This is a genomic window from Pleomorphovibrio marinus (assembly GCF_003347495.1).
GTDB classification, from domain to species: domain Bacteria; phylum Bacteroidota; class Bacteroidia; order Cytophagales; family Cyclobacteriaceae; genus Pleomorphovibrio; species Pleomorphovibrio marinus.
This window is the reverse complement of the sequence record NZ_QCXY01000005.1, coordinates 1-115,343: the sequence shown is the minus strand read 5'-3', so window position 1 is coordinate 115,343 and position 115,343 is coordinate 1. Positions and strand designations below refer to the sequence as shown.

92 protein-coding genes, 1 pseudogene and 1 riboswitch (1 of these 94 running past the window's edge) are annotated in these 115,343 nt (G+C 44.0%); of the genes and pseudogenes, 62 read left to right on the top strand and 31 right to left on the bottom strand.

All coding sequences use genetic code 11. The features are described from left to right. From DB520_RS14245 to DB520_RS14235, 3 genes are all read right to left on the bottom strand, one after another. Positions 1 to 505 carry the beginning of a cysteine desulfurase family protein gene (locus DB520_RS14245; RefSeq protein ID WP_114750396.1) on the bottom strand. The gene continues 674 nt to the left of window position 1, outside the view, so the window shows 505 of its 1,179 coding nt (coding positions 1-505); the start codon lies at positions 503 to 505; its stop codon lies beyond the left edge, outside the window. A gap of 8 nt (positions 506 to 513) precedes the next feature. Beyond that, on the bottom strand, positions 514 to 2,178 hold the full coding sequence (locus tag DB520_RS14240; protein WP_114750395.1) for a S8 family peptidase: 1,665 nt from the start codon (positions 2,176 to 2,178) through the stop codon (positions 514 to 516). Positions 2,179 to 2,294: 116 nt separating this feature from the next. Beyond that, positions 2,295 to 3,425: an acyloxyacyl hydrolase gene (locus DB520_RS14235; protein ID WP_232834985.1), complete on the bottom strand. Its 1,131-nt coding sequence runs from the start codon at positions 3,423 to 3,425 to the stop codon at positions 2,295 to 2,297. 183 nt (positions 3,426 to 3,608) lie between these two features. Continuing rightward, positions 3,609 to 3,718, top strand: a riboswitch (SAM riboswitch). A 188-nt stretch (positions 3,719 to 3,906) separates the two neighbouring features. Here DB520_RS14235 and DB520_RS14230 point away from each other — a divergent pair. Genes DB520_RS14230 through DB520_RS14220 form a run of 3 tightly spaced genes read left to right on the top strand, consistent with a single transcriptional unit; the run spans position 3,907 to position 6,671 of the window. Beyond that, the gene (locus tag DB520_RS14230; protein WP_114750394.1) at positions 3,907 to 5,211 is read left to right on the top strand and encodes an O-acetylhomoserine aminocarboxypropyltransferase/cysteine synthase family protein; all 1,305 of its coding nucleotides are present in this window, start codon (positions 3,907 to 3,909) and stop codon (positions 5,209 to 5,211) included. Between the two features lie 9 nt (positions 5,212 to 5,220). Continuing rightward, on the top strand, positions 5,221 to 6,282 hold the full coding sequence (locus tag DB520_RS14225) for a homoserine O-acetyltransferase family protein (RefSeq protein WP_114750393.1): 1,062 nt from the start codon (positions 5,221 to 5,223) through the stop codon (positions 6,280 to 6,282). After that, a complete protein-coding gene (locus DB520_RS14220) occupies positions 6,282 to 6,671 on the top strand; it encodes a VOC family protein (RefSeq protein WP_114750587.1) in 390 nt (129 codons plus the stop codon). Before DB520_RS14225 ends, DB520_RS14220 begins: the two co-directional genes overlap by 1 nt. A 63-nt stretch (positions 6,672 to 6,734) precedes the next feature. On the opposite strand, the gene DB520_RS14215 is transcribed toward DB520_RS14220, so the two are convergent. Both DB520_RS14215 and DB520_RS14210 read right to left on the bottom strand, forming a co-directional pair. Then, positions 6,735 to 7,454 carry an SDR family oxidoreductase gene (locus DB520_RS14215; protein ID WP_114750392.1) on the bottom strand — a complete coding sequence of 240 codons (720 nt, stop codon included), beginning with the start codon at positions 7,452 to 7,454 and terminating at the stop codon, positions 6,735 to 6,737. Between the two features lie 82 nt (positions 7,455 to 7,536). Then, positions 7,537 to 7,815: a YtxH domain-containing protein gene (locus DB520_RS14210; protein WP_114750586.1), complete on the bottom strand. Its 279-nt coding sequence runs from the start codon at positions 7,813 to 7,815 to the stop codon at positions 7,537 to 7,539. A gap of 235 nt (positions 7,816 to 8,050) precedes the next feature. Here DB520_RS14210 and DB520_RS14205 point away from each other — a divergent pair, with 235 nt between their 5' ends. From DB520_RS14205 to DB520_RS14190, 4 genes are all read left to right on the top strand, one after another. Further along, complete coding sequence (locus tag DB520_RS14205; RefSeq protein WP_114750391.1) at positions 8,051 to 11,776, top strand: AraC family transcriptional regulator; 3,726 nt, start codon at positions 8,051 to 8,053, stop codon at positions 11,774 to 11,776. Between the two features lie 184 nt (positions 11,777 to 11,960). Continuing rightward, complete coding sequence (locus DB520_RS14200) at positions 11,961 to 14,144, top strand: APC family permease (RefSeq protein ID WP_317047764.1); 2,184 nt, start codon at positions 11,961 to 11,963, stop codon at positions 14,142 to 14,144. A 168-nt stretch (positions 14,145 to 14,312) separates the two neighbouring features. Next, on the top strand, positions 14,313 to 16,697 hold the full coding sequence (locus tag DB520_RS14195) for a PSD1 and planctomycete cytochrome C domain-containing protein (protein WP_114750585.1): 2,385 nt from the start codon (positions 14,313 to 14,315) through the stop codon (positions 16,695 to 16,697). A 3-nt stretch (positions 16,698 to 16,700) separates the two neighbouring features. Further along, positions 16,701 to 18,155 carry a DUF1501 domain-containing protein gene (locus DB520_RS14190; RefSeq protein WP_114750389.1) on the top strand — a complete coding sequence of 485 codons (1,455 nt, stop codon included), beginning with the start codon at positions 16,701 to 16,703 and terminating at the stop codon, positions 18,153 to 18,155. Between the two features lie 167 nt (positions 18,156 to 18,322). Here DB520_RS14190 and DB520_RS14185 read toward each other — a convergent pair whose 3' ends face one another. Both DB520_RS14185 and DB520_RS14180 read right to left on the bottom strand, forming a co-directional pair. Continuing rightward, positions 18,323 to 18,694: a BlaI/MecI/CopY family transcriptional regulator gene (locus tag DB520_RS14185; protein WP_114750388.1), complete on the bottom strand. Its 372-nt coding sequence runs from the start codon at positions 18,692 to 18,694 to the stop codon at positions 18,323 to 18,325. 231 nt (positions 18,695 to 18,925) lie between these two features. Beyond that, a complete protein-coding gene (locus DB520_RS14180) occupies positions 18,926 to 19,675 on the bottom strand; it encodes an acyl-CoA desaturase (RefSeq protein ID WP_114750387.1) in 750 nt (249 codons plus the stop codon). Between the two features lie 166 nt (positions 19,676 to 19,841). On the opposite strand from DB520_RS14180, the gene DB520_RS14175 reads away from it, so the two are divergent. Beyond that, the gene (locus DB520_RS14175) at positions 19,842 to 20,210 is read left to right on the top strand and encodes a phage holin family protein (RefSeq protein WP_114750386.1); all 369 of its coding nucleotides are present in this window, start codon (positions 19,842 to 19,844) and stop codon (positions 20,208 to 20,210) included. A gap of 4 nt (positions 20,211 to 20,214) precedes the next feature. Here the strand turns inward: DB520_RS14175 and DB520_RS14170 are convergent, their stop codons facing one another. Next, a complete protein-coding gene (locus DB520_RS14170) occupies positions 20,215 to 20,661 on the bottom strand; it encodes an AlbA family DNA-binding domain-containing protein (protein ID WP_114750385.1) in 447 nt (148 codons plus the stop codon). A 117-nt stretch (positions 20,662 to 20,778) separates the two neighbouring features. Here DB520_RS14170 and DB520_RS14165 point away from each other — a divergent pair, with 117 nt between their 5' ends. The 11 genes and pseudogenes from DB520_RS14165 (at position 20,779) to DB520_RS14115 (ending at position 31,768) form a co-directional block, all read left to right on the top strand. Then, entirely contained in the window at positions 20,779 to 21,348 is a 570-nt protein-coding gene (locus tag DB520_RS14165; protein ID WP_114750384.1) for a hypothetical protein, read from the top strand. Positions 21,349 to 21,421: 73 nt separating this feature from the next. Continuing rightward, positions 21,422 to 22,324, top strand: a complete 903-nt coding sequence (locus DB520_RS14160) for a histone deacetylase family protein (RefSeq protein WP_114750383.1) — start codon at positions 21,422 to 21,424, stop codon at positions 22,322 to 22,324. Between the two features lie 20 nt (positions 22,325 to 22,344). Further along, complete coding sequence (locus tag DB520_RS14155) at positions 22,345 to 22,560, top strand: hypothetical protein (RefSeq protein WP_114750382.1); 216 nt, start codon at positions 22,345 to 22,347, stop codon at positions 22,558 to 22,560. A gap of 102 nt (positions 22,561 to 22,662) precedes the next feature. Next, on the top strand, positions 22,663 to 23,322 hold the full coding sequence (locus DB520_RS14150) for an OmpH family outer membrane protein (protein WP_232834984.1): 660 nt from the start codon (positions 22,663 to 22,665) through the stop codon (positions 23,320 to 23,322). 112 nt (positions 23,323 to 23,434) lie between these two features. Beyond that, the gene (locus DB520_RS14145) at positions 23,435 to 24,406 is read left to right on the top strand and encodes a deoxyhypusine synthase family protein (RefSeq protein WP_114750381.1); all 972 of its coding nucleotides are present in this window, start codon (positions 23,435 to 23,437) and stop codon (positions 24,404 to 24,406) included. Positions 24,407 to 24,416: 10 nt separating this feature from the next. Further along, the gene (locus tag DB520_RS14140; protein WP_157972085.1) at positions 24,417 to 25,988 is read left to right on the top strand and encodes an OmpA family protein; all 1,572 of its coding nucleotides are present in this window, start codon (positions 24,417 to 24,419) and stop codon (positions 25,986 to 25,988) included. Continuing rightward, positions 25,985 to 27,097, top strand: a complete 1,113-nt coding sequence (locus tag DB520_RS14135; RefSeq protein ID WP_232834983.1) for a glycoside hydrolase family 130 protein — start codon at positions 25,985 to 25,987, stop codon at positions 27,095 to 27,097. The genes DB520_RS14140 and DB520_RS14135 overlap by 4 nt, the downstream gene beginning before the upstream one ends. 374 nt (positions 27,098 to 27,471) lie before the next feature. Then, a complete protein-coding gene (locus tag DB520_RS14130) occupies positions 27,472 to 30,270 on the top strand; it encodes a DUF6797 domain-containing protein (RefSeq protein WP_232834982.1) in 2,799 nt (932 codons plus the stop codon). A 24-nt stretch (positions 30,271 to 30,294) separates the two neighbouring features. After that, a pseudogene (locus DB520_RS27665) lies at positions 30,295 to 30,465 on the top strand (RHS repeat-associated core domain-containing protein); the annotation flags it as partial. Positions 30,466 to 30,666: 201 nt separating this feature from the next. Then, entirely contained in the window at positions 30,667 to 31,158 is a 492-nt protein-coding gene (locus DB520_RS14120) for a hypothetical protein (protein WP_114750378.1), read from the top strand. Continuing rightward, positions 31,148 to 31,768 (top strand): hypothetical protein, encoded by a 621-nt coding sequence (locus DB520_RS14115; protein ID WP_114750377.1) that lies wholly within the window; start codon positions 31,148 to 31,150, stop codon positions 31,766 to 31,768. The genes DB520_RS14120 and DB520_RS14115 overlap by 11 nt, the downstream gene beginning before the upstream one ends. A 149-nt stretch (positions 31,769 to 31,917) precedes the next feature. Here DB520_RS14115 and DB520_RS14110 read toward each other — a convergent pair whose 3' ends face one another. Next, positions 31,918 to 32,148 carry a hypothetical protein gene (locus DB520_RS14110; RefSeq protein WP_114750376.1) on the bottom strand — a complete coding sequence of 77 codons (231 nt, stop codon included), beginning with the start codon at positions 32,146 to 32,148 and terminating at the stop codon, positions 31,918 to 31,920. A gap of 62 nt (positions 32,149 to 32,210) precedes the next feature. Here DB520_RS14110 and DB520_RS14105 point away from each other — a divergent pair, with 62 nt between their 5' ends. Further along, positions 32,211 to 32,417, top strand: a complete 207-nt coding sequence (locus DB520_RS14105) for a hypothetical protein (protein WP_114750375.1) — start codon at positions 32,211 to 32,213, stop codon at positions 32,415 to 32,417. 75 nt (positions 32,418 to 32,492) lie between these two features. Here the strand turns inward: DB520_RS14105 and DB520_RS14100 are convergent, their stop codons facing one another. Then, positions 32,493 to 33,224: a hypothetical protein gene (locus tag DB520_RS14100; RefSeq protein WP_114750374.1), complete on the bottom strand. Its 732-nt coding sequence runs from the start codon at positions 33,222 to 33,224 to the stop codon at positions 32,493 to 32,495. Between the two features lie 556 nt (positions 33,225 to 33,780). Between DB520_RS14100 and DB520_RS14095 the strand changes: the two genes are divergently transcribed. Then, positions 33,781 to 35,301 carry a glycoside hydrolase family 88 protein gene (locus DB520_RS14095; protein WP_114750373.1) on the top strand — a complete coding sequence of 507 codons (1,521 nt, stop codon included), beginning with the start codon at positions 33,781 to 33,783 and terminating at the stop codon, positions 35,299 to 35,301. Here the strand turns inward: DB520_RS14095 and DB520_RS14090 are convergent. The 4 genes from DB520_RS14090 to DB520_RS14075 all read right to left on the bottom strand — a co-directional run bounded on the left by DB520_RS14090 (position 35,287) and on the right by DB520_RS14075 (position 38,261). Continuing rightward, positions 35,287 to 35,841 (bottom strand): RNA polymerase sigma factor, encoded by a 555-nt coding sequence (locus DB520_RS14090; protein ID WP_114750372.1) that lies wholly within the window; start codon positions 35,839 to 35,841, stop codon positions 35,287 to 35,289. The genes DB520_RS14095 and DB520_RS14090 overlap by 15 nt on opposite strands. Positions 35,842 to 36,025: 184 nt before the next feature. Further along, positions 36,026 to 36,688, bottom strand: a complete 663-nt coding sequence (locus tag DB520_RS14085; RefSeq protein WP_114750371.1) for a bifunctional 4-hydroxy-2-oxoglutarate aldolase/2-dehydro-3-deoxy-phosphogluconate aldolase — start codon at positions 36,686 to 36,688, stop codon at positions 36,026 to 36,028. 88 nt (positions 36,689 to 36,776) lie between these two features. Continuing rightward, a complete protein-coding gene (locus tag DB520_RS14080) occupies positions 36,777 to 37,229 on the bottom strand; it encodes a YhcH/YjgK/YiaL family protein (protein ID WP_114750370.1) in 453 nt (150 codons plus the stop codon). Between the two features lie 6 nt (positions 37,230 to 37,235). After that, positions 37,236 to 38,261, bottom strand: coding sequence for a sugar kinase (locus tag DB520_RS14075; RefSeq protein ID WP_114750369.1), 1,026 nt, complete (start codon positions 38,259 to 38,261; stop codon positions 37,236 to 37,238). Between the two features lie 346 nt (positions 38,262 to 38,607). Between DB520_RS14075 and DB520_RS14070 the strand changes: the two genes are divergently transcribed. The 6 genes from DB520_RS14070 to DB520_RS14045 all read left to right on the top strand — a co-directional run bounded on the left by DB520_RS14070 (position 38,608) and on the right by DB520_RS14045 (position 43,550). Continuing rightward, positions 38,608 to 38,955 (top strand): hypothetical protein, encoded by a 348-nt coding sequence (locus DB520_RS14070; protein WP_114750368.1) that lies wholly within the window; start codon positions 38,608 to 38,610, stop codon positions 38,953 to 38,955. A 54-nt stretch (positions 38,956 to 39,009) separates the two neighbouring features. Continuing rightward, positions 39,010 to 39,630 carry an O-methyltransferase gene (locus DB520_RS14065; protein ID WP_114750582.1) on the top strand — a complete coding sequence of 207 codons (621 nt, stop codon included), beginning with the start codon at positions 39,010 to 39,012 and terminating at the stop codon, positions 39,628 to 39,630. Positions 39,631 to 39,879: 249 nt separating this feature from the next. Beyond that, entirely contained in the window at positions 39,880 to 41,253 is a 1,374-nt protein-coding gene (locus tag DB520_RS14060) for a GntP family permease (RefSeq protein ID WP_114750367.1), read from the top strand. Between the two features lie 27 nt (positions 41,254 to 41,280). Beyond that, positions 41,281 to 42,255, top strand: a complete 975-nt coding sequence (denD, locus tag DB520_RS14055; protein ID WP_114750366.1) for a D-erythronate dehydrogenase — start codon at positions 41,281 to 41,283, stop codon at positions 42,253 to 42,255. Continuing rightward, the gene (locus DB520_RS14050) at positions 42,255 to 43,007 is read left to right on the top strand and encodes an SDR family oxidoreductase (protein WP_198675345.1); all 753 of its coding nucleotides are present in this window, start codon (positions 42,255 to 42,257) and stop codon (positions 43,005 to 43,007) included. The genes denD and DB520_RS14050 overlap by 1 nt, the downstream gene beginning before the upstream one ends. 105 nt (positions 43,008 to 43,112) lie before the next feature. Then, positions 43,113 to 43,550, top strand: coding sequence for a YybH family protein (locus DB520_RS14045; protein WP_114750365.1), 438 nt, complete (start codon positions 43,113 to 43,115; stop codon positions 43,548 to 43,550). 64 nt (positions 43,551 to 43,614) lie between these two features. Here the strand turns inward: DB520_RS14045 and DB520_RS14040 are convergent, their stop codons facing one another. From DB520_RS14040 to DB520_RS14025, 4 genes are all read right to left on the bottom strand, one after another. Further along, positions 43,615 to 45,762, bottom strand: a complete 2,148-nt coding sequence (locus DB520_RS14040; protein WP_114750364.1) for a RagB/SusD family nutrient uptake outer membrane protein — start codon at positions 45,760 to 45,762, stop codon at positions 43,615 to 43,617. A gap of 22 nt (positions 45,763 to 45,784) precedes the next feature. Continuing rightward, positions 45,785 to 49,354 carry a SusC/RagA family TonB-linked outer membrane protein gene (locus tag DB520_RS14035; protein ID WP_114750363.1) on the bottom strand — a complete coding sequence of 1,190 codons (3,570 nt, stop codon included), beginning with the start codon at positions 49,352 to 49,354 and terminating at the stop codon, positions 45,785 to 45,787. A gap of 138 nt (positions 49,355 to 49,492) precedes the next feature. Continuing rightward, entirely contained in the window at positions 49,493 to 50,512 is a 1,020-nt protein-coding gene (locus DB520_RS14030) for a FecR family protein (RefSeq protein WP_114750362.1), read from the bottom strand. Positions 50,513 to 50,647: 135 nt separating this feature from the next. Then, complete coding sequence (locus tag DB520_RS14025; RefSeq protein WP_114750361.1) at positions 50,648 to 50,860, bottom strand: hypothetical protein; 213 nt, start codon at positions 50,858 to 50,860, stop codon at positions 50,648 to 50,650. A gap of 148 nt (positions 50,861 to 51,008) precedes the next feature. Here DB520_RS14025 and DB520_RS14020 point away from each other — a divergent pair, with 148 nt between their 5' ends. The 3 genes from DB520_RS14020 to DB520_RS14010 are packed head-to-tail and all read left to right on the top strand — an operon-like array spanning position 51,009 to position 52,647. Then, complete coding sequence (locus DB520_RS14020; protein ID WP_114750360.1) at positions 51,009 to 51,431, top strand: META domain-containing protein; 423 nt, start codon at positions 51,009 to 51,011, stop codon at positions 51,429 to 51,431. Continuing rightward, positions 51,428 to 52,165 (top strand): hypothetical protein, encoded by a 738-nt coding sequence (locus DB520_RS14015; protein WP_114750359.1) that lies wholly within the window; start codon positions 51,428 to 51,430, stop codon positions 52,163 to 52,165. The genes DB520_RS14020 and DB520_RS14015 overlap by 4 nt, the downstream gene beginning before the upstream one ends. A 20-nt stretch (positions 52,166 to 52,185) precedes the next feature. Continuing rightward, on the top strand, positions 52,186 to 52,647 hold the full coding sequence (locus DB520_RS14010; RefSeq protein WP_114750358.1) for a hypothetical protein: 462 nt from the start codon (positions 52,186 to 52,188) through the stop codon (positions 52,645 to 52,647). Here DB520_RS14010 and DB520_RS14005 read toward each other — a convergent pair. Next, positions 52,644 to 53,738 carry a hypothetical protein gene (locus DB520_RS14005; protein WP_114750580.1) on the bottom strand — a complete coding sequence of 365 codons (1,095 nt, stop codon included), beginning with the start codon at positions 53,736 to 53,738 and terminating at the stop codon, positions 52,644 to 52,646. The genes DB520_RS14010 and DB520_RS14005 overlap by 4 nt on opposite strands. 249 nt (positions 53,739 to 53,987) lie before the next feature. Further along, entirely contained in the window at positions 53,988 to 55,349 is a 1,362-nt protein-coding gene (locus DB520_RS14000; RefSeq protein WP_114750357.1) for a Gfo/Idh/MocA family oxidoreductase, read from the bottom strand. A gap of 183 nt (positions 55,350 to 55,532) precedes the next feature. Here DB520_RS14000 and DB520_RS13995 point away from each other — a divergent pair, with 183 nt between their 5' ends. The 6 genes from DB520_RS13995 (at position 55,533) to DB520_RS13970 (ending at position 63,610) form a co-directional block, all read left to right on the top strand. Beyond that, complete coding sequence (locus DB520_RS13995; RefSeq protein WP_114750356.1) at positions 55,533 to 56,681, top strand: sialidase family protein; 1,149 nt, start codon at positions 55,533 to 55,535, stop codon at positions 56,679 to 56,681. A 65-nt stretch (positions 56,682 to 56,746) separates the two neighbouring features. Continuing rightward, a complete protein-coding gene (locus DB520_RS13990) occupies positions 56,747 to 57,907 on the top strand; it encodes an FG-GAP repeat domain-containing protein (RefSeq protein WP_114750579.1) in 1,161 nt (386 codons plus the stop codon). A 488-nt stretch (positions 57,908 to 58,395) separates the two neighbouring features. Continuing rightward, the gene (locus DB520_RS13985; protein ID WP_114750355.1) at positions 58,396 to 59,991 is read left to right on the top strand and encodes a fucose isomerase; all 1,596 of its coding nucleotides are present in this window, start codon (positions 58,396 to 58,398) and stop codon (positions 59,989 to 59,991) included. Next, the gene (locus DB520_RS13980; protein ID WP_232834981.1) at positions 59,981 to 61,159 is read left to right on the top strand and encodes a sialidase family protein; all 1,179 of its coding nucleotides are present in this window, start codon (positions 59,981 to 59,983) and stop codon (positions 61,157 to 61,159) included. The genes DB520_RS13985 and DB520_RS13980 overlap by 11 nt, the downstream gene beginning before the upstream one ends. A gap of 18 nt (positions 61,160 to 61,177) precedes the next feature. After that, positions 61,178 to 62,101, top strand: a complete 924-nt coding sequence (locus tag DB520_RS13975; RefSeq protein WP_114750354.1) for a dihydrodipicolinate synthase family protein — start codon at positions 61,178 to 61,180, stop codon at positions 62,099 to 62,101. A 21-nt stretch (positions 62,102 to 62,122) separates the two neighbouring features. After that, on the top strand, positions 62,123 to 63,610 hold the full coding sequence (locus DB520_RS13970; protein ID WP_114750353.1) for a sodium:solute symporter: 1,488 nt from the start codon (positions 62,123 to 62,125) through the stop codon (positions 63,608 to 63,610). A gap of 65 nt (positions 63,611 to 63,675) precedes the next feature. On the opposite strand, the gene DB520_RS13965 is transcribed toward DB520_RS13970, so the two are convergent. The 5 genes from DB520_RS13965 to DB520_RS13945 all read right to left on the bottom strand — a co-directional run bounded on the left by DB520_RS13965 (position 63,676) and on the right by DB520_RS13945 (position 70,842). After that, positions 63,676 to 65,475, bottom strand: a complete 1,800-nt coding sequence (locus DB520_RS13965; RefSeq protein WP_114750577.1) for an alpha-amylase family glycosyl hydrolase — start codon at positions 65,473 to 65,475, stop codon at positions 63,676 to 63,678. 86 nt (positions 65,476 to 65,561) lie between these two features. Beyond that, positions 65,562 to 66,224, bottom strand: coding sequence for an MCP four helix bundle domain-containing protein (locus DB520_RS13960; protein WP_114750352.1), 663 nt, complete (start codon positions 66,222 to 66,224; stop codon positions 65,562 to 65,564). Between the two features lie 159 nt (positions 66,225 to 66,383). Further along, on the bottom strand, positions 66,384 to 68,366 hold the full coding sequence (locus DB520_RS13955; protein WP_198675344.1) for an ATP-binding protein: 1,983 nt from the start codon (positions 68,364 to 68,366) through the stop codon (positions 66,384 to 66,386). A 679-nt stretch (positions 68,367 to 69,045) separates the two neighbouring features. Then, positions 69,046 to 70,023 (bottom strand): NAD(P)H-quinone oxidoreductase, encoded by a 978-nt coding sequence (locus tag DB520_RS13950; RefSeq protein ID WP_114750350.1) that lies wholly within the window; start codon positions 70,021 to 70,023, stop codon positions 69,046 to 69,048. 18 nt (positions 70,024 to 70,041) lie between these two features. Beyond that, on the bottom strand, positions 70,042 to 70,842 hold the full coding sequence (locus DB520_RS13945) for a universal stress protein (RefSeq protein WP_114750349.1): 801 nt from the start codon (positions 70,840 to 70,842) through the stop codon (positions 70,042 to 70,044). 112 nt (positions 70,843 to 70,954) lie between these two features. Here DB520_RS13945 and DB520_RS13940 point away from each other — a divergent pair, with 112 nt between their 5' ends. The 5 genes from DB520_RS13940 (at position 70,955) to DB520_RS13920 (ending at position 78,117) form a co-directional block, all read left to right on the top strand. Then, complete coding sequence (locus tag DB520_RS13940) at positions 70,955 to 71,470, top strand: acyl-CoA thioesterase (protein ID WP_114750348.1); 516 nt, start codon at positions 70,955 to 70,957, stop codon at positions 71,468 to 71,470. A 332-nt stretch (positions 71,471 to 71,802) separates the two neighbouring features. Beyond that, the gene (locus tag DB520_RS13935; protein ID WP_114750347.1) at positions 71,803 to 73,815 is read left to right on the top strand and encodes a DUF1592 domain-containing protein; all 2,013 of its coding nucleotides are present in this window, start codon (positions 71,803 to 71,805) and stop codon (positions 73,813 to 73,815) included. A gap of 4 nt (positions 73,816 to 73,819) precedes the next feature. Continuing rightward, complete coding sequence (locus DB520_RS13930) at positions 73,820 to 75,199, top strand: DUF1552 domain-containing protein (protein WP_232834980.1); 1,380 nt, start codon at positions 73,820 to 73,822, stop codon at positions 75,197 to 75,199. Between the two features lie 32 nt (positions 75,200 to 75,231). After that, a complete protein-coding gene (locus tag DB520_RS13925; protein ID WP_232834979.1) occupies positions 75,232 to 76,611 on the top strand; it encodes a DUF1552 domain-containing protein in 1,380 nt (459 codons plus the stop codon). Positions 76,612 to 76,617: 6 nt separating this feature from the next. Next, on the top strand, positions 76,618 to 78,117 hold the full coding sequence (locus DB520_RS13920; protein WP_114750344.1) for a c-type cytochrome domain-containing protein: 1,500 nt from the start codon (positions 76,618 to 76,620) through the stop codon (positions 78,115 to 78,117). Positions 78,118 to 78,135: 18 nt separating this feature from the next. Here the strand turns inward: DB520_RS13920 and DB520_RS13915 are convergent, their stop codons facing one another. Further along, on the bottom strand, positions 78,136 to 78,528 hold the full coding sequence (locus DB520_RS13915) for a hypothetical protein (RefSeq protein ID WP_232834978.1): 393 nt from the start codon (positions 78,526 to 78,528) through the stop codon (positions 78,136 to 78,138). 226 nt (positions 78,529 to 78,754) lie between these two features. Here DB520_RS13915 and DB520_RS13910 point away from each other — a divergent pair, with 226 nt between their 5' ends. Beyond that, positions 78,755 to 80,209 carry an AGE family epimerase/isomerase gene (locus DB520_RS13910; protein WP_157972084.1) on the top strand — a complete coding sequence of 485 codons (1,455 nt, stop codon included), beginning with the start codon at positions 78,755 to 78,757 and terminating at the stop codon, positions 80,207 to 80,209. A 407-nt stretch (positions 80,210 to 80,616) separates the two neighbouring features. Here DB520_RS13910 and DB520_RS13905 read toward each other — a convergent pair whose 3' ends face one another. After that, positions 80,617 to 81,648, bottom strand: coding sequence for a LacI family DNA-binding transcriptional regulator (locus tag DB520_RS13905; RefSeq protein WP_114750342.1), 1,032 nt, complete (start codon positions 81,646 to 81,648; stop codon positions 80,617 to 80,619). 527 nt (positions 81,649 to 82,175) lie between these two features. On the opposite strand from DB520_RS13905, the gene DB520_RS13900 reads away from it, so the two are divergent. The 18 genes from DB520_RS13900 (at position 82,176) to DB520_RS13815 (ending at position 107,302) form a co-directional block, all read left to right on the top strand. Further along, on the top strand, positions 82,176 to 83,435 hold the full coding sequence (locus tag DB520_RS13900) for a DUF6807 domain-containing protein (RefSeq protein ID WP_232834977.1): 1,260 nt from the start codon (positions 82,176 to 82,178) through the stop codon (positions 83,433 to 83,435). 54 nt (positions 83,436 to 83,489) lie between these two features. Further along, positions 83,490 to 84,368 carry a ThuA domain-containing protein gene (locus DB520_RS13895; protein ID WP_114750341.1) on the top strand — a complete coding sequence of 293 codons (879 nt, stop codon included), beginning with the start codon at positions 83,490 to 83,492 and terminating at the stop codon, positions 84,366 to 84,368. Between the two features lie 22 nt (positions 84,369 to 84,390). After that, entirely contained in the window at positions 84,391 to 85,812 is a 1,422-nt protein-coding gene (locus DB520_RS13890) for a Gfo/Idh/MocA family protein (protein WP_114750340.1), read from the top strand. Between the two features lie 20 nt (positions 85,813 to 85,832). After that, entirely contained in the window at positions 85,833 to 86,990 is a 1,158-nt protein-coding gene (gene uxuA / locus DB520_RS13885; RefSeq protein ID WP_114750339.1) for a mannonate dehydratase, read from the top strand. A 315-nt stretch (positions 86,991 to 87,305) separates the two neighbouring features. Beyond that, on the top strand, positions 87,306 to 89,441 hold the full coding sequence (locus DB520_RS13880; RefSeq protein ID WP_114750574.1) for a carbohydrate binding family 9 domain-containing protein: 2,136 nt from the start codon (positions 87,306 to 87,308) through the stop codon (positions 89,439 to 89,441). A 92-nt stretch (positions 89,442 to 89,533) separates the two neighbouring features. Further along, complete coding sequence (locus tag DB520_RS13875) at positions 89,534 to 90,586, top strand: isocitrate/isopropylmalate dehydrogenase family protein (RefSeq protein ID WP_114750338.1); 1,053 nt, start codon at positions 89,534 to 89,536, stop codon at positions 90,584 to 90,586. Between the two features lie 3 nt (positions 90,587 to 90,589). After that, a complete protein-coding gene (locus tag DB520_RS13870; protein ID WP_114750337.1) occupies positions 90,590 to 91,231 on the top strand; it encodes a cyclase family protein in 642 nt (213 codons plus the stop codon). A gap of 2 nt (positions 91,232 to 91,233) precedes the next feature. Then, on the top strand, positions 91,234 to 92,619 hold the full coding sequence (locus DB520_RS13865; protein WP_114750336.1) for a four-carbon acid sugar kinase family protein: 1,386 nt from the start codon (positions 91,234 to 91,236) through the stop codon (positions 92,617 to 92,619). Next, complete coding sequence (locus tag DB520_RS13860; protein WP_114750335.1) at positions 92,616 to 93,659, top strand: Gfo/Idh/MocA family protein; 1,044 nt, start codon at positions 92,616 to 92,618, stop codon at positions 93,657 to 93,659. Before DB520_RS13865 ends, DB520_RS13860 begins: the two co-directional genes overlap by 4 nt. 91 nt (positions 93,660 to 93,750) lie before the next feature. Further along, the gene (locus tag DB520_RS13855; RefSeq protein ID WP_114750334.1) at positions 93,751 to 94,407 is read left to right on the top strand and encodes a GntR family transcriptional regulator; all 657 of its coding nucleotides are present in this window, start codon (positions 93,751 to 93,753) and stop codon (positions 94,405 to 94,407) included. Between the two features lie 151 nt (positions 94,408 to 94,558). Continuing rightward, a complete protein-coding gene (locus DB520_RS13850; RefSeq protein WP_114750333.1) occupies positions 94,559 to 95,854 on the top strand; it encodes an MFS transporter in 1,296 nt (431 codons plus the stop codon). A 10-nt stretch (positions 95,855 to 95,864) separates the two neighbouring features. Beyond that, on the top strand, positions 95,865 to 97,532 hold the full coding sequence (locus DB520_RS13845; RefSeq protein WP_157972082.1) for a DUF5060 domain-containing protein: 1,668 nt from the start codon (positions 95,865 to 95,867) through the stop codon (positions 97,530 to 97,532). Positions 97,533 to 98,476: 944 nt separating this feature from the next. After that, positions 98,477 to 98,836, top strand: a complete 360-nt coding sequence (locus DB520_RS13840) for a nuclear transport factor 2 family protein (RefSeq protein WP_114750331.1) — start codon at positions 98,477 to 98,479, stop codon at positions 98,834 to 98,836. A gap of 425 nt (positions 98,837 to 99,261) precedes the next feature. Then, positions 99,262 to 100,650 (top strand): arginine decarboxylase, encoded by a 1,389-nt coding sequence (locus DB520_RS13835; protein ID WP_114750573.1) that lies wholly within the window; start codon positions 99,262 to 99,264, stop codon positions 100,648 to 100,650. 329 nt (positions 100,651 to 100,979) lie between these two features. Beyond that, entirely contained in the window at positions 100,980 to 102,941 is a 1,962-nt protein-coding gene (locus DB520_RS13830; RefSeq protein ID WP_114750330.1) for a hypothetical protein, read from the top strand. 28 nt (positions 102,942 to 102,969) lie between these two features. Beyond that, entirely contained in the window at positions 102,970 to 103,788 is an 819-nt protein-coding gene (locus DB520_RS13825) for a DUF2490 domain-containing protein (protein WP_114750329.1), read from the top strand. 5 nt (positions 103,789 to 103,793) lie between these two features. Beyond that, a complete protein-coding gene (locus DB520_RS13820) occupies positions 103,794 to 104,279 on the top strand; it encodes a porin family protein (protein ID WP_157972081.1) in 486 nt (161 codons plus the stop codon). A gap of 461 nt (positions 104,280 to 104,740) precedes the next feature. Continuing rightward, positions 104,741 to 107,302, top strand: a complete 2,562-nt coding sequence (locus tag DB520_RS13815; protein ID WP_114750327.1) for a TonB-dependent receptor — start codon at positions 104,741 to 104,743, stop codon at positions 107,300 to 107,302. A 91-nt stretch (positions 107,303 to 107,393) separates the two neighbouring features. Here the strand turns inward: DB520_RS13815 and DB520_RS13810 are convergent, their stop codons facing one another. Continuing rightward, complete coding sequence (locus DB520_RS13810; protein WP_114750326.1) at positions 107,394 to 107,831, bottom strand: (4Fe-4S)-binding protein; 438 nt, start codon at positions 107,829 to 107,831, stop codon at positions 107,394 to 107,396. A 266-nt stretch (positions 107,832 to 108,097) separates the two neighbouring features. Between DB520_RS13810 and DB520_RS13805 the strand changes: the two genes are divergently transcribed. After that, on the top strand, positions 108,098 to 110,392 hold the full coding sequence (locus DB520_RS13805) for an alpha-amylase family protein (RefSeq protein ID WP_114750325.1): 2,295 nt from the start codon (positions 108,098 to 108,100) through the stop codon (positions 110,390 to 110,392). Positions 110,393 to 111,415: 1,023 nt separating this feature from the next. On the opposite strand, the gene DB520_RS13800 is transcribed toward DB520_RS13805, so the two are convergent. Then, positions 111,416 to 112,132, bottom strand: a complete 717-nt coding sequence (locus DB520_RS13800; RefSeq protein ID WP_114750324.1) for a class I SAM-dependent methyltransferase — start codon at positions 112,130 to 112,132, stop codon at positions 111,416 to 111,418. A 464-nt stretch (positions 112,133 to 112,596) separates the two neighbouring features. Between DB520_RS13800 and DB520_RS13795 the strand changes: the two genes are divergently transcribed. Next, positions 112,597 to 113,652: an NAD(P)-dependent alcohol dehydrogenase gene (locus tag DB520_RS13795; RefSeq protein ID WP_114750572.1), complete on the top strand. Its 1,056-nt coding sequence runs from the start codon at positions 112,597 to 112,599 to the stop codon at positions 113,650 to 113,652. A gap of 192 nt (positions 113,653 to 113,844) precedes the next feature. Here DB520_RS13795 and DB520_RS13790 read toward each other — a convergent pair whose 3' ends face one another. After that, positions 113,845 to 114,222 carry a helix-turn-helix domain-containing protein gene (locus DB520_RS13790; protein WP_114750323.1) on the bottom strand — a complete coding sequence of 126 codons (378 nt, stop codon included), beginning with the start codon at positions 114,220 to 114,222 and terminating at the stop codon, positions 113,845 to 113,847. A gap of 5 nt (positions 114,223 to 114,227) precedes the next feature. Next, on the bottom strand, positions 114,228 to 114,521 hold the full coding sequence (locus DB520_RS13785; protein WP_114750322.1) for a type II toxin-antitoxin system HigB family toxin: 294 nt from the start codon (positions 114,519 to 114,521) through the stop codon (positions 114,228 to 114,230). Positions 114,522 to 115,343: the final 822 nt, after the last annotated feature.

The window sequence follows — 115,343 nt, the reverse complement described above, 5'->3', positions numbered from 1 at the left end:
CATGGGCTATAACGGCTATTTCTTCTAGGGGAAATACAACTCCCGTTTCATTATTAGCCAGCATGGCTATTACCATTAGCGTATCTTTGTTAATGGTTTTTTCAAGTTCACCCAGGTCTGGTAAGCCATTTTCATCCACACCCAAATAGTGGACCTCATATCCTTTCTCTTCCATGTCCTTGCAGGTGTCCAAAACAGCAGCGTGTTCTGTCCTAAAAGTAATGATCTGTTTTTTGTCTGGATTTTCCATTGCAGTACCCCTTATGGCCAAGTTTATGGCCTCCGTAGCACCACTGGTGAAAATAAGGTGCTTTGGGGATGCCCCTATAAGCTTTGCCACTTCTTCCCTTGCTGTTTCCACGGCCTCCTCTGCCAACCATCCGTAGGCATGCTGACTACTGGAGGCATTGCCAAAATGGGTGGTGAAATAGGGCAACATCGCTTCTACTACTTCAGGAGCACAAGGTGTGGTCGCATTATGGTCAAAGTAGAGGGGAAGTTGCATAGCTTTAATTATTTGTTCATTTCCTCGGCAAGCTGAAGGGCCAAATATGCATTGACAAGTCCACCAGTGACACTTAGCTCCCCAAATTTCACTCGGTTATCCCCACCTGGTTTTAGCACTTCTTGGGAGGATTGGTCAAATACGGATTGCTTCAGTATGGATTTGACTTCCTTGGGCTTTAGGTCAGGGTAGTAGGCCATTAGTATAGCTGCAACACCCGACACAGAGGGTGCAGCCATGCTGGTGCCGCTATTGCTCTTATATTCGCTTCCAGGTACAGTGGAATAAATGTCCACTCCAGGTGCGAAAACGTCCACTGCTTTTGCGCTGTAGTTGGAAAACCTGGCAGGTAGGTTTTCGTCAGCCTGCCAGGAGGCGGCACCCACCTCGATCCAGTTTGAGGCTTCCCCTCTCCTGACAAACCATCGGTTGGGGAAGTTATTGTCCGGATTTACTTCTTTGGAACTGTTTCCAGCAGCATGAATAAGTACCACTCCTTTTCTTTCGGCATATTTTACGGCACGGTCAACATGTTTTTTTCCCGGAGAATAGCTTTTGCCAAAACTCATATTAATAATATGTGCACCATTGTCCACCGCATACCTAATGGCATTGGCAATGTCCTTGTCTCTTTCATCTCCATTCGGCACTGCCCTTATGGGCATAATGAGCACGTGTTCAGCGATTCCTTTGATGCCCAAGTCGTTGTTTCTGTCCGCAGCAATAATACCGGACACGTGGGTTCCATGAGCTGCATCCGGCCCTACAGGGTCATTGTTCCCGTAATGCCGCTCCCTGTAATTCTCCGGGTCATCACCCACGATAGAACGGGGGTCAAAATCAGGGTTGTAGGCGTAATTCACCTGTACCTCGTAGTGTTCTTTAATCTCCTTTAATTCCTCAGAAAGCTCGCTGATTAATACCTCGGGATCTTCCACCAAGGACGCAAACCTGGACAATAACTCCAGAGCGCCCATAAGCATTTCGTCTGACTCATCTTCCAACTCGAACCCATCGATGTCCCCAAAACTGAAGTCATCCACCTCGAAAGCACTCATGATTAGGGAAGAAGATGTTTCTATCATTTCATGCAACCTATCGTGCATTTCCAGGTTGGACTCTGCCTCTTCCCGGGTTTCCACAAAGTTTTCTTGCACCCTTTGCCAGTACTTATATTCCTCTCTCTGCCTTCTTTTTACGTCTTCAGGTTCAAGGTCTCCAAACTTTTCCTTGAGCCTTACATATTCCCGCGTGAGCTCATGGCTATCTTCGGCCACATGGGAGCCATCTTCCCCCCCAATAAAGTTCCACCCATTGACATCATCCACATAGCCATTTTTATCGTCGTCAATTCCATTGCCAGGAATTTCCTTCTCGTTTACCCAAATTTTGCCCTGTAAATCCTCGTGTTCTATATCCACCCCCGAGTCAATCACCGCTACCACTACAGTTCTTTTTGGAGTTTTATCTTTTAAAAAATCATGTGCCTTTTGGGCACTCACTCCCATGATACCATCGTCGGTAGGGTCCTGAAGGAACCAGTCCTGTGGAGCTGCTTTAATGGACTCAGTACTATCATTGTAAAAAGTAAATGAGCTTGCCCCTGCCATAGGAATAGCAGCAACAGATAGGAAACATACAAAGGAAATAAACTTGAATAAAACCCTGTTCATACAGTAAATTTTTTAGATTAATTTCGGACAAGATAGGTAAAAATGAGGAATAGGGGCATATGGAACCATTATTTTCGGTTAATTTTCAATATTCGGCATTAAGAAAATACCAGCGGTCAAAACCCATATCCCAGCCTAATCCCGATATTTTCAGCTACATGCCCATGAGTTTTTAGCTCAATTCCCACTCTCAATCTTTCCACTATCCGGAAGGATAACACGTATCTCTGAAAAAATAGTTTGTCGGGCTGATAGTTTTCCGGTTTGTGAAGGTAATAACCGAACCGTTGGCTGAAATCAAACTTCCCAAATAAAAAGTGATGGCTTAGGAACGGCAAATGCATCCAGCCATGCGTTTCCTCTCCATCAAAAGTAAGGGAGCGGTCTATGTTTGTTTCCATGCCCAAACCAAAGCCATTTACCTTTCCGACTCGGTAATAAGTGCCCAAAGTCAACCCCAACACTGGCTGTCTCCTTTCGGAGCCAGGGGCATCCCTGAAGGTGCCAAAAATCTCCATGTAGGCATTCCACTTTTTGCGAACTGAACCTCTCTCCTGCCTGGGGAAGTCATAATTGCTTGGGATGTAAGAAACCCCTAACCCTACAGTGGGGAAATTCATCCCTCTGTTGGGTTGGCTTTGCCCACCATTGCTGATATGGTTATAATGAAAAACCAATGAGGTTTGCCAATTGTCGCTGAATGAATAGGTTAACTTGGGATTGAGATAAAGTAAAAAACTGATTGGGGCACTAAAAAAATTATTATCTGGATTGGTTTGCTCATCATATACCCGGCTCAAATAGCTTATTCCCATACCTGCAGATAAACTTACCTGAAAACTGGGATTTTTCCAGAGGATGGGTTCAAAACTCCCAGATAGTGAAGTAGCGGTACCCAGCACTTGGGGGTTGTCAAAATTATGGTGGGAAAGGTGCAATCCAAGGTAATGAAAGCACTGGCATGCCAACCAGCTTTCTCTTTCCATGCTTAGCCATTGGTAACTAAGTTCAATACCATAGGGGTTGCTTTGTGCCACCGGAATCAGGTCTTGGGCATGTGCCAGAATAGCTCCATACTGTGCCTCTATGGTGTACCTTTTCACTTTTTGCCCGTAAAGATCCCCCACAATGGCTAAAAAGGAGAGGCATAACAATACGGCTTTGTTCAGCATGAGATCATAAATGGTTTGTCGAGTGAACTTCCCTGTTTCTACAATAACCACTCCCAAGAGGCTAAAAAGTTTCATCAAATCGGTTAATTACTTGTTGCATGAAAAGCAAAACTAGGCAGAATATTTGGTTTTCAAGAACTTACCAACGGTGCTTTTCTATCTCGGCAAGTAATGGCCAAAAATAAAAGTAATAATAGTTGTATTAGTTACCCAATACCATTTATTTTGTGACATCCTTTACTTTTTATTAAGTAGTAGGATTTATAAAGAAGAGGTGAGAGACAGGCTCAGTGACCCTCTGGCAACCTGGAAAATCCAAGGTGCCAATTCCTGCCGATCCTTTACTACAGAGATCGGAAATATAAATTCGAAAAAATGAAAAAAGACCTTTCTTTAAATCAAGCAACTTTAGTTAACATCCATTTCCTTTATTTAGGGCAGCTACTTGTTTGGGTCTTTTCGTGTTGCTATACCCATCTTTTTTCCTTTAATTTATTCTTTCGCCCTATTCAATCCGGGGCATTAAACTAGTAAACCTAAAATTAATACATTCAAGATGTCACAAAACTATCGTTTCGAAACATTACAGGTACATGGAGGGCAAGAGCCCGATCCTACAACCAATTCAAGGGCGGTTCCTATTTACCAAACTACCTCCTACGTGTTTAATTCCGCAGAACACGGTGCCAACCTTTTTGCTTTAAAGGAATTTGGCAATATCTATACGCGGATTATGAATCCTACCACGGATGTGTTTGAAAAGCGCATGGCAGCCTTGGAAGGTGGAGTGGCTGCGGTGGCCACTGCTTCTGGGCAATCTGCTCAATTTCTGGCCTTAAACAATTTCTTGACAGTTGGCGATAACTTCGTGACTTCCCCATTTCTGTATGGAGGTACCTACAATCAATTTAAGGTGTCCTTTAAGCGGATTGGAATTGAGGCAAAGTTTGCAAAGACTGATAAGGTAGATGACATTAAGGCCCAAATCGACGAAAAAACCAAGGCCATCTATCTGGAAACCATAGGGAATCCAGAATTTAACGTGCCTGACTTTGAGGCTGTTGCTGCACTGGCCAAAAAACATGATATCCCGCTTATAGTGGACAATACCTTTGGCGCAGGGGGGTATTTATGCCAGCCCATCAAACATGGTGCGCATGTGGTGACCTCCTCGGCTACCAAGTGGATAGGAGGGCATGGTAACTCCATAGGGGGAATTATAGTGGATGGTGGAAATTACAATTGGGGAAATGGCAAATTCCCTCAATTCTCAGAACCTTCAGAAGGATATCATGGACTGAATTTTTGGGAAACTTTCGGGTACAACAACCCACTCGGCTTGCCTAATATTGCCTTTGCCATTAGGGCTAGGGTAGAAGGCTTAAGGGATTTTGGCCCAGCACTTAGCCCTTTCAATGCTTTTCTATTGCTTCAGGGATTGGAAACCTTGTCCTTAAGGGTACAGAGAACGGTGGACAATGCTTTGGAACTTGCCAAGTGGCTAAAGGGTCATCCCAAAGTGAAAAAGGTGAACTACCCTGGATTGGAAGACAGCCCCTACTTTGGCAATGCCCAGAAATACCTTCCCAACGGGGCTGGGGGAGTACTGAGTTTTGAAATCAAAGGGGAAAAGGAAACGGCATCTGCCCTTATCAATAACCTGGAACTTATCTCTCACTTGGCGAATGTTGGGGATGCCAAATCCCTTATCATTCAACCCTCTGCCACCACCCACCAGCAACTTAGCGATGAGGCACAGTTAGCTGCTGGGGTCACACCTACTATGCTCAGGATTTCTTTGGGCATAGAACACATTGAGGATATCAAAGCTGACCTTTCGGCTGCTTTTGACAAGTTGTAACAAAAGAATATGAACCTCCAGTTTCCGTATTTAACCAGTGAAATGACCCAAGAGATTTTCAAGAGTAATGAAACTTTATCCTTGGAGTCCGGGGAATCCTTGCCCGGGTTTCAATTGAGCTACACCACAATCGGTCAACTCAACGAGGCAAAAGACAACGTAGTTTGGGTTTTGCATGCTTTGACCGGAGATGCTAACCCCCATGAATGGTGGTCAGGGCTTATTGGGGAGGATAAATTTTTTGACCCAAATCGCCATTTTATCGTTTGCGCGAATATGTTGGGTTCCTGTTATGGTTCTACACAGCCCCTTGACGAAAATCCCAGGACAGGAGAACCGTATTACTACGATTTTCCCACTCTTACTACCCGGGATTTGGCTAATACATTGGAACTATTGAGGCAAAATTTGGGTATTTCACAAATTAATACGGTGATTGGAGGTTCTTTAGGTGGTCAGGTGGCCTTAGAGTGGGCTTTTACCTTGGGAGATAAACTAAAAAACGCCATAATAGTGGCGTCGAATGCAAAGGCATCTCCCTGGATAATAGCCTTCAACGAGGCTCAGCGAATGGCTATTGAGGCAGATCAAACCTGGGGAGAAAAGCATCCCAACGCAGGTAAAAGGGGATTGGAGACCGCAAGAGCCATAGGAATGATCAGCTATAGGCACCCCAAGACCTTTATACTTAGGCAAGGGGAAACCGAGGAAAAAACGGATAATTTTAAGATTAGCAGTTACCTGCGTTACCAGGGGCTGAAATTGGCAAATAGGTTTAATGCTTTTTCCTATTATAAACTCTCAAAGGCCATGGACAGTCACGATGTAGGTAGAAGTAGGGGAGGTACAGAGGTTGCCCTACAGCATATTAAGGCTCGGGTATTGGCTATTGGAGTGGATTCAGATGTGTTGTTTACCGCTGATGAATCCCAGTTTATAGCCCATCATGTTCCAAAGGGTACCTACAGGGAAATCAATTCCATTTATGGCCATGATGCATTTTTGATTGAATACGAGCAATTGAATTATATCCTCAAAGGTTTTTACCTGGAAAGTAACTTTGCGTCATGATTGGCTTTTCGCAGATCAAAGAAACATGTCTCTACATCTCCGATTTGGATTTGGCAGAGAAGTTTTACCACGGCATTTTGAAGCTTCCCATTATTGCAAAAGCCGAGGATCGGCATATTTTTTTCCGGGCAGGAAGTTCTGTCTTGCTGTGTTTCCTCCCTGAGACTACAAAGGAGGAAGGAACTCTGCCTCCTCATTTTGCCAGCGGAAAACAGCATATTGCCTTTGAGGTGGATGCTGAGGAATATGTACATAAGAAAAAAGAACTTACCAGTATGGGAATATCCATAACCCATATTCAGGAGTGGAGAAAAGGTCTTGAAAGTTTCTATTTTGAGGACCCCTTTGGGCATGTGTTGGAGGTAGTGCCCCATGGGATTTGGGAATGAGGGAATACCTTAGAGGAAAGTTAAAAAAATAGCCCCCCTTTATAGGTTTGGGGGCTTTTCCGTTTATTTTTTTGGTGGTTTTGAAGGCCTGACTTCGATTTTGCTGGGCAGGGTACGGGGATCTAAATTGAAAAGGCTCACTACCATTTCACCGATGTCCTCAATCTGGATTTTCCAGGCATCTTTTTCGCTTACCTCCCGATCATTGAAACCTGTGGCCACTGACCCTGGCATAATGGTACTTACCCTAACCCCGCTTTGGCGCAGGTCGAGCATGATCGCTTGGGTAAAGCCGGTAAGCCCAAATTTGCTGGCATTATAAGCCGATCCACCTGCAAAAAAGTTGGTTCCCGCCAAACTGGAAATGGTAAGAAAAAAACCGTTGGTGCCTTTCAGGGCATCCACACTTGCCTTGATCCCAAAAAACACCCCTGTTAGGTTAGTGTCTATGGTCTCATGCCACTGTTCTTCGGTAAGTTCTTCTATGGATGCAAAATGGCCTACTCCTGCATTGGCAACGAAGAAGTCAAGCTTGCCCCAATTATCTAAAACCGCCTTTACGGCTTTTTGTTGATCGCTCATTTCCCTAACGTCCGCCTGCAAAGGAAGTACCTCACCGGAAACCCCATTCATGGAGTTGATTTTATTTGCGGCTTCTTCTGCCCTTTTTAGGGACCTGCTGGTGATGGCTACATTTACACCTTCCTGGGCCAGTGCTTGGGCGATCCCAAAGCCGATTCCAGTATTTCCCCCGGTGATTAATGCTGTCTTGTTTTTTAACATTGTATTTAATAATTAAATGAAAGGATAATAATCAAAAAAGGCCAATGAAGATTCATTGGCCTAATTACTTAACTGAATAAGTTTACTTTGCCTTTTCCTTTGCTTGCGACAACCATTCGTTACTCTTACTCCTAGTTTCCTCAGCAACTGCCGTAATCTCCTTGTTCAGCTTGTCAAACTTGTCCGAAAAACCTTTGATGAGATGATCCAACTGGCCATTTACATCCTTAAGATATTCCTCCCCTTTTTGAGACAATTTTTTTCGTGTATCTTTTCCTTTCTCAGGTGCGATCAATAAACCGATTTGGATACCTACCGCCACTCCTGCTAAAGCACCGAAAATAACTTTTGCTGATTTCATAAGCTTTATTGGTTTTATGTTTAAACTAAATAAAAAACCGCAGGGGTTATTCACTCCCACAGACATGATATCTTTAACAAGTTTTGTACCAATTCGTAAATGAGAGGGAAAAAATAAAAAGGATATACGGGGATATCAAAATTCAATGTATATTGAAAAGTTAATATTAAGGTAAAAGACAATAAACCCTACGCCATTATTTTTGTCTTACCAAAAATCCTTTTACCACCTAGCCATGAAAAAACAGCTTATTTTCTGGTTTGCTGGGCTAATTTCCCTATCCCTTCATGCGCAGCAACTAAAATTCAAGACTTATACTGTGGAGGATGGTCTTTCGAATAATTCCATAAATAAAATTATCTCTGCGGATGACGGTGGGCTCTGGATTGCCACTTGGGACGGCCTGAATTATTTTGATGGGTTTCAGTTCCAGGTATATAAACATAATACCAAGGACAGCAGCAGTCTGGCAGGGAATTTCATACAGGATATCGTAATTGACGGAGACGGGGAATTATGGGTCCAATCTCAACCTACAGTCCTGAGTAGATTCACCCAAAGGCATGATTTCATTCACTATGGTTTCAGTAAAGAAATAAGCATTTCTCTGGATAAACAAGGGCATGTATCCGTATTGGTGGATGATACCCTTTCCTTTAAATGGGCGGGAGAGGAGTTTGTTAACTGTACCACTTGCTCTGCTCCTTTACTTCTGGAAAAAAGCCGAATGGAAAGCATATTCACGGATTTTTTTCCGGATGTAGAAATCAAGGATAGCTTCAGGGACAGAGAAGGTAACATTTGGTTTGCCACATTAAAAAGGGGGCTTTTCATATTGCCCAAGGAGTCCTCCCTTAGGGACGGATCGGGTATCATTAATGTCACTTTGGATGTTTCCGACCCCTATGGACTAAGAAGCAATGAACTTTATTCCATACATGAAGATGTTTTTGGCAATATTTGGTTGGGCACCAAAGACGGAGGGCTAAGCATGGTATTCAGACAGTCCCGAGAACTACAAACCATTGCCCCGTACCTTTCAAGTCATCCCGAGCTACCTTCCGAAACCATCCGGGCTATCCATGAAGATAGGAATGGTGCTTTATGGCTGGGTTATTATAATGCAGGGGTCTATATCCTGGATAAGGACAAGGATCGGTTTGAAGCTCTACCTTTAGCAGCCCCACAACCTTACCATGACTGGAAAAGAATTCGCAGTATTTTCAGGGACAGTAATAAAGATATGTGGGTAGGTACCTATGCGGGATTGATGCGCATAAGGAATGACGGACAGACGGACTACTTTTTACCGGAAAATGAGCCTTTTTTAGACAATGGCAGGCACTATGCCATTTTGGAAGATCCACTTCAAAAATGTTTATGGGTATCTTCATGGGGTAGCTTGGCAAAGTTTAGTTTCGAAAACCAATCCTTTGTTTCATTTGAAGGGATTGAGCGCTTAAAGGGGTATAATTTAAGGGGCATGGCATTGAGGGAAGATGCCTTGTGGATAGCCACAGAAAACCAAGGAGTTCTGCGCTTACAAGATGGGAAACTTTTCCACTTAGATTATGAAAAAGGATTATTGGACAATAGCGTGTACGCTATTTACCATGACACTCCAACCGATAACCTCTGGATAGCCACTTTGGGAGGAATAAGTATTTATCGCCCAGAGGAGGGTTTCATTCACCAAATCACAGAAAAGGAAGGTCTGCTTAGCCAGTTGGTGTATGGAATTTTGGGAAGCGAAAGGCAGATTTGGGTAAGCACAACTAAGGGTGTGGCTGCCATAGACAGGTGGGATTTTCAGGTAACGCCGTACCCCGCGGAGGAAGGATGGCAATCCGGGGAGTTTTCGGAAGGGGCCGTTTTCAAGAACGAGAGGGGTCAGCTCTTTTTTGCGGGGGTAAAGGGGCTAAATTATTTCAATCCTGACCAGTTGCCAAGTGTCTTTGATTTGCCTAGGATTTCCCTAGCAAAATTGGGTGAAGAAGGATTACTAAAAGGAACAAAGACAAGTTCAGAACTGAGAGTGGCTGTACATGCGGTCCAATTTACCAAAAACCCACTTAATAAGGTGGTTTATAAATTAGATCCCTACGATGAAGAATGGAGGGTATGGAGACCGGGAACTACTCTTCATTATCCTACTCTGGCACCAGGAGATTATACTCTGAAGGTTAAAAACACCCTTGATCAACAGGAAAGTAACGTGGCCATGCTTTATCATCAAGTGCCACTACCCATTTACAAATCACCACTTTTTCTTTTGTTGGTCAGCGGAAGCCTTGTCCTAGGCTTTTTTTATTGGCGCATACAACATAGCAAGGTGCAGAGGAAAAAGCTGGAGATGCTTATCGAGGAACGAACCCGGACCGTGGAGGAACAAAAAAAGGCTTTGGTAGCTCAAAATCTATCCCTGGATAAAAAAAACAAGGAAATACAACATCAAAAAGCCAAGTTGCTTACCCTTCATCAGCAGCAAAAAAACCCTGATTTTGAATTGGAAAAATTTAAACGCTTCGTCATGGACCAGTTCCAACCACCCTTACAGAACCTGAAAGGGTTTTTAGAAAAAGGGGAGTTTCATAAGGAGGAGGAACTGCAACAAGCCAAGCGTCTTTTGGAAAGGTTGACAAAGGAGTTAAGGGATTGGGAGCGACTCTCCTTATTGGATCACTTGGAGGATACAAAACCCACCATGACCATTTTATCCCAGCTAATGGAAAACCTTACCTGTGAGATGGGGGATCAATTAAAAAAGAAAAAGATACATCTATTTTATGATTACCAGCTATCCGATGAGTGGGTTTCTCTCGATGTGCTCCGGTTTAAATTTTTCTTCCATTGCTTTTTAAGGGAACTTATCAAGTTTGTGGAAAGCGAGGCTGAGCTAACCATAGAAGGAAGCTCCCAATCCGAAGAAATCTACCTGCGGATACAGTCCAATAGCGAGGTGCTTTCCAGTAACCTTTCGCAGGTAATAGCTGCTAGTCCCCAGATTAAAAGTGCTCAAAAACTACTTGAAGCCTTAAAAGGCTCCTATTCCTATAAGGTAGGCCAGACTGTGGACGTCAAAATCCGTATTCCATTTGAAGCAGCAGGATCTAGGCGTTACGCTACCAACATCAGCCCCTGGCAGCAATTAGAATGGGAGGAAAAAGTGGAAATGGAGAAATCCAAACTCATCGTCTTGGGGCACTCTTTTGAGGCCCATGGGTTGACGGATTTGTTGAATATGAAGGAGTGTCAGCTTTTTATAGAGCAGGATCCCCTACTTATACAGGGTGTGTTATCTCAGGGATATGTGGATGCACTCTTGATTTATAACCTAAAAATAAGCCAAGAATTAATGGATTTGATGAATGCGGTGGTAAGGGAAAATGCACATGGCGTGAAAATCCCAGTAGTTTACATATATGAATGGATGGAATATGGGTTTCAGGAGAAACTTATGGATTTAGGGATAGATACCTTTATTCAGTTGCCTTGTGAAACTTCCATGATTGTGAAAAAAGTAAGAGGGCTTCTGCAGCTGCGGAAATCAGCCCTAGAAGAAAGGAGGATTCATGAGCTTTTGGTTGAAGAAAGCAATATAGTTCAGGAAATGACCCTGAATGAAAAACTGATAAAATCCGCCATGCACATCATAAAAAGGGAATACCATAATTCCACATTTAGGGTGGATAGCCTAAGTCATGAACTGGGAATTTCTAAGATAAAGTGTTACCGATTGTTTAAAGAGGCACTAGACACATCTCCCTCCGACATGATCCTAAAACTAAGGCTGCAAAAGGCCGAAAAGCTACTCCTTAAAAAGAAAAAGAATGTGTCTGAAGTAGGGTTTGAATGTGGCTTTAACGACCCTAAATATTTCAGTAAGATTTTTAAAAAACACTATGGGGCTTCTCCGAAGGGCTTTTCTTTGGAATATGCAGAGAAAAGCGAACAGGGGTAGAGAATAATACTTACCTAGCTAAGCCTAACTTATCTATTCCGAGTTGTTTAAGAATATACTTCTAAGTGTTTTTACTGTCAAAGACAGATTAAAAAAACAGATCTTCGTGGGGTTTCTGATGGTATTGCTTAATTTTAATGATTAATCTAGACGCTATTAGGAAAAGAAATTCACATTTAGCTTAATTACTATCGGAAATACTGAACAACAAAAGCTCGGAACTTTTGGAGGGGTTTTTGTCCCATCCTTGCTTACCATATTAGGGGTAATTATGTACCTGCGATTTGGATGGGTCGTTGGCAACGTAGGGCTCTTAGGCACCTTGGCGATTGTGACGCTTTCCACCTCGATCACGTTTCTTACTTCCCTGTCCATAGCCGCCATTGCTACGAACACTCCAGTAAAAGGAGGCGGAGCCTACTTCTTGATTAGCCGATCCCTTGGCTTAGAAGCTGGTGGGGCGATTGGAATACCCCTCTTTTTGGCACAGGCATTTTCTGTATCCCTTTACATAATTGGGTTTTCCGAGAGCTTGGTGGGGTTGTTTCCATTGGTAGACCCCAGATGGGTGGGTGTGGCCACCACAATAGTCCTTGGAACATTGGCTATGGTTTCAACCAAGGCTACCATAAAAGCTCAATATGTTATCCTTGTCCTAATAGGTTTATCCTTGGTTTCTTTATTGCTCGGTAGTCCGGTGGAAAACTCCACCATAGAGCTATGGGGGGTTCCTCAGAGGGACGCAGTGCCCTTTTGGCAGGTGTTTGCTGTTTTCTTTCCTGCAGTCACCGGCATAATGGCTGGTGTGAATCTTTCCGGGGACCTTAAGAATCCTGCAGTTTCCATTCCGAAAGGGACTTTTTATGCTGTTGGTACGGGGTACGTTATCTATATGCTCCTGCCCCTCATTTTAGCCAGCAGGGCAGATGCGGGCACCTTAGTAGAGGATGCATTGATCATGGAGAAGATTGCCATTTGGGGTGGGGCCATATTCTTGGGAATCTGGGGAGCTACTCTATCCAGTGCAGCAGGCAGCTTATTGGGTGCGCCTAGGGTATTACAGGCCTTGGCAGAGGATAGAGTATTGCCAAATTACGCCCAATTTTTCAGGAGGTCTTCCGGAAAAGAGAAGATTCCTAGAAATGCAACACTATTCACGGTGATTTTGACCATGGTGACAGTTTATCTTGGAAACTTAAATGCCATTGCTCCACTGCTCACCATGTTCTTTCTCACCACCTATGCGGTACTTAACATCACCGCCGGTATTGAGACCTTCCTGCAAAGCCCCTCATTCAGGCCTAAATTTAAGGTTCATTGGCTGTTCAGTCTTCTAGGGGCTCTAGGGTGTGCAGCTGTGATGCTATTGATAAATCCATTGGCTACCTTTGCCGCTTTTGTTTTTATAGGAATTGTTTTTCTATGGCTCAAACGCCGAAAATTAAAAGACACCTGGGGTGGAATAGGAAGGGGATTGCTTTTGTCGTTGGTTAGGTTTAGCTTGCTGAGACTGGAAAAAAAGGGCCATGCGAAGAACTGGAGACCCAATATCCTCGTGCTTTCCGGCTCACCAAGTAAACGCTGGCAATTGATAGAATTAGCCAATTGCCTAACCCAGGACAACTCCCTATTCACCGTGAGTACGGTTTTGCCAGAGCATAATGTCCCTCAGGAAAAGGTACTCGATTATGAAAACCAGATGATGGATTTTCTATACGGGAAATCTATACAAGCCCTGGTAAGAGTAATTAGGGCACCTGATCCCTTCACAGGCGGAAAACACCTCGTAAATGCCTATGGATTGGGTCCACTGGTTCCAAATACTATTCTTTTGGGGGATACCCAGGAAAGTGCCAATTTACCCGCATATGCAGATATGGTGAGCCATTTTCACAAATCCAAACGCAATGTACTTATCCTGCAAAATGAGAATAAGGCAGGGTTTAAGAAAAAAGAAAAAGTGGATATCTGGTGGGGAGGATTAAAGGGCAATGGAAGCTTAATGATCATTTTGGCTTACCTCATGAAGAATAGCCTGGAGTGGGGAATGGCCTCCTTTCAGGTTAAAATGGTGGTGCCAAATGAGGAAGCCGAAAAGGAAGTGAGAAGAAATTTTTCCCGTCTTTTCTCAAATATGAGGACAGGCCTGGACTTTAAAATAATCGTAGATGATTACAGTGATTTTTGGCAAATCCTTCACAGGGAATCCCAGGACAGCGATTTGGTAATGCTGGGAATGGCACCCCCAGAGGATTCCTTAGAATTTGCCAAGTATTTCGAAGGGTTGAAAGCCCATACCTCCAAAGAAGCTGCAAAAGTCTTCGTATTGGCTGCCCAAGATATTGATTTTGAGGACTTGTTGCAATAGTGACCCACCGCTCAGAAATGTGCTTCACAGATTAGGAGAGTATGTCAAAACAAATTCACCAAGATATTTCTCCGGATTTATCCGCCTTATTCCACCTGTCCCATATCATGCTGAACAATATGTAATTATTTGTTAAATTTAGGATTGATGAGGAAAAGATTGGATATAATGAAAAAGTTTTCTTTATGGTTGCTGTGCTTCGCAGCGCTCTTGATAGCTTGCAATCAAGGGGGTAAAAAGAAAACGGAGTTCCTACCTGAGACGGTAAGTTACAATCTTCATATTAGACCTATTCTATCCGAAAACTGCTTTGCCTGCCATGGCCCAGATGCCAACAAAAGGGAGGCAGGCCTTAGGCTTGATCTGGAGGAAGAGGCTTTTAAGCCTTTGAAGGAAAGCAAAGGGGAATATGCTTTGGTGAAGGGTAAACCCAAACAATCCCAAGCTCTGGGGAGGATAAAAAGTGAGGATCCAAATGAAATAATGCCACCTCCTTCTTCTCATTTGCAGCTTACCGATCATGAGATTGGGTTGATTGAAAAATGGATCAGACAAGGGGCGGAATATGAGCCGCATTGGGCTTTTGTACCTCCTGAGAAGACTGCCCTGCCCAAAATCAAAAACACTGAATGGCCCGCTACACCTCTAGACCATTTTGTGCTGGCAAAACAGGAAGTAGAGGGGCTAAGCCCAAATAAACCTGCGGATAAAAATGCACTGCTCCGAAGATTGAGCTTTGATATCACTGGCCTTCCACCCAGTTTGGGGCATATTGACCGGTTTTTGGAAGATGATGCGGAGGATGCTTATGAGCGGGTGCTTGATGAGTTGCTGGACAGCCCCGCCTATGGCGAAAAAATGGCTGTTAACTGGATGGACCTTGCCAGGTATGCAGATTCGCACGGTTATCAAGACGATTATTACCGTACCCAATGGCCTTGGAGGGACTGGGTAATTCATGCATTTAACAAAAACCTGCCTTATGACCAGTTTGTGACTTGGCAGTTGGCAGGAGATTTACTTCCCGACACCGATAAGGAAAAACTATTGGCGACTGGTTTTAACCGCAACCATAAAATCACTGAGGAGTCCGGAGCCATCGATGAGGAATACCGCGTAAGCTATGTGGTGGATAGAACCAATGTACTTGGCAAGGCTTTTCTGGGAGTTACCCTGGAATGCGCACAATGTCATGACCATAAGTACGACCCCATTTCTCAGGAAGAATATTTTCAAATCTATGCTTTTTTTAACAATGTGGCAGAGCATGGCATTGAAGAGTCCACGCCAGGCTTTTCCCGAAAATCCCCAGCAAAATATCCTTTGATGGAAATTACGGATGAGGATATAGGGGGTATCTTGTCCTTCGTCAACAGGCCTGACTCCCTAAGCATGGCTGCTGCATTGATAGGAGATGTGGGTTCTGGGGCGAATTACGATGCATTGATGTCTGAAATAGGTCATTTGCGCGTTTCCGTGATGGGGGATGCCGACTCGCTGAGAACCACCTACCTATTGGAAAGAGGCGATTATGAAACCTACGGAAAGGAAGTAACCTTGGGTACCCCAAAAAGCATTATGGAATTTGGCTCCAACCTGCCCAAAAACAGGTTGGGGCTTGCAAAGTGGCTTTTTGATCCCAAAAACCCGCTTACGGCCAGGGTAATTGTAAACCGGATTTGGATGGATATTTTTGGTGAGGGCATAGTGGATACACCCGGGGATTTTGGCATGCAGGGGGCATTGCCCTCCCATCCTGAACTATTGGACTGGCTAGCGGTGGACTTTATGGAGAACGGCTGGGACATCAAATATTTGCTCAAGCAAATCTTTATGTCGGCCACGTATAGGCAATCTTCCATTGTAAACGAAAAGTCCCAAGCAAAAGACCCGGATAATATCTACCTATCCAGGTTTCCCAGAAATAGGTTGTCTGCAGAACAGATCAGAGACCTTGTCCTTAGCAGCAGTGGGCTGTTGGAACCACAAATTGGCGGGCCAAGTGTGAAACCCTACCAGCCAGAGGGGCTGTGGGAAGCAGCTACCTCAGGCAGGGGTAACCTATCCAACTACAAGCAGGATACAGGCCAATCCCTTTACCGCAGGGGGCTTTATAATTTTATAAAGAGAACAGTTCCTCCCCCTTCTATGATCCTTTTCGATGCAAGCAACAGAGACCAGTGTGAGGTAGAAAGGGAAAGTACCAATACCCCACTACAAGCCCTATACATGATGAATGCCCCGGAAGTCTTGGAGGCGTCTAGGGTTTTGTCGGGTAGACTTTTGAAGGAATTGGCAGATGAAAAGGAACAGGTAAGTACGGCGTTCAGGCTTATTGTGGGCAGGAAAATGGATGAAGTGGAATGGAGACATTTAGAGAATTACTACCGGGAACAGAAGAGTTATCACACACAGCATTTGCCACAAGCCAGCCAGTTGTTGGAGGTGGGCGAATACCCTAAAGAAAAGGGGCTGGAAGTTCCGCAATGGGCCGCATTGATGCAGGTAATTCAAGCCATATACAATCTGGAAGAAACGATCATGAAATCATAGACCATGGATAAGGAATACGTCAATCAGGGACTTCAAATCAACAGGAGGCACTTTCTAAGTAAGTTGAGCCTTGGCTTGGGCAGTGCTGCCTTGGGTTCACTGTTGATTCCTGGTTTGTTTACTGGGGATAAAGAGGGCATGGGAAAGGTTTTGGCCAATACCCCGCATTTTGCACCTAAAGCAAAGAGGGTAATTTACCTGTTTCAAAATGGTGCACCTTCCCAACTGGAGTCTTTTGATTTCAAACCCAAATTAAGGGAAATGTGGGGAAAGGAACTTCCAGAGTCCATAAGGAAAGGACAGCGGCTCACTGGAATGACGTCCAGTCAGACTTCCTTCCCCCTGGTGGGATCCATCTATGATTTCGACCAATATGGAAAGGCAAGAGCATGGGTAAGTGAGTTGTTTCCCCATACCGCCCGAATAGTAGACGATATCTGCATTATCAAGTCTATGCATACAGAAGCCATCAATCATGATCCAGCCCTTACTTTTTTCCAAACAGGCGCCCAGCAAGGTAACCGCCCCAGTATGGGGTCATGGTTGAGTTATGGCTTAGGAAGTGAAAACAGCAATCTTCCTGCATTTACTGTTTTGTTGTCCAAGGGAAAGGGAAATGGGCAAGGGGTTTATTCTAAACTTTGGAGTAATGGGTTTTTAGATTCCGTACATCAGGGGGTTCAGTTCAGTAATGGGGAAGACCCGGTTCTGTATTTAGGTAACCCAGAGGGTATGCCGGGGCATCAAAGAAGAAAAATGCTAGACGTATTGGCTGAGTTAAACCATCATGCTTATGAGAAAACAGGAGACAGGGAGATTCATGCCAAGGTAGCTCAATATGAAATGGCCTACCGTATGCAAACTGCCGTACCAGAGGCCACGGATCTGAGCAAGGAGCCTGAGATGATTTTTGATATGTACGGCCCTGATAGCCGAAAACCTGGGACTTTTGCCGCGAATTGTCTTTTGGCCCGGAAATTATCTGAAAATGGTGTGCGCTTTGTGCAGTTGTACCATCAGGGTTGGGACCAACATGGAAATCTCCCTACCGAAATGAAGCAGCAGGCAAAAGATGTGGACCAAGCCTCTGCTGCTTTGGTTAAGGACTTAAAGCAACGTGGGCTTTTGGATGAGACGCTGGTGATTTGGGGAGGGGAATTTGGAAGGACTAATTATTCGCAAGGGAAGTTGACCAAGGAAAATTACGGAAGAGACCATCATCCCAGGTGCTTTAGTATTTGGATGGCAGGGGGAGGGGTGAAACCTGGATTGGTGTATGGGGAAACCGATGAGTTTGGTTACAACATAAACAAAAACCCTGTGCATGTACACGATTTTCAAGCTACCGTACTGCATCAGTTGGGTATTGACCACGAAAAATTGATTTACAAACACCTTGGCAGGAAATTTAGGCTAACTGATGTTGCCGGAGAGGTAGTAAGGGATATTTTGGTTTAGCAATTAAGAAGCTGCCCCTTTTTGCTGTTAGAGATTGAAGATTCTGATCCTTTTAAGTTGAGAAATAGAAGCCCTATCCGGGGATAGCACTCTGACTTTTCAGGAAACTTGTCATGGAGCCAGAATAAAACAATGGAAAAAATTTTCAGTGAGACAGCTTCTTTTTGTTAACTTGCTTCCACTACATTTTCCTTAACTTCTTCAATTAGCTTTTCCATGTCCTTGAGATCTAGTTTTTCATCCTTGGCGAAGAAAGATGCCAACTGGGCGAATGATCCGTCAAAATATCCACTTAACAGGTTCTTTATCGTAAAGCTTCTGTATTCATCTTTGGTGATGGAAGGGTAGTATTCATGGGACTTGCCATAAGCCGTGTGCTTTACGAACCCTTTTTTTTCCAGAATGCGTATGATGGTCGAAACCGTGTTGTAGGCGGGCTTTGGGGAAGGCATTTTGGATAATACATCCTTTACAAAGCCTTTTTCAATATCCCAAAGGATTTGCATTACATGTTCCTCTGCTTTGGTTAACTCTCTCATGTTGTTAGTGATTAGACGTTGAATATAGGGGTTGTTTTTATCTATTAACAATAAATTGGCTTAATTAGTTAATTTTTTCACCATGTTTTTTGACCAAGTATAATTGATCTGTTTTTATGGTTCAAATTTAAACCTATATTTATAAAAATACCAAAAACTTTTAAAAATTAAGTTAAAAAATTAACTAGGTGATAAAGCAAAAAAAAAACCGCCTTTGGGGCGGTTTTAAAATTAAGTTGTTTTCATTTTTATGACCCCGGTGGAGTGGAGGAGTTTAACGATGGGATAGGTAGGGTCAAATTCAAACCACTTCACGGCAAAATTGGCTCTTTTAGGCAACCTGTGGTGGTTGTTTTGAAAGAGTTCCCCCAGCATCAGGAAATCCAGGAAGAGGGAGTTTTTTGACTTGTCGTTGTTATCAAAATTGGCGTATCCATATTTGTGGCCGCTCCAATTTACAATAGCACCATGTACAGGCCCCATCATAAAATGAATGGGAAGCAGGAAATACATCCACCAATGTGTACCAGGCAATTCAAAGACACTTATGCTTAAAATGTAGATGAGCACGTACAATACGCCCCATCCGACCCTTACAACCATTGAATCGGCAAAAAGGTCGAATTTGTTCCAATCGGGAACGTCTTTTGAGAACCGCTCCTCAGGTTTGATCCTGAAGCTAAAATGATCATTGTAGATTTTCTTGGTTTTCCACATCATAGTGAAAAGGTTTTCAGTATGATGGGGGCTGTGCGGATCTTTGGGTGTGTCACTGTAAGCATGGTGCATACGGTGTAGGATGGCGTAAGCCCTAGGGGATAGATATGAACTTCCCTGACAAATCCATGTGAAAAAGTAAAAGAACCTTTCCCAGAACTTGTTCATCAGGAACATCTGATGGGCCGCATATCTGTGAAGGAAGAAACTTTGACAGAATAAGGAGAAATACCAATGCAGAAGAAATAAAACGATTAGAATCACTTAATTATAATTTTTGATACTGCCTGTAAAGTTAAGGCCAATTCCTTATAATTCTGGAAAAACCCTCTGATATTTTTAATAGGTATGATAAAACTCATGAAAATGTGGATAAAATTCCCTTTTTATGGTTAAATTGCCCCTAAAACCAATTTTTATATACGTTAATATGAGTAAACCTAAAGACATTCTATCTATCCTGTTACAATTGGTGGTAGCAGCGTTGGCCATTTTGTTTACCGCTTATATTTTACCTGGGATTTCAGTGGATGATTTTATCACCGGCGTCATAATTGCTGCCTTGTTATCCCTTTTGAATATCACCATAAAACCTTTGTTGATATTCCTAACCATACCCATAACCCTTCTCACGTTGGGTTTGTTTTTGTTGGTGATCAACGCCATTATAGTGTTGATTGCCGCTGAAATTGTTGGGGGGTTTTCAGTAGACAATTTTTGGTGGGCCTTGCTTTTCAGTTTAATCCTCTCTCTTGTCAATTCCATTTTGGGGATATCCCTAGGAGAAGGGAGATGGTAGGTGTTTAGGAATAATCTTCCACTTGTTTAAGCAGGCTTTTGTCCTTTATTCTACGAAAAAAGAGTAGCTTGCCTTTCTTGTCATCCAGGAGGTGAGGGCCTTCCTTGCTCTTTGGGACATGGACCAGAAGAAGTTGCTTCTCCTGTGGCAGTTTTTGGTCTTCCCAATAATCGATTTCAAAGGTCTCAAAACCTACCTTTACAAGAGGCCTACAATGGTTGAGAATGGCCTGTTCTACCATGAACCTTTCCTCTTCCACATCAATGCCGATTAGTTCCCCCTTGTCCGAAGCACCTATTACCAGGGTGCCCCCCTCTGTATTGGCAAAAGCCAATATGTTTCTGGCGATTTTTGCAGGGTTGGTTAGGCTCTGTTTGAAGTCAAGGTGTAATCCTTCTTTTTTTGATAAAAGTTCCTTGATAAATTCATTGTTCCTTTTATGAGGCTCCATTTATTAAAAACAACAAAAGTTTGTAAATAATTAGACGCAAATTATGAAATATGTAAAGTATGCATTAATATGAATCAAAATTCAATACTAATGTTTAATATCCAACTTTAACCTGCCATGCAAACAGATAACCCGGGATTTTCCCCTCAATCCATTGAGCAGTTGAAAAGAGAACTGGAGGCTTCTGGAAAACCCTTTAAGATTGCGTCTTCCGAAGACAATTCCGACGAATACTTCAACTTCTACTTTATAGGAAAATTTGAAGGAAAGGAGGTCATTTACGACGCTGCTTTATATACCCTTCGACTACATCACTCCAGTGAATTATACGAAATTGCTGAACACGAAGCTGCAAAAAAATTCCCTAATTATCACGGTATTTCCTATGAGGAAGACGAAAATGGGAATCTTAAGCCATTGAACAATGATGAAGAGGAAGTTGGCTTGTTCATTACCGAGCTAATTTTGGAAATGGAAGATGACGAAACGGTGAAGGTCCAGGAGTTTGTGGACTTGGACACCAACCACGACTACGGTATAGGCCTAGATGCAGCATTGAATGTAGAAACCATATCCGAAAAGGTGATTTCCAAATTTATTGAAGAGTTTAACAACGACACGCTTACCCTTGATGATACTTACTACACCTTTCAGTCTGAAGATGAAGATGAATTGGAAGAGCGGTGAACTCGCTTATTTTTAACTTTTTTGGGAGTAGTTCAGTTAATTAACAGCATCTATTCAATAAATTACCTTTTCTATGTTAAAAGTAGCATGGTCTGAAAATTACGCCCACCCACTTCCGGAGGGGCACCGATTCCCCATGGCCAAATACGAGCTTTTGCCCGAACAGTTACTTTATGAAGGTACACTCGTGCCTGACAATTTCTTTGAACCTGGCATGTTGGCCCAGCGTTGGATATTACATGCCCACGATTCTGTCTACTTGGGAAAACTACAGAGTTTGAGCCTGAATAAATCCGAGATTCGAAAGACGGGGTTTCCCTTGAGTAAGAAGTTGGTGGAAAGGGAAATTCAAATCGCACAAGGGTCGGTTTCTGCGGCTGAATATGCTCTACAACATGGTGTGGCAATGAATATAGCAGGTGGGACACACCATGCCTATGCAGATAGGGGAGAGGGTTTTTGCCTGCTAAACGACATAGCCATTACTGCACATGTACTATTGGACAGGCATGGACTTAACCAAATACTGGTTGTGGACCTGGATGTTCACCAGGGCAATGGAACGGCCGTAATTTTCAAAGACGAACCCAGGGTATATACCTTCAGTATGCATGGTGAATCCAACTACCCCTTAAAGAAGGAAAAATCAGACTTGGACATAGGGCTTCCTGATGGCACAGGCGATGGTGCCTATTTAAAGTTGTTGGGTGAAAACTTGAATGAATTGATGGATAAACTGGAGCCTGAATTTTTGATTTTCCAAAGTGGAGTGGATGTCTTAAAGACAGATAAGTTGGGAAGGTTAGGTTTAACCCTGCAAGGCTGTAAAGAAAGGGACAAAATGGTGTTGAAAGCCGCTAAGGACAACTCCGTGCCCATCATGTGTTGTATGGGTGGTGGATATTCCGAGCGGTTAAGCGATATTCTAGAAGCCCACGCCAATACTTACCGTTTGGCACAAGAGATGTACTTTTAATTGTATAAAACCATAACATTATGCGCAAGACAAAAAGAAATTGGTTGCTGTATTCCATATCGGGGTTGGTGTTGATAGGGTTTGGTCTCAGTGTGTTTGGGGAAGCCCTTATTCTGAAATATGAAGAAGCTGATTTTCTGGCTTGGTTTGGCTTAGGCACACTTTCTCTAATAATTATTAATGCGGGGATATCCCTGTTTGGGCAAGGGGTTGTATGTAGGGTAAAAATGGAGTAAGGAAGTAGCTTTAAAATTTTTTAACAGTTTACCTGCTTCGAAAAGTTTGTGGAAAGGCAAGTTTTCCTAACTTTGCCCCGAAACATTAAAATTTACCAAAAAGTGAAGAAATTAATTAGGATAATGTGTGTCGGGGTAATGGGCGCAATCATGTTTGGGGCTTGTGACTCCAATACTTCCCCTACTGGCACAACCGACAATCCAGCAGCAGAGGTGAATATCACAGACCTTAAAATCGCCTACATCCACACTGACAGTGTAATCAACAAGTTTGATTATTATAAGGAGAAATCGGAAGAAATCGAAGAGAAGGGTAAAAGGTTTGAAAGTGAGCTTTCCAATCGTGCGAGAGGGTTTGAACAGGAAGTTTCCAGCTTCCAACAGACTGCTGGCAACATGACCATGAACCAACAAAGGGCCAAGCAAGAGGAATTGGTGGCAAAGGAACGTAACCTTGTCAGCTATAGGGATAACCTGATGCAGGAACTTTCCGCCGATGAAAACAAACTTTACAATGATGTCTATGACATGATCCAAGAATACCTTCAGGACTATGCCAAGGAAAAGGATCTGGAAATGATACTTTCCTACACCAGAGGTGGTGGAGTATGGTATGCAGACAACTCATTGGACGTGACAGAATCTGTGGTAAGGGGTATCAACGACAACTACAAAAAGAAAAGCGGAAAGGCTGATCCAGAAGCTGCCTCCAAGAAGGAAGAGACAGCAGGACCAGAAAGCGATTCTGAAAACGAAGAGTAAAATTGCCCATGTAAAAAAGCAAAGAGGGAACCCGGTTTAGCCGGGTTTTTTTGTTTGGCACAGCCCTTGTAAATTTGAATCTTGAACAGTTAAAAAATTAACCCAACATCACATGGAAATCACCAAGTTTTTAAAACATCACTATAGGCACTTTAATGCGGCTGCATTGGTGGATGCCGCCGAAGGATATAAAGCCCATCTGGATCACAATGGAAAAATGATGGTCACCCTGGCAGGAGCCATGTCCACCGCTGAGCTAGGCTTGTCCCTTGCTGAGATGATCCGCCAAGATAAGGTACATATAATTTCTTGTACGGGTGCCAACTTGGAGGAGGACGTTTTTAACTTAGTGGCCCATGATTTTTATGAAAGGTTACCCGGGTACCGGGACCTTTCTCCACAGCAGGAACAAGATCTACTGGAAAGACATATGAACCGCGTGACCGACACCTGTATCCCTGAAATGGAAGCCATGCGCCGTATAGAGGACGTGATTTTGGAGGAGTGGGTAAAAGCCGACAGCGCGGGAGATAGTTTTTTCCCCCATGAGTTTTTCTACAAAATTTTACTTTCAGGAAAATTGGATGCGTCTTTTCAAATAGACCCCAAGGACAGTTGGCTTTTGGAGGCTGCCAAGAAAAACCTTCCGATCATCGTGCCTGGCTGGGAAGACTCCACCTTGGGCAACATGTATGCGGGCCATTGTATTTCCGGGGATGTGAAAAATGTACACACGGTAAAAAGTGGGATCCAATACATGATGTTTTTGGCCGACTGGTATACCCAAAATGCACTGGATGACAGCACCGTGGGCTTTTTCCAAATTGGTGGTGGAATAGCCGGCGATTTTCCCATTTGTGTAGTGCCTATGCTGCATCAGGACTTGCAGAGGGACAATGTCCCGTTATGGGGGTATTTCTGTCAAATCTCCGACAGCACCACCTCTTATGGTTCTTACTCCGGGGCGGTGCCCAATGAGAAGATTACCTGGGGTAAGCTGGGCTTGGATACACCCAAATATATCATTGAGTCAGATGCCACTATTGTAGCCCCATTGATCTTTGCCATTGTTTTGGGTCAATAAGGAAATACTTATGCAAATTCCAAGCGTTCAAATAATAGCCTTTCTAATGCTTATCATCTCGGGTAGCTTATTTGGCCAAACTGCTTTGGAGGAAGTGAATTCCCCCTATGACGAGTCCCATCCGAGGGTTGGCCCAGATGATGCCCTATATTTTACGAGGGCCTTCCACCCGAAAAATTTGGGTAAAGAGAAAGATCCCGGGGATATTTGGCTGGCTGCTCCCCACGCGGATGGGGACAAATGGGCTAAGCCACTACAAGTCCCTTCACTCAGTACAGAAGGACTGGACATGCTCCTGGGTTTTGATACATCTGGAACTGCTTTTGTGTACCACGATGATGGCAAACGCATTCAGGGGATTTTCACCTATCGGAAAACTGGGGAATCCTGGCAAAGAATACAACAACTTGATATCCCTGGATTTGAAAACCATGGTAATACCTTTAGTGGTTTTCTGCATCCAGAGGGGGACTTGATGCTGCTTTCCATGGAATCCTTCGGTGCACTGGGCAACGAAGACCTTTATGTGACAGAAAAAGGGGAAAACGGAAAATGGTCCAGGCCACTTAATCTGGGGGCTGCTATCAATTCTCCCTACCAGGAATTAACCCCCTTCATGACGCAGGATAAGCAATCCCTGTTTTTTTCATCCAATGGCCATGGAAGGGTATCGGGTACAGGGGTGTTCTTCGCAAAGCGGATAGATGATAAAAACCTTACCTCTTGGTCCACCCCACAACCTGTACCCGGCCTTCCTGAGGAAGGGAAAATCCTGCATTATGGGCTGCATCCCAAAGGGGATAACGCCTTTTTTTCAAGAACCATCAGTAGTGAGGGATATGGCAATATTTATCTCAGTCCTTATGAATCTCAAATACCTCCCGAGAAGGAAGAATTGCCTTTAGCAGAGGAGGAACCTGGCCATGAGCAAATAAAGGAAGAACCAGAGCCCTACACCCCAGAACCAATGGTAAGTGCAGCAGAAGAATCTTCAAGCATAGAATCCCCCAGCCCAAGCCCTACTGCTGTTGATTATTTGGCAAGTTTAAAGAGCCATTTTCCGGAGGCTGAGGTAAGCATTATGGATAAATACGGAGAGCGCATTGAGAACCTGGAAAACTATTGGGGGCCTCTGGAAGACTTACGTGCATACGTGTTGGTGAAAGGATATATGCCCTATGCCATTGACTGGGAAGAAAGGCCCGAATCTCCAACACTTGTTCCTGCAATGGCTGGAAATAGGCTGATTTTGGACCAGGTGAACTTTCAACGCGGTACAGCGGAATTTGCCGATAAAATCACAGGGGAATTTTTGGAACTGATTGCCTATTTCCTGTCTCAAAACCCACAGTCCCTGATTCAAGTGGAGGGCCATACGGACAGCTTTGGCAGCGTACAACTAAATAAAGAACTTTCCCTAAAAAGAGCGGCCAAGGTAAGGGATGAATTGGTGCTAAAGGGAGTGCCTTTCGAAAAAATCCGGGTAACCGGACATGGAGGTACCCGACCCATCACCTCCAATCAGACAGAGGAAGGAAGGGAAAAAAACCGTAGAGTGGAACTATTGATTCTCGAACAATGAAGGTCTATTTCAATCAGCGAGGGGCTTTGACCCTACTCACAGTCATCTCCATGGTGTTCTCCTTTTGTCAATCCCCTAAGGAAGAGGAGCAGGACGTCCATGAGGACTGGGCACTAGCACCCTTCGTCAAGGTAGATAGCCTTAACCCTATATTGACCCCAGGTGACCTTACTTTTATTTGTCCCATCTTGGAAGAAGAGGTCCATTGGGAGATCAAGGACGTCTTCAATCCCGCCGCAGTGGTTAGGGAAGGAAAGGTACACCTTTTGTACCGGGCCGAAGACTCCATTGGTTCTAACCTTGGCACTTCCAGAATTGGATTGGCGATAAGTGAGGATGGATTGAATTTTGAGAAAGAGCCTTCTCCTGTTTTCTATCCCGAGAATGACAGCCTTAAGGTGCTAGAGTGGGATGGAGGGGTGGAGGATCCCAGAGTGGTGGCCACTCCGGATGGCTCTTATGTAATGACCTACACTTCCTACGATGGGGAAGTAGCACGCCTAATGCTTGCCAGCTCCAAAGACCTCCGGAATTGGGACAAACATGGCAGGGTGTTAAGAGGTGACTTTTCCGATACTTGGAGTAAAGCTGGAGCCATTCTGGCCAAGCAGGAAGGTGACCAGGTGGTTGCCGAAAAGGTAAATGGGAGGTACTGGATGTATTTTGGGGATACGGATATTTTTATGGCCTATTCGGAAGACCTGATCCACTGGGAGCCCTTGCTGGATGACAACGGGGAACTCAAATCTGTGCTGAAGCCTAGGAGGGGCTATTTTGACAGCAGGTTGGTAGAGCCGGGACCCTTTGCCCTACTGCGGGAAGAGGGGGTGCTTTTGCTGTATAATGGAATGAACCTGGAGGACGAGGGCAGGGATGAAACTTTGGCTCCTGGAGCGTATTCTGCGGGGCAGGCACTTTTTGACAAAAATGAGCCCTACGAATTGATAGATAGAATGGAAAATTACTTTTTAACCCCTGAAAAGGACTATGAAATAGAAGGTCAGATCAATTTGGTGTGTTTTATCGAGGGTATGGTTTCTTTTCAGGGCAAATGGTTCCTTTACTATGGCACGGCGGATTCGAAAATTGCCGTGGCGGTGCATGAATAAAATAGAGGTGGGTGCCTAATCCAAATTAAGGCAAAACCGCTTGACAGATTTCTCAAGATTGCATGGGTCATTGCAAATGGCATTTTAAAGTTTACTTTTCTCAAGTTTGCCTCTTAATAAAGGGGTGTAGTGGATACAACACCTAGGCTCAGTAAATCATTTAGCAGGTTTCTCCCAGATTGTATGGTTATTTGGCCATTGCAAATGGCCTTTTAGAGAATTCGTTCCCCAAGTTTACTTCTGAAAGTAGGGTGTAGTGGATACTACACCCAGTGCCGGAAACTATACCCAGTGCCGAAAATCAAATTATCCTTGGGATTGTGGGGCTTTTGCATTTAATTGCTGTCCAAAAATGTAGGATTTCCTCTATGACCATGAACAATTTACGAATATATAATATTCCCTCTTTTTTTTACATTTTCTTTCACCCATCTGTTATTGTTTGTCTTGCAGTACTTTTGCTGTCTTCCTGCAAGGAAGAAGAGGAACTCATATCCTCAGTGAACTTCGAGGAAGTGGAATTTGCAGACTTTGTGGAGCTGGATTTCCCCTATATCACCACCTCCATGGATGCACGAAACCTCGGTGCTTCCTTTCCGGATGACAATATTTCGCCCAGGGTGTTGGCCATGCGGCTTGGCAATGAGGCCTATGCCTGTTTTGATACTGACATGTTACGTTGGTCGGTGGCTTGGACGGGGGACTTTCTTCCCATGGTCACCATGGCCCAGATCTCCTACAAGGACTTTTACGAAAAAAAGAACGAGATCCCCAGAATAGGGGGAACCCCCCACTTTGCAACCGGACAGTACCCGGGCTGGTCCTCCGGAGAGGCGCTCTTTGAGGACCCCAGGCCCGCCAACCCCTATCCAGGTGCCCCATCTTGGGGTCCCCTGGATCCCAGCATGGCCCGATGGAATGGGCATTACCTATCCGGGGAGGAGCTGGTACTGGCCTATGAAGTGGATGGCGTGGCGATACATGAGGTGCCGGGCAGCAGAGACACCGGTCAAGAAATTGTATTTACCAGGAAATTTAAGGTGGCGCCGGGGGACAGCCCCCTTTATCTTACCCTGGCAGAGGTCAGGGATGCAGAAGGGGAATCCGTTTCCCCTCTTTTGGGAAACTTGAAAAAGGACGGTAAAATAACCTCTGCGACCCTTCAGGTACCCGGTAAGAATGCGGAAATTAAGGTGGTGGACAATAGGTACCTGGTGCTGGAAGTAGCCCCAAGGGACAAGGAGTTGACGCTGGCAGTCGGGGTAAGTCAAGGGGGAGATGGCAATTCCGGGACACTGGAGGGTGCCCTTGCCGATATGGAGCTTGATTTTCCGGACCTTAAAAAAGGAACCAAACAGCGATGGGAGGGAGAGGTCCTTACTAAAGGCAGAATGGCCCCTGATACCGCTTTGTTTGTCACTGACCAACTCACCTTGCCCGTTCCCAATCCTTGGAAGCGTAATGTGCGGGTGGTGGACATGGACTTTTATGACCAAAGTAAAGCCGCCATCGTCACCTTTGAGGGGGATGTGTGGATACTGGAGGGCATTTCTGAGGGGTTGGACAGACTTTCTTGGAGGAGATTTGCTTCTGGGCTGTACGAACCCCAGTCCCTTGCCATAGTGGACGATGAGGTATATGTCTTTGGCAAAGAAGGCATCCTCAGGTTACATGACCTGAATGGGGACGGGGAGGCCGATTATTACGAAAATTTTTCCAACATCATGGCCCAATCCATAGAAACCAGGGAATGGGCCAGCGATATGGTGGTCAATCCCGAGGGAGGGTTTTATATCTCCAAGTTCGGATCCCTGGACATGGGCCCGGAAACCAGCAGCCCAAAATCCATTATGGGGTTTAGGGCCGGTTCCCAACATGGGGGAGCGGTATTGAAGGTGTCGGCCGATGGCAGATCCTTGGCGATGGTGGCATCGGGTTTCCGTGGTCCCTATTTGGGCATAGACCCGAAGACCGGCATACTAAGTGGATCGGATCAGCAGGGGCATCACATGCCATCCACCCCCGTGATGCTGATCGGCCAGGGTGACTATTACGGAGTGGCTGCCACTGCACACCGGGAGGAGATTCCTGAGCCTACCCCTCCGCTTACCTGGATACCCCATGCGGTGGACAGATCAGGGGTGAGCCAGGTCTGGGCACATAGTGAAAAGATGGGCCCCTTAAACGGAAAAATGGTACACCTGTCCTATGGTAGACCGGGCTTGTTCCAGGTCTTGATCGACAGCACTGGAAATGCGGTGCAGGGGGCCGTATCGCTTATCCATGCCCATTTTCCCGCTCCCACCATGAAGGGCGAGATGAATCCCGGTGACGGCTGGATGTACATCACTGGCTTTGCCCTTTGGGGTCATGCCTCGGATACCCTGAGCGCCCTGCTGAGGCTGCGGCATACCGGAAAGACCAATGTGATGCCTGAAAAGCTACAGGCCAGGGAAGGTGGGGTGATGATACGTTTCGGCACTGAACTGGAAAGGGAAAAGGCCCTGGACATCGCCAATTTCACCGTAAAACGGTGGAACTACCAAAGGACGGAAAAATACGGTTCCGGCCATTTCCGCATGGATGGAGAAGTAGGAGAGGAGAACATGCCCATTGCAGGGGTAGAAATTTCTGAGGATGCAAAGGCCGTGTTCTTGGTCATACCGGACATGCTGAAGGTGGATCAGATGGAGGTGGAATACGACCTTATGGCCGCAGATGGCACTGCGATGAAAGACCAGGTGTGGTTTACCGTCAATGACCTGCCTATCCCAAACTTATTGGCGGAAGGATTTGGTGAGGTGGATGTGGATGGAACGATAGCAGACTTTGATTTTACCCTTGCCAGCAATGAGGAAGAAGCACTTCCCACCGAAGAATTGGGGGAGGAACTATTTATAAAGATGGGCTGCATCGCCTGCCATGCCGTGGACAGGGAGACCAAGGGCAAACAGGGACCTACGATGAAAGGCCTCTATGGATCTGTACGTGAATTCAAGGACGGTACAAGTATGACCGCCGACGAGGAATATTTGCACGAGTCCATCGTAGATCCCGGAGAGAAGGTCGTAGAAGGGTATGAGGGAGAGATGCCCAGCTTTTTGGGCGTGCTATCCAGTAGGGATTTGGATGCCATTGTATTGTATATTATGTCTTTGGGAGAGGAGGGGTAAGGGGTAAACGTACACCGATATGGGTTCAACGGGAAGGAGGAGGATAGCAATGGCGAATGGGGCTCAGGGAGCCATTACGACTACTGGTTTCGGATCTACAATCCGAGTATTGCGAGGTTTTTGAGTTTGGATCCGTTGGCAAGGGATTTTTCTTGGAACAGTCCGTATGCCATTGCTGAAAATGATGTAATATAAAGCATTGATTTGGAGGGCCTTGAAAAACTTTTAATAACAAACGTCAATTCAGAAACAAGAACTGTTTAAATTACAATAAAGAAGGATTTTCAAATTGCAAATACCCCTAACCTTCCCGCGATCTATGGTCAAATAGATAAGACAAGGGTTAATAAGTTATTCAGTAAAGGGAATACTACATTATATACTTCAGAGATACCGGTGAATGAAAAGCCGGCAAACTTTTCAAAAAAGTGGGAATGGAAAAAGAATGGAGGATACAAAATAAATGTTGTATATGACGTGAATTTTGATGTTGTTGACCCTTCAAACCTTGACGCTACTTTTGGAGGAGACGGAGGTAGGAACAGTAAAGTATATACATCTAATTCACCGTTTAAGGATGCAGAGGGCAACTTAAGACCTGGTGATGGTGCCCGAGCAGGAACTGGGGTGGGATCGGATCTACAAGTTACTCTTAACCCTGGGTTTGCTGGTGGACTTTCACCGGAAGAAGTAATTGTTCATGAAGTAGGTATCCATAACATGGCTGGCGAGTTGCATCGTCAGGATAACCGTGGTCAGGCAATATATTCCACAACTCCTACACTGGAAAGATATGATCCATGTAAAGTTTACCCTATTCAAAAGGATTCTAACGCAATACTAAATAAAAATTTAAAGATAGGGAGGCTAGAACACGATGAAAATTAACCAAATTTTATTTTTATTCTTCATTATTTTGGCATTTTCATGTTGCAATAGAACTTCTTTAAATCAAAAAAAAGGAAGTGATTTAATTGAATCTAATAAAATTGGTATTCAAACTGAAATTAGTTATGATACATTAGATGGGATTTTTCTATATGAAAGTTATGTTGAATCATATATTTCAGGAGAAGATGCAGTAACCAAAGTTGGTGGCATGATTGACGGGGATTTATCAGTTAATTTAAAGAATTATAAACAGGGTTATTATATTATTGATTTAAATAGACTGATGAGGGAAAAAGAAAATCATCTATCATTGGATTTTAATCCAATTACGGTAACTCCTCTTCAATCTCATCTTGAAGAGATTTTTTGGACACATTCTGGATATAATGAAACTGAATTCAACCCTTTTTGCGGTCTTTATTACAAAAGATTTTATTTAAAAGCAGTAGCAGTTAATATTGGAAAAATTATGCAAAAAACTCCACTTTTCCTTGAATGTAAGGATTTTAAGGAATATAAAGATAAGAATAACGGGAAAAATTATGAATGCCATAAACTTTCAACTTATCTAGTAACCAATGTCATAGAATGGAAAGAAGTTGAATAAAAATTTCTATTAAAACAATAATAGTTACTTAACATATTGCTATTATAGGGAGAGCAACAAACTCAAGAACGTAGATGGATCAGCTACAGAAAACTATACCTAGGATGAGATTGAGGGCCGAGCGTTAAAAAACAGTCTGGTGGACTGTTTTAGGAGGAGCCAGGCTGTTGGGGAGCATCCCTGATGATGCCGAAGGAATTACCGAAATCCAATGGATGGGTGTAGTATCCACTACACCCTACTATTTCTAATCTACTTGGAGGACGTAATCCGTTTTCTGCTATTTGCAATGGCTTACGAAAGAACTTATTAGCAACCAAATACCCGCCATTATGAACACTTTCTGGCTGGGGTTTGGAAAATGGCGGCTTTATGGACATACAGACAGAGAAATTACGTTTGATAGAATGGCTTGTGGGACTAAATGACACCAAGATACTCAATGAGTTCATTACATGGAAAAAAGGAAGTGGACTGGTGGGACGGGATCAGCGGGGAAGAGCGGTCCGAAATTGAGGAAGGACTTGTCCAGGCAGATAGAGGTGAGGTATTCCCCCGTAAGGAGGTAATGGAGAAGCATAAAAGATCTGATGCTATCTTAGGTTGTTTTATCCTTGAAGTGCATGGTTTAAAGTTCCTGAATGATTAAAGTAGCCTAAAAAATCATCCAATTAAGTGCCTTTATATGCTAAATCCCAAAAGCTCCTGAAGGTCAATCAGCCAACTATTCCCTTCTCCTAATTATATTTTGGTTTAAGAACTCATACAGCAATCCCAGCACCGTGTCATGGTCCATATCCAAAAATTCATGTTCACGGTGATAAGTATTAAAGCCGATGATCAGTTCGTCCAGTTCAGGTTCATGTAGATCAAACCGGTCCATCAGGACCTGCTTTATGGAATCTGACTGTATCACTTCCAAATATGCAGCTTGCCTTGCGAGCTTTTCCATTGCCCGCTTGTACTGTCTTTTGTTTCTTTCCCTTTTGGTAAAATAGGAAATGGGGCCGTCCAGGGTAACGCCCGGGGTCATCTCTGTAGCAGATCCACTGTGGCCGGGCATGATCCTGCCGGGCCCCATTGGTTTTCTGTTCGGATCCCTGTCCAGGGAAACACCCGGGATATAGAGGGAAGGCCTTTCGCCGAAAACATCAACGGGAGGCAGGCCTACTGCATCAAAGGTCATGGAAACCACCTTGTGGTCTGTTTCTTTTACCACGATGACATGGGTGACATAGCCCTCTTTGCTGAAAACCACCGAATCCCCCAATTGCACTTCCATACGGAAATATCCAAGGTTTCTACTGGTAAAAGTCGCGGTTGTCCGGATATTCTCCACCTTTACGCCATTCAGGTAGGATTGATCCAATACATCTATAATATTCCCCGTTAACACCTGGCCCTGAACAGATAAGGCAGTGATGGATAGGAAAAATATAAATAAGATAGATTTCATGGATAAACCACTGGTTTCTTATCGGCAAGGAGATCCTCTCAGGATCGAATTAACCGTACTCCGGCTTAATTCCCTTACTACCAGTTTATGTCAACGAAGATACAGTTTGAGTTTTATACGCGAAAAATATCCTTGTTAAGATATGCTAATGGGGCAATAAATAGATAAGGAAAAATATCGCCCTATCTTTTATAGATGCCAAAAGTAGTTGAAAGATTAGATTTGGCCATTTCCCAGTCTAGATGTAGTATCCACTACACCCTTTTATTCCCCAACTAATAGTAACACGAAAAATCCATAGGGCCATTTGCAATGGCCCAAACGTACCACCGGAAAGTGATTGGACTTACCGAGATCTAGTTGGTAGTATCCCCACCCTGGTATAGACCGGGTTCATCGGTGACGCTATGTATGGAGTGCTATTGATTGGTAGTCGTAATGGTCTTACTTTACCAGGGTATCTCCGGGCTGCTCATAGATCGGAAAAACTGGCTGCCTGGCCCTTCGAATTAAGTTCCCCCTTCTTTTTTTTGCCAATTTTCCCTACTTTGTGAGGATGAACCGAAGATCTTTTCTGACCTACTCCGGTGCCTTTGGGGCTTCTTTGTCCCTGGCCCCTTTGCTGTCTTTTTACCCGTATACCCCTCAAGACTCCTTTCGAAGACTGTTACCCAGGAAAATTGATTTCCCGCCTATCGAATACCCGGAAGGCAAACGGGTGCCCATGGGTTGGCCCGTATTTCCTGTTCATGCCGCTAAGGAGCCGTCGACCATTCTTCACTTTTCCAAAAAGTCCCTAAAAGGCCCGCTGTTTTTGCGTCTAACTGCAGCCATAGATTTTAGGGAAGAAAAACGCTTGACACTCTACCTTGGGAAAAGCAATCAGCAAATAGGGGAGTGGGTGATGACTTTTGCCCATCCTTATCAGCCCTTTGAATTTGAGATTCCTGAAGAACATACCCAAGCTTTGAGAAAGGAGGGGATTAAATTAGTGCTTAGCCAAGGTGCAGGGGAGGCATGGTTTTACGGAAAGGACAAAAACACTCCCGAAGGGCTGCAACCCCATCTTTTGGAAGGCCATAGTCCAGGAGATTTGGAGGGGTTTTTTGATAACTTCTATTCCATGAACAGCTTCAGCCCATTTGGATGGATGGGGGGATCGGTGCAGGACGCACTTTATTCCTGGCATCAATTGGGGGAAGCTAGGGCAAGCGAAACGTTGAAAAAGCATCTGGAAAACTATCTGGATGATGAAATAGGGATAATGTTTGAAAATCCCAATACATTCCCCCTGGATGGACAATTCAACAGCATAGAGGATTTTCTGCCTTTTACCGCCATCATTGACCTGTATCCTACCCATAAGGCGATTGATCAAGCCCTTTCATTTATTTTGGAAAGACGGGATGAAAATGGGATTATAGGTGGCAACCAGGTGACTACGGAAGGCTGCTATACCCTGGCTTACCCACTGATGGCCACTGGGCTGAAAAAGGGGGATGATTCCCTTAAGCAAATTGCTTTGGACCAGCTAGAGGTGAGGATGAACTTGCTTACGGACGACAAAGCCATTTACCAGCGCTCCAGTTTGGAGGGACAACAGGGTTACCGAAACTGGGGTAGGGGAGCCGCCTGGTATTTATTGGGTATCATCAAGACGGCTTGGTTGGTAAGGGGAGGTGACTTGGCCCAGGAGATGGAAAATAGGGGTTTAAGGGAATCTTTCGTTCATCTCTGTGAGGAAATGGCCACCCACCAGGATGGGCAGGGCATGTGGAGAGGGTATGTGGACCAGGAGCAATTGGCCGTTGACACCTCGGCCACTGGGGGTATTGCTGCTGCCATGGTTTGGGGGGTGAATATGGGTTGGCTGGATTCCCATTTTTTGGACATAGGAAGCCGTGCGGCTGATGGCTTGAAGGTTTACCTTAGCCCTGATGGGTTTCTAAGGGGAGTGTCACAGATCAATAGGGGAGGGGAAGAACTTCAGCAAAGTCCCTACCGGGTGATTTCCCAGTTTGGAATGGGTCTGATGGGACAACTGCTGGCCGCATTGGCCTACTCAGAGGGTGGATAATGTGGACTTGAGGGTTTTCAACCCACTGCTGATAAGGTTGTAGAGATAGGGAATCTTTATCCCCATAAGTTCGGCGATTTCCTCATTGGTGAGGGCTTCTATGTACCTCAAAAATATAGCTTCTTTCTGTCGGGGCGGAAGGGCCTCCAGAGCCTTGGTCAACTTGGTTTTGGATTCGGTGAGAATTTGTTGGTCTTCCAGCATTCGCTCAAAGGATTCTTCCCAAGCGATTTTGTCGTGGAAGTCAGAAAGGGAGTCCACTTGGTAGGCATGGTTTACCCTTTTTATGATTTCGTGCCTAAAGGTGGAAAAAAGATAGAATTTGATGGACCTGCGGATTTGTAGGTGCTGTCTTTGCTCAAAAATCTTCACGAATGTGTCCTGAATCACATCCTCGATTAAGTTGGAGTCAATGGTGAACTTGTGTCCGTATTTGTAAAGATCCCAGGAATATTTTCTGTAAACAAAGGCAAAAGCATCGTCGTTGCCTTTAACGATTAGTTTCCATAGTCTTGCTTCATCGAGGGAATGAAGGTTCATGTTGGTTATTTTGGTGGATCAGGTTGCAATAGTGTTGTTGTCAAAAATACATAAAAATCGTTAAAAGAGAAACCAAAAGAGGAATACATGATGGAGTTTGTAAAAAAAAACCGCAAGGGTCTCCAAATGTCTCTGGGGTGAACCATTGCGGTTTTATTTCTACTTTAAGAATTGCTGGAAAAGATCAGCCTTTTATCTCTTTGACGATGGCGATGGCTTTCTCCGTCAAGGATTTGATTTTGCCATAATCACGAGCCTCAAGCAGGGGTTTGCTGACCAACTTGCTACCCATGCCTACGGCACAAACCCCAGCTTTGAACCAGGCCTCTATGTTTTCTTTTTCCAGTGAAACTCCCCCAGTGGGCATAAACATCAGCTCGGGGAACAAGGACTTGATGGCTCCCAAAAATTCTGGCCCAAGGATGTTTCCAGGAAAGAGCTTGATCATTTTTGCTCCCATGTTTTCCGCCTTTATGATTTCGGAAGGGGTCATGCACCCCGGGATCCAAAGCATATCGTGCATGTCGGCCACTTCGGCCACCTCTTCCACAAGGCCCGGGCAGATGATAAAATCGGCTTTTGCTTCTATGTAAACTTCCACCATTTGTCGGTTTTTGATGGTGCCAATTCCCAGTAGCAAATCCTTCATTTCCCTGTCCCGCAGTTCCACCATTTTTTTGAAATTGTGCAAGGCAGCTTCTCCCCGATTAGTGTACTCCACCATCCTTATCCCGGCTTGGTAAAGGCTCTTGAGCACCTCCAGGCTAACCTCCTCGCTTTTGTCAAAATAAAGCGGAAGTATGCCTTGCTCGGGAATGCGCTTCAATATTTCTGATTTTGATGCCATTTCGATATAGTTTAATACCAAATATTATTTGGTGGTTCTATTTTTTGTTTAATTAGTTATTAAAAATCAGATAGTTATATTGTTTTATCTAAATCTTTACTTTAATTACTAGTTTCTTGATATCTCCTTTACCTATCATAGGTGCATGCACATCTTCCGGAAAGAAAATGGCAAATTGTCCTGGGGATAATTGGAAGTAGGTGTCAGGTTCATCGGCATAGTAAGAAACATCCTTTTCGGGGTTGTAACTTCCTTTTAACTGCTTGCAGGTTTCCCTCGGTTTCCATCCTATTGCCTCCTCTCCATGTAAGCATACCTGGATGTCAATATGCTTGTCATGGCACTCGAATTTTTCCAATGACTCTTCCTTCGTTTTGGACGGCTTGGTAAATACAGTGGCCACCACATCCTTCCCGGATATTTCGTAGAACCCTGCCTCCAGGCTGTCCAGGTCTGTCTCGGTGAGGTAGGCAAAGGCTTTTGGAAAGTTCACATGCATACCCGCATATTTCTTTCCTGCTGATAGGTTGTCCAGTATCATGGCTACTTACCTTTGAACCCTGCCGCTGGCGTCTCCCCCCATCAACACCTTCACCTCACTTAGGGTAGCGTGGTTCATGTCACCTGGGATGGTATGTTTAAGCGCAGAAGCTGCAACTGCAAACTCTGTGGCATCCTTCATGCTCATCTCTGACACTAGGCCGTAAATAAAACCACTGGCAAAGGAATCCCCTCCCCCTACACGGTCTACGATCCGTACCTCGTATTTTTTGGAATGGTAAAACTCGTTGCCGTCATAAACCAATGCACTCCAGCCGTTGTCCGAAGCACTGTAACTTTCCCTAAGAGTAGAGGCAATGTACTTGAATCCAAATTTTTCCTTCATCTGTTTGAAGACATCCTTGTATCCGTCCAGGTTCAACTCGCCTTTGGTTACATCCGTTTCATTGCTCTTAAACCCTAGAGTGGTTTCGGCATCTTCTTCGTTGCCTATGCACACGTCCACATATTTACAAAGTTTGGTCATTACCTCCTTGGCCTTTTCTTTGCTCCAGAGTTTTTTCCTATAGTTCAAGTCAATACTGGTCGTCACGCCTTTTTCCTTGGCCGCTTTAAGTGCGGCCTCGGTAAGTGCAGCAGCTTTGTCGCTGAGTGCCGGAGTGATGCCTGTGGTATGGAACCATACTGCACCATCAAAAATCTTGTCGAAGTCAAAATCCGACACCTCTGCTTCGGCAATGGAGGCATCGGCCCTGTCATATACCACCTGTGAAGCTCTCATAGAAGCCCCGGTTTCCAAGAAATAGATACCTAAGCGATTACCGCCCCTGGCTATATGCTGCGTGTCCACACCGTAGCGCTGTAGATGATTCACTGCAGATTGGCCTATAGGGTTGTCAGGTACCTTGGACACAAACACCCCTTGCAACCCAAAATTGCATAATGCACCGGCTACGTTGGCTTCTCCGCCACCATAGGTGACATCAAAACTATCAGATTGAACAAATCTTTTGAAACCGGGAGTTGACAATCGAAGCATAATCTCCCCTAGGGTTACCACTTTTTTTGACATGATTATTTTTTCTTTAAATGTGAAAATAGTTTATTGTTGCTGGGCCATTGGGCCTTGGGTAAAATCGTTGGCGCAGAAAAGATAGAATTAGGTTAAAGTGAGTTTGGTAAGGTAGCCTTTTCCGTTTACTTCAAAAATCACATCTTTCTGAAGCTGCTTTTTTAAGACAAGACTACTGGATAATTTTGTAAAAAGCAAATTTTAGACGTGTGCCAACACTATCTTTTTAACGGTCAGAACCATAATTATGACCACAAAACCAATTTGTCGAATTAATCGTCGGTGATTGTTGTAAACTGGCATTCCCTTTGGTCGTTATTAAGCTGAACCCTACCAACGTATCCCCATGGACACTTTCATTCTTATATTGATTATACTTGGCTTGTTAATTTTAATAGCCATTCCTCTGCTGCTTTTTATGAGACGGCTTGGCGAGGTCAAACTTCAGGGAGACACCTTGTTGTTTGTTTATCCCTTTAGGGAAGAAAAGATTGAACTTGGGGAGAACTTACTTAAGTGGAACCTGCAGAAGGCCCAGTTCCTATGGATTGGAAGGGTATTCGCTGTCAATATCCAACTAAAGGAAAGAAGATGGAGAAGTATCAGTTCCAGGTTTTATCCTGATCAGTTTCAAAAGGTTTTCCAATATTTGGAAGAAAATTATTCGGACAAAAGAACAAAGGATATCTATTAGGTGTCTGCCTCCAAAAGTTTGATTAAATTAGTGCTGACATTAAACCCAAGTACCATGAAAACCTATCTACTATTCCTGCTTTGTTTTTTGTTTTCCCCATTTCTTTTGGCGCAAGAAGATAAGGAATTGGACAAACGTGTCCCAGAATTTCTGCAACAAAAACGACAAGATTGGCGCAATTTGAATGTCCCCTATGAGGATGGAAAAACCCTGCATGACCTCATTGTGGACAATGAATACAAGTCCGCTGTGGAAATTGGTACTTCCACAGGACACAGCACTGTTTGGTTGGCCTGGGCCCTCAGTAAAACTGGGGGTAAGCTGGTGACCATTGAGCTGGATGAGGGCAGGCAAAAGCAGGCAAGGGAAAATATCGAAAAATTGGGCCTTAGTGAATATGTGGATTTCAGGCTGGGTAATGCCCACCAGATCGTAAAGGACCTTGAGGGCCCGTTTGATTTTGTGTTTAGTGACGCAGACAAAGACTGGTACATCCAGTACTTTAAGGACCTACACCCCAAGTTGAAGTCAGGAGGTACATTTACTGCCCACAACGTATTGCAAAACATCAGTGGAATCCGGGAATATGTGGATTTTGTACAAAAGCACCCCGACTACCAAACGGAAATTGACAAAACCAGTAGCTCGGGGATAGCCATAAGCAGGAAAAAATAAAGCAATGTAATTGGGAGGAAAAAGATTTTTCGATGCATTGAATATTCGACAGGAACTTTAAATCCGAAGGGGTATAGGTTAAATCAATCTTAAATCTTTGGCTTAGTGAGAATGGACATAAAGCGGATTTTGAATCTTAAGGGTGCCTTTGAACCGGAAGGTTACATTTGGCATTACCAGCTAAATAAACCACATTATTTTCACACAAAATTTTAGGTATTATTCCATTTTTTTTCATTTCTTTAGGTTATGACATGGATAAATGACCCAACAACCTGGCCCTTTTTAGTTCTTTTGTTGAGCGTAATCCTTGTCGTATTCCTAATTACCAAGGCCAAATTCCATCCCTTTATTGCACTTATCCTCGCCGCTATTTTTGTAGGCTTTCTCACACCGGAACTTCCTACCACTGTAATGGGAGAACACGCGTGGGTTACCGCTGTTGAACTACCCATGGTGGAATTTGGCATTGTGGCCGGTAAAATTGCTTGGGTCATTGCCTTGGCTGCTGTGATTGGTGCGGCAATGATGGAAAGTGGGGCTGCCGCCAAAATCGTGAATGTTTTGTTACAAACAATGGGGGAGAAGAGAGCGGCATTTGCATTAGTGATTGCCGGCTTTATCCTTTCTATACCCGTTTTTCTGGATACCGTTTTTTTCCTGCTGATTCCGTTGGGCATCACATTGGCGCAAAAAACGGGAAAGAATTTCGTGCTTTATGTTGTGGCCATTGGGGGAGGAGGGGTTATTACCCATAGCCTGGTTCCTCCCACACCTGGTCCTTTGATCATGGCTGAAACCATGCAGTTAGACCTGGGCTTAGTGATTGTATTTGGCCTATTGGCAGGTATTATTCCTGCAATCGCGGTGATCCTTACAGGCAAATGGCAAAATCGCACCTTTGATATACCCTTGAGAGTTGCCAGTAATCCTCAAAAACCCATTCAACGTCCCCCTTCCCTTTTACTTTCGCTTTTGCCTATAGTCCTCCCCTTAATAATGATAAGTCTGGCTTCCGTGGTTGCTGCCTTTGGAGAAAATGTACCTGCTTGGGTAGCCTTACAGGGAAACAAAAATATAGCCATGACAGTGGGCACTTTGCTTGCTTTGTACATCTGGGCTAGAGCGCAGGGGCTTACTGCCCGGGAACTTTGGGAGGGGGTTTCTAGACCTTTGGAGATCGGGGGCTTGATTATCCTGATTACCAGTGCCGGTGGTGCCTATGGAGCCATGATAGGGCACAGTGGGATAGGGGATGCCATCAAAAATGCCACTGAAGGATTTCAAGTCCATTATATCGTTTTGGCCTGGCTCATCGCGGCTGTGTTTAAAACTGCCCAAGGTTCCGGCACAGTGGCTATGATTTCCGCGGCGTCGATTATGGCGGCAATAGTAGGGACAGATGTTGAGTTGCCCTATCATCCCATTTACCTTTTGCTGGCTATGGGCTTTGGTTCCCTGTTTATCTCCTGGATGAACGATTCTGGCTTTTGGGTGGTGTCCAAAATGAGTGGATTCTCAGAAAAGGAAGGGCTACAAACATGGACCTTGGTATTGGCTGTGATAGGCCTGGTGGGCCTGGCACAGGTATTGATTGTGGCTAAGTTATTCCCGATGATATAATTAACCAATTAACTAAATAACCAAAATATGAAAGTATTGATAGTAGGAGGGGCAGGATTTTTGGGCAAGAGGCTTGCCAGTACCATAGCTACCCAAGGTGGCCTTCATATGGGACAAGTGGCGCAACTCACGTTGGTAGACCTTGCTTTCCCTGAGGAAATGCATAAGGATGGAAGTTTCAAATGCATAGAAGGGGATTTCAGCGAAGCCTCTGTTATGCAATCCTTAATTGAGGAAAAACCTGACATCATTTTTCACTTAGCAGCAGTGGTAAGTGGAGAGGCTGAAAAGAACTTTGAATTGGGCATGCGAGTGAATTTTCAAGGATCCCTGCAAATGTTAGAAATGTGTCGGAGTAGGGATTATCATCCCAGAATTGTATTTGCAAGTTCTTGTGGCGTCTTCGGGGGAGATGTAAAACAGACCATTAGCCATACCACTGGTCCAAAACCAAGAAGTAGCTATGGAACGCAAAAGGCCATGGTGGAACTCTTGATGAATGATTATAGTAGGCGGGGCTTTGTAGATGCAAGAAGTATACGGCTTCCCACCATTTCCGTACGTCCGGGCAAACCTAATGCGGCCACTTCCTCGTTTCTTAGTGGTATCGTACGGGAACCCCTAAATGGGCAAAAAGCTACCTATCCGGTACAGGAATCAGCCAAGTTTTGGCTTTTGTCTCCCAAAAAGGTCATTCAGAACTTTCTGCATGCTGCCAACATAGATGCCGGAAAATTGGGGGACGATAGGATGATCACCCTTCCCGGGATTACGGTTTCGGTAGAAGAAATGCTGCAAAGCCTGGAAAGGATTGCAGGGCCCAAAGTTGCCGCCCTTGCCTCTTATGAGCCAGACGAGTTTCTACAAAGTATTGTATTGACCTGGCCTCCCTATTTTGACACCAGTGTTGCTGAAAGCCTGGGGTTTGTGAAAGACAACTCTGTCGATGAACTAATACTCAACTATATTCAAGAAGAAAAAATTAAGTTACCCAATATTTGATGAATCCAACCAATAGAATAGCGATGATTACCGGGGCAGGCTCCGGGGTGGGCCAGGCGGTGGCACAGGCGCTTGCAGATGCCTCATGGTGCTTGGTCTTAGTGGGCCGTACCAGGTCCAAGCTGGAGGAAACGGCAAAAATGTGTGCGCAAGTAGAAGTATTGGTCTGCCCTACGGATATTTCGAAACCGGAGGAGGTAAGTGATCTCTTTCAGCAGGTTTTGGGGAAGTTTGGCAGGTTGGATCTACTTTTTAACAATGCAGGGGTAAATGCCCCAGCGGTTCCCATGGAAGAGCTTCCTTTTGAGGAATGGAAACGGGTGATCGATATCAACCTTACTGGTTCCTACCTCTGTGCCAGAGAGGCTGTGAAGCTTATGAAAACCCAGCAACCCATGGGAGGCAGGATCATCAACAACGGATCGATTTCTTCCCATGTACCCCGTCCCCATGCAGTGCCTTATAATGCGAGTAAACATGCTATCACGGGACTCACCAAGTCTATTATGCTGGATGGGCGTTCCTTTAACATTACCTGTGGACAGATCGACATAGGCAATGCTGGCACCGACATGACCAAACGTATGCAAACTGGAGTGATGCAGGCAGATGGCACCCTGAAACCGGAACCTATCATGCAGCTAAGAGATGTAGGAAGTGCAGTAGCCTACATGGCAAGTCTTCCCACAGACACCAACGTTCCCTGGCTCACGATTATGGCCAACGAAATGCCCTATGCCGGAAGAGGTTAGTTGAATGGTAATGGTTAGTTATTTAATTGTTAATTAACCATTAATCCCTTAGCCACTAACCCTTAACCCTTAACTATTATCCCATCAACCATTAACAAACTCAATATGTCACCCAACCACATTACTATCCTATTGTTAAGCACCTTAGTATTCACCAAAGGTCTAGCCCAATCCGACGATAAGGTTTTTCATGATTTGATTGCCAGCTATGCAGAGGCAAGGGAAAAGCAGGATGCCGAGTTACTGGCTAACATCCTCACGGATGATATTGACCAACTAGTGAGCAGTGGAGAGTGGCGCTTGGGCCTCGATACCGCAGTACAGGGAATGAAGCGAAGTTCACAAGTCAACGAGGGCAATAGGGTGTTGACAGTAGACAAGGTAAAGCAACTTTCCCCCGAGGTGGCCATTGTGGATGCGCGATATCAAATAATAAGCCCAGGGGGAGAAACTAGAAATATGTGGAGTACTTTTATTGTGGTAATGGAAGAGGAAAATTGGAAAATATCAGCCATCAGAAACATGTTGCCCACATCTCCATAAAAAAAAGGACAGGGAATCTCCCCGTCCTTTTAAAATATAGCTATCAGTCAGTTTATTTCAATTTTTAATATCCAGGGTTTTGGAACTGTGCCCTTTCTTCTGAGGAAAGTGTTCTTCCACTTTCGTCCGTTAACTGCACCAAGAAATCAAATGGCCAGGGTCTAAAGGTTTGGTGTGGCTGAAATTGCCCTTTTCCATTTCCGTCCTGACCGTTTCCACCTGCGGTATTCGAGGCTACAGGCCATAAACCATTCAAGTTAGAGGCCATCTGGTTATGATACATTACACGATCATAAAGTATTCCAGCATTATGGAGATCTTCCCAAAGTATGCCTTCGGCAAGGAATTCCCTGTTTTTTTCGTTGTAAACAAAGTGAATAAACATTTCCTCCTTACTGTTTATTGTAGGAATATACCCCTCTCTTTCGGCCTCAGCAGTTCCTGGGGTAAAGTGGTTTTCCGTCACCATCAATGCATCTATGGAGTTTCCAGCAGACGCAAATGGGGTTAGCCTTTCCTCGGGTTGGAGATCTTCGGCTTCAGGGTACCATTCCACTAGCACTGAAGGCCTTGGTTCCCCTCCCTTGAAGGCTGCCCTTTGCCTGAGAACGTTAATATCTTCCACTGCAGATCCATAATCCCCCTTCCTACCAAAGGCCTCTGCCCGGATTAGGTAGGTTTCCGCCAAGCGCATAAGGATGGCATCCCTGGTTCCATTTTCGCTATTGAAATTGCTTTCGTCATTTGACCCGCCTCTATTGGGATCCACGTATTTTTTCACGGAAAGGTAAGGGGCGGTTTGGGTTCCCAGGCCCATATTTGCACCATTGATAAATAATCTGTAGTAGTAATTGCCTGTAGTAGAAGACCTCACCCATCTCACCATAAACTGGAAAGGCATGCTCATTACCATCATGGAATCCAAAGCATCTTCCTTGCTGTTTTCCAGATAGATAATAGCTCTTTCTCCTTCTAAAATCCTTCTATCACCAGCACTTGCCTCCGGTTGGTCTGCGGGTTTGTTTGCATTCCACCATGCGGCAGAAGCTTCATTCCAGGTGTAGGAAGTGGAATTTGAGCCCATGTTGCTGATGTATTCATGCCTGAAAGTTTTGGCAAATCGGCTATCGTGCATTTTGTCGGTAAAGTTGTCATAGCCCCAATCGGTGGGCTTGAAGGTTCCAAAAGGCCTACCATATGCCATGGCTCGCGCCACTCCGGATTGCTCAGTGTAGTTGCCCACATGGTAATTTACTGACCTGTTTCCTCCAAATCTTCCATTCAAGCCAATATTTACATCAAACTGTGCCGACCATAGTACTTCTTGATGGGGGTTGCTTTCAGCCACCTGGGGATCGAACAGTGTCCAGTAGTCTGGAGCTAGCTCTCCGACACCGTTGATAACTTCTGTGGCGTATTGGATAGCGTTGTCCAGGTCCGTGGCATTGGTGCCCTTGTACAGCATTCTCAAATGTTCCTGTCCGCTGTTCGCGAATTCGGAAGCTTGAGCTCTATTTAGGTGAAGCTTGGCCAGAAAGTGACCCGCAGCCCACTTCGAGACCCTTCCTTGTTGGACATTGGTGGGTAGGTGCTCGTAAGCAAAGGCGACATCCTCTATGATCTGTTCATAAACCTCCTCCAACGAGGATTTAGGGAAGAAATAAATGCCATCATCCTCCCGCCTTGGTGTCAGCGGCATGGGAATGTCTCCTAATTGATTGGAAATCAAATAAAAGGCCCAGGATCTCAAAAACAGGATTTCTGCTTTTCTTCTATTGGCAAATACCTGGTCCGTTTCAAACACACCCGGTGCCTGGTTTTCCAAAATGTCCAATGCAATATTGCAATTATTGATATGTGGATATGCACCCATGGGCGCAAAGGAGGCATTAGCATTCCCAAGGTAGTTAAATATATTATTAGCCACTGAACTGAGGTCATTGCCATATATGCCAACTTCCATTCTAGCCCATGGGGGGCTTGAAGTCATATAAGCATCTGTTTCTGCTTGGGTGATGCGTGCCCCATTCGATTCCCATTCATGCTTTACCCTGGCATAGACATATAAACCATTGATCAGGGCTTCAAGTCCGTTTTCGTCGTTGTAATAATCCTGGGTAAGGTTGGCAACCTGTTCCTCTTCCAGAAAATCTTCGCAAGCACTAAATATTACTAGGAAGGTAAGTGCCCAAATCCATCTATTATTTTTCATGATAATTTCTTGTTTTGAGTGATTAAAAACCTGCCCTTAGGGTTAAAACAAAGCTTTGGGGAAGAATGGTATTGCTGTTCATTCCTCCCAAAGGATCTCCTTGTGCATTTCTGTTTTCCCAAGCAGTGTCATCATCCGGATTTAAACCCAGCCTGACCACATCTCCTCCAAAAAGGAATGGGTTGACCACCTGCACATTCATCTGGAGGTTGGTCATAGCCAACCTTTCGATCATGGATCTTGGAAATTCATAAGCCAGCGAAATATGCCTGATGGCCACAAAGGATCCGTCATTAAATTGCATAGCCGTGGAAATGTTTTCCACGTTAGCACCCATCACAGGTAGTGGCCATCTTCCTCCGGGATTATCCCATCTCCAAAAATCGGTTTCATAGCGCCCATTGGGCCACATTCCACCGTAATGGGGCAATCCACCCATATAGGTTTGTCCCATACGCGCATATGCCATGGAGCTTAAAGTCCAGTTTTTGTACCTAAAAGTATTCGTAATTCCACCTGTCCATCTTGGCTGGCGTGTACCAATTACCACCCTGTCATCCCCATCTATCCTATAGTCCCCGTTTTGGTCCACCACTCGGACGGTACCTGGATAAAAATTATGTCCATTTTCGTTAAACCTGCTCATCTCTTCCAGGTCATCTTCTGTATTCTGCCAAATACCGGCATTTTCAAAATCGAAGAAAGAATGGATGGGATGTCCGATAAACAAGTTATTGGCGATCATATCTTCCTCCCCGTTGACCAACTCAAGGATCTCCTCTCTGTTCATACCAAAGTTGAAGTCCGTCTGCCACATGAAGTCTTCCTTTTCTATATTTATAGTGGATAAGGTAAGTTCCAATCCCCGGTTTCTTGTACTTCCTATATTTTCGAACTTCTGGACATAACCACTTACTGCCGGTAACGAACGTGCAAAAATCAGATCCGTGGTTGTCATGTCATAAGCCTCAAAAGAACCAATTACCTTTCCTTCTAATATTCCAAAATCAAGCCCTACGTTCCATTGAGCAGTTTTTTCCCATCCAAGATTTGGGTTTTGGGCAAGTTGAGGTAAGAAACCAAAGGCCGCTTGGTCACCAAAAACATAAGGGTTTCTGCTTAATGGGCCGGTGGTGGTATAGGGATTTACTGCCGAATTTCCTGTCACTCCAAAACCCAACCTGGGTTTAAGCTCGTTTATCCAAGGTACATCCCTTAAGAAAGCCTCCTCCTGCATTTTCCATGCAGCCGAGAAGGAGGGGAAGAAGTCCCATTTATGACCGGGAGCCAATACCGAGGCACCATCATATCTTCCAGAGGCAGTAAGTAGGTAACGGTCCTTAAAAGAATAATTCACCCTAGCCATCCAAGATTGAATGGTGTTTTCGGTAAAAGAGGTTCCATAACTCTGGGGGTTTCCTACCGCATTGGAATTGAGGTCATACCAAAGGCTGGCAGGAACTATGGTATTGTTTACTGCCATGGAAATCCCCTCATTTCTGGAATACTGGGAAGATTGTAGTAAGGTTACTCCTACGGTATGCTCTTCTGCTATGGTTTTATCGAAAAATAAAAGGTTCTCTGCTACCCATCCAAAGTTTTCGTTTCGGTTCATTCCCGCTGTATTGGGCTGAATGGTTAGGTGATTGGAAGAATTTGGGCCTGTCCAGCTCCCGTTTCTGAAATTCCGCATCTGCCCACCAAAATTCAACCTATACTTTAGCCAAGGGGTAAAAGTCACTTCGGCAAACATATTGACCATTACTGCGGAGGCTCTTCTTTCATTGAGTGCTTGATCAATATCCATCACAGGGTTCCAAAGACTTAGGTTCCCCCCGGGATTTTGGATCAAGTTTCCCTCACTGTCCCTTGGTACCGCATATGGGAATTGGTCATTTCCCCTGGAGAACAGGTCTTTGGATCCCGTGTTGCTCGTATTAGGCCCCATAAATCCAAAGTTTTGTTTGGAAAATGAACCCATAATGGAGGTGCCAACCATTAACCATTTTGTAGGGGTCACATCCCCGTTAAGGTTTATGGTGAACCTCTCAAAATCTTGGTCTCTTTGTACTCCCTTTTGATCGAAATAACCCAAAGAAAGGTAAAGGCGGGAAATATCCGAACCCGCTGATAGGGAGACTTGGTGAATTTGCGTCACACCCTGACGGCTCACCTCGTCTTGCCAATTGTGGTTTCTTACGTTCTCAGAATTGTATATAGGTACCTGATCCGGCCATCCCATAGCCCTTTCCGCTTCCGTAGTTGGCCTGGTACTGGGGGTGTTGCCCCAATCATCCCATTCATAACCCATCCACACACCATCCCTGGCGTAGGTATCCTGACCTAATCCCATTACCTGTTGATCCAGAAACGGGTCTGGGTACCAAGGTTGTGCTGGAGTACTCAGGTCTTGGTTTTCAGCGTCACCGTATAACCTACCATTGATTAGGGATTCCCTCCATATGTCGACATATTGGCCTCCACTCATCCAGTTGGTGAGGTTTTTATAAGAGTCAAATGAAAAGGTGGCATTATAGTCTACTTTAACCTGGCCCTTTTTCCCTTTTTTGGTGGTCACCAGAATCACACCATTAGCCCCTCTGGAACCATAAATAGCGGTGGCGGAAGCATCTTTGAGGATTTCTACTGATTCTATGTCATTGGGGTTAAGATCATTAAGGGAAAAGGAGTTTACCCCTAATTGGGAAATCACCGGAATTCCGTCTATCACATAAAGAGGGTCATTGGAGGCATTGATGGACCTGTTGCCCCTGATCCTTACGGCAGGCAATTCCCCTGGCCTCATATTGGTGCTCACATGTACTCCCGCAGCATTACCCTGTAGGGCTTGTACCACGTTGGTAATTGGCCTCTCTTCAAGTGCCTGCCTTCCTACACTGGTAATGGCTCCTGTCAGGTCGCTTTTTCTTTGTGTTCCATAGCCTACTACCACTACTTCGTCTAAACTAGAAACATCTTCTGTCATGGTCACGTTGACTACACTCATGTCACCAATTTCCACTGTTTGTGTTTCAAAGCCTATAAAGGAAAATACAAGCCTGGAACCTTCAGGTACTGTAATGGAATAGTTTCCGTCAATGTCTGTGGCAGTTCCTAAGGAGGTGCCCGGTACGGAGACTGTGACTCCCGGTATGGGTTCCCCGTTGGGATCCACTACATTTCCGGAAACTGTCACCTCAACCAGGATGGGTTGGGGGATGTTTCTTCTTCGGGACTCCCTTACACTGATTTTTTCATCTACCTGCCTGAAGGAAAGTCCATGACTACTGGATAATAGCAACAGTACTTCCTCCAAGGAAGTGTTATTGGCCTGCAATTGGACTTGCTCGGCCCCTTGTACCAGCTTTTGGTCAAAAATAAAGGTAAAACCTGATTGTCGACCGATTTCTTCAAAAGTCCGCTGCAAGGTAGCTTTTTCCAGATCCAGGTTGATAAACACCTTTTTGATGTCCAGGGAACCTTGGGCGTTAATAGGACCCGCATAAATTAGATTCAGAAAAAATAGCTGTACGACAAATCCATATAGATAGAATTTTCCTATCATACATAAGGTATGTAATGCATTTTTCATAAATTAGAATGTTTTATTGATAATTGATAGAACAGGGCAAATAATGAGCCTACGAAACTTGATTATTTGCCTACTAAAGCCAATGAGAAATCATTGGCTTTTTACTTTCAGGTTTTTGTTTGCATATTATTTTGGGGGTTAGTCAAAGGTTAAAACAACTTGTTTTTGGTTAATTCTATAGCTGAATCCATAGGCATAGCCTATGGCCTCCAGCACCTTACTGAGATAGTCTTCGGTAAATTTCCCAGTTATCTGCAATTGATCCCGAGGGGGGTTTACAATTTTGATTTCAACCCCATACCACCTTTCCAGGTCTTCCACGAAGGTGTCGAGGTCTGTATTTTCGAAAAGGAGCGTTCCGCTTTTCCAGAGAAATGCATTCTGTATGTCAAAGCTTCTTTTTTCCATGCCATTCCCATAGATATGGACTACTTCTTCCCCTGGGTTTAGCTCTAAAGGGGCTTCCTGGTCCTTATTGTTTTCCACCATAACCTTTCCGGTTGCTAGCTGCACCAAGGTGATTCCTTCCCGAAAGGAATTGATATTAAAGGAGGTACCAAGTGCAGTAATGCTCAAGGCATCGCAATACACTTCAAATGGAATTTCTTTATCCTCGGCGACTTCAAAAAAAGCTTCTCCTTGGAGATAGATTTCTCTCCCTGATTTGCCGAAATTTTGCCTAAACCTTATCGAGCTCTCAGCATTTAGAAAAGCAGTACTCCCATCGGGTAAATGGATTCTGGATTTTTGGCCTTTGGGGTTTGCCTTTGCCACCCATATGGCTTCTTCTACATAGGTAATAGTGGATTTTGGAGAAATTAATCCCGCAAAGTGGCTCCACCAAATTGTCCCTGCAAATAGGGCAATAGCTAACAAAAAAAATAAACCAAGTTTAACCTTCCCTTTGGGCTTGCCAGTTTGGCGCTGTTTAGTCCTAAACTGGATTTTTTCAAACAACTTTTCTTGTTTTCTGCTGCTCCAATCTTGCCCCTCGTTGTTTAAGGCAAGTAGGATTTCCTTGGCTTGAAGGAGCTTTTCCCTTTGATCGCCCTGTTGATCGAGGATCTTGTCCCACCTCTCCACTTTGGCTTGTTCCAGAACCCAGGCCCTGAAAGAGGGGTCATTAAGTAAATCTTCTATGGAATGATAAGAACTCATTTTCACATTATCTTAATGATGAAGAGTTCAAACCTTGTGATATCTCACTGAATGGTAATAAAAAATTAATCGGTATTACTATAAAAAATTGAAAATCAGATAATTAAATTTTAAAAAAATAAATTCACCTGTCTGTTATTTTTTGTTTTTGTCTCTTTTCTCATTATCTACCTCCTCTTCCTGCTTATCTTTTTTCTTTTTGTCTGGAAAATCCTTTTTCTGTGGAGGCCGGGGGCCTTCGCCTGAGGTTCCCGGAGATTTCCTGTTACTTCCTTTGTCTACACTATCCCCATTAGTAAAATAAAAAATAGTGGTAGGGGATCCTAGGTTTAAGTTGGCCGTTTTCATATAGTAGGGATTTTTTAATAGTTGGTTTATAACCTCATCTGTCTAAAACCATGCCAACAGAGATTTTTTGGCAAATAAGTATTTTTTGTAGCAAAAGGTAAGGTTTTTGCGTCTAGAAAAATAGAGTAACAAACCAACATTATTTACCATGATTAAACTATTACCCTATGTGATTTCGGTCCTTGGGCTGATTTATTTTGCATGCAGTGCATGGGAAGATGAGCCTGAGTACCTTCCGAGTTTGGCCTACAGCAAATGGAAAGTAGATGGGGTAGGGCCCAGTTCTGACGGCGAAAAAACCCCCTCCAAAACCAATTATCAACTCGAGTTTATCAACGATTCCACATTTACCCTAAACCTCGACATAAATAAAGTGATAGGAAGGTATAGTGCAACTCCTTATGGGGAGTTGTCGTTTTATAAGATCATGAAAAACAAGGATTGCTGTGACAGTCAATATGCATTGAAGCTGGAGGAAATCCTTAAAAGTGCTCACAGGTATAGAATTTCGGAAGGCGGAATTACCCTCATGGGAAATGGAGAGATTTACCTTAAAAACCAACAACAATGATTACTACCAAACTACTTTATAAAAGCGCTGTTTTTTTCATGGCATCCTCACTAATATTGATTGGGGGATGCCGGGACGATGACCCTACACCTGTACCTGATTCATTTTCCTTGGTATTTGATTTTGAAGGTAGCCCCCAGGGATGGACTGGGGATTTTGCAGATCTTCCTGTTGATGGTCAGGATATATTTGAATTGGAAGTTTCCCACGGTCCTTTACCCGAGGAGTTGGATTTGGAAGAAAATGCGCTGCGTATTCAGGGTCATAACAGAAGCGATGACCTTTTTATGTTTTTCAAAAGGCAAGTTGACGACCTGTTGCCATCCACTGCTTATTCCCTGGTGTTTGAAATAGAATTGGCAAGTCAGTACCCAGAGGAATCTGTAGGTATAGGGGGTAGTCCTGGTGCCTCTGTGTTTCTTAAAGCTGGTGCTACTCTTGAAGAGCCCGAAACAGTCGTGGAAGAAGGTGGAATTAGGGATTACCTGAGGATGAACATCGACAAGGGCAACCAGTCCCAGGACGGCTCGGATATGTATGGATTGGGTACCATAGGTATATCTGGAGAAGAATTCAGGTATGAGCTCATAAATCGGAACAACCAAGATAGGCCCTTCACTGTGACCAGTAGCCCTGAGGGTACCCTCTGGTTGGTAGTTGGGACTGATTCAGGGTTTGAGGGACTCACCGAGCTGTATTATAATCGGATAACCGTAACTTTCACCCAACAATAGGGTTCTATAATTATGCCATTATGCCACAAATCAAATTGACCAGCTTTTCGGGTTTTTGCTTAAGATGTACCGTCCTGATCTTCGTTCTGGGTCTTGGAACCTTTTGTTCCCCTGGGGAAGAAAATCCCATCTCTTGCGTGGAAACCCCCGATATCAATACTGAATTGTTCCAGGCAAATGCCGATTGGGTAGACATTAGCAATGTGGAATTGTTGACCAACTGCTTGGATATCCAGTTTAGCTATAACGGCTGCACTGAAAACGCTGACTTTTTCTTGGTTTTTTCAGATAGAGTCATAGATACCTTCCCTGCCGGCCGATCAAGTAGGCTACACCTCACGCAGGATGGGGATTGTAATAATACCTATGTAGGGAACCTACAAGTGGACCTAAGGAACATTAGGATTCCCGATACTGACAGGGTTAGTATAAACCTGGAAGGATGGAGTGACCCCATCCTTTATGTTTATTCCCAGAATTAATTCCCTTTTGTAATTTGACGCATAAGGTTAAAAAACCCCTTCTTTCTGGGTGAATTTATCCCCCAGTCAACAGGTACGCTTTGATAGCCATCTTGGAATGATTCTCCATCCATCCGGTAATCAAAGAAACCCCAAGAAGCATAAGCACTAACGGCAGCGATGAAATTGTTCCAATCTTTGTCGAAATCAAAATGGTCGTCTTCGTTAAATAAAATTGGCATAGGAGTGTATCCTTCCACCGCCCTTGTTTCTTCCACCATTTCAACAATCCGGTTTGGGTCGCCTACCCCATTTCCATGCACTAGTAAGAAATCAGCAGTCTTCACCACGTTTGGAAGGGGAACGAAATTCCCGCCATAACTTGTGCTGACATAAAAACGATAACCGTCTTTTTCCTTATTTTTTGCCCTTTCAATCAATTCGTGTACCCTTTTGGGTTTAAGGATTTCATGCACGTAAGCTCCGACATTTGACTCATTGTTGATTTCTATAAGGATATTTCGGTATTTCTTCTCATGCAGCCAATCCATAACGTTATCCACCCCTTTGATTACTGCTGCCTCGTCCTTTACCCTTTGGTCTTGGCCGAAGTAGTAGATGCCTACGATGGGTACCATACCCAACTGATCGGCCTTGTCCAATATTTTCTCTAGTCTAGCCATAAAGGCAGGGACAAGCTCTCCATCTTCATCTATGGCGGAATTGTGCCAAGGTTGTGACTTTGAATAACCAAAAGGGCTTCCACCTTGAAGGTTGATGGTAAAGGAAAGCATTCCGTAACTCAACCAATTCTCCATGTTATCCAAGAATTCCTGCGTGTTCCGGTCTGGATCCCATTCCCCAGTATCCGGGTATTCCCAGTTTTTTACTGTTTCTGGATTCATGTCATTGAATATTCCCTGAACCATTCTTGAGTTCATCAATAGTCCTTCAATCTTATGGCCCTTCCATGTCCTTCCCTCATAGGTGGGTTTTCCGTTTATGTAGAATTTTTCTCCTTTAATTTCCACATGGGTGTTTCGTTCTTGGGCTATTGAAGGGCTTGTAAATCCGATCAAAAGGGCTATCAGAATAATAAGGTTATTTTTCATATGATTATAATTTTTTTTTTTAAAGGCCATATGGAATCTCGCAGTCTATAATCATCCCAGTGTGTGACGTGCACGTCATGCCCTGACTGCCGTCAGGACAGGCTCGATTTCATATAATAAGTTTCTTTGGTAAATGTATACGGTATACAAAATTAATCTAATCTTCCATAAAAACAACTCCCGACTGAATTTATCTCAACTTTTTGATAAATCCAGGCGGGAGTAAGGTCAGGTTATGAGCACTTTTAATTAAACAGTGTCTGGATCAGGATGTTGGTATCCTGTCCTGTAGTTTCTCTTCAGCATATTGGTGGCCTCCTCGTCGTCTATTACCACTCTATTTTGTGGGTCATACCGCAAGGGCCTGCCCAGTTCCATGGACATGTTTGCCAAAATACAGCTTGCAGTGGAAATATGGCCTTCTTCTACATCTGCAATTGGCCTGCCCCCATCTTCTATTGCTTTTAAAAAATCTACCATTTGTCTTCTGGTAGCGGGTGCTGCATGAAGTTCCATGCCATCTTCGTCCAAGTCCTCAGGGTATTTTTCCTTTTCGTACATGGTCTCTTGCATGATTTTTTCCCCGTCTTTGTGTTGGGGGATAAACTCGTACTTCATTACCGATGCTTTGAGAGTCCCTTTATCCCCATAGATTTTATATGCCCATGGATATTCCGGATCCTGTGGTGTTCCCCAGGATCTGTGGTTCCATACGCAGTCCAGCCCATCGTATTCAAAAGTGGCGGTTTGTGTATCTGCTATGGTGGCCCTGCTATCTTTTTGCACATAAATACCCCCAGTCGCATATACACTATTGGGCCATCCTAAACCCAGAGTCCACCTTACTGCATCAAACATATGCACGCACATGTCACCGGTAATACCGTTACTGTATTCCATCATTGCCCTCCACCATCTTCGATGCGGCAGTCCAATAAAAGGTAGCATAGGGGCTGGACCTGTCCATTTTTCGTAATCAAAGAAGTCTGGAACAGGTTGCTCTGGGGGATTGGCATCTGCCCTCATGTGGTAATAACAGCACATTTCGGCATGGGAAACCTTACCCAAAAGTCCTGCGTCCATTACTTTCTTTTTGGCATCCACTAAATGCGGGGTACTTCTACGCTGTGTGCCTATCTGTACCACCCTGTCATATTTTCTTGCCGCTGCAAGGATGGCTTCTCCCTCAATCACATCCACACTTATGGGTTTTTGAAGATATACATGTGCCCCGGCCTTGATGGCATCTATAGCATGTAGGGCATGCCAATGGTCCGGGCTGCCTACCAAGATGATATCAAACTTGTTTTCGGACAGCATCTTCTTGTAATCTGCATATTTTTTGGGTGTTTTGCCTGATTCCTGTCGCTGGCTGACCAAATTGGCAGCTTCATCCAACATGTTTTTATCAGGGTCAGCAAGTGCCACCACATCTACTGGAGCCACTTGGATAAGTCGAAAAAGATCACTTTTGCCGTACCATCCGGAGCCAATCAACCCTACCTTGTAGGGATCTTTCCTATCCATCCACTCCATACCATGGGCACCAAAAGCGGTAAGGGCAAGCATAGCTGTGCTTCCTTTGATAAAATGTCTTCGGTTAAGATTCATTTGAATAAAGGGTTTATTTCTGTTTATTGAATATTTGGGAACTTTTGAAATTTCAATTTATGAAAAAAAACAGGTTATCCATGGTTTTATCCTTTTTCTAATGACTTTTGGTGGTTTTTTCTTTTAAACGGCTGCCACATCTATTAATTTACGAATCCTTTAGGAGTGTAAACCCAATCAATAATGAACCGAATCTCAATAGTTACCTGCTTAATTTGTTTTTTCCTGAATCCCTTACTTATTCTTGGACAGGATGATTCCTTTTTGCAGCCTGCTGAACTTATTTCATTACCAAGTTCAATAGATATTTATAAGCCGGAATCTCGGGAGTTTACGGGAATATCCAGTTTGGCTGTCACAGAAAAGGGCCATGTATGGGCAGTTTGGTACACTGGTATAACCCCCGATGAAGACCATAACAATTATGTGGTGCTTGCCCATAGTGAAGATGGGGGGCAGGAGTGGAAAGAAGTAATGGCAATAGACCCCGATGGAGATGGGCCTGTACGTGCCTTCGACCCGGAGATTTGGTTGGATCCAGATGGTAAGCTTTGGGTATTTTGGGCACAGACTATAGGTAAAGACGGCACAGTGGCAGGTGTTTGGGCCATTACTGCTGAAAACCCCTCCACGGGAAGCCCAACATGGTCTGCCCCAAAGCGATTGACTGACGGGGTAATGATGTGTAAACCTACCGTATTAAGTACAGGTGAATGGGTTCTGCCTTCCTCTACCTGGAGAAAAACAGACAACAGTGCCAAGATGGTGGTATCCACGGACAAGGGAGCAACTTGGCAGGTGAGGGGAGCCGTGCATGTGCCTGAGGAAAACAGGGTATTTGATGAACACATCATTGTAGAGAAGAAGGACGGTACCTTGTGGATGTTGCTTAGAACCAATTATGGAATAGGGGAAAGTTTTTCCTCAGACAGGGGCCAAACCTGGTCATCCCTTCAGGCTAGTCCTTTTGAGCATCCCAGTGCAAGGTTTTTTATCACCCGATTGCAGTCTGAAAACCTACTTTTAATCAAACACGGTCCTAAAACTGTAAAAACAGGAAGATCCCACCTAATGGCCTTTATCTCCCTGGACGATGGGGAAACATGGTCACGGGGCTTACTGCTTGACGAACGTCCGGGTGTTTCTTATCCAGATGGACAGCAGCACAAAGATGGGGACTTCTTCCTTACCTATGATTTTGACAGGAGAGAGTCACAGGAAATTTTGATGACTACATTTAGTGAAGAGGATGTGCTGGCCAATGATTATGACAATCGTCTCTTTAGGGTGTTTGAAAACAGGAAAGTAATAGGAAAAGGGGGGGAGCAATGAGGGATGTCCATTTCTATACACGACTTGCCTTGATATGGTTATTGGTTGGAATAACTGGAATTCCTATGGCAGCAGGACAGGATTCAGGCCCTTGGAAGAGGCATGTCATTGACGACAGTTCTCTGGGCTCGGATGGTACCAAACTTGCCGATGTGAATCAAAATGGACACATGGATATTGTGGTTGGCTGGGAAGAGGGCGGAGTGACCAGGCTCTACTTTAACCCCGGCAAGGTAGAAGAAACTTGGGAATATGTGGAGGTGCCTTCCCCAGATGTGGAAGATGCATTTGCGGTAGATTTGGATGGTGACGGTTTTATGGACTTGGTTACCTTTTCTGAAGGTGAACACCAGCGTATTACAGTACACTGGGCACCCTCCGATAGCCTTGCCTACAGGGATTCCCGCAGGTGGGTTAGCGAGGATATTCCCGTTACGGTGAAAATGACCAAGTGGATGTTTGGAAGGGCGGTGGACATAGATGGCCAAAATGGCGTGGACCTGATAGTGGGCTCAAAAAACCCGAATGGAAGGCTGGGCTGGCTGGAGTCTCCAGAAAACCCCAGAGACCTTTCTGCCTGGAATTATCATCACCTTTCCGATGCTGGTTGGATCATGTCTATAGAATGGATGGACATGGATAAGGATGGCATACAGGATATCTTGATTACCGATAGGTATGGAGAACTTTCTGGTCTTAGGTGGCTGAAAAACCCAGGGCAAGGGGAAGGGCTGTCTCAACCATGGGAAAACCACTTTATCGGGTTGAGGGAGGGAGAACCCATGTTTTTGGGACTTGCCGATATTCCTCCCCTAAATGGCTCAGGACTGCCTGGCATCATTGTGCCGGATTTGACCAATGGATGGGAAATTTTTGTTTTTGAGGGCGACACCTGGACTAGTCAGTTGCTCCCCTACCCAAGCATAAGTGGTACCAGGGGAAAATCAGTAGCAGTGGCAGATATCCGCCTAACCGGAGAATGGGATCTTTTGGCTTCTTTTGAAGGTGCCAAGGACCAATCAGGAGTAATAGGCATGGGGGATTTTCTGGCCGATAAGCCTTTCCTTATGGACATAAGTGGTAAGGAGGGGGTGAAATATGATTTCATCGTACTTATTGATATGGATGGGGATGGGGATTTGGACATACTTACCTGTGAGGAAACCGGTTATGATGGAAGCAAGAGTGGTTTGGGGGTAATTTGGTACGAAAACCCTGCTAGGTAAGAATTAAAAAAGCTAGATAAGCAAGGGTACTTTTGGGAATCTACATAGTAGTAAGGGATAAGAAATAGAGGATAACAGCAATTCTTCAGGAAAATGACCACTTGCTTTTGGAAAGGGTCGAGTAGGAATAGCAGGGACAATTTTCTACATCTGAAAAATTGATTATGGAAAAAATGAAATCGAGTAGGAGGAGTACCTTACAAGGAAGGATGCCCCCAGATAGCTATTGGGGTAGGCTAACCTTCCTGACGGCAGTCAGGTCTGTTCTCTAAAAAAGCAATTAAAAACACATGAAATGCCCATGAGAAAGTATTCTCACACAGGGGGATGATTAATCTGGGCATTCCATCTGACCGCTGAAAAAAAAATTTTAAACAGATGAAATCGAGCCTGCCTGGACGGCAGTCAGGCATGACGAAGACGACACACAGAGGGATGATTATCGTAGCGAGATTCCATATTGCCTATAAAAAGCAAATTATAATCCTATGAAAAATGAAGTTTATATAGTGGCGAGTGGGGATTCCAGGCTCTCTGCAAACCGGACCTGCTGGGAAACCCAAAAGGCTATGGAGGCGGACTTGGAGAAAGTGCTCCTCAAAATGGGATATGAGCCTGTAAGGGCACATGTGGTGGATGAGAAGAAGGGCCATGGTTTTATTGATTCCCAAAAAATGGGCATAGAGGTATTCAAAAAACTGGATGCCCAAAAACCTATAATAGTAGCAGAGAGTGTTTGGCAATACACCCATCATGTTTTGGCAGGCCTAAGCACCCACCAGGGTCCAATACTCACCCTAGCAAATTGGAGTGGGCAATGGCCCGGACTGGTAGGTATGTTGAACCTGAACGGATCCCTCACTAAGGCAGGAGTGGATTATTCTACCCTTTGGAGCAAGGATTTTGGAGACGAGTTTTTCGCTCAGGCATTAAAGGAATGGTTTTCTTCGGGTAGGATCAATCATAATCTTAGTCACGTAAAGGATTTCGATCCCGGCAAAATTGACTCTTCCGCATTGGATCTGGGCAAAGGCTTTGCCAAGGATTTTCGTTCTGAGAAAGCAATTATGGGTGTTTTCGATGAGGGGTGTATGGGCATGTTCAATGCTATTATACCTGACCATTTATTGCATCCTACCGGTGTATTTAAGGAAAGGTTGAGCCAATCCACCTTATTTGCTGCTATGCAAGAAGTGGAAGACAGGGAAGCGGAGGATATCCTCTCTTGGTTGCTAGAAAAGGGGATGCAGTTTGACTGGGGCCAGGATCCGGCTTCAGAACTCACCAGGGAGCAGACTCTGGAGCAGTGCAAAATGTATATTGCGGCCCTGAGACTTGCGGATTCCTTCGGGTGTGACACCATTGGTATTCAGTATCAATTGGGACTCAAGGACCTCACTGTAGCCAGTGACCTTGCCGAAGGACTGCTAAATAATACAGATAGACCCCCTGTAAAAAACAGTGCAGGTGCCGTTGTTTATCCAGAGAGGGCTTTACCACATTTCAATGAAGTGGATGAATGTGCAGGTCTGGATAGCCTTCTTACTTATAAGTTATGGGAAAAACTAGGCATGTTGGGGGACAATACCCTACATGACCTGAGGTGGGGGGAGCATTATAGCGGAAATGGTGTAGATGATTTTATTTGGGTGTTGCTTATTTCAGGTGCTGCACCACCATCGCACTTTATCGGTGGATACCGGGGTGCAAGGAGTGAACGCCAACCTCCCATGTATTTCCAAAAAGGAGGAGGTAGCCTTAAAGGGGTAAGCAGGCCGGGAAGTATTGTTTGGAGCCGTGTTTTCATCATGAACGGACAGTTGCATTGTGATCTGGGTGTAGGAGAAGTAGTAGACTTACCGGAAGAAGAAACCCAAAGGAGGTGGCAGGCAACCACACCTGCCTGGCCCATCATGCATGCAAAGTTGGAAGGTGTAAGCAGGGATCAGATGATGGCTAGGCACAAGGCCAACCATATACAAGTGGTATATGCAAATGACAAAGAATCGGCCTTTTTTGCCTGTCAGGCAAAGGCGGCTGTAATGGACGAATTGGGAATTAAAGTTTCATTCTGTGGGATATAGCAAGTATATTCTTTTGCAAAGACTGGGTGCAATCCTGCTGACAGGTTGTTTTATACTTGCTGTGGTGGGTTGTAGCAGAAGCCCTAAGGTGCTGAGTCAAAAAGATGACACCAATGATATTACGGGGAATTTCTATCTTCCTGCGAAGGCTAATCCCGGAGATCCCGGACTGCTATTTGCCGAATTACTATACCCATTGGATGACAAGCCTACTCCTCAGTGTCATGCTTCCACTATTGTGGAAACGGACCGGGGACTTGCAGTGGCCTTTTTTGCCGGCACTCATGAAAAACACCCCGACGTAGGGATATGGTTTTCCAGGATGGAGAACAACACATGGTCTCGACCAATTGAAGTAGCCAATGGGGTAATGGATGAAGAAACACGATATCCCTGTTGGAACCCCGTGCTTTTCCAGCCCAGCACAGGACCTTTAATGCTTTTCTATAAGGTCGGTCCCAGTCCTATGGAATGGTGGGGAATGCTTATGACCTCCACGGATGGAGGCCAGACCTGGTCGGAGCCCCGTAAGCTGGGAGAGGATCCAACCATAGGGCATCTCTTAGGTCCCATAAAGAACAAACCTGTGGAATTGGCAAATGGGATCTTAATTAGCCCCTCCAGCACGGAAGAAGTGGGAGAAGAGACGCTTTGGAGGGTGCATTTTGAAATCAGCAAGGATATGGGAGAAACCTGGGAAGTGATAGGGCCTATCAATGATGGAGAAGAATTTGATGCCATTCAACCCAGTATTTTGGTGCATGATCCACAAAGACTTCAGATTCTTTGCCGTACACGTGAGAATGTAATTGCCACCAGTTTCTCCGAAGATGCAGGCCGAACCTGGTCAGATTTGAAAGGGACGGAACTTCCCAATCCCAATTCTGGCACGGATGCGGTTACCCTGACGGATGGAAGACATTTATTGGTCTATAACCACAGCACTAAGGAAGGGGAAGAACCAAAGGGAAGAAACCTTCTCAACTTGGCCATTTCAGCCGATGGGGAGGAGTGGCTACCTGTAATGACCCTAGAAGACGAGCCTATCCGTGCCGGGTATGCCTACCCAGCAATCATCCAATCCAGGGATGGTCTGGTACATATCACCTATACCTATAACAGAGAATCTATCAAGTACATGTTGGTTGACCCCTCCGTATTTGACTAATCCCAAAAATGAAGAAAAATGTCTAAAATTAAAGATAAACCTTTACGCGGAATTATACCGCCTTTGGTCACTCCCTTAAAGGATGATCAACATCTGGATCTCAGTTCGCTTGAAAACTTGGTAAACCACCTGTTGGGGGGTGGGGTACACGGTTTGTTTATTTTAGGGACTACTGGGGAATGTACCAGTCTTTCTTATGCGATAAGAAAAATGATGATCAAAGAAGTCTGTGATCTGGTGAATGGAAAGATCCCCGTGCTTGTGGGGATTTCGGACACAGCACCGGAAGAGAGTTTGCTTTTGGCAAAATATGCCGCTGAACATGGAGCGGCAGCTACTGTATTGGCACCACCTTCTTATTTTGGGTTGGCACAAGCCGAACTTGTGACCTATTTCAAGCAGTTGGCAGATGCAAGCCCGCTGCCTATGTTTGTCTACAATATGCCCTCACACACCAAGACGATGATCAGCATAGAAACGGCCAAAGCAGTCTCCGACCATACCAATATTATTGGTTTTAAGGACAGCTCTGCCAATGGTACCTATTTTAACGGGCTAATCCATGCATTTAAGAGCCGGAAGGAGTTCACCCTTCTTATGGGGCCAGAAGAAATGATGGCCCAGGCGGTGATTATGGGAGGGCATGGTGGCATCAGTGGTGGTGCCAATATGTTTCCGAAATTATACGTAAAACTATACGAGGCAGCCAAAAGTGGGAACTTGGAGCAGGTAGTTATATTGCAACAAAAGGTGATGGAAATATCTGAGAAAATCTATGCCTTGGGCACATATGGGTCTAGTTATTTAAAAGGCCTAAAAGGTGCCCTGTCCCTTCTCGGGCTTTGCCCAAACTTTTTGGCTAGCCCCTACCAGGCATTTGGCAAAGAGGCTATGAATACATTAAAACAAAATTTGGAATCCATAGCCGGGATCCCGGCATAATCCTGAAGATCCGAATCATTCATGCAGTTACCAATAATCGATCTCGTCGTTTTTTTAATTTATATGTTGGCCATTGTACTTTTTGGTGCCTCCTTTTACTTCAAGAAAAGATCCGCCGATGATTATATCAGGGGAGGAGGGAGGTTACCCTCTTGGGCAATAGGGATGTCGATTTTCGCCACCTTCGTAAGCAGCATAAGTTTTCTTGCCTTGCCCGGAAGCGCGTATTTATCCAATTGGAACGGTTTTGTCTTTAGCCTTTCCATACCTGTCGCGGCCATCCTGGCAGTGAAGTTCTTTGTACCCCTCTATAGAGGTATAAAAAACCCTTCTGCTTACTACTATCTCGAAACCAAGTTTGGATCCTGGGCGAGGACTTATGCCTCTATTTGCTACCTGCTGACCCAATTGGCAAGGATGGGGGCTATTCTATATCTGCTTGCTTTGCCTATGAATGCCTTGTTTGGATGGAGTATTCCTCTGATTATCCTTGTAACGGGAGTAAGTGTACTGGTGTATGCCATCCTGGGTGGTTTTGAAGCTGTGATTTGGACCGATGCGGTACAGGGAATCATCCTTATTACCGGTGCATTGACCTGTGCCCTAATACTTGTGTTTTCCATGCCCGAAGGGCCGATGCAGATGGTGGAAATTGCAAAACAAGATCAGAAGTTCAGTTTGGGCAGTTTTGGGATTAGCCTTTCTGAGGCCACTTTTTGGGTGATCCTTGTTTATGGGTTGTTTATCAACCTCCAAAATTTCGGGGTGGATCAAAACTACGTTCAACGTTATCTGAGTGCAAAGAATGACAAGGAAGCTGTGAAGAGTACCCTGTTGGGTAGCTTGTTATACGTTCCTGTTTCTTTGTTGTTTTTCTTTATAGGTACTGCCCTGTATGCTTATTATCAAGCCATGCCTGGGCTTTTGCCGGAGGCCCTTTCTAGCATCGAGGAGGCGGACAAAATTTTTCCATATTTCATTGTGAATGGCCTTCCCACGGGGATGACAGGTTTATTGATAGCCTCGATTTTTGCCGCTGGAATGAGTACAATAAGTACAAGCATCAACAGTTCGGCCACTATACTTCTGACTGACCATGTGAAAAAATACCTAAGACCAAATCTATCCGGAAAGGGTGAAATGAAGGTGTTGTTTTTGGCGTCCTTCTTTATGGGGGCACTCAGCATAGTGGTGGCCTTGGCCTTTAGCGGAGTCACTAGTGCCCTGGACGCATGGTGGGCGCTGTCTGCCATCTTTAGTGGGGGGATTTTGGGTTTGTTTCTTTTGGGGTATGTTGGAAGGAACATCAGGAGAAAATTCGCCGCAATAGGGGTGATCCTGGGAGTATTGGTCATTGCTTGGATGAGCCTTTCCCCGAGTCTTGCCGAAGAGCAGAGCTGGAGCAGCCCCTTTCATACTAATTTGACTATCGTGTTTGGCACCTTGGTGATCTTTCTTACGGGATTTCTACTGTCTGCTTTGTATCATCATAGAAATGGGAAAAAGTAATTCATTAGCTTCTAAAGGTTTGGGGCATAAGGGTGGGTTGTTAGAAAGTTAAGTGTTTTAAGTGCTCATTTTGACATAATTATCCCACCATAAGCAGGCAAATCGACGAGTATCGAATAGGGACTTTCCTCGTAGTCAGATTCCTCCGGATGTACTACCACTAGATTTACCTTAGAGAAATCCTTATCATAGCCTTGCCAGCCACTGTTAAAGCGTACTTCTAAGGGCTCTTTTTGACCTATGCCTATCCTATATCCCTCATGTTTATGATGGGAGAAATTGAGTATTACGGTGGTGGGGTTTTCCTTGTGCTCATGGTGTATCCGCTGATAGGCAATCACCAGGTTTTCTTGGTTAAAATGGATGACCATGGTGTCATTTCCCTGAAGGCCTATACAGAATTGTTCATCCCCTTTTCTCAGACGAATTAGGTCCATATATAATTGGGTGATACCTTCCATACTTGCTACTCTTCCCCAATCAATAATTTGGTCATCAGAGAAATATTTGAATGCCAAAAATTCCTGACCTTGAAAAATCATGGGTATGCCTGGCGAGGTAAAGAGCAATAAAGCCCCCAAAGTGCTTTTTTTCTTGGCAAACTCCCCTTCTGCATCGCCGGGGGAGATTTCTTCCGGAAGCCTCGTAGAACCATTTGCCACTGAATCATGGGATTCTGTGAAGATCACCCGTTGAAAAGCATCGTTGTTGAACCTTTGGAGTAGGCTTTCCACCACCTCTTGGAGATTTCTGTGCCTGTCCGTAACTTCCTTCAAAACACGCTTAATGGAATGCTCAAACCCAGGGCCCCATTGGGTGTGAAATCCCAGGCCATTGGTGTCAATAGGTGAAGTGACCCGGGAGTCAAACTTGAGGTCTTCGGCAATAAGGATTTTATGGGGATGTTTTTCACGCAATTCTTTATTTAGCATCTGCAAAAACTGATATCCTTCCTGGATTTCCTGTTTATCTTTTAGGGTGCCCCCCTCTAAATAACGGATAAATGCGGTAGCATCATACCGTAATCCGTCACAATGATAGACTTCCAGCCACATGAAAGCATTGTCTCTCAGGTAATTGCAAACCTCCTGTCTTCCGTAGTCCGGTCTGTTTTCCCCCCAAGGTGTTTTAGATAGGTGGTTGTTATAAAAATATATTCCTCCTTTGCCGTTTTCATGCCATCCGTCAAACTGCCACAAGTCCAAATCCCCTGGGCCAAAGTGGTTAAAGATAACATCCATGATGACAGCTATGCCTCTTTTGTGGGCTTCGTTGACAAAATAAACTAGCCCTTCCGGCCCTCCGTAGTCGGTTTCGATAGCAAAAGGACAAGCAGGGTTGTATCCCCAAGACTTATTGCCTTCAAATTCCATCACCGGCATGATTTCTATGGCATTGATGCCCAAGGATACCAGGTGATCCAGCTTTTCCGCTGCAGCATAAAAATCCCCTACTTCCTTATTTTCAGGCCTATTAAAAGTACCTATGTGCAATTCATAAATGACCAACTTGTTAAAATCCGGCATGGAGAAATCCTTGTCCTCCCAGTCGGGACTATGCTGGTAGATGACGGAGTTGCCACTGCTGTGTTGCATTTTCCTGGCATAAGGGTCATTTTTTACCAGTTTTTGGTCTCCATTTATGATTACATATTTGTATTCATCTCCATCTTTGGCATCAGGGAGAAAGGTTGCCCAATAGCCATTTTCCTCGTGGCTGAGGGGGTGCTTTTCCTGGTTCCAATCGTTGAAACTACCGGTCACGAATACCTGATCGGCGTTTGGAGCCCAAACCCGAAAAGTTACTCCTTTTTTTTCGGAAGGGATACTTCCCATCCCCGCTGAGGGTTTTATTTGGTCTTGCATGTAATAGGGTATAGGGTAAAATATACCCATCAGCAAATTTGATACCCTTTATGCCTATTAAAGTTAAAAATTGAAAGGAAAGCAAGTTACTTGTCCATCGTCATGGATTGCTTTTTAATGGATTTATTGGTAAAAATCAGTACGGCTATGATAATAAGTAGGATAAATAGCACCGCATATTCAAACTGCAACCATATGTCTGACCTGGCTTTTATTTCAAAAGTTTTATCCGTTAGTTTTTCACCTTCTTGAATCTGAATGAGGGATAATTCCCTTAAGTCGTTAAACACCCGCTCAAAGTCAGCATTAAATCTTTGTATGGAAGTTTCATACCCCTGTGCACCCTCCTGCACATCCTTAAAATAACTTTCGATTTCCAGTCTTTCTTCTACCAATTCTTTAAATTCCATCAGGTATTCAGCTTCCTTGGGAGTAAGGTGGGTTTGCTCGAAGTCCCCAATAATGGCAAGGATTTGATTATGGTATTCGATAACCTCACTTTGGATTTCCAGATATTCCTTCATGGAACTGGTTTGAGTAACCAAAATGCGCATCCTAAAAAGCATTTCCGAGATTCTAAAGATATGGTCCTGGACCACCAATCTATCTTCATATACCGAAACAAAAGAAGCCTCGAGTTCATCCACATTTTTTTTATCAATAAGACTTTTGATAAAAATCAAAAACAAAATCGCACTTAGGGCTATGGCAATTTTAACTTTAAACTTGATGAACTTGTTGTTTTTCATAACCGCCTCCTTGAATTTGCTGCTTAACTTACATTTGTCTAATGTACAAAAATTCGGGAATTAAAACTGGAACCAGCTTGAAAGAGTGTTTTCTCATTTTATTTTCGAAACCTCTCCTGAAGTCTTTTAGGTTTCGGATATAAATTATTCCCTACTTTCTTATGGCCGGGCAGGAAGGCTCAATGTGAACTTACTTCCTTTACCCAATTGGCTTTGGGCACGGATTTCACCTTGGTTGGAGACCACGAAGTCCCTGACAAGTAGCAGTCCCAATCCAGTGCCCTTTTCACCGGCCGTTCCGTATTTTTTGTTTGAAACGTTCATTTTGAAAAGGTTATTCAGTTCGGGTTGATCCATGCCAATACCCGAATCTTCCACGGTGATTTCCCAATATGAATCGGCCTTTTTAGAAGCGGAAACAGTAATTTTCCCTCCATCGGGGGTAAATTTAAGGGCATTATGAACCAGGTTCCTAAGGATCAGGTTTAACTGGTCTTTATCTACCATACAGCAAATGGATTGGGTGACTTCATTTTGGAGGAGTACGTTTTTCGCATCTGCCTGGCTTTGGTACAACTCGATAATCTCCGAAATTACCGGGTTTATGGTTATTGGCTCAGGGTGGGCAGTGATTCCTTTCATCTGGCCCTTGGCCCAATGCAACAGGTTGATTAGGGTAAAATGAACCTGCTCTACCTCGTGTTTCAGCTTATGGGTAACAAGGTTAAACTCTTCTTGGGATAGATTTTCGTCCAGTGAATATTGCATCAGTCCTTTTAGGGAATTGATGGGGCTTCGAAGGTCATGGCTCACGATCGAAAAAAGCTTGTCCTTGGTTTTATTGGTTTCGTCAAGATCCTTGGCGATTTTTTCTATTTCCTCTTTTTGTAGGGTAATTTCCCTGTTAAGTTTTTCCAATTCCGCTTTTTGTTGGGTTACCAGGTTTCTTGCTTTCCTTTGCTTTCGCGTGGACCTGATGGCAATAAAAAGAGCCAGCAACAAAAATAAGGAAAGTAGGATTACACTGTTTCTGGTGATTTTAGCCCACTCCTTTTCCCTTTCCAACTCCTGTTCTCTTTGTTGCTGGACAAGGCTATCCCTTAATTTGTCGAATTCGTATTTTGTCGCTAGCTCCTTTGCCACGCTTTCGGATTCTAGGCTGTAGATACTGTCAGAATAGGCTTTGTACTGACGATGGTGATAAAGTGCGGTAAGGCCATTTTCTAGTTTCTCAAAAATATCACTGAGTAAGGAGTGGCCCTTGGCGATGTTTGTTTTGATACCACTATTTTCGGCAATTTCTAGTGCTTTTTGGGTTTTTTTTAAGGCCTCTTGGTAATTTTCCTTCCTGAAATAGGCCTCTCCTAATCCTAATAGGTCATAACTGATACCTACCATATCACCCATTTCCTCGTCTACCGACCAAGCCTCTTCGAAATTTTCTATGGCCCGATCAAATTCCCCTTTTTGTATTTGGATGTCTCCAATATTATAATGACTTACTGAAATCATTTGTTTATCGTTCACTTCCCTGCCCAATTGAAGACTTTCAGTGTAATAGTCAAGAGCTTCTTCCAATTCTCCCAGGTTCTTCTTAACCAAAGCAATATTACTGTAGGTAGATGCCAAACCGGTTTTATCCTCCAACTCACCCCGGATCGCCAAAGCCCTTTCCAAATACTGCAATGCCCTATCATAGGCCTCCATTTCCGTGAATACCAGTCCGAGGTTGTTTAGAGTACTTGGTATTTCAGCCTGGAAGCCCTCGTCCTCTTTGATCTTAAGTGCATCCAAATAATGCTCCACCGCATCATCGTAAAGGCCTTGGTCAAAAAAATTCAAGCCCATACTGTGTAGTATGCGTGCCTTGCCGAATTGATAATTGGATTGGTCAGCCGTTTGAAGGCCCCTGTTTAGGTGCAATAGGGCATTGGAATAATTCCCCATCTTGTTATAATAACCACCTATGTTATAAAAAGCATCGGCAACCCCTTCCTCATATCCGATTGCCTCACTGATTTCTAGGGCCCGTTGACCATAAATGAAGGTTGAATCAGGGTAGCGGTTATAGCTAGAAGTAGCTAGTGCATTCAACACATCTGCATATTCTCTGGATAAACGGGACTTATCCACGGACTCCATCCGTAAAAGGGTATTTCTGAGACTGTCTATTTGTGAAGTCGTGTCAGATTGAGAAAAACCCAAGTTCGAAAAAAGTAAAAATATCAAAAAAACACCTCTTGCCAATTTTTCTAACAAGTTATTGGCCCTTTCAGACCATCTTAAAATTTTGGAAAGTAATAAAATCATTAACGTGAAACAGATAGTTTTCCATTATTTCCCGCCTCATCGAATGTTAGATTTAACTTTAGTATTGTACCCTTGAGTTTCCATAAATTTAATGAATACAAGCTATATCCTCCTTTTCTTAGCCTTAGCAAGCTAAAGATTTACTTTAATTTTTCAAATATTTGTAATAAATCCTTTACGAATGGCTTGGCCATATTCCAATTGAAGATTTAATAGGAAAGAGGAAACTGCAATTGCTATTACCAAGTACCTTCTTTCATGGTAATTCAACACCATATTTGACCATAAATTTTAAAATAAATGTAGTTATTATTTATGAATTTTGGAATTTTATTTGCCGAAGCCTAGCTTTTATTTTTAGTTTTTGTTTTTTATTTCTTTTCTGTATTTCCTAATTCCACATTGAATAAGTCTTCAGCCCTCCAATTTACCCAAGTAATAACGCCTTTTATACTTTTTAAGTGTTTTAAATCTTGTAAAGGATAATTCTGATTAGGACAATATTTCGCAATTATTCTTCACAATTGAGCAAAATTTTGCCGATATGAGCGGAAGATTCCATCAAGGCATGGGCATCTGCGGCCTGGGCAAGTGGAAACACTTTGTGGATGACCGGTTTTATTTTGTCAGGGAAAAAGGGCCAAATTTCCGCCATAAGGGCTTTAGCGATTTTGGCCTTATAAGCTGAGCTTTGTGGCCTAAGGGTTGATCCGGTTATGGTTAGCTTTTTTACCATAACCCTGCGAAGGTCCACATTACTGTCTTTGCCGCCCATGGTATTGATCATAATAAGCCTTCCATTCTGGTTAAGTAGTTTTAAGTTTTTTGGCGTGTAGGACGCGCCTATCATATCCAAAACAATATCCAGTTTTATGCCCTTGTCCCTTAATACCTGCTCAAAATCCTCTGTATTATAATTGATGGCCTGGTCTGCACCGAGTCTACTGCAAAAGTTGCATTTATCCTCCGTACCTGCGGTGACATAGGCTTTTCCGCCCATGCCTTTTACCATCTGTATTGCCGCTACACCGATCCCGCTAGATCCTCCATGAACCAAAACGCGCTCCCCAGCCCTGAATTTTCCGATATCGAAGACGTTGTTCCATACCGTAAAGAAGGTTTCTGGAAGAGCCGCCGCTTCCAATACACTCACCCCCTCGGGTATTACAAGGCACTGCTCTTCAGGCACATTGATTTGGGTAGCGTAGCCCCCACCGGACACCAGTGCACACACCTGGTCACCCACCTCCCAGTTTTTCACAGATTCTCCCAGTTCGGTAATAGTGCCCGATATTTCCAGACCGGGTATATCCTGCGGGGCACCGGGAGGAGGTGGGTAATTGCCCTTTCGCTGTGCCACGTCAGGACGGTTTACCCCCGCAGCAGCCACCCTTATCTTGACCTCGTTGGATTGAAGGGGAGGAAGGTTGCTCTCTCTTAGCTGTAGCACTTCCGGGCCACCCGGATGGGGAATAATAATTGCTTTCATGCCAACGAAAATTTTTCTTTATTTAATCACCAATAAGGGAACATGCGTATGATAGGCTAGTTCCATACTGTGGCTTTTGTTGAAAAGGAACTCAAAAAAGGTCTTGTCCTTGGAAAGCATCACCATAAAGGTGTTGGGATGATCCTTGAGGTAAAGATCTATTCCCCTGTCGAAATTTTTCTCCTTAACCTTGATGAACTCGAAGCTACAGTCTGGATAGGTTTCCTTCAAATAGCTTTCCAATCCCTTGAATGAAATGGCTTTGTCAAAACTTTCTTCAGATTCTATATGCAACACGGAGTAGGGAAAATTGAAACTCTCGGTTAATCGCACCAGTTTTTTAAAAAGTTTTTCATCCTCCTTGGTAAGCTCCACGGCTACGGTGATATCCACCACAGTGCTGAAACTAGATCCTTTAGGAACAGCGATGACTGGAACTTCACTTTCTTTAATCACAGTGGCTGTATTACTTCCTATGAGATTTTTTTTGATACCACTGGCCCCTTGTGTACCCATGATGATCATATCATATTCCCCTTCCATTATCGCAGCACTTACCGCGGTGGCAACGGTGCCTTGTACTATCTTATAATCGATTTGAAACCCCTCCTTGTTATCATTAACCTCCATTTTTAAAGCCTTGCTGGCGTCCTTTTCTATAGCAGTGATGATCTCCTGGGCTTGGGCAGCAAAGTCATAGACAGCATAATACGCATAGAGTAGTGTGATGCTGGCATCGTTAAACTTGGCATAGGCCTTGGCAAAATTTATCGCGTTTTTCGCGTTGTCCGACAGGTCGGTAGGAACAAGTATTTTCATCGGGATGGGTAAAATGATTTAGAAATGAAGTTAAGTATTATTTTGAAAAGAACCCAATGAATTAAATCAGCTATATTTGAAATTTAAATCAGTTCCTAAACCAACTAAGCTCATGTTCGAATACGATACGGAAAGACACTATTCCAAAGAGACAGAAAGTAGGGTGGTGGTGAGGTTTCAAGATTGCGATCCTCTACAGCACCTTAACAACGCGAAATATTTCGATTACTTTTTCAATGCAAGGGAGGATCAGGTCCCAAAATTATACGGAGTGGAAATGATCGATTTTATACGTAAATACAAAGCCGCTTGGGTGGTTTACAACCATTCCATATCCTACGTGCGCCCAGCCAGGGTGGGGGAATGGGTGCGGATCATGAGCAGGGTGATCTGGCACGACCACCAAACCGTCCTGATAGAGTATTACATGACGGATGACAGAAAAGAGGAATTGAAGACCCTTCTTTGGACTACCATGCGTTATGTGGAAATGGAAAATGGGAAGTCCACCCCGCATAAAGGGGCAGTGCTGGAATTTCTAAAAGCGGTTACTGACCCTGTAGACCTTGAAAATGTGGGAGTCAAAGAGAGGATCAAAACCCTCAAGAGCCAACTCTTAAAAAACTAGAAGAAGAATTTAAACCACAACAATCATTATTACACAAAACTATATGCTGAATATTTAAAGTTTATAAATACACTTTTTGGCTCCACTATTTTTTTCTATGGAATTATATTACCATTTGTAAATTTTTTTTGGTGGATTTTTAAGGCTCTACGATAATTTATTATAAAAACTTTTATCCTTTAAATTAATTAAATAGTAAAATACTATAAATATATTTATTTAAAAATTAAAAAAGTATAATTTAAAGGGCTCATTGGTATTTTGCTTCTGAATAGGTGTCCTATAACTACGGGATTGGTTTACAAATTTTTGCTTTTTATCTTTAAGTAATTATGAGAAAGTCAATTATCCACCCGAAATGGCTCCTTCTGCTTTTTTCCATCACCTGCTTCCTGGCAAAAGCAGAGGTTCCTATGGATGCTGATCCAGAGGAAGAAGAAATCGATCACGTAAAAGTAGTCCAACCCATAGTGGAGAAGCATTGCTTTTCCTGCCACCACGATACCAACCGTTCTGGAGGGATAAGTATTAAAGCTTTTTTTATGGGCTTGGAAGACCAATTTGAAGACAGAATAGTAAGGTCAGGAAAACTTTGGATGCATATCATGGACCAGGTCCGTTCTGGAGAAATGCCTCCTGCGGGGGAGCCCAGAATGACCACAGAAGAGCAGGAAGAGCTCCTGAGCAGTGTGAATGTCATACTCACACGCTCCTTGAACGCTAATAACCCAGGCAGGGTGGTGATCAGAAGGCTGAGCCACAACGAATACCAATATTCCATCAAACAACTTACAGGTGTGGATTTTGACGCCAAAGGAAAATTTCCTGCCGATGGTTCAGGTGGTGCGGGATTCGATAATTTTCCAAGTACTTTGTTCCTCACACCGTTAAAAATGGAAAGGTACTATGACGCAGCAGATGAAATAATGGATAAAGCATATGCTTCCTCCGAGCAGTGGAGACAAATAGTGCCTTCATCCTATAAGGAGTCCATATTCAGGAAAATGTATAATTGGGTGATGCGGATTTTTAAAGGGCCTGAATTCGGCATGGATAGGCCTGTAAAGGCAGCAGAAGACATTATAATGCCCTTTGCCAGTAATGCCTTCAGGAGATTTTTGGAACCCAAGGAAAAGGAATCCTATATCAACCTATTTAAAGAGGTCTATTTAGGTACTAATACTGGAAACCGGTTTGACGTAGCCATGATGGAAACTTTTAAGGCCATCCTTATATCGCCTAACTTTCTTTATAGGTTTGAGGAGGAGCAGCCCGTAAACCACCCTTATGCCCTCAGTGCTTTTGAGTTGGCGAGTAGGCTTTCCTTTTTTCTGTGGTCTAGCCTACCTGACAAGGAACTTTACGAGGTAGCTTACAGGGATGACTTGCATGACCCCGAGGTTCTGCAGGCACAGGTGCGTAGGATGTTAAAAGACCCCAGGGCAAAAAGGCTTTCGGAAAGCATTTCTACGCAGTGGTTTGGCATCACCAAACTGAAAGAAGGCAACCCCGTGGATCCAGAAAGGTTCCCCGAGTTTACTTCGGAAGTAAGGGAAGCCATGTACGATGAATTGGTGGAATACTTTCACCATGTAATGACAGAATCCAAGAACTTTCTGGATTTGTTGGACAGTGATTATACTTTTTTGAACGAGACCTTAGCCAACCATTATGGAATAGATGGTGTGGTTGGGGAAGAAATGAGAAGGGTTAGCCTTACCGATCGAAATAGGGGTGGAATTTTGGGGATGGGTAGTGTGCTTACGGCCACCTCGTTGCCTTTGAGGACCAGTCCGGTTTTGAGGGGAAAATGGGTTTTGGAGGAAATACTCGGTACACCTGCACCACCACCCCCACCGGATGCTGGGGAACTTTCTGAGGAGGAGGCTGGCGCAGAGGATGCCAGTATTAAGGACTTGCTGGTGCTCCACCGGTCTAAAGCTGAGTGTCAAAGCTGCCACCAAAAGATGGATCCCATAGGTTTTGGACTAGAAAATTTCGACCCTGTTGGCCGGTGGAGGGAAAGTTACGGAAAAGGAGAATTGATTGTGGCTTGGGACACCCTGAGTACCGGAGAGGTATTCAGAAGCCCTGCTGAACTGAAGGATATTCTGGTAGATAAAAAGGAGCTGTTTGCCAGGAATCTCACCGAAAAGCTTTTCACCTATGCCATAGGCAGAAGGGTGGAGTTTAAAGACGAGCTCTTTGTAAAAGAATTAATGGACAACTTGCTGGAGAACAATTTCGACACCGAGTCATTTATGGTGGCTTTGGTAAGCAGTTATCCTTTTAGGTATAAGGTAAACGACAACGCCGAAAAATTTAGGGTTTTGGCAAAAAACTGATAAGATGAGTAAATGGCATATTTCACGCAGACGCATGCTTAAGGGGCTAGGTGCCACTATAGCATTGCCCTTTCTTCAGGCCATGGTGCCTCCCGGCATGAGTGCTTATAACATGCCTAAAAAGCCGGTTAGGTTTTCCTGTTTATTCATGCCTAATGGTGTAAACAAGGATTATTGGACTCCCGAACTGTATGGTAGTGATTTTGAACTCAGCCCCACCTTAATGCCTCTGCAAAGTCTGCAAAAGGAGGTTTTGGTGCTGAACGAGCTCATGAACAAGGGGTCTATCTTTCCAGGTGCTGATGGGCACTATGCCAAAGACGCAAATATCCTCACGGCACACCCCATATATAAAACTGTAGGTGAAAACGTGCACAGTGGGGGGATTTCCTTTGACCAGCTTGTGGCACAGCACAAGGGGCAGGACACTCCTTTTGATTCCTTGCAATACGGCATGGAGAGGATCAATGCTGGGATAGATGGGGCTGTAGGGTTTACGCGTTTGTACGGGTCTGCCATATCATGGAAAAACCCTACTATCCCATGTACCAAAGAAATCGAACCCAGGATGGCGTTTGACAGGTTGTTCAAAACCTTTATCCCTGATAATGTTCCAAAAAACCAAAGGTGGAAACAAAGCGTACTTGACAAGGTAAAAGACGATGCTGACCATTTACAAAAGAAATTGGGCAGAGCGGATCAGGATAAACTGGAGGAATATATGGAGTCCATTCGCTCCTTGGAAAAACGTATTGCGGACGAAGAAAAAATTAAGGCTTTCGAAAACAACATCACCCCCGAGATTGAGAAGGAACTGGTCCACCTTAATTTAAGTATTGACGAGTTTAATGAGACCCATATTGGGGTGGATATTACGGAAAAAACCAGGCAGATGCTGGACATAATGGCATTGGCGTTTTGGAGCGATGCGACCAGGGTTAGCACCTTTATGTTTGGCAATTCGGTGAGCAATAGGAACTTTTCTTTCTTGCCAGGGGTGCATGGTAGCCACCACCAACTAAGTCATCACCAGAACAAGGCAGACCAGTTAGAGGAATACAGGATTATCAATGAGTGGCACGTGGAGCAGTATGCCTATTTCCTCAATAAACTTAAGTCAATACCGGATGGGGAAAGCAATTTGCTGGATAATTCCATTGTAATGTTTGCCTCCGGCTTAAGGGATGGGAATTCTCACTCCCCTTACAACCTTCCCATATTAGTGGGGGGTAAAGGGGGAGGAGGCCTAAGGACAGGCCAGAACCTTCAATTCAGAAAAGAAACCCCTCTGTCCAACCTGTATCTTTCCCTTGCACATGTGATGAATATTCCCATGGAATGCTTTGCCGATAGTACCGGTGAACTCTGTGAAATTTATTCCTGAAATTAAAAAATCAAACCAAAATAACCTGAATAATGAGTAGTTGGCACATATCTAGAAGAAGAATGTTGAAGGGCTTAGGAGCCTCTATAGCTTTGCCATTTTTGCAGGCCATGGTACCTCCGGGTATGAGCCATTACAATATGCCTAAGAGGCCCATACGCTTCGCGTGTATGTTTATGCCCAATGGAGTAAATAAGTACCACTGGACACCCGAGAGGTTTGGGGCAGATTTTGAGCTAAGCAAGACACTTAAACCATTGGCAAATATCCGCCAGGAAGTGCTTATCCTTAATGAACTGATGAACAAGGGCTCCATTTTTCCTGGTGCCGAGGGGCATTTTGCTAAGACTGCCAATATTATGACGGGCTATCCCATCTACAAGACTATGGGAGAAAACCTGAATGTGGGAGGGATCTCCTTTGATCAGCTGGTGGCTCAACATAAAGGTCAGGACACCCCCTTTGACTCCTTGCAATTTGGTACGGAAAGGATAAATTCAGGGATTTGTGGGGCCACAGGATTCACCAGGCTCTATGGATCGGCAATTTCCTGGAAAACCCCCACCCAGCCCTGTTCCAAAGAAATAGAACCCAGAATGGCGTTTGACAGACTTTTTAGAAACTTTGTCCCAGATGCGAAGCAGAAGGAACAGCCTTGGAAAAAAAGTGTACTGGACCAGGTAAAGGAAGATGCGGACAACCTTCAGCGCAAACTGGGAAGAGCAGACCAAGATAAACTGGAAGAATACTTAGAATCTATCCGTTCTGTAGAAAAAAGGATTGCAGACGAGGGGAAAACCAAGGCTTTTGAGGAAAACGTCACCCCGAAGATGAGAAAAGAACTTGCCGCTCTCAATATCCGCATAGATGAGTATAACGAAACCTACGAAGGTGTGGATGTTACGGATAAAATTCGCCAAATGCTAGACATCATGGTCTTGGCTTTTTGGAGTGATGCCACCAGGGTATCCACTTTTATGTTTGGCAATTCGGCCTCTGGCAGAAACTTTTCCTTCATTCCCGGCGTGAGTGGAAGTCATCACCAGCTCTCCCACCACCAAAACCATGATGGGCCTATGGAGGAATACAGGAAGATCAATGAGTATTATGTGGCCCAATATGCTTACTTCTTGGAAAAGCTCAAAAGTATCCCCGATGGGGATGATACCCTTTTGGACAATTCCATGGTAATGTTTGCTTCAGGTTTAAGAGATGGCAACTCCCATTCTCCCAGAAACCTTCCCATTTTGCTGGGAGGTAGAGGAGGAGGAGGTCTGAAACCAGGTAAAAATCTCCAGTTTAAGGAGGAAACCCCTTTGACAAACCTGTACCTTTCCATGGCAAGGGTCATGGATATTCCCATGGAGTGCTTTGCGGACAGTACCGGGGAGCTATGTGAAATTTACGCCTAAACCTTAATGATGAATCAAAATAAATCCGGGGTCAAGGCTCTTTTAAAGATAGCCTTTAATTACCGTTATGCCCTGTTGTTAATAGCACTGGTTCTTGTTTTTGTCCCTTTCTTCCCTTTCCCGGAAAAGGAGGCATCCAATACCGTCTTTTTTTTGGGGAGATTTCATCCCTTGATTGTGCATTTCCCCATTGTGTTGGTATTTTTGGCATTGATTTTTGAACTGCTAGCTAGGATAAAATGGCTAAAGTTGACTAAAACAGTGCAGGCAACCCTACTTGGGTCTGGACTATTTGGAAGCTTGGTGTCCTTGGTAATGGGCCTATTGTTATATGCTACCGGAGAATATAGCGGTGACTTGGTAACAAGACACCTGTGGGGTGGCGTTTTGCTTGCCATCACCTTTTGCTTAGCATGCTTTTTCTTTTTGGAGCATGTATTCAGTAACCGTAAGGTCCATTTCATTAGCTATTTAAGCCTGTTAGTGGTGGCCAATGTAGCACTTTTTTATACCAGCCACCAGGGAGGATCCCTCACTCACGGTGCCGATTACCTGACCGAATATATGCCTGTTTTGGGAAGTCCTGACGAAGAGGAATATGAGCCAAAACCAATGGAAGAAATGTTGGTATATGAGGACATGATCATACCATTTTTGGACAAAAAATGCATGAGTTGCCACAACACCAATAAATCAAAGGGTGGGTTGGTGATGACCAGTTATGAAGCTATGTTGAAAGGGGGGAAAAGCGGCAAAGCCACATTAAAGCCCGGTGACCACCACGAAAGTGAGCTGATCCAACGCGTGGTCTTGCCTTCTGACCATGACGATCACATGCCCCCCGAGGGAAAAGCTCCTCTTTCCCCTGAAGAAATCAGCATTTTGGAGTGGTGGGTGAGAGAGGGTGCGGACACGGACCTAAAGTTGGAGGCGGCCAAAGAAGATCCTTCCATTCAGTCCTTTATCGTTGAATATTTGCAAGACCTTGAAAAACAACAAAGGGCTAAGTTCATGCAAGAACAGGCACTTGAAAGTATGATCGTGCAGGTGTCTAACGACAAGAAGTTTCAACTCGGAATGGACAAGTACGGGGATGGAAAAATAGCCTTATCCATGGCCTTTCCCCCTTCTTCTTTTGAAGACAATGACCTAACTTCCCTTCAACCCCTTTTTGGACAAATATCCAAGGCTTCCCTGGTCGCTAGCGGAATCAGTGACGATGCGCTGTATCATATTGGCCAAATGGACGCATTGAAAGAACTTTACCTTCAACAGACTGCCATAGATGGTTCAGGGTTGGTTTATTTGGCTTCCTTGCCCAACTTACAATTGTTGAACCTCTCCAAAACCAATGTAAATGATGGAAACCTCTTGCATATATTGCGGATGGAAAAATTGGAAGAACTTTACCTGAACGATACGGAAGTTTCCCTGGAAGTAATTGAAGCCATAAAGAAAAACAAACCCAATCTGAAGGTGGCTTTAGAGCGGGGTAATTTCTTTTGATAAGGTACAACTTCTCTTTCAAGGGGAGTTCTTTAATTTATTCTTTTCCTCTTGGATATGGGGGTAAAGGTCATAGGTGGGATAAAACTCCGTGCTGAATGCACCCCAGACCCCTCGCTCCACAGCAATGTTTAAATTTCGAAGTTCGCTTGCGGGAATCTTCACAGTGACTACCTGGCCTATGCCCATCATTACATACCAGGAGACCACCTTGGCGGATTCAGGGGGGAATAGTTCCAGAAATCTGTTTTTCTCACGGATTTCCCTAAGTTCATCAATGTTCTTATCTTGATGGTGCTTCATCATCACAGTGATCATTATACTGTCACCCTCACTGTGAGGTTCTGCCTGCTGAGCAGGGGTCGCGTGTAATGTGAAAACATAGAAAATTACTGGGAATAAGACTTTCATGGTAAGGTTATTTAAAGTTTAAATGAATTACTTCAAAAATATTGATTTTCCTTTTCCGAAATGGAATAATAACAAGTAAATCGAAATTTTGAGCCTTGACCAGCTTATTCATGTGAATTCGAGCCTGCCTGGGCGGCAGTCAGGCATTACGAGCACGTCCACATTGGGATGATTATAGATGATGAAACCCTCCTGGAACTGTTTACAACCTAAACCTATTATTAGCATGACAAGAAAACTACTCTTCATTTTATTTTTTCAGCTTTGTATTGGCAATTTGAGTGCACAACAAGCTCCGTGGATGCAATCTTCCTATTGGAAAAGTCAGTTGTTCAGGGATATTTTACCTCACTGGACCTCTTCCATTGTAGACAAGGAAAACCAATCCTATCATACCAGCATGGATGAAACCTGGCGGCCATTGCCCCAGGATACAGTTCGATATCCAAGTATGATAGCCAGGCACCTGTTCAGCTATTCTGCTGCATTTATGCTCAGTGGTGAAAGGGAGTATATGGAGATGGCGGCTCGATTGAAAGATTACCTACTAGCCAATGCCTGGGACGAGCAGTATGGAGGATGGTACAACAGCCTAAGTCCAAAAGGCAGAATAATAGATGCGGACAAATCCTCCTTTGTTCAGCTTTATGCCATCACTGGCTTGACACTTTACTACTTGGTCACCAAGGACCCAGAGGTTTTATCCTATATCGAAAAGTCAAATGCGTTAATGGAAAGCAAGGCATGGGATTCAACTCATATGGGGTATTATGACAAGATGAACAGGGATTGGAGTGTAGCCGTTGAAAACAAATCCTTTAGTCCCCAATTAGCCCCTATATCCGGCTATTTGCTATACCTCTATCTGGCCAGCAGGGAGGAATCATATCTTGACCAATCCCTGAAAATCCTAGAAATGGTAGAACAAAAAATGGTGGATCCTGCCACGGGATGGGTTCTTGAGGCTTTTGACAGGGAGTGGAACTATTCCCCTAGTAAGACCGGCCCTAATGAAATCAATATAGGCCATAACATTGAGGTGGTGTGGATGCTGGCAAGGGTTTACTTGTTAAATGGCAAGGAAGAATTTATGCCTTTACTAAGGTATTTGGATCGGCTGAACGGCAGTCATGGTTTTGATTTGGAAAATGGCTTTTGGTATGCCGAGGTAGGAAGAGAGGAAAAGGAGTTGCATACCCCTTTCAGCTACTGGTGGATCCAGGCCTATGGAATAATGGCTGACCTTGTATTGGCAGAAGCCATGCAGGAGAAAAAGTACCTGGAGAGATTTGAAAAGGCAGGTGAAATCTGGGATACCCATTTTTTGGATAGGGCCAACGGAGATACCCATCTTACTGTTGGAAAAAATGGAGAGGTACTTCAGGGAAACAAGGCCACCCAGTATAAATCATCCTATCATAATGGGGAACACGCTTTCCTTAATTACTTGTATTTAAGGTGTTTCCAGGAAAAAAAGCCTTTTCACCTTTTTTTCTATGTGCAGGAATCCGGTTTGGAACAACCACTTTATCCCCTTCCCATTGAGGCCAAGGGTGTTTCCATAAAAGCCGTGTGGATTGAAAATGAACCTGCTGATCTAAAATTGATCGGAAATCAAGGATTGGCCATTCCCCCCATATCAAAAAAAAGCCTTGTTAAAGTGGAAATTCAGCCAGAGTGACCCCAGCTCTTTTTGCTGGTTCCTTTAGGGCTATGAAATCGAGCCTGTCCTGACGGCAGTCAGGGCATGACGAGCACGTCACATACTGGGATGATTATCAAAGCGAGATTCCATCTGACCGCTGAAAAAAAAATTATGAACAGATGAAATGCCCATGAGAAAAGTTCTCACACAGGGGGATGATTATCCAGGGCATTCCATCTGGCCTTTAAAAAAAAATTATAATCAGATGAAATCGAGCATGAGGAGAACCTCACACGGAGGGATGATTATCAATGCGAGATTCCATGTGACCGCTGAAAAACAATTATAAACACATGAAATAATATCGCCTAACATCCAAGGGGGTCTATCTCCGATTTCCTTTTTGCAATGCGGATAAAAACGAATGGATAACGGCCATTGATTTAGAGCGCTAACCGATTAGAGGAACCTCTGACAATCAAGGAGAACCTGAGGGTGATAGTCTCCGTTTTTTGAAGGAGCTGGTTTTCTTCATCCGAGAGGTGGTTGATGAGGTTTTTTACAGCAACCTCTCCCATATGAAAACTGGGATAATTAATGGTGCTGAGGTTAGGGTCCACCATCCTGGAAATCAAATCATTATTAAATCCCACAATTGCCATCTGCCTAGGAATCTCTATACCTCTTTTTTTCAGTGCTATTACGCAGCTAGCAGCACAAGTATCGTTGGAAACCAGCAAGCCATCTGGTACTGGGTCCATGTTCAGCAACTGCTCAACAATGTTTTCCCCGGCATGTTCATCCAGTTTGAGATGAATAACGTAATCCGGATTATAGTGTTTATCATGATCCATGAGGGCATACTTATAGCCTTTCAACCTGTCCATATAGACATTAATTTTGGGATTCCCTAATACATGAACGATGTTTTCACATCCCTGATCAATCAGATGGGATGTGGCTTCAAACCCTGCCTGCACATTGTCTATCACTACCCCGGTAAATTGGTTTTGTTCGGGAACCCTATCGTAAAACAATACTGGAATCTCTTTTTGAAAAAAGGGTTGAAAGTGGTCAATATTTCCCGTGTCGGCTGCTAGGGAAACAAGTAATCCGTCCACCCGGCTATTGAACATCGACTTGGTATTTGCTATTTCTTTACTTAAGCTATCCAGGGATTGACTTATTATCAAATTATAACCTGCCTCGCTAGCCATTTTTTCCATACCTGCCAACACCGAAGATTGAAAAGGGCTGTCTAACCGAGGCACAATCACCCCTAAATTATAGGTGTATTTTCTTCTCAGATTAGAGGCAAAAATGTTGGATTGATATCCCAATTCTTCCGCAGTCTCATAAATTTTCTTTTTGGTTCTTTCATTCACCCTGGGGTGATTGTTCAAGGCCCTACTTACTGTAGTAGGGGAAACCCCAATTTGGGAAGCGATGTCGTATATGGTTATTTCCTTCTTCATGCTTTAATAATTTTCTTTCAGCGGTCACACCGGACTGCCGTTAGTCTTCGGGAGCATCTCGCACCCACTACGGGACTTCCCTCTAAATGCCATACTCTTCATGCCTGACTGCCGTCCAGGCAGGCTCAATTTCATGAAAGTGGCCTAGACCTTAAATTCAATAAGTCAACAACAAAATAATTCTATTTTTGCAACCGATTTCATAAATTATATAACAGTAAAATCAGCTAATGCAAAAATTATCAATTACAGTATGGCGAATAAACATTAGTAAACCAGAAGAAAACTCCTAGGAATTTTTGTGAAGTGAAACCAAAGCCATCTACCAGATAAGATCTCAACTGCTTTCTTAGAACAACTAAAAAACCCTTTAATGTTTTTTTTAAGACTTTTAGCAGTTTAAATTTAACTAACCTCAAGCCAAAATAAAAACTTGGGACTTAATAATTTTATGAAATCGGTTGTATGCTTAAATTTATATCTATAAGTTTACAACATAAATAGAATATTTTCCCAAAAAAATCACCATGAATAAACCTTTTTCTATCTTTTTTATGCTGTTGACCTTTTCGGTTATTCTGGAACTGGAGGCTCGGCAAATTGCGAGTTTAAAAGTTGAATTGGAAGAAAGGCCTTTATTCTCTTTTCCGGTTCAGGTAGCTTTGGACCCAATTACCCACACAGCGGATTCGCTTTTGTCTCTGCTGGAAATCTCCCAGGAGGGTGAACAACCAATCGAGTTCCAAATTGAAAACACTTCGAATGGGCGAATATTATATTGGATGATAGGCAAGGACAATGAAAGCCTGACTAGGGAATTTATTTTAAGGGCGGAAAAGAGGGAATCCAAGCTCCCTTTTTTGACAGCAAATATGGATGATAAGTACATCGTTCTTAAAAAATCGGGAAAAGACCTCTGGCAATACAACCATGCAGTTGCCAAAGTACCAGATGGAGTGGATAGGGCCTACGAAAGGAGCGGTTTTGTGCACCCTTTTTATTCACCTTCTGGAAAAAGGCTCACCAGAATTCAACCCCCGGACCACTACCACCATTATGGGCTATGGAATCCCTGGACCCGGGCCTTGTACGAGGGAGATACTGTTGATTTTTGGAACATAAGAGACGGACAAGGAACGGTTAGGTATGCCAATGCCATAAGTAGAGTTAATGGTTCTGTATTTACTGGATACGAGGTGTTGCATGAGCATGTGGTGTTAAAAAACCGGGATGAACCTCATGTTGCAATGGTGGAAACCCAAGGCACCAAGATTTTTGCCATACCTGGAGAAGATGATTACTATTTGGCAGATATTTCTATTTCCCTTAACCCCGCCACAGAAAATGAGGTCGTGTTACTAGAATACCGCTATGGCAGCTTGGGTTGGAGGGCCACGGAGAAATGGGACAGGCATAACAGCGAAGTGCTGACCTCAGAGGGTTTGGGAAGGGTAGAGGCGGATGGTAGTCTCGCCACATGGTGTATTGTTCAGGGAGAAATTGACGAGGATTATGCAGGGGTGGTCATGATGTCCCACCCCACCAATTATAATCACCCGGAGCCTTTACGCATATGGCCCATAGACATGTACGACAGAGGCGATATGTATGCCAATTTTGCCCCCACCAAAGACAAGGACTGGATCATTAAACCAGGGAACAAGCATATGCTCAACTACCGTTTTTTGGTAACATCGAAAAAAATATCTGCGGAAGAAGCTGAGCAATGTTGGAAATATTTCGCTAATCCCCCACAGGTAAAGGTATCCGTGACTCGTCAAAAATAATTGGCATTTCCACAAACTTACCAGTAGCTTTAGCAATAAATAAACGGAAAGAGAATGAAACATAAAGTTGGAAAATCAATTTATTGTTTAGTTTGTGCTCTAATATGGATCAGTTGTGGATCCTCTTCAGATTCCAAGGAAGGTGAGATTGGAGACTTAAACGGCCTTAAGGTGCTGGTATACACCAAGAACGGGGAGGGGTTTGTTCATGATAATATACCCTATGCCGTTCAATGTGTGGAGAAATTGGGAGAAGAATACGGTTTTCAGGTGGAAGTGTCGGATGACCCTTCCATTTTTGAAGAAGAAAAGCTCAAGGACATAGACTTGATGGTATTTACCAGTACCAACAACGAAGTGTTTGACACGGACGCACAGCGTTTGGCCTTTAGGAGATATATGCAGGCAGGGGGGGGGCTAGTAGGCATCCACTCTGTGGTAGGTACTGAAAGGAACTGGACTTGGTTCAAGAGGATGGTTGGTGGCAGATTTGTATGGCACCCCAAGTTCCAAGAATTCACGATCACCAAATTGGACCATTCCCATCCCACAATGGAAGGTGTGCCCAACCTTTGGCAAAAGGAGGACGAATGTTATTTTATGCAGGAACTTTACCCTGGCATTAATGTGATAATGGCCCATGATTTGGAAACCCTCAACAAAAATGAAGAAGAAAAAATAAGGGATCATGCAGGACCTTTCGATAGGTATTATCCTGCAGTTTGGTTTCATGATTTCGATGGTGGTCATGTTTGGGTGACTGCTCTTGGGCATCATATCAAAGACTATGAGGATCCGACTTTTGTAAACCATATCTATCAAGGTATCAGGTATATAGGTTCCAAGGTGGATGGCAGGGACTTTGATAAGGCATATGCCACAGACAGGGATAGCCCTATAGATTTCGAAAAAACTAAAGTAGAACTAAAATAGGTAACTAATAAATTGCTCACTCATGAACACTAATAAACCCTCCAAAATTTCCCGTAGGGGCTTTATGAAGTCCACTACAAAGGGAGCCTTGGCGGCTTCTTTGGCTGTAACAGGCTTTCCTACCATTGTGCCCGCATCTGTCCTGGGCAAAAATGCGCCAAGTAACAAGATCCAAATTGGGCAAATCGGTTTTGGGAGGATCGCAAGAGGACATGATCTGCCCGAAACCATGAAAAATGAGGTGGCACGCGTGATTGCTGTGGCAGATGTGGACAGCAAGAGAGCCGAATGGGGTAAGGAATGGATTGAGGAGCAATACGCTAAAAAGACCGGCAAATCCGACTACCTGGAGGTAAAAACATATGATGATTACAAAGAAATGCTCCAGAGGAAGGACATAGATGCCGTGATCATCAGCACACCGGACCATTGGCATGCACAGCCTGCTATGGAGGCTGCATTACAGGGTAAAGACATCTACATGCAAAAACCCACTTCCCTTACCATAGGGGAGGGCAGAGTGATGAGTGACTTGATCCATCGTACCGGAATCATTTTCCAAATCGGAAGCCAACAGCGATCGGTAAATCCCTGGCCTCAATTTAAGAGGGCTTGTGAATTGGTAAGAAATGGAAGAATTGGGGAGGTAAAGAAAATAGTAATCGGTCTTCCAGGAGACCCTCCCGGGGGGAGCAAAGAGGAAATGCCGGTTCCATCAAACCTAAATTACGACATGTGGCTCGGATCCACCCCATACGTCCCCTATACCCTGGATAGGGTGCATTCTCAGGACAATTTGAATGACAGGCCTGGTTGGCTGCGATGTGAGCAATTTGGCGCGGGAATGATCACGGGCTGGGGAGCCCATCACCTAGACATTGCACATTGGGGAATGGGGACAGAATTTACAGGCCCTATAGAAATCGAGGCAAAAGCAGACTTTCCCACCGAAGGCTTATGGGATGTACACGGGGATTTTGAGGTCACTGCAAAATATGCCAATGGGGTCACCATGTTGGTAAGTGGAGAGTATCCGAATGGAGTGCGCTTTGAAGGAACAGATGGATGGATATTTGTGGCAAGGGGGAATGTAGGGGTGACTGCTTCAGATCCTGTGGCAGGGAGCAAACCCAGCGACTCCTTTAAAGCCAGTGATCCCAAGATACTTACCTCTGAAATTGGGCAGGAAGAAATTCACTTGTATGAAAGCGAAGAGCATCACAAAAACTGGTTGGATTGTATCATCAGCAGACAGCAAACCATCACCCCTGTAGAGGTGGCACATCGGTCATGTTCTGCCTGCCTTATTTCCCATATTGCCATGAAAGTCCCAAGGAAACTATACTGGGACCCGGTCAGGGAGCGGTTTAAAAATGACGATGAGGCCAATGCCATGGTAAGCAGGGCACAACGCCACCCTTATGGAGTGAATAACGTAATATAAGTATTTTACCCAGCAAAAGTATGTCGCTTATAGAGAGTTGGCGTTGGTTTGGTCCCAATGACCCAGTAAGTTTGTCCGATATCCGGCAGGCCGGAGCCACATCCGTGGTTTCTGCCCTTCACCATGTGCCCCATGGGGAGGTTTGGACAAGGCAAGAAATAGAGCAAAGGAAGAAGATAATCACAGAAGCAGGATTGGAGTGGTCCATTGTGGAAAGTGTGCCAGTGCATGAAGCCATCAAAACGCGAAACAAAGATTGTGAAAAGTACCTTGAGAACTACCGGGAATCCCTGAGGAACTTGGCGGCAAATGGCATACATACCATTTGCTACAACTTTATGCCGGTATTGGATTGGACCCGTACGGACCTCAATTTTCGGCTTCCTACTGGAGCCATAGGATTGCGGTTTGACTGGACGGATTTGGCCGTTTTTGATGTAAAGGTTCTGGAAAGAAAAGGTGCCGACAGGGATTACCCCAGGGAGGTTCTACAAGAGGTTCCTTTTAGGTTTTCCCAGATGGGGTCGAAAAGGTTGGAGGAATTAAAGGAAATTATATTGATGGGAGTGCCCACCGAAAAGGGTATAAGTGTAGAGACCTTGAGGGAAAGTATATCCATCTATGAGGAAATTGGCAAAAAGGGTCTTAGGGAAAACTGGGCCTATTTTATGCGGGCCATTCAGGATACCTGTGAAGAGGAGGGACTAACCATGACCATGCATCCGGATGATCCCCCATATGCCATATTGGGTTTACCTAGGATGGTCTCCAACCTGGAGGATTTATTGTTTTTAATACAGGAGATACCTTCTGCTCATAACGGCATCTGCTTTTGCACGGGTTCATTGGGGGCTGGGGTAAATAATAATTTGCCGGAAATACTGGAGAAAGTTGGGCATAGGGTACACTTTGCCCATTTAAGGAATGTGGAAAAGGACATGATGGGAAACTTCCATGAATCCGATCACCTAGCAGGCGACGTGGATATGGTGAAGATAGTAAGGCAACTTTTGGCCCTCAGCAAACAGAGGGGAGCGTCTATTCCATTCCGTCCCGACCATGGGCACCAATTGCTGGATGACTTGGGCAAAACCGTCAATCCAGGATACCCCGCCATTGGTCGCCTTAGAGGACTTGCAGAGCTGAGAGGAGCCATTTATGGCTTGGAAAAGCTTTAATTTTGTTATCTCGGGTGTCATTTTATTAAGAAGAAGAAATCAGTGTCGAATTAGGAATGACAGATTAGGAGTATTAGTTAGTTAAGATCTTATTTACTAATTCTGAAATCAAAAATCATCAAACCAAAAAGTAGGTAATTCCCAATTCTCCCTACTGTGTCCATTTATCATTTTTTATGCCATATTGATCAAATTTTTGCCTATATGTTAAGATATTCTGGCAATTAATGACATTTTTGTATCCAAATGGTAGGTAAGTTATCGGAAAAGACATGTTTGGCCTTTTGGTTGGTTTTATTTTGCATTCCGAAACAGGTGGATGCCCAAAACACCCCTGAAATCCACGCCTACCGCTTACAACCTGAAGACCAGATACGGCTGGATGGCAGGTTGGACGAGGATTTTTGGGAGAAAGTGGAGGCAGCAGACGGTTTTTTGCAACAGGAACCCCTGGAAGGGAGGCCAGCCACTGAAAGGACCGAAGTGCGCATTGCCATTGATGAGGAAAACATGTACATAGGTGCCTGGTTTTATGACAGCGAACCAGACCGTATCAAGGCTTTTCAGCGAAGGAGGGATGCAGAGTTGGACACCGATGACCGATTCGTGTTTATTTTAGACACCTACAATGACCAGCGCCAGGCCTATTATTTTGAAGTAAACCCCTTGGGGCTGATGGGGGACGGGATACTTCGGACAGGTCAGGGAAGCGAGCTCAACAGGGCTTGGGATGGGATTTGGAGAGCTTGGGTGACTAGGGACGATAAGGGGTGGTATGCAGAGATCCGCATCCCGTTTATGACCTTAAATTTTGATGCCAAAAAAGAGACTTGGGGAGTGAATTTTTTGAGGACCATTCGTAGGAAAAATGAAGAAACACTCTGGACGGGGTTTGAAAGAAAAGCGGGGATAGAACGGCCCCAAGACGCAGGTAAATTACACGGCATGCGAAAAATAACCCAGGGATTGGGTGTGGAGGCTATTCCTTATGCAATCACCTCACAATCCAATTCCAGGTTTGATCCCGAAGGTGAAAGTACACAGGAGTTTTCTTATAACGCAGGGGGTGAAGTAAACTACAACATATCCCCAAATCTCAAGGCAGGAGTGACCATCAATACTGATTTTGCCGAAACCGAGGTGGATGACCGGCAAGTGAACCTCACCCGTTTTCCTTTGTTCTTTCCAGAACGCCGAGATTTCTTTCTTCAAGGGGCTAATGTCTTTGTGTTCGCTCCCTCGAGTAACCCAAACCCCTATTTCAGCAGAAGGATAGGACTTAGGGATTTTGAACCTGTACCCATCAGTCACGGAGGAAGGCTTATTGGGAGGATTCGCGAAACAGATGTCGGATTGGTCCATGTACGGACCGGTGAGCAAGGTGGGATCCCCGGCGAGAACTTTACAGTGGGAAGGGTGCTGCAGAATATTTCAGATGAAAGTACAGTAGGGGCAATTTATACCAGAAGGGCCATGGATGGAGACAGCCTGCCTGTGCAGGAGACCTATGGGGCAGACATAAACTTAAGTACTTCCAGGTTTTTTGGAAACAAGAATTTTCAGTTTGAAGCATTTTTTGTAGGGCATACCCCTACTTCATTTAAGGATACCACCGACCAATGGGACAGGTCTGTGCGCGGTTTTAGGTTTAATTACCCCAATCAACCCTGGGATGCCCATGTTTCTTACAGGGAATTTGGCATCAATTATGACCCTGCCGTTGGCTTTGCACCCAGGGTAGGGTTCAGGAGGGTGCAGCCTTCCGTAACCTATAACCCCCTCTTGGAGAACAGCAAGGTGATTAGAGAATTGAGTTGGCAGTATTACTTTGAATACCTGATGATGATGGATTGGAGGCCTGCCACTGTCAACCATAACATAAGGTTTTTGGGAATCCGCATGGAGTCCGGCGATGAAATATATTTTAATGTGCATAGAAACTTTGAGTTTTTGGACTTACCCTTCGATATCCTTAGGGATGGTGAATTTGTAGTGGATGTGGGTAATTATGTCAATTATGGCTACTCCGTAGAGGCCAGCACCGCTCCTTTTAGAAGGGTTGGGGGTCAGATTTCCTATATGGATATAGGTTTTTGGACTGGGAGGCAGACCAGTGTTATGGCCAATTTTTTCCTTCGTCCATTTATTGGGCTTAATATGACCGGAAGTTGGGAGCATAGCCAGGTTGACCTAGTGGAGGGAAGTTTCAATACACACCTTTTCCGTTTGATCAGCAGCTATGATTTTTCCCCTTGGGTGTCCATTAATTTCAATGTTCAATACGATAATGTGACCCGATTCTTGGGTACCAACACCCGCTTTATTTGGGTGATAGACCCTGGAAATACTTTTTTTATAGTGCATAATCACAATTGGCAAGAGTTTAACCAAAGGCTAATCACCATGGAAACCCAATCTACGATTAAACTCAGTTATACTTTTCGCTTTTAGGGTTTAGAAAAAAAAACGGGCAGAATCCTTTCAATTGTGGATATAATTTTTAATTATTGTATACCGTATACAGATTAAAATTAACTTAACTAATGGAAAATTACAAATTGGCCGTAGTACCTGGCGATGGAATAGGGCATGAAATAATTCCAGCAGCCTTAAATGTGCTGGAAGCAGTATCTTCAAAGCATGGATTTGGGATAAGCTATGACTTTTTTGAGTGGGGTGCAGGAAGGTATGAAAAAGAAGGTGCATTCATGCCTGAAGACGGTTTGGAAACACTGAAAAAACATGATGCAGTTTATTTCGGCGCAGTGGGCCTTCCCAGCGTGGATGACACCCTCCCGGCTAAGTTGTATACTTTCAGGGTGAGAACAGCCTTTCAGCAGTATGTGAATTACCGACCTGTTAAGCTTTTTAAAGGCTTGGAAAGCCCCTTGCGAAACAAGGGGGTAGCAGATATTGATTTCGTGGTCATTAGGGAAAACAACGAAGGGGAGTTTGTGCAATCAGGAGCAATGTTTCGTCCAGAAAGTCCTGAGGGATTGGCCATGGATACCAGTATCTTTACCCGCAAAGGCATAGAGCGTATCGCCCATTATTCTTTCAAACTGGCGCAGAAGAGGAGGAAAAAAGTAACCAATGTAACCAAGTCAAATACCCTTATCCACTCCCTTAAGTATTGGGATGCCGTCATTGAGGAGGTGTCGGCATCCTATCCGGACGTAGAATACGTGAAAATGTACATTGACAATTGCAGTGCGAACTTTGTGTTGCACCCCGAGTACTTTGACGTGATTCTTACCACCAACCTATTTGGGGACATCCTGAGTGACCTTGGAGGTGGAATTATGGGTAGCCTTGGTTTAGGTGGGAGTGGGAATATCAACCCTGAAAAGGATTTTCCTTCTATGTTTGAGCCCATACACGGTTCTGCTCCGGACATAGCAGGAAGGAACATTGCCAATCCTGTGGGTACCATCTGGTCTGGAGCCCTGTTGCTGGAGCATTTGGGCCAAAAAGCCGCTGCGGAAAATATTGTGAAGGCAGTAGAAAGAGTATTTGAAACCGGGCTAAAAACAGTAGATTTGGGAGGAAAGGCGAAGACAGATGAGTTTGCCCAAAGAGTAGTAGAATCCCTTTAACCTATGGAATGGATAGACCTTACCCAAACTGTATCTTCTGAAATGCCCGGCATTGCTATTAGGGCTGCCAAGACGTTAGAAAAAGATGGCTGGAATGCGAGGACGGTAGAACTATATACCCATGCAGGAACCCATGCAGATGCCCCTGTTCATTTTGGCATGCCTGGTCCTTCTATAGATGAAATGCCTTTGGATAAGCTTATTGGCGAATGTTGGGTGGTCAATATCGAAGACATAAAAGAAAAGGAGCTGATCACCTTGTCCCATCTGGGTGGAATAGCTGAACAATTTAGGGAAGGGGAGGGTTTGCTCCTTAAATCTGGATGGAGTAAATTAGCTATTTCGAACCCTAAAAAATTCAGGGATGAACTCCCCCGCATCAGCGAAGAATTGGCCAAATGGTGTGTGGAACGCCAGGTAAAAATGTTGTTGGTGGAAGCTCCTTCGGTGGCTGATGTAAACAATTTAGAGGAAGTGACCCGTATTCACAGGGTATTATTTGGAGGAAAGGTTTTTATCGTAGAAGGGGTTTGCAACACTGCTGCCCTGACTACTCCAAAGGTGGAAGTTATTGTGATGCCCCTAAAATTAAAAGATGGCGATGGTGCTCCAGCAAGGGTTATCGCCAGAACTATTAATCCTTGAAAATGGATAAGGCACGTTTATTGGAAAGGCCACATACGGCCGAAATCGCCGCTCTTTTTAAGCGACTGGACTGCACCTTGGTGGTGGTAGATGATGACCCCACCGGAACTCAAACGGTCCATGATGTGCCAGTGCTGGGCCACTGGTCAGAACAAGCCTTTTTAGACGAGTTCAAAGTAGGAACGCCTCTGCTTTTTGTTTTGGCCAACACCAGGAGCCTAACACAAACAAAGGCCATGGCCAGAGCAAGGGAAATCGGGCAGAACATCAAAAAAGCCTCAGAGCAAATAGGCAGGAAGTTTTTGACCGTGAGCAGGAGTGATTCCACCTTAAGAGGGCATTTTCCGGAGGAAGTATACGCCCTTACCGAAGGTGCCGGACAATCGGATTTGCCAATTATCCTTACACCTGCATTTTTTGAAGGGGGTAGGGTCACAATGGATGACACACATTATATTTTGGAGGAGGATACCCGGATTCCGGTTGCGGAGACGCCTTTTGCCAAGGACAAAAGTTTTGGCTACTCCCATTCCAACTTGAAGATGTGGACAGAGGAGAAAACCAAGGGCAAGGTGAAAGCGTCGGAAGTAAAAAGCCTTTCTCTTAGTCAAATCGCCTCCGGACAGGAGCTGATAGCTAATGTCTTAAAGCAGTTAAAGCCAGGGGAAGTATTGGTACTTAATGCAGCCAACTATACCGACATGGAAGCATTTGTGTTGGCCTTACACAAAGTTTTGATAGAGGGAAAGCGATTTGCCTTTAGGACAGGGGCTTCTTTTGTATGTGCCTTTGGTGGTATTGGTCCAAAGCCATGGGTTCCTGAAACCCTTCCAAACCCCTCTCATGGAGGGCTAGTGGTGGTAGGGTCCTATGTGCCAAAGTCCACCCGTCAACTGGAGGAATTGTTGAAGGCAGAAGGACTATTTGCGGTTCCCCTTTCGGTAGAACGTATAATACATGATGCCAACCCATTGATCAATGAAATTGACAGTTTTGTTGATCAGCTGGAATCCAAAATCAATCAGGGTATTACCCCTGTGGTCTATACAAGCCGGGAGCTGGTTAGCGGCTCGACCTCGGATGAAAGCCTAGCCATAGGGGAAAAGGTCAATGATTTTTTGGTGACACTCGTGGAAAGGCTTTCCGTACAGCCCTCCTTTATTATCGGTAAGGGAGGAATCACTTCCAATGACTTGGCAGTAAAAAGCCTAAAGATGAAAAGAGGAATGGTAGTGGGGCAGGTACTGGCAGGTGTTCCGGTGTGGGAACTTGGCACCGAAAACAAATTTCCCTCTACTCCTTATGTGGTTTTCCCCGGCAACGTGGGAGATGACAAGGGCTTGTATACAGTCTATCACCATTTCAATCAAACCCGAACCAGCCTATGAGCACTTTGAAAGGAGTGATGGTGGGGGCAGGCTATTTTAGCCAGTTTCATGCCGAGGCCTGGCAACGCAGTGATTTGGCCAGCATTGTGGCCATATGCGATCAAGAACCTGCCAAGGCAAAGAAAATAGCCCAAATCTATGGTATTCCCAGGGTCTATACGGATGCTATACAAATGTTTTCCAAAGAACAACCCGATTTCGTGGATATTGTAACCCCCCCCAAATCCCATTATTCCCTGATTGCACAGGCTTTGGAACTGGGTATTCCTGTGATGTGCCAAAAACCGCTTGCGGACACCTTTGAGGAAGTTCAGGAAATAGTTTCTTTACTTGAAAACCATCCCAATGTCCGCTTTATGGTTCACGAAAACTGGCGTTTTCAGCCTTGGTACAGGGAATTGAGGGCCCTGAAGGAGCAAGGGGTGCTTGGTGAAAAAATATTCCACCTTGCTTTTCGCATGCGTACCGGCGATGGCTGGGGTGAAAATGCCTATAAGGACAGACAGCCTTATTTTAGGGAGATGCCCAGGCTTTTGGTTCATGAGACTGGGGTTCACTTTGTGGACACCTTTAGGTATCTGGAAGGGGAAATCGAGGAAGTATATGCCCAATTGCGGACCCTAAACCAGGGAATAAAGGGGGAAGACAGTGGCTTGATATTGTTCAATTTTGCCTCCGGTGCCACAGGGCTATTCGATGCAAGTCGGTATAATGAACCTTACCACAATAACCCGAGATTTACCTTTGGACAAATGCTCATAGAGGGGGATGCTGGCAGTGTACAATTGGACAACGAAGGGTACTTGTGGATTAAACCCCTAGGTAAGGCGCCTTATAAACACCCTTTCGAACCGAGTTTGGAGGGTGTATCTGGGGATTCCGTGTTTGCTTGTCTGAATCATTTTGCCAATAACCTGATTTCCGGAGAAGAGTTTGAAACCTGTATGGAGGACTACCTTAAAACCCTTCAGGTGGTGGAAGCCATTTATCGCTCCCAAAAAGAAGGCAAAAAAATCGCTCTCGAAAAAGTGTTTAATTAAAAGAAAATGGTAGGTTGAATGTAAAAATGTTTATATTTCAAAATGTATACTGTATACATGGGTGAATTTATAGTAACTTAAACTTTTTACCATGCTAAAAAACGATGAATTGGGCTTGCAAGCCTACAGGGAGATAAAGAAAATGATATTGAACGGTAGCCTGGAACCCGGACAAAAAATTGTGCAGGAAAAGCTTGCTGCCAAGATGGGAATAAGCAGGACACCACTTAGGGTAGCGCTCCAAATGCTGGAGGCTGAAAACCTGATAGAACCCAAGTCCAAATCCGGCTACCAGGTAAGGGACATGGAGGATTCCGAAATTCTGGAAATTTTTGATTGCCGTATCGCACTGGAATCTGTGGCCGCTTGGCTGTTGGCCAAAAACTTGGGTGCAAAGGAAAAGCAAAAGCTAAAGGGTTTTGCCGAAGGGTTTTTGGAAGAGAGCAAAGGCGTTCAGAAAAAATACAAAAGCACGGATACCCAGTTCCATAATTTCATCGTGGAGAACTGTGGGAACACCTATTTATGGAAACTGTTTCAGCAGGGCAATCTTATTACTTACATTGAAAGAATAGGGCTGATTCGTCCTCCCGAATTGACTTTACAAGACCATTTGGAAATCATAGATGCCATTTTAGACAAAAATCCAGATGCCGCGGAACAAGCGATGAAAAGGCACCTGATGCATTCCAGAAAAGTGATAGAAGAAAAAATCAAAAACAAGGAAAAGTTGATTTCCTCCAATTAGAGGTGATTAGGCTATGACACCATTTCTGACCACAGGCAGGCATGACGCGAGCGACAATCGGGGGGATTATTAAGTTTGCGAGATTCCCCCGAAGCGAGTTCGGGGCGGGCTGGGGCAGGCTATATGGCCTTTAATAAAAAATCATGATGATATGAAACAACATAGACCCAAGCCCCTAATACCCAGTAGATACTTTATGGTTTTGGGTACCTTTTTGCTGGCCCTTCTGATGTATGTGGATAGGATAGGAATTTCGGTTGCCAAAGGCCCTATGACCGAGAGCTTGGGGCTCAGTGACAAGCAATTTGGGTGGGCACTGTCGGTTTTCGCTCTGGGATATGCCCTTTTTCAAACTCCCTTTGGCATGCTGGCCGACCGCTTCGGCCCAAGAAAGATACTCACCGCTGTCGTAAGTCTATGGTCCATCTTTACCGCGCTTACTGGTGCGGTTACCCAGTATTTTTCCCTGATAATAGTCCGGTTCTTATTCGGAGTGGGGGAGGCTGGAGCCTATCCGGGTATTGCCAAGGGGGTATATCTCTGGATACCCATCAGGGAAAGGGGAGTGGTAAATGGAATAAACTTCTCTGGTGGAAGATTTGGTGCCGCATTTTCATTACCCCTTATTGCCTTTATTCTGGATTTGGTGGGTTGGAGGGCCACTTTTTTCATTCTTGGATTGGTGGGTATCCTATGGGCTACGGCATGGTACCTTCTTTTCCGGGACAAACCAGAAGACCATCCCTACGTGTCTGCCTATGAAAAGGAGGAAATTCTGAAGGCCAGGGGGGAAGTAAAGGAAGAAAAAAAGGCCGGATCCAAAGTAGCCTTACATTCCATGCTGCACTCCAAAAACATGTGGCTGGCCATGGGGCAATATTTTGCAAGCAATTTCACCTTCTTTTTCTGCCTGACCTGGTTGTTCCCACATTTGCAGGAACAATATAATCTGGCCGCTGTAGAAGCAGGGTTTTATTCCTCCTTGCCCTTGATAGCCGGAGGGTTTGGGAACATGGTTTCAGGATGGATGGTGGATGCCATCTACAGAAGGGGATACTTCAGATGGTCCAGAATACTGCCGGCAATATTGGGATTTGGCCTTGCAGCGGCGGGACTTATCATTAGCCTATTTGCACAGGATGTTGTCATCGCAATTTCCTTTTTGTCCATGGCGGTTTTCGGAGCCGACATGACCCTTAGCCCTTCCTGGACTTTTTGTGTGGATATTGGAAAAGCTCATTCCGGTGCCGTTTCTGGTACCATGAATATGGCAGGAAATATTGGCTCTTTTCTCACCGCCCTTGCATTTCCCTATTTGAGGGAATGGACGGGGTCGGTGACTCCTTTTTTTATTCTGGGTGCCGTATTGAACATATTGGCCATTTTTATTTGGCTTAAAATGAAACCGGATGTTCCTATTTCCTTTGAAACTAAATCTACCACTTAATCCGACAAGAATGTTCTCATCAATCATTGCGAGGGGTATAGTATTAGGAGTTCTGCTGCTGAATTGTACCTATTCTTCTTTCGCTCAAATCAACAGTTCTGAATTCAAAAGAAATGCAAGCTATAGTGTCGAAAAATGGCAGGTAAATGATGTCCGGTTTAAGGGGAAATTAAGCCGGGACACTAATCCCTTTCAGGTGGTGTTTGGTGCGGTTTATACCGGTCCCAAAGGTCAGGTGCAAAATGTACCTGGTTTTTATGACGGCGATAACGAATGGGTGACTCGTTTTTCCTCCAATGTGGAAGGGAAATGGTCTTTTGAGACGTATTCCTCCCTTTCTTCCCTAAGTGGGCACAAGGGTGAAATCAGCATCACCCCAAATACCCGAGAACATCAGCGCGGTGCCGTAATCGTAGACCCGGAAAATCCGCAGGCCTTTATCTATGAAGACGGGACGTCCCATTTTATGCTTGCCTTCGAACTGGATTGGCTATTTGCCTTGGATTATGATAATGCCGAGGCGATACCCCGGACGGAACAAATCCTGGGCCATGTGAAGGAAAACGGCTTTAACCACGTGGTGGCCAACATTTATGCGTATGACGTGGGTTGGAAAGTGGCCGAGGATGTTCCGGAAAGGTACTTTTTTGGAAAGCCGGATTATACCGCTTGGGAAGGGACCAATGAGGACCCTGAATTTGAAAGACTGAACTTGAAACTCTTCCAGCACTGGGACAAGGTGTTGACCCATATGCAGGCCAAAGGCTTAGATGCCCATCTGATGATTTATGTGTGGAACAAACTGGTTAACTGGCCGGAAATGTATGATCAAGGGGATAACCTTTACTTTGATTATATCATTGACCGGTACCAGGCTTTTAGCAACGTGATATGGGACGTGTCCAAGGAGGCATTGGATTACGACAGGGCAGACCCCACCTATATTATTGAACGCATCGAAAGGATTAGGAAAAGGGACAGTTTTGGACGTCTGCTTACTGTACATGATTATGAATTTAATTCCCGAAATGCAGAAAAGGTGGACTTTGTGTCCATACAAAGCTGGAGATCCGATCTGTATTCCCTCATGATGAGGGGCAGGAGGTTTCATGCGGACAAACCGGTGGTTAACATAGAACATGGAGGCTATGAGGAAGGTCCCTATCGTTCTTTTGTTGGCAATTACACCAGTCCGGAAACATGTTTGGTCAGGACCTACGAGTGTGTGTTTGCCGGCGTGTATGGGTCCTATTATTGGCAAGATGCTGCTTGGAACATAGTCATTTATGACCCTTTTGAGGATTCCCATGATTTTGATGCTCCCCGGTTTGATTATTACAAGCACATGTCCGAGTTCTTTTCGAAATATGATTTTAACTCTTTTACCCCCAGCTATCCAAAAATCACCACCAATAGCAAACATGGAGAGGACAATTTCGCTACCAATGGATATACCTTATATAATGAGAAAGGCACCTATTTGATGTTTATCCCTGCGGTAAGCGAAAGGGTGGCCGCCGTACTTCCTGAACCTGAAAGTGGAAAACTTAAGGTTACTTGGTTCAACATTTATACGGGGGAGTACCAGGAAGCTGGAAGCAAAACCTGGTTTAACTGGATAGAATTAATCAGTCCTTGGGAGCATACCGATGCTGTGCTAATTATTGAAGAGGAATAGTTTTGTGTTTACCCTAAGTGCATTTGTGGTTTTAAAAATTATATGAGCCTGACATTCGGGAAGGTTTGGAGGGGAAAACTTAATTTAGGTACCTTTTGGCCATTGCAAATGGCCAATTGATGTCTTGTTTTTTGAACAAAGATTACCGATAGGTGGGTGTAGTGGCATACTACACCCAGCCGTGCACTAGGCGTAGTTTGTAACTACGCCTTTCTATCCTCGGGAATTTGCAATTCCATTTCTTTGATGTGGCATATCCAAAGATGACGCTGATTATTAAGGGGTTTTGATGGAACTGGTATCTTAAATGTGGGTACTTTTGGCCATTACAAATGGCCTTTTGATGTCTTGTTTTTTGAATAATGATTACCGATAGGTGGGTGTAGTGGCATACTACACCCAGGTTATCGGTTCTGATATCATGGGAGTTTTGATGGAATTGTTCTCTTAAAAGTGTGCACTTTTGGCCATTACAAATGGCCTTTGAAGTTTTGTGTTTTGCACAAAGATTACCGATAGGTGGGTGTAGTGGCATTCTACACCCAGGGGCGAACTAGGCGTAGTTTGTAACTACTCCTTTCTATCCTCGGGAATTTGCAATTCCCTTTCCTTTATGTGGCATATCCAATGATGAGGCGAACTATCGAGGGGGGTTTTGATGGAACTGGTATCTTAAATGTGGGCTCTTTTGGCCATTACAAATGGCTTTTGATGTCTTGTTTTTTGAATAATGATTACGGATAGGTGGGTGTAGTGGCATACTACACCCAGATAAGGCCATTGCAAATGGCCAATTGATGTCTTGTATTTTGAAAAATGATTACCGATAGGTGGGTGTAGTGGCATACTACACCCAGGCGAGGAGGTTTTTCCAATTAAAGCCTAAAAATCTGAACTATTTTTTGGATTAAGTGTATATACATGTATAACCAAACCAACAAATTATGGCTTCTATAAAAGAAAACGTAGAGAAATTGAATCAAATGATCTTGGACGGTGAAATCTTGGATGCATTTGAAAAGTTTTATGCTGAAGAGATCGTGATGCAGGACAATGAAACTCCTGCCCGGGAAGGAAAAGATGCCAATAGAAAATTTGAGCAGGACTTCGTCAACAACCTTACCGAATTCAGGGGAGCAGAGGTGAAGAACATTATGATAAGTGAAGATGCGGGAGTGGCCGCTGTGGAGTGGTTTATGGACTATTCCCATAAAGAATGGGGAGACAGGACATATACCCAGGTGGCGGTACAAAGATGGAAGGACGGTAAAATCGTGAGCGAGAAGTTTTTCTATAACAATTAAAATGAAGGATTAAATTTGACCCACCTAATAATTTCAAGCTGCTTTTAATTCAGCGGTTCTGGGATGGGAAAAGCCCCCTTTTTTCTTACTAAAGAAGGGGGCTTTGTTTTGAAATACTAAAAAAGGATGGAAGGGTAGCCTGGGCATGGCCGTGAACAAGCGAGGGGGTTTTGTTGGAATTGATATTTTAAATGAGGGCTCTTTTGGTTATTCCAAATGGCCTTTGAAGTTGTATTTTGAACAATGATCACCGATATTGGGGTGTAGTGACATACTACACCCAGATAAGGTGTAGTGACATCCAGGATGGCCATCGCGATACACCCGAGGTAATTTTTGACCATAAATACCAATCATTTTTTGAAATTTCGATTTTTAGTACAAATTTTGAAGCAGTCAAAACTTTAATTCAACTACCAACCTTAATGAACAAATACATAGATTTGATACAGCAGACTTTTGATTTTCCCACGAAAGAATTTAGGGTGGAAAATGGCCAACTTCACTTCAACGGGGTAAACCTTATGGATATCATCTCCGAATATGGGACCCCCTTAAAGCTTACCTATCTGCCCAAAATTTCAGAAAGCATCCAGAACGCCAAGACCTATTTCAACAATGCTATACAGACTCATGGATACAAAGGTAAATATACCTATTGCTATTGTACCAAGTCCTCCCATTTTAGCTTTGTCTTGAACGAGGCACTGAAAAACGACATACATATTGAAACCAGCTCTACCTTTGATATCCCTTTGGTGAGAAGCCTATATGAGAAGGGTAAGATCACCAAGGAAACCTTCATCGTGTGCAATGGTTTTAAAAGGGACTTGTATAAGCAGTATATTTCAGAGTTACTGAATGACGGGTTTGCCAACTGCATCCCGGTGCTGGACAACCTTACAGAAATTGACTATTATTTGGAACACGTTAAGGTGCCTTTTCAGGTAGGTATTCGGATAGCAGCAGATGAGGAACCGAAATTTGGGTTTTATACCTCAAGATTGGGGGTACGTTACGCCGACATCGTGAAATTGTACGAGGAGAAAATCAAGGACAACCCCAATGTAAGCTTAAAGATGCTGCATTTTTTCATCAATTCCGGAATCCGCGATACGGCCTATTATTGGTCTGAGCTTACCAGGTTTATCCAGAAATATGTGGAGCTGAAAAAAGTGGCTCCGGAGCTGGACACCATGGATGTGGGAGGGGGATGGCCCATCAAAACCAATGTTTTTTTCGACTACGACTACCAATACATGGCCGATCAAATCGTGAAAAACATCAAGTGGATGTGTGCCAAAAACAACACCGTGGAACCCAACATCTTCACGGAGTTTGGGAGCTACACGGTAGGAGAGAGTGGGGCAGTACTTTATTCAATACTTGCAGAGAAACTCCAAAACGACAAGGAGCTCTGGTACATGATAGACGGCTCCTTTATCACCCAGCTTCCGGACAGTTGGGGACTAAACCAGAAATACATCATGCTGGCGGTCAATAACTGGGAGGAGGAATACCATAATATCTCTTTAGGTGGGCTTACCTGCGACAGTATGGATTACTACAATTCCGAGGCTCACCAGTTTAATATCTATCTGCCCAAGAGGCAGGAGGGCAAAAAGCAGTATATCGGCTTTTTTCATACCGGTGCCTATCAGGAGTCCCTGGGGGGGTACGGAGGCATACAACATTGCCTGATCCCTGCACCCAAACATATTATTATTGATAGGGAAAAGGACGGCTCTATCACCCATAAGCTGTTTGCCCCAGAACAGCAAAGTGAGAATATGCTTAAAACCTTGGGGTATTAACTATTTTTGGAAATTCAATTAGTTTAATTTGGTGTAAGGATTTAAAGGGTTTTCCACCGAACTGTTGATTAGGGAATTAGTTATTGAATTCATTGAAAAACCTTCTTTGTAGTCGGTTTTGGTGACCAAAGGTGAATTTGTAGTTTTGGTGGGAATTTGTCATTATCATAAGGTCGTTTTAATATAATTTTTTAGCTTTGTAGCCAAATCTGGCAAACTTGTTGAAGAATTTGTAATTGAACAGAGCCTAATTCGTTATTCTTTAAAGAATTTGGCGAATGCTTTGATTATAGGCTTCTTCTTAAACCAATTATTTACCATACACACCTATGCGGAATAATTATTTCTTATTTCCCCTTATTTTTTTAAAAGGTATCCTTTGTTATGGCCAGTCAGAAACAGTGTACGACGGAGAATATGAATTTAAAGGCAAAACCGGCAGGGCAACATTTGAATTCAGGGAAGATGTAGACGGGAACGTCATTATGCATGGTTTCTTTAACTTTGAAAGAAAAGAAATCGACTCTTTGGACCAAACCTTATTAACAAAATTTGAAGCAAGGGGGAACTATGAGGATAATCAAAAGGCCGGCAACTGGTCCTTTGATCAAGAAAGGCATAAAGTAAACCTGGAGGATGTAATAGATTTCGAAGTTATTGCCAGCTTGGAGAGTGAAGACATTGAGATTAAAGCAAGCTACAAAGAAGGTTTACCCAACGGAGTCTGGCAGTATTTGGAGAATATTTTCGAAGGTGGGAAGGTGCAGGAGAGGGCTAAGGCCGAAGATATCAATTTTGATGGTGGCCTAATGAAGGGTGGTATCTATTACCGAAGCTTTTATGATAATTTCACCCAGTTTATCCGCGGTGAGATAAATGATAATGGGTATATGCATGGGGAATGGTCATTGGTCTATGTGAAAGATTCCATATTGATATCCGAGGTAAGGAATTATGAAAATGGCCTATTGTTGGGTGTGGTAAGAAGGGATCTGGATTCCGGAGAAAAAATGGATGAAGCCATATTTTTCTCTACTATAGAAAAGCTGAATTTGGTTAACAACGAAGAAAACGAAGGCTTTGTGTTGGCTGATGGAGGTTATGGCATCAACTATAATGATGGGTATATGCAGAATACCATGCAACAGCAGATTCAAAAACCTGGAAATGATTTTATAGAAAATTTCATTACAAAAATCATGCGGTTTGATGATGCCGTGGAAAATGAAGAAACTATTGTTAGGTATCCATTTTTTACCAAACGATTTGAGTTTGAGTTCACTAAAGAGGAAGAGGAACTACTGGTAGAAATTCCGGTTATTTATGATCAGATCAGGGATTCGGTGGAAAGATACAGTGAGATGAATTCATTGGCCTTAAACCAGACTAAAAGTGATTCCTTAGCCTTTGCTTATGCCTACTTTAATAACCGTTTGGGAAAACTCGATAGAATAGAACCTACCATAGAGCTGATTAGAAGTGGGGAAATCAGGTATTATGATATGAAAAACTACACCAAGGACGGTGTATCCTTCATGTCTGCCATCGATATGATTACCTATAATTATGAGGAAGATACGCTTAGGAAAATGCTTCCCCGGGAAGTGTCCTTTCAAAGTTCCACCTCTTTTTTCGATAACCTTCGTGATTATTTGACGGAAGAAATGGATTTCGTTGCTGATATTAGCAGTTTTGTCACCACGGAATTATATGATATTGAGGTTAATACCAAACTTGTGGCTCTTGAAGCAGAGATTGTGGATAGAAAAGAGGAGTTGGACTCACTATATGCAAATTACAGTCACATTTCCAATGCGGAAGAGAACTTACTGGAGGCCATTCAAAACAACTTTATTGATGGTGTGTTTGAGAAGTTAAGTAGTGAATATGCCAATGAAATAGAATTTGAGGCCAAGATGGATAAGGGAAGGGTGATTTTGGACTTATTTGATGAATTAGAAAAGCGTTTTTCCGAATTAACCTTACTTTATCCTAGGAGGGAGGAGTTGGATGAAATTTATATGGAAGAAACCTTCAACCCTTTTACCTATAGCAGATACGATACCCGCGCCAAAGAAAGACTCTATGATGCCGGGGAAATACTTTTTGAACATTATATGGAAGAATTGAAAGAAGAAGAAGACTATACCCAAATAAAAGAACATATCAATAGAATTGCGAACCTTCAGGATCGATTGGTAGAATTGAGAGATCAGGACACGAGGGCATTGGAAAGAAGATTGGGCAGGAGAAACACACCAGGAAGAATTGAATCCGCCCTTGATCTTTAATCAAAGTAACATGTTTAAAACTTCGAAAATGAGCAAAAAGCTCTTGTTGTTAAGTTTATTGAGTTGGATTGTATGTTGGGAAGGTTTTGGACAGGAGGTGGAAGAATCGGCGGAACCGGTAAGAAGGGGTTTGGCTCCGACCACTGAATCTTGGAATGGGCTCTATTTAAAGTTCCGTCTTTCGGACAGGATTTTTTGGTACCAGGAGAATCATTATAGGAGAAGAAACTCCATAGCAAACCGGGCTGATTTTATAGGTCGTATGAGTCAGTTGTATAATAGGGCTGGTTTTGTCTATCTTTTTAACGACCAGTTTGAAGTTACAGTAGGCCCCACTTTAGTCTGGAATTTTACCCCTGATCCCGATGACCCTAATTATGAGAATAGTACCCTAGAGCCCAGATTATGGCACCAATGGCTCCTTACCCAATCCATTGCGGGAGTTAAAATCCTTCACCAATTTAGGTTTGAACACAGGTTTAAAAGAGATAATTTCATAGGTGCCGAATATGCCTATACGGATAGGTATAGGTATAAAATTACGGCTTACATCCCACTGAATAAGCCTAGGATGGAAAACAACACTTTTTTCCTTGCACCTTCCAATGAAATCTTCTTCGAAACTGGGAAACAGCAGATAGATGTCCTTGAAGAAAACAGGGTGTATACAGCCATTGGATATACTTATAATAATTTCATGTTTTTTGGGGGACACATGTGGACATATGGCCCTACCAATAACCCAGGGATATACAGAAACAGACATATTATAAGATTGAACATCATGTATACCTTGGATTTCAGGGGTAGAAGAACCCCAGTCACCAGAAGTTTACCCTCTCTATAATGGTCATGAACATAAAGATAAAATATCTTTTTCTTGGATCTGTGATGTGGATTTTGCTATCCCACAACGCCTTTGGACAATACCAAGAACAAATTAGGCTCCATTATTCCAATGAATATGGGTTGGGCAACAACCTTTTTGGTTTTAACCTTGTCGGGGAATATTTCTTGATTGATAACCTTTCTTTTGCTCCATCCGCTACCATTTTATTCCCTGCAACTGGCAAGGCAAGTGCTTTTAACTTCAATGCCAGGTATTATTTCACGGAGGAAGATATCCAACTCTATGGTTTGGCGGGGTATGGGATATTTAGAAGAAGGTATGAACATAACCCGGAACTCAATTTTGACAATAGAGGTTCGATAAATCTGGGTGCCGGTGTCTTATACAAAATTTATGATGAAATCGGCCTAAATTTCGAGATCAAGGTCCAACCCCAAAATAATGGGGAGGTTTGGCTCAAATTGGGTATGCTTTATTATATTAATTGAGTTCTTGGAAATTGTTGAGCTTTTTAATTTGCCGGAGGTATTTTTAGGATGTCAATTGTTTTAATTTAAACCTTTTTTGAGCCATTGTTGATTCATGGCTTCAAGTTTAGTTTTCCAAAGCCCACTTGCTTCTGAATTTGTAATGACCTCCCTTTACATCTACCCCTGTTTGCCTGGATATTTTTTTTAATTAGAAGGAGATAATTTTGACATCAGTTGGTTTTGGAATTTACCCTAGAAAATTTTCCTCGTAACCATTCAGGAATGTACTTTTAGCCTTTTTTAGTCTAAAAACACGAGTACAAAACTGCTTTGAAATAGTCGCTAAGAATAATTTCTAATAAAATCGATTTGATTGAAATCCTTTATTTATATTTGCCTATTAAATCTATAGGGTTTATGTGTTAATATAATCTGTCCAATAAAAAATTATTCATAAAGTATTACCATTCAGCACTAAAATGAAAAAAATAGTTTCCATTTTGCTATTATACACAGGGATCATTGGGTCCTCCCTTTATGCCCAGGGAATTCTGACTGGCAGGGTTAGCGATCAGGAAAACATCCCTTTGATAGGGGTAGCTCTTGTAATTAAGGACAGCAACTTCTATGTCTTTACCGACGAAACCGGAAAATTCTCCCTCAGCCATGAAATCCCTTATCCTCTTACCTTAAAAGTAAGCTTATTGGGATTTGAACCCTTGGATATTCCCTTTTCCACAAATCCCTCACTCCCAATTGTACTTTCACTAGAGGAAAGCAATGAACTTGGGGAAATTGTGGTAACGGCCAGAAGAAGACAAGAAGAGGTCCAAGCCATACCTATTTCCATTACAGTAATTGGAGGAACTCAGTTGGAAGACAACCAGGCCTTTAATGTAAACCGCCTAAAGGAATTGGTACCTACTGTACAGTTATACTCTTCCAATCCCCGGAACACGACCTTGAACATCCGGGGTTTGGGATCCACCTTCGGCCTTACCAATGACGGCATAGACCCTGGCGTGGGCTTTTACGTGGATGGGGTGTATTATGCCCGACCCGCGGTGACGACCTTGGACTTTATAGACGTGGAGCAAGTTGAGGTGTTACGGGGGCCTCAAGGCACCCTATTTGGGAAAAACACCTCTTCCGGTGCTTTTAATATTGCTACTAAAAGACCTCGTTTTCAATCCGATGCCACCTTGGAATCCAGTATAGGCAATTTTGGTTTTGTACAAACCAAAGGTTCTCTGACAGGGCCTTTGACAAATAAATTGGCCGGCCGGGTATCCTTCTCAGGTACCAAAAGGAATGGCTTGATCCAAAACCAAAAGACGGAGACCTATACCAATGAATTGAATAACCTAGGGTTTCGGGGTCAACTTTTATACCTCCCATCCGAGAGGGTGGAAGTATTGGTGGCTGCCGATGCCACGCGGCAAAGACCGGACGGATATGCACAGGTGATAGCTGGGGTGGCGGAAACGCAAAGAGCCCCTTTCAGGCAATTTAAACAGATCCTAGCTGACCTTGACTATTCTCTGCCTTCAACAAATGCTTTTGACAGGGTTATCGACCACGATACCCCTTGGCGATCAGGAAATGATATGGGTGGGTTTTCTGTAAACGTGGATACGGAAATCGGAAATGGCACCCTAACGGCAACTTCCGCTTGGAGATTTTGGAATTGGGACCCTTCCAACGATAGGGATTTCACCGGTTTGCAGGTTCTTTCCCTGTCCCAGGCACCTTCCAAACATGAGCAATGGTCACAGGAAATCAGGTATGCAGGGGAGATTGGCCAATCCTTGTCCGGGGTGTTGGGGGTCTACTCACTCTGGCAGGATCTAAGGTCCAGTCCCTACCACACCGAAGAATCCGGTGTGCACCAATGGCGTTTTATACAAAACAATCAAAATCCCTTGTGGCAGACACCAGGTTTGTTGGAAGGATATGGCATAAGGACCAGAAACAGTTTGCGTAGCTTTAGCGGGGCGGTTTTTGGTCAATTGGACTGGAAGATCACAGATAAGCTTAATCTGCTGCCGGGGATTCGGTGGAACTATGATGAGAAACAAGTGGATTTCGAAAGGACTACCTATGGAGGCTTGCAAACCAACGACCCTGAATTGTTGGCGCTTCAGCAGATGGTGTATAATGATCAGGCATTTACCGCTGCGGTAGGCGAGTCTAATTTCTCTGGGCAGGTTACTTTGGCTTATAGACCCGTTGAACAAGTGAATTCATTTGTTACTTTTTCAAACAGCTTTAAACCAGTAGGAATTAATCTGGGTGGATTACCTAGGGAAAATGGTAGGACTATGGTGGAACTGGCAAGGGTGGAACCCGAGTTGATTAACCATTGGGAGGCCGGAATTAAAACCAGCCCTTCCCAAAACGCTACGTTAAATATAGTTTTACACCATACCGTGATCAGGAACTTTCAGACATTGGTACAAAGTCCTGATCTATCCGTAAACAGGGGGTACTTGGCCAATGCCGAACGAGTGAGGGTTTCAGGCCTTGAATTGGATTTCAACGTCCGGCTACATAAAAACCTGACAAACTTCGGAGCAATTGCCTACACAGACGGTAGATATATCACGTTTACCAATGCCCCAGTTCCTTTGGAGGAAGTGGGAGGAGAGAGTTTTAAGGATATTTCTGGGAGCAGGCTACCTGGGATTTCCAGATGGGCCGGTTCCTACGGTGCAGAATGGTCAAAGGGATTTAGCATTTTCGGGGAAAAAATGACCTTCTTTCTGGCAGGGGAGGGTTTTTTCAGATCCGAATTTTCTTCCAGCCCTTCCCCTTCCCGCTATTTGAATGTTCCCGGATATGCATTGTTCAACCTTAGGTCAGGCTGCAGGGCAGGGGAGGGGATTACCCTCTTTGTTTGGGCAAGAAATCTTCTGGACACTAACTATTATGAGCAACTTATGCCAGCAGCGGGCAATATAGGACACTATGCCGCTACACTTGGAGATCAACGTACCTACGGACTTACCATGAGATACCATTGGAAAAAAAAGGAAGCCTAACCTATTTATCCTAAAGTTCATTACTAAAATGGGAATTCTGACTAGAAATTAGAATCAAGAGGTTCATAAAAAGAAAAAGTGAATTTTCTGTTTAACCTTCAAAACCGATTTTCTTATGGCTGCCATCACAATGGGGCTTCTTTTTGGATGCCCCACATCTGCAAAAGGCAGTAACCTTGCCTTTTTTCCTTTTCTTTGCGTCTTTAAAATCTACTTTTATGTCCCCATACACCATAATAGGACCATTGGCAATAATTTCCACCAAGGGAATTTCCTTTTCAGGCTCTGGGGTTTGTTTTACTTCCTCAATGGGGGCGGCATCATTGAAGTAATAATCCAAAGCTCCGGAAGGGCATATCTTTACCTGATTCACTATTTCGTCGGTGGTGGATCCCTCCATTTTTATCCAGGGTTTTTCACTTGGCTTAAAGACCTCGGGCAGACCTTTGAAGCATTTTTCCGAATGTATGCACTTTGCAGGCTCCCAGGTCACAGTCACCTCACCATTGGTATAGGTCTTTTTACTCATAATGCTCTTAATCTTTAAAGCTAAAAGTTAGGCAATTGATCAGACAATTGACAACTATTTTTCAATCTACTGACATAAATTGTAAAGGAAGCAGCTTTATTTACTCCCAACAGAAGCGACCTAAGGTAAGACTTAGCTACTCTTTAGCGGTTGTGTAGATTTCTTTCGGCCAATAATTTTGGGTTTTGTTTACCATCTACCTTTAGTTTTATTAATTTACTACGATTAAGTCAACAGTATAACCCATTACCCTAAATGACCGAACTATGATCTTTGAAGAAAGGCGAAATTTTATCAAGAAACTCTCCTTATTGTCAGCTACCCTTTCCACTGGGCCTTATTGGTCCTATGCCAAGGAGTCTCCCGCAAAGGCCCTGGAGAAAGAGGATCCCTGGTATAAAACCGCAACTAGATGGGGCCAGACCAACATCACCGAAATTGATGTGGATAGGTATGACATTTCTTGGTGGAGAGCATATTGGAAGAAAACCAAGATAGATGGCGTAATCGTCAATGCGGGAGGGATCGTATCCTATTATCCCAGCAAGGTTCCTTTCCATCGGCCCGCTGAATTTTTGGGTGGAAGGGATCTGTTTGGAGAGCTTTGTGAGGCGGCGCACCAGGATGGATTGGCGGTTTTTGCCCGTATGGATTCCAATCGGGCCCACAGGGAATTCTATGAGGCCCATCCCGACTGGTTTACTATTGACAAAGAGGGAAACCCCTATATGGCCGGTGATCAGTACATTACTTGTGTAAATGGCCCCTATTACGATCGCCACATACCTGCCATCCTGGAGGAAATAATCACGCTATATAGTCCCGAGGGATTTACAGATAACCGCTGGGTGGGGCTCACCAGGGACAAAATTTGCTATTGTACCAATTGCAAGGAAAAGTTCAGGGAGAGAACGGGCTTTGAACTTCCCCTTCAAAAAGACTGGGAGGATAAGGCCTATCAGGAGTGGATACTTTGGAACTACTCCCGAAGGTTGGAAATATGGGATTTTAATAATCAGGTGACCAAAAAATTCGGGGGCCCCGATTGCATCTGGTCTGGTATGAACAGTGGATCACTCAAAGAGCAGTGTGAGACATTCAGAGATTACAAGGAAATAGGCGCAAGGGCAGATATCTTGATGTTGGATTATCAGACTCGTGATGTCAAGTCCGGATTCCAACACAATGGTGAAGTAGGTAAACTCATCCATGGGTTGATGGGTTGGGACAAACTGATTCCGGAGAGTATGTCCCTATATCTCAATTTTAATTGGCGCCCCACTTTCCGGCTTTCCAGTCAACCTGCCTTGGAGGCCAGGTCCTGGATGTATAGTGGGATTGCAGGAGGTATTCAGCCCTGGTGGCATCATGTATCGGCTTATCATGAAGACAGAAGAATGTATAATACTGCTGCTGAGGTATTTGATTGGCATAAAGAAAATGAAAGCTACCTAATCAACAGACAGCCAATTGCCAATGTTGGCGTAGTTTGGTCCCAGCGCAATCAGGATTTTTTTGGGAGGGATCATCCCGAAACCATCATTGAGGAGCCCTGGAGGGGGTGTACCCATGCACTGACCAGAGCAAGAATCCCCTATCTTCCACTTCATGTCGAACAGGTTGCAGACCATTTAGAGGATTTTTCGGTGCTTATATTACCTAATTTGGGGATCCTTTCAGAGGAACAGGCCAGTGCAATCAGGGCTTTTGTGGAGAATGGAGGCAGTTTGGTGGTCACGGGGCTTTGCGGACTTTTTGATGAGCGGGGAAAAAGAAGGGAGGACTTTCTGCTGGCGGACCTGATGGGGGTACATGCCAGCCCTAAGTACAATTATCAATTTGAAGAAAATAGGGCTAAAGCATCTACCAAACACACCTATTTAAGGTTGGTTCCCGAATTAAGAAGGGAGGTGGACGGGCCTAACTCTGGTGATGAACCCGAAATTTCCGGGAAGCGGCATGAAATATTGGAGGGGTTTGATGAGACAGACATTCTACCCTATGGGGGAATGTTGGAGCCTGTGGAAATGGAACAGAAAGCCACTGTGTTGATGACATTCGTACCTGAATTTCCCATATTCCCCCCAGAAATGGCTTGGATGAGAACCCCGGTCACCGACATCCCTGGTTTAGTGGTGAATGAGACACCTCAAGGGGGAAAAGTGGTCACCTTTCTAGCAGATATTGACCGAAGGTTTAGCAGGGACAATATCTCCGATCATGGTTTGCTTTTGGAAAATGTGATAAAGTGGTCTGCAGGAGACACTTTACCCGTGACTGTAGAAGGCCCAGGCTTGATAGAATGCCATTTATACCGGCAAAACAACCTTCTGATCCTTCACCTTATCAACCTTACGAATGTCGCCACCTGGCGCCACCCTGTAGAGGAGCGGATGCCAATAGGTCCAATTAAGATAAAAATCAAGGTGGCTGGAATGGCTGCTTTCACCGATGCCAACTTGAAAGTTGCCAATCGCGCTGTAGAAGTGAATGTCGCAAATGACACCCTGGAATTGGTGGTGGATTCCGTTTCCTCCCATGAGATGCTGGTGATATCTTAAGGAGATGCTGGTGATATCCTAATGAGAATACTGGTTTAACCAATAGAAGGTATGGTATTGGTTTTAGAAACAGGAACTATTTGGCCATTACAAATGGCCTTTTCAATGTTCTTTATCTTGAACAATGATCACCGATAAAGTGGTGTAGTGGCATACTACACCGAGTCGAGTTTTAATCAAGAGGAGGTATGGAATTGGTTTTTGAAGCAGTAGCTATTTGGCCATTACAAATGGCCTTTTCAATGTTCTTTATCTTGAACAATGATCACCGATAAAGTGGTGTAGTGGCATACTACACCGAGTCGAGTTTTAATCAAGAGGAGGTATGGAATTGGTTTTTGAAGCAGTAGCTATTTGGCCATTACAAATGGCCTTTTCAATGTTCTTTATCTTGAACAATGATCACCGATAAAGTGGTGTAGTGGCATACTACACTGAGTCGAGGTTTCATCAAGAGGAGGTATGGTATTGGTTTTAGAAACAGGAACTATTTGGCCATTACAAATGGCCTTTTCAATGTTTTTTATCTTGAACAATGATCACCGATAAAGGGGTGTAGTGGCATACTACACCCAGTCGAGTTTTAATCAAGAGGAGGTATGGAATTGGTTTTTGAAGTAGGAGCTATTTGGCCATTACAAATGGCCTTTTCAATGTTTTTTATCTTGAACAATGATCACCGATAAAGGGGTGTAGTGGCATACTACACCGAGTCGAGGTTTCATCAAGAGGAGGTATGGAATTGGTTTTTGAAGCAGGAGCTATTTGGCCATTATAAATGGCCTTTTCAATGTTTTTTATCTTGAACATTGATCACCGATAAAGGGGTGTAGTGGCATACTACACCGAGTCGAGGTTTCATCAAGAGGAGGAATGGAATTGGTTTTTGGAGCAGGAGCTATTTGGCCATTATAAATGGCCTTTTCAATGTTTTTTATCTTGAACAATGATCACCAATAAAGGGGTGTAGTGGCATACTACACCCAATCGAGCATACTACACCCAGTCGAGGTTGAGTGGGTTTTATTCCCCTTTCTGGTAAACTAGAAAATGCTGCATGTGCATAAAATCCCCCTTTTCTGCCAAATGAAAACCATTGGCCTTCATCTCTTTTTCGATTTGGGCAAGGGTCATTTTGTGAAGGGGTTTGATGGCCACCTCGGGATCTTCCCCCCTGTATTCTATCAGAACCAGCTTCCCATCGGTTTTCAGCGATTTTTTTATGGCTGCCAGCATCTCATGAGGATACAGGAGCTCATGGTACACATCCACCATAATTACCATATCCAAGGCATTATTAGAAAGGTTGGGGGTTTTTTCATCCCCTTTTGTGGCCTCCACATTGGTGACTCCCAATTCCTCCGCTTTATCCTTAAGATAGATAAGTGCTTCTTCTTGCACTTCCACCGCATACACCTTTCCCTCCGGCACTCTTTTGGCAATCCTGAAGGTATAAAAACCCGACCCGGCCCCAATATCAGCCACTTGGTGATCGGGTTCCAGCGGTAGGTTGGCTATGGCCTCATCGGTATTTTCTTCTCTGGACCTACTGGGCCTTTCCAGCCAGTTCACACCGTGAAAACTCATGATTTTGGAAATTTCCCTTCCCTTATATACTTTTCCCGTACCGTCCCTATCTGGAGTTTTATAGGTGTAAGGGTCATTGTCCTGGGCCATACAGGCTCCTTTTGCTATCAAAATCAAAAGCAAGCCTCCAAAAAACAGCCTAAAATACCTCATGGAATTTGGGTTTTGGTTGATGATTAAGGATTAACAAATTTTTTGGCAATATGGTGCGAAGGGTTTTTGAATGAAATTCTTAGCATTGCGGATAACCTCGGTTCTATATATCACTAAGATACTTAGTAACCGAGGGAGGGGGAGTTTTGTTTTTGTAAATCAACCCATCAAGAAGATGGACTAAAAAGCAACCTACAGGAAATCAATGTCTTGCTTAAGCATAGTAGGTGGAATGTAGGTGAGAAAGCGTATGGCCTAGGTTTTACAAAGGTGACGCCTTTCAATAATTCTCTTCAAACAACATGCGAAAACTAACTCACTGAAGTTGAGGGAAGGATCAATCCTGTTACAATTGAACCTCTAAAAGTTAATAAGTTGCCCATAGCTTTCCCCACCGCTCAAGCAAACTTTAAAGGGAATCATGAAGTTAATTAACTATGTACCTAACCAAAAAACAGAAAGAAATGCAAACTACCAAGGTAAAAGCATTTGGCGCTGCCTCCTCCGAGGCGGATCTGGATCAAATGAATATCCTACGCAGAAGCGTGCTCCCCAAGGATGTGGAATTGGAAATCCTTTATTGCGGTGTGTGCCATTCGGATTTACATACTGCCCGTAATGACTGGGGAGGAACTATATACCCAACTGTCCCTGGACATGAAATTGTGGGCAAGGTTACCCAGGTTGGAGAGGAAGTGTCCAGCATTAAGGTAGGGGACCTGGTAGGTGTAGGTTGCTTGGTGGATAGTTGCAGAACCTGCGAAAGCTGTAAAAAGGATTTAGAACAATATTGTTTGAATGGATTTACTGGAACTTACAACGGTCATGAAAAATATTTGGATGCTCAGACCTTTGGGGGCTATTCTGAAAAAATTGTGGTGGATGAACACTTTGTGCTAAAGGTACCGGAAAACCTGGATGCAGCTGCGGTCGCCCCTTTGCTATGTGCGGGCATTACTACTTATTCCCCACTAAGGCATTGGAAGGTAAAGGAGGGAAGCAAAGTAGCCGTAGTTGGTCTCGGAGGATTAGGCCATATGGCCATCAAATTGGCCAAGGGTATGGGAGCCGAAGTCACTTTATTTTCGAGATCCAAAGGCAAAACAGCCGATGCCAAGAAATTGGGTGCCGATGAAGTTATCATTTCTACCGATGCCCAACAAATGAAATCGATAAAGGGCAAATTTGATTTAATTATTGACACGGTTCCTTATGTTCATGACCTCAACCCTTATGTAGCCACCCTGAACATCAATGGCACCTTGGTGCTGGTAGGTTACCTAGGCGAACTGGATCCCATGCTTCATTCCGTACCCTTGATTATGGGGAGGAAATCTGTGGCTGGCTCTGTAATTGGAGGTATCGCTGAAACCCAGGAAATGCTTGATTTCTGTGGGAAGCACAACATCGTGTCCGAAATAGAAATGATAACCATGCAGGACATCAACACCGCTTACGAAAGAATGTTAAAGAGCGATGTGAAATACCGTTTTGTGATAGATATGGCGTCTTTGAAGTAAGGTTGTTAATACTAGCATTCTGTTTGATTATCGTAATTCTTAAGTATCCGTAACCAAATCTTAGCATTTACTCACTATGGACTCAAGTTACTTTCCAATACACGCTGAATGCCAGACAACCTTTCAATCCTTCACATAGGATTACTTGATTTTTCAAAACTGCTTAGGCAATTAAACCTTTTCAGTGAAGGTTCAGGACACTTCACATTGAATTTCCTGAATTAGTACTTCCACTGGAAGGCCAAGGATTTGGCGCAGGTTACGGATCATTTTCAGGGAGAGTGGGATTTTTCGGTTTAATACTTTCGAAACTGTTCCTTTATCCCCAATGGCAGGAATAAGGTCTTTAGCTTTTAAGCCCAGGTCCTCCATCCTTATTTTGATGGCATCGATGGGATCAGGCAAAGGGATTTCATCGAAATTTTCCGCTTCGTACTTTTCTACCAGCAACACCAAAACCTGTAGCTCCTGAGATTCAGGGGAACCTTTTGGAACATCAAAAAGCTCCTCTATTCGTTGCAAAGCCTTTTTATACTCCTTTTCTGTTTCAATTAGTTGTAAATACTTCATGTTGCCTACACGTTTAATACATCAATTTTATCATATTCCGCATGTGTCCCAAACCATTTAATCAATGCATGTTTGTATTGAAAACTAAACCTCACCACCAAACGATAATTTTTTCCTTTTACATTGAATACCATTCTTTGACCACCCACCTGATCTGCACTAGGATAGTCCTGTTGAACTTCATGAGGATTTTTCCACGATGCTTTTCGTGCAATAGCCACCCAAGTGGTTAGCCAGTCCTTGGCATCCGGGTGTTTGGTGTAATAGTCTTTGAGGGTCTGTTCCCTAATAATATGCACAACATAAAATTAATCTAATAAGTTGGTTAATAACCAACTTATTAGATTAATTTAGATACCAGGTTGGCAGAAGTCCTAGGGATACAGCTACAGGCTATTTTGGCGGAAAATGAACAAGTAGTCACCAAGGAAACGATTCTAGATAAAGTAATAAAATGGGGGAATTGATATAAGGTGTAGTTTATTTGCCCGACGGTGAAGCTGTCGAACGCTTCAATATCCCCAGGTTGCACCTAGGGTATTGGTGATATTGCTTATTCCAATCCTGAATGGGTTGAACTTTACTTTCTGAGGCAGAAGTTTCGACCCGCTTTGGGGTCGTGGTGGAGGAGGGGTCACAACCCCGGACGGGGTTGAACTCCGCAAACAAGGAATCGGATGGGTATTACATTCAATAAACCCATCCAATTCACCTAAAAGACTCCGTTTCTTAGAGACAGCTTAGAGACAGAGAGACTTGGTGATTTGTTTTTGTGCGAATGGGTGGTTTGGTTTACCCAGATGTTTCCACCATCCCCTTTCTCCCCCTCCTAAAACAGGAGGGGGCGAGCGAGAGGTTGTTTTTGTCCTCTGGAGTGCGTATATCCCCAATATATTTTGTTTATGTCGTTTCACAGGCCAGGAAATCGAAAAAATCCATTCTCCCATAAACAATCAAGCTCCCTCTCCCTGGAGTTGCAAAGCCCGTAGAACGAAGTGGTTACGGGAGGAGAGGGTTGGGGTGAGGGCACAAGGACCCGGAATCGCGACCCAAGCCAAATTTCGAAGCGAAACAAGGAGGGGGATAAAAGGGGGTGGTCAAAATAATTCGGGTGCAATGAC

Excerpts from the sequence above, each read along its gene's own strand:
- DB520_RS14240 (WP_114750395.1), bottom strand. The coding sequence starts at position 2,178 with ATGAACAGGGTTTTATTCAAGTTTATTTCCTTTGTATGTTTCCTATCT.
- DB520_RS14235 (WP_232834985.1), bottom strand. The coding sequence starts at position 3,425 with ATGAAACTTTTTAGCCTCTTGGGAGTGGTTATTGTAGAAACAGGGAAG.
- DB520_RS14230 (WP_114750394.1), top strand. The coding sequence starts at position 3,907 with ATGTCACAAAACTATCGTTTCGAAACATTACAGGTACATGGAGGGCAA.
- DB520_RS14225 (WP_114750393.1), top strand. The coding sequence starts at position 5,221 with ATGAACCTCCAGTTTCCGTATTTAACCAGTGAAATGACCCAAGAGATT.
- DB520_RS14215 (WP_114750392.1), bottom strand. The coding sequence starts at position 7,454 with ATGTTAAAAAACAAGACAGCATTAATCACCGGGGGAAATACTGGAATC.
- DB520_RS14210 (WP_114750586.1), bottom strand. The coding sequence starts at position 7,815 with ATGAAATCAGCAAAAGTTATTTTCGGTGCTTTAGCAGGAGTGGCGGTA.
- DB520_RS14205 (WP_114750391.1), top strand. The coding sequence starts at position 8,051 with ATGAAAAAACAGCTTATTTTCTGGTTTGCTGGGCTAATTTCCCTATCC.
- DB520_RS14195 (WP_114750585.1), top strand. The coding sequence starts at position 14,313 with ATGAAAAAGTTTTCTTTATGGTTGCTGTGCTTCGCAGCGCTCTTGATA.
- DB520_RS14190 (WP_114750389.1), top strand. The coding sequence starts at position 16,701 with ATGGATAAGGAATACGTCAATCAGGGACTTCAAATCAACAGGAGGCAC.
- DB520_RS14185 (WP_114750388.1), bottom strand. The coding sequence starts at position 18,694 with ATGAGAGAGTTAACCAAAGCAGAGGAACATGTAATGCAAATCCTTTGG.
- DB520_RS14175 (WP_114750386.1), top strand. The coding sequence starts at position 19,842 with ATGAGTAAACCTAAAGACATTCTATCTATCCTGTTACAATTGGTGGTA.
- DB520_RS14170 (WP_114750385.1), bottom strand. The coding sequence starts at position 20,661 with ATGGAGCCTCATAAAAGGAACAATGAATTTATCAAGGAACTTTTATCA.
- DB520_RS14165 (WP_114750384.1), top strand. The coding sequence starts at position 20,779 with ATGCAAACAGATAACCCGGGATTTTCCCCTCAATCCATTGAGCAGTTG.
- DB520_RS14160 (WP_114750383.1), top strand. The coding sequence starts at position 21,422 with ATGTTAAAAGTAGCATGGTCTGAAAATTACGCCCACCCACTTCCGGAG.
- DB520_RS14155 (WP_114750382.1), top strand. The coding sequence starts at position 22,345 with ATGCGCAAGACAAAAAGAAATTGGTTGCTGTATTCCATATCGGGGTTG.
- DB520_RS14145 (WP_114750381.1), top strand. The coding sequence starts at position 23,435 with ATGGAAATCACCAAGTTTTTAAAACATCACTATAGGCACTTTAATGCG.
- DB520_RS14140 (WP_157972085.1), top strand. The coding sequence starts at position 24,417 with ATGCAAATTCCAAGCGTTCAAATAATAGCCTTTCTAATGCTTATCATC.
- DB520_RS14135 (WP_232834983.1), top strand. The coding sequence starts at position 25,985 with ATGAAGGTCTATTTCAATCAGCGAGGGGCTTTGACCCTACTCACAGTC.
- DB520_RS14130 (WP_232834982.1), top strand. The coding sequence starts at position 27,472 with ATGAACAATTTACGAATATATAATATTCCCTCTTTTTTTTACATTTTC.
- DB520_RS14115 (WP_114750377.1), top strand. The coding sequence starts at position 31,148 with ATGAAAATTAACCAAATTTTATTTTTATTCTTCATTATTTTGGCATTT.
- DB520_RS14110 (WP_114750376.1), bottom strand. The coding sequence starts at position 32,148 with ATGTCCATAAAGCCGCCATTTTCCAAACCCCAGCCAGAAAGTGTTCAT.
- DB520_RS14105 (WP_114750375.1), top strand. The coding sequence starts at position 32,211 with ATGAGTTCATTACATGGAAAAAAGGAAGTGGACTGGTGGGACGGGATC.
- DB520_RS14100 (WP_114750374.1), bottom strand. The coding sequence starts at position 33,224 with ATGAAATCTATCTTATTTATATTTTTCCTATCCATCACTGCCTTATCT.
- DB520_RS14095 (WP_114750373.1), top strand. The coding sequence starts at position 33,781 with ATGAACCGAAGATCTTTTCTGACCTACTCCGGTGCCTTTGGGGCTTCT.
- DB520_RS14090 (WP_114750372.1), bottom strand. The coding sequence starts at position 35,841 with ATGAACCTTCATTCCCTCGATGAAGCAAGACTATGGAAACTAATCGTT.
- DB520_RS14085 (WP_114750371.1), bottom strand. The coding sequence starts at position 36,688 with ATGGCATCAAAATCAGAAATATTGAAGCGCATTCCCGAGCAAGGCATA.
- DB520_RS14080 (WP_114750370.1), bottom strand. The coding sequence starts at position 37,229 with ATGATACTGGACAACCTATCAGCAGGAAAGAAATATGCGGGTATGCAT.
- DB520_RS14075 (WP_114750369.1), bottom strand. The coding sequence starts at position 38,261 with ATGTCAAAAAAAGTGGTAACCCTAGGGGAGATTATGCTTCGATTGTCA.
- DB520_RS14070 (WP_114750368.1), top strand. The coding sequence starts at position 38,608 with ATGGACACTTTCATTCTTATATTGATTATACTTGGCTTGTTAATTTTA.
- DB520_RS14065 (WP_114750582.1), top strand. The coding sequence starts at position 39,010 with ATGAAAACCTATCTACTATTCCTGCTTTGTTTTTTGTTTTCCCCATTT.
- DB520_RS14060 (WP_114750367.1), top strand. The coding sequence starts at position 39,880 with ATGACATGGATAAATGACCCAACAACCTGGCCCTTTTTAGTTCTTTTG.
- denD (WP_114750366.1), top strand. The coding sequence starts at position 41,281 with ATGAAAGTATTGATAGTAGGAGGGGCAGGATTTTTGGGCAAGAGGCTT.
- DB520_RS14050 (WP_198675345.1), top strand. The coding sequence starts at position 42,255 with ATGAATCCAACCAATAGAATAGCGATGATTACCGGGGCAGGCTCCGGG.
- DB520_RS14045 (WP_114750365.1), top strand. The coding sequence starts at position 43,113 with ATGTCACCCAACCACATTACTATCCTATTGTTAAGCACCTTAGTATTC.
- DB520_RS14040 (WP_114750364.1), bottom strand. The coding sequence starts at position 45,762 with ATGAAAAATAATAGATGGATTTGGGCACTTACCTTCCTAGTAATATTT.
- DB520_RS14035 (WP_114750363.1), bottom strand. The coding sequence starts at position 49,354 with ATGAAAAATGCATTACATACCTTATGTATGATAGGAAAATTCTATCTA.
- DB520_RS14030 (WP_114750362.1), bottom strand. The coding sequence starts at position 50,512 with ATGAGTTCTTATCATTCCATAGAAGATTTACTTAATGACCCCTCTTTC.
- DB520_RS14025 (WP_114750361.1), bottom strand. The coding sequence starts at position 50,860 with ATGAAAACGGCCAACTTAAACCTAGGATCCCCTACCACTATTTTTTAT.
- DB520_RS14020 (WP_114750360.1), top strand. The coding sequence starts at position 51,009 with ATGATTAAACTATTACCCTATGTGATTTCGGTCCTTGGGCTGATTTAT.
- DB520_RS14015 (WP_114750359.1), top strand. The coding sequence starts at position 51,428 with ATGATTACTACCAAACTACTTTATAAAAGCGCTGTTTTTTTCATGGCA.
- DB520_RS14010 (WP_114750358.1), top strand. The coding sequence starts at position 52,186 with ATGCCACAAATCAAATTGACCAGCTTTTCGGGTTTTTGCTTAAGATGT.
- DB520_RS14005 (WP_114750580.1), bottom strand. The coding sequence starts at position 53,738 with ATGAAAAATAACCTTATTATTCTGATAGCCCTTTTGATCGGATTTACA.
- DB520_RS14000 (WP_114750357.1), bottom strand. The coding sequence starts at position 55,349 with ATGAATCTTAACCGAAGACATTTTATCAAAGGAAGCACAGCTATGCTT.
- DB520_RS13995 (WP_114750356.1), top strand. The coding sequence starts at position 55,533 with ATGAACCGAATCTCAATAGTTACCTGCTTAATTTGTTTTTTCCTGAAT.
- DB520_RS13990 (WP_114750579.1), top strand. The coding sequence starts at position 56,747 with ATGGCAGCAGGACAGGATTCAGGCCCTTGGAAGAGGCATGTCATTGAC.
- DB520_RS13985 (WP_114750355.1), top strand. The coding sequence starts at position 58,396 with ATGAAAAATGAAGTTTATATAGTGGCGAGTGGGGATTCCAGGCTCTCT.
- DB520_RS13975 (WP_114750354.1), top strand. The coding sequence starts at position 61,178 with ATGTCTAAAATTAAAGATAAACCTTTACGCGGAATTATACCGCCTTTG.
- DB520_RS13970 (WP_114750353.1), top strand. The coding sequence starts at position 62,123 with ATGCAGTTACCAATAATCGATCTCGTCGTTTTTTTAATTTATATGTTG.
- DB520_RS13965 (WP_114750577.1), bottom strand. The coding sequence starts at position 65,475 with ATGCAAGACCAAATAAAACCCTCAGCGGGGATGGGAAGTATCCCTTCC.
- DB520_RS13960 (WP_114750352.1), bottom strand. The coding sequence starts at position 66,224 with ATGAAAAACAACAAGTTCATCAAGTTTAAAGTTAAAATTGCCATAGCC.
- DB520_RS13955 (WP_198675344.1), bottom strand. The coding sequence starts at position 68,366 with ATGGAGTCCGTGGATAAGTCCCGTTTATCCAGAGAATATGCAGATGTG.
- DB520_RS13950 (WP_114750350.1), bottom strand. The coding sequence starts at position 70,023 with ATGAAAGCAATTATTATTCCCCATCCGGGTGGCCCGGAAGTGCTACAG.
- DB520_RS13945 (WP_114750349.1), bottom strand. The coding sequence starts at position 70,842 with ATGAAAATACTTGTTCCTACCGACCTGTCGGACAACGCGAAAAACGCG.
- DB520_RS13940 (WP_114750348.1), top strand. The coding sequence starts at position 70,955 with ATGTTCGAATACGATACGGAAAGACACTATTCCAAAGAGACAGAAAGT.
- DB520_RS13935 (WP_114750347.1), top strand. The coding sequence starts at position 71,803 with ATGAGAAAGTCAATTATCCACCCGAAATGGCTCCTTCTGCTTTTTTCC.
- DB520_RS13930 (WP_232834980.1), top strand. The coding sequence starts at position 73,820 with ATGAGTAAATGGCATATTTCACGCAGACGCATGCTTAAGGGGCTAGGT.
- DB520_RS13925 (WP_232834979.1), top strand. The coding sequence starts at position 75,232 with ATGAGTAGTTGGCACATATCTAGAAGAAGAATGTTGAAGGGCTTAGGA.
- DB520_RS13920 (WP_114750344.1), top strand. The coding sequence starts at position 76,618 with ATGATGAATCAAAATAAATCCGGGGTCAAGGCTCTTTTAAAGATAGCC.
- DB520_RS13915 (WP_232834978.1), bottom strand. The coding sequence starts at position 78,528 with ATGAAAGTCTTATTCCCAGTAATTTTCTATGTTTTCACATTACACGCG.
- DB520_RS13910 (WP_157972084.1), top strand. The coding sequence starts at position 78,755 with ATGACAAGAAAACTACTCTTCATTTTATTTTTTCAGCTTTGTATTGGC.
- DB520_RS13905 (WP_114750342.1), bottom strand. The coding sequence starts at position 81,648 with ATGAAGAAGGAAATAACCATATACGACATCGCTTCCCAAATTGGGGTT.
- DB520_RS13900 (WP_232834977.1), top strand. The coding sequence starts at position 82,176 with ATGAATAAACCTTTTTCTATCTTTTTTATGCTGTTGACCTTTTCGGTT.
- DB520_RS13895 (WP_114750341.1), top strand. The coding sequence starts at position 83,490 with ATGAAACATAAAGTTGGAAAATCAATTTATTGTTTAGTTTGTGCTCTA.
- DB520_RS13890 (WP_114750340.1), top strand. The coding sequence starts at position 84,391 with ATGAACACTAATAAACCCTCCAAAATTTCCCGTAGGGGCTTTATGAAG.
- uxuA (WP_114750339.1), top strand. The coding sequence starts at position 85,833 with ATGTCGCTTATAGAGAGTTGGCGTTGGTTTGGTCCCAATGACCCAGTA.
- DB520_RS13875 (WP_114750338.1), top strand. The coding sequence starts at position 89,534 with ATGGAAAATTACAAATTGGCCGTAGTACCTGGCGATGGAATAGGGCAT.
- DB520_RS13870 (WP_114750337.1), top strand. The coding sequence starts at position 90,590 with ATGGAATGGATAGACCTTACCCAAACTGTATCTTCTGAAATGCCCGGC.
- DB520_RS13865 (WP_114750336.1), top strand. The coding sequence starts at position 91,234 with ATGGATAAGGCACGTTTATTGGAAAGGCCACATACGGCCGAAATCGCC.
- DB520_RS13860 (WP_114750335.1), top strand. The coding sequence starts at position 92,616 with ATGAGCACTTTGAAAGGAGTGATGGTGGGGGCAGGCTATTTTAGCCAG.
- DB520_RS13855 (WP_114750334.1), top strand. The coding sequence starts at position 93,751 with ATGCTAAAAAACGATGAATTGGGCTTGCAAGCCTACAGGGAGATAAAG.
- DB520_RS13850 (WP_114750333.1), top strand. The coding sequence starts at position 94,559 with ATGAAACAACATAGACCCAAGCCCCTAATACCCAGTAGATACTTTATG.
- DB520_RS13845 (WP_157972082.1), top strand. The coding sequence starts at position 95,865 with ATGTTCTCATCAATCATTGCGAGGGGTATAGTATTAGGAGTTCTGCTG.
- DB520_RS13840 (WP_114750331.1), top strand. The coding sequence starts at position 98,477 with ATGGCTTCTATAAAAGAAAACGTAGAGAAATTGAATCAAATGATCTTG.
- DB520_RS13835 (WP_114750573.1), top strand. The coding sequence starts at position 99,262 with ATGAACAAATACATAGATTTGATACAGCAGACTTTTGATTTTCCCACG.
- DB520_RS13830 (WP_114750330.1), top strand. The coding sequence starts at position 100,980 with ATGCGGAATAATTATTTCTTATTTCCCCTTATTTTTTTAAAAGGTATC.
- DB520_RS13825 (WP_114750329.1), top strand. The coding sequence starts at position 102,970 with ATGAGCAAAAAGCTCTTGTTGTTAAGTTTATTGAGTTGGATTGTATGT.
- DB520_RS13820 (WP_157972081.1), top strand. The coding sequence starts at position 103,794 with ATGAACATAAAGATAAAATATCTTTTTCTTGGATCTGTGATGTGGATT.
- DB520_RS13815 (WP_114750327.1), top strand. The coding sequence starts at position 104,741 with ATGAAAAAAATAGTTTCCATTTTGCTATTATACACAGGGATCATTGGG.
- DB520_RS13810 (WP_114750326.1), bottom strand. The coding sequence starts at position 107,831 with ATGAGTAAAAAGACCTATACCAATGGTGAGGTGACTGTGACCTGGGAG.
- DB520_RS13805 (WP_114750325.1), top strand. The coding sequence starts at position 108,098 with ATGATCTTTGAAGAAAGGCGAAATTTTATCAAGAAACTCTCCTTATTG.
- DB520_RS13800 (WP_114750324.1), bottom strand. The coding sequence starts at position 112,132 with ATGAGGTATTTTAGGCTGTTTTTTGGAGGCTTGCTTTTGATTTTGATA.
- DB520_RS13795 (WP_114750572.1), top strand. The coding sequence starts at position 112,597 with ATGCAAACTACCAAGGTAAAAGCATTTGGCGCTGCCTCCTCCGAGGCG.
- DB520_RS13790 (WP_114750323.1), bottom strand. The coding sequence starts at position 114,222 with ATGAAGTATTTACAACTAATTGAAACAGAAAAGGAGTATAAAAAGGCT.